The sequence below is a fragment of the Kribbella sp. NPDC056861 genome (assembly GCF_040687575.1).
Lineage (GTDB): Bacteria > Actinomycetota > Actinomycetes > Propionibacteriales > Kribbellaceae > Kribbella.
The window spans coordinates 849707-962389 of the sequence record NZ_JBFBNQ010000001.1; the positions used below are offsets into that span (position 1 = coordinate 849707).

Consider the following 112683-nt stretch of genomic DNA (forward strand, 5'->3'; position numbering starts at 1 on the left):
GTACCGCGGCCGCCGCCTTCGCCGTCGCGACCTGTCTCCCCCAACTCCCCACAGCCGGCCGCTGGCTGGACACGGCCCTCGCCACAGCCCTCGCGCTCATCGCGCTGCTGATGGCCAAGCGGAGCGGAGTACGGGCTGCTGTTGGTTGGACGGCCACCGCTGTAGTTGCCATGGTCAACCTCTTGTTCTGCGCCCTGACCCAGGACGTCGTGCAACTCGGCCTGGTCTCGGCAGCAGTCTCCGCACTGGCCCTGGTAGCCGCCTGGCGCAAACACCTCCAGCCCACTACAGCCGCCCTGATCGCAAGCCCCGCGGCCCAGCTAGCAGTCCTCCTGGTCACCTACGACGCCTTCTTCACCCTCTGGACCGGCGCCATCACCCTCGCCCTCATCGGCGCCCTCTCCATCGCCGCCGCCTGCCTGGTCAACAACCCACCCCTGGAACGCGTCCTGCTGACCTGCGCCGCAACCGCCACCCTGCTGGCCGAATCCATCGCCCTGATCGACCTCAGCGAAACCCTCTCCGGCATCGTCCTCACCATCGCCGCCGCCCCCTTAGTTGCCTACGGCATGCGCCCCACCCGCCGCCAGGCCCTCCTGGTAGCCGGCGCCCTCCTGATCCTCGCCAACACAGCCTTCGTCCTGGGCACCGGCGCCACCACCATCGAATGGTTCACCCTCCCGCCCGCCGCCGTCCTCCTGGCCATCGGCACCTACGCCTACCGCACCCAACCCAGCTGGATCTTCCTTGGCCCCGGCCTGCTCCTCGGCCTCGTCCCTTCCGCACTAATTGCCAACAGCAACGACGACTACCTCCGCACCACTTTCGTCGTAGCCGCCGCCCTCGCAGTAATCCTGCTAGGCACCCGCCTCTCCCTTCAATCCCCCTTCGTCATCGGCGCCGCAGTCCTCCTCAAAATCACCCTCTGGCAATTCCTCGAAGTAGCCCCACTAATCCCCCGCTGGATCACCCTCGCCACCGCCGGCCTGATCCTCCTGACCGTAGGCGCCACGTACGAACGCCGCCTCCAAAACGCCAAATCCGCAGCCCGCTGGCTCACCGCCCTGCGCTGACGATTCCCACCCGCCACTCCGGGTAGGGCTGCAGCAGACGCAGCCCTACCCAATACTGGGAACCGACGTACAACAGCACCGCCGGGGGGCGTATGGCCAACCGCGAGGATTTGGACTCGTCCGACGCCGTTGTGCTGACCCATGCACTCGAAAAGCTCCGGGCGCGGGACGGTCTGGTCCTGGAACGCCTGCAGATCACCACCAGACGGAGCGACGTCGCACCTCTCCTGCGGCTCCCCCTGGTGCAGAACTTCGCCAGTGTGCAAGACATTGATCTCGCGCTGGCAGCGGTGCAGGTGGTGGCCCAATGCGTCCGCGACACCACCGACGGGACCTATCAGATAGTCGCCGACGCCATCCTCGCCCTCGGTGTACTGGAAGACGCCTACGCCCAGCACGGCCTGGACGACAAGGTCATTCAAGCGCTTCGCGCAGCTTCGCTGGGCCGGCGTCGAGCCACCCTCCTGAGTCACTGGCGCAACCTGCACCTGGCGATGGGCCTGGCTCCGGACCATGCTCCGAGTGACCGCACCTTGCGCGGCACCATCGAGTCCGACGTACTACGTCAGCTGGCACGGCAACTCCTCCAGCCCGGAGACGATCTCATCGCAGTACCGACTACGGCGGAGGCAGGCAGGTCGGCAGGCCACCAGCAGACCCCACCCGCCGGCCGGGTGATCGTCATCGGCGGAGCGGTGATGGACGTGATCTTCCGGACCAAACTGATACCCCAGCACGAGACGTCAACGCTCGCGGACGACTGCCTGCTCACCCCAGGCGGCAAAGGCGTCAGCCAGGCCGTCGCCGCAGCCAGGCTCGGCCTCAAGGTCAGCCTCGTCGCCGCGCTGGGCGACGATCAGTTCGGCCAGGAGATCGTCGAGCACCTCCGCACCGAGAACGTGGACACGTCGCTGCTCAAGATCGTCCGCGGTGCTCGGACACCGATCACCGGAGTCTTCGAACTGCGCCTCGGCGACAGCATCGCGGCGGTCTGGCGCAACGACAAGGTGATCAACCTGAGCGTGCGGGACGTCGACCTGCTCTCCCGCCAGATCGCCGACTGCGACGCGGTACTGCTCACCTTCGAGGTACCCCGCGAGACCTTCCAGCGCGCCGTGGACCTGGCACACCCGGACGAGGACTTCCGGCCGTTCGTGATCGTGACCCCCGGCCAGCCGTACCCCGACGGTGGAATCTCACGACTCGCGCTGTCGCAGATCGACTATCTGGTCGCCCACGCCTGGGAGCTGGAGCGCTACGTCCCGAGCCACCATGACCGGTTCGATCCGGACCGGGTCGGCGATCACCTTCTCGAGCGAGGTGTGGGCACGGTCTGCCTGCTCGGCTACGGCGGCGGCCTCATCTACTCCCACACCACCCGGATCAACCGACTGCCGACGGTCTCGTCCCCCTTCAAGGAGTCGGCCACAACTCGCGACGCCTTCTGTGCCGCCCTGGCCACGAAACTGATCGACGACGGCGCCTTCACCGAAGGCGGCGCGCGATGGGTCGCCGCTGCGATGGAGTGCGCCGCCGAGGATCACACCCACGCGACGACGATGCCCGATCGCGAGCGGATCGAACGCAAACTGCGCAACGCGCGGCCCAACAGCCACTGAAATACCGTTTGGCAGCCGACCGCGCCGTACACCGGGGAATTGCTGCCATTTGGCAGTTCCGCGTTCCATTTGGCAGCTCGATCACTGCCAATAAACCGGATTGACAGGCAATTGCCATGCGCTTCACTGAGAGCAAAGCAGGACAGGGCGGTGCCGCGATCAATCTATCGCACTCCGCCAAGAATGCAAGACCACTTCGCCGCAACCCTGGAAGTGAGTGATCCCGATGACCGAGAACCAAGCGCTGGTACTGATTCTGATCGGAACCCTGGCCATCGTCCTTTACGGGTTCTGGAAGCAGGTGCTCTTCCTGCTCTTCATGACGGTGATCGTCATCTTCGGCCTCGGTGTCTACAGCTTCACGGTCAGCCTGGCGAACTGAGTTGGCGACAAAGTCAACGACGGAGTCTTCGTTGCTCGTCGAGCGACACGGACTCCGTCTCCCCCTTGATCCGGCTGCAGAAGATCGCGGAGTCCAGCAGCGTGGTCCGACTCTGCTCGACCCGGGCACCGGTGGACAACCGGACCTTGGTCAGGTTGGCCGTGCCGTAGTCCTCCCGCAGCCTGCGCGGGCTGACATAGCGTCCATCGAGGTAGAGGTAAGGCCGCGGACCGATCGACATCCAGCGTTGCCAGTTAGCTGCCCGGTAACTCGAACCAGTGAATCCCAGGTTCGGATCGACAGCCGTCGTCAGCAACTCGACCTGCGGCTCGCTCTGCCGGATGGCGTTACGCACCTTGGCCAGCAAGAAGGAAATCGCGTTGGTCGGCGCGACGTCGAACGAGTACACCCTGGAGACGTCCCAGGCCCGCTCCCGCGGTACGCCGAACTGGCTACTCAACTGCCGGGCGACGAGAGCCCACTCGAGCGGGGAAACGCTGCACAAAGTCACCGGCAATCCGCGCATCGGGTCGACCAGCGCGTAATTCCTCGAGCCGGCCCGAGCGCTCCGCAGATAATGCAAGTGTTTGAAGATCCGGGCGGCGTTCCGATCGTCGTACTCGACGAATCGCAGATCCTGCAGCTCGAATCTGTCGGCCGAGATCAGATCGGCGATCCCCGCCTGATCCGCGCGGAGCCCGACCGCACAATTACGTAGTTCGGCATCAACCTGCCGGCGGTGCACAGAACCGTTGTGCGCGGCAACGCGTGGCAGATGCAACAAGGTCCGTACCGCGAGCGCTCGCGGCTCGACCTGATGTCTGGCTGCCGATCCCGCAACCAATGCGGCCAAAAGGGAATCAGCGCCGCGACATTCGTCGAGCCGAAATCTCGACGGCGGTCTGATGGTCAAATCGGTGCTGACGGCAAGGGCGCACAATCGCCCGCCTCCTGTCTTGCTGTGGGCATCGAAGGCCCGGAAACCGATGGTACGAGTGAGAACTTCTGGTCGCCGCGGAGTTCGGCGTGCCGGTCAGCGCGCGACGGCGCGCGCGGCCAGGTTCTGCTTGAGAATGATCAGGCGTTCGTACACGAGATCATCGACCAACTCAGACGGCTTCAGCCGGATGCGTGCGCGATAGTCGACGTCCAGACGGATCTGCAGCTCGTCATGCGGCCCGTGCAGTACTTCATGCTGTCGCAGTGCGTCCGATTGATCGCCGGTCAGGTCAACCACCAGGCGACTGGAATCGCTCTCGCGCCCGACCTCGATCCAGCAGTGCCGTCCCAGCACGATCGATTCGTCCTGCCCCACGGAATACACGTCGCCATAGCAGTACGTGACGTGTCGAACGAGCCGGGCTTCCAGCTTCTCGGCCAGCCAAGCCGAGCTGACTCCGCATTGACCACGTGACGTCGGGACACCCGGACCAGCCGGCTCGAGGAAGCTCTCATGACAGGTCCGCTCGGACCATCCGCCCTGGAGAACCTGTCGATAGCCTTCGAGGTCACTGATCCAAGCCTGGTCCGGCTCGCGCCGCGATCTGAGGGTGGTGAGCCGCTGGAGATTTGGACGGCTCAAGATGCCGGGCAATGGCACTGGTTGACACTTTCTGTCGGCCCACCGAGCAGGCGTTCGGCAGGAGTACGCGCCACGAGAGTGTGGCGAGCGCCACACTCTAGACCAAGCCCGGGGTGCGACTCTCAGCGACCCGCCGCTTACTCCTTCAGTCGCCGTAGGGCGTGCGCGTCAGCGTGAAGGTCGCCAGGTCCAGGTGCATAATTGCCTCGCCGTCGCGCACTACCTGCAGCTTCTCTCCCGCGAAATAACCGTCGCGGCCGCGGTACAAATCCGACCCAAGCGGCGAGAAGCGCGAAGTCATTGCACCGGACAGCTGCAGGATCCCGCCGCACACCGACATCGTCATCGGCGTGTTGCCCCAGTACCAATGTCCGAGCAACTCCTCGCCCTGGGCGAGCTCCGGCTCGGGCTCCCACTCCATCGGCAGCGGTGGCTCGTACGACGCAAGCGTTCGCATCAGATCGAGTGGCACCGACGCGCACTTCCCGTACGTCGCATTGCCCAGCGTCACGGCGCCGATCCGTCGGGCCCGATCGACAAATAATCCAGCCAGGAAGCCAGGCATGGAGCCCGTGTGGCCGATGAACAGATGCGGGTCGTCGGCATGCAAACGCAACCCAAGCCCGTACGCCGCAGCCAAGGCCTCACGTGGGTCGGTTGCAACAGGTGCGGCCATCTCGTCGACCGTGTCGCGACTCAGAACCTCGTAGCCAGGGTCGATCCAGAACGCGGCGTACTTCGCGAGATCCTCGATCGTGCTCCACAGTTGCCCAGCCGGCGCCATCGCACCCGCGTCATAAGCCGGCTCGGCCGACAGCCGGCCACTGAAGGGATGCACCGAAAACCCTTGCGCAGCAGGCCGCACCGGGAAGTACGTCGTACGCCGCATCTCCAGCGGGTCGAGGATTCGCGACGCCACCAGCTCCATCCACGCAGCGCCACGCAACCGAGCAGCGATCTCGCCCAGCAGTGCGTAGCCGAGGTTGGAGTAGTGGTGTCGGCGGTCGGGTTTGCCGGCTGCCTGCGACTCGTCCATCGCGGCGGTCAGCGTCTCGAAGGACACCCCGGGGTTGCGTTCCCACCAAGCACCGGCCGGCTCGGCGTTCATGCCGCCGGAGTGCGCCAGCAGGTGCCGGACGGTGAGGTCGCCGAACGCGACCCCGGGCAGGTGCTTGCCCACGGCATCGTTCAGCGACAGCAGGCCGTCGTCGCGGCACTGCATGATCAGTACCGCGGTCAGCGTCTTGGTGATCGACCCGATCCGGTACTGCACGTCCGCACCGGGCGCGAGCCCTTGCCCATCAGCGATCCGGCCCCTCGACCCGGTCCACGCCAGCTTGCCGTCCTGCAGCACGCCGGCGTTGATCGAGGGCAACTTCCACTCACTCTGGGCTGCCGCGACGTCAGCATAAAGAGCCGCGGCAGTGTCAGGGCGCAAAGTCACTCAAAGGCCTCCGGGGAAGGGCACGAGCAGATCAGGTTGCGGTCGCCGTACGCGCCGTCGATGCGGCGCACCGGCGGCCAGTACTTCGTGGTGCGGTCGACCGACTGCGGGAACGCGGCCTCCTCGCGGGTGTAGGCGTGCTCCCACTTGTCGTTGATCACCGACGACGCGGTGTGCGGCGCGTTCACCAGCGGGTTGTCGCCGGCCGGCCACTCCCCCGCCGCGACCCGGTCGATCTCGTGCTTGATCGCGATCATCGCGTCGCAGAAACGATCGAGTTCCCCGAGATCTTCGGATTCCGTCGGCTCGACCATCAGCGTGCCGGCCACCGGGAACGACATCGTCGGCGCGTGGAAGCCGTAGTCGACCAGCCGCTTCGCGACGTCGTCGACGGTGATGCCGGTCTCCTTGGTCATCGGCCGCAGGTCCAGGATGCACTCGTGCGCGACCAGCCCGTTCTCGCCGGTGTAGAGCACCGGGAAGGCGTTCTCGAGCCGCTTCGCGACGTAGTTGGCGGTCAGTACGGCCGCCTTGGTCGCCGAGGTCAGACCTTCGGCGCCCATCATCCGGATGTACGCCCAGGAGATCGCCAGTACGCCGGCCGAGCCGAACGGCGCCGCGCTGATCGGGCCGACACCCGACTCCGGGCCGGCCTGATCGAGCAGCGGGTGGTTCGGCAGGTACGGCGCCAAGTGCGCGGCCACCGCGACCGGACCGACACCCGGGCCGCCGCCGCCGTGCGGGATGCAGAACGTCTTGTGCAGGTTCAGGTGGCTGACGTCGCCGCCGAACTCGCCGGGCTTGGCCAGCCCGAGCAGCGCGTTCAGGTTCGCGCCGTCGACGTACACCTGGCCACCGTGGTCGTGGACGATCTGGCAGACCTCGGTCACGCTCTCCTCGTACACGCCGTGCGTGGACGGGTAGGTGATCATGATCGCGGCCAGCTTCTCCGCGTGCTCATCAGCCTTGGCCCGCAGGTCGTTCAGGTCGATCGTGCCGTCGTCGTTGCCCTTGACAACGACAACCTTCATGCCGGCCATCACCGCGGAGGCGGCGTTGGTGCCGTGCGCGCTGGCCGGGATCAGGCAGACGTTGCGGCCTTCGTTGCCCTGGGCCCGGTGGTAGCCGCGGATCGCGAGCAGTCCGGCGAGCTCACCCTGGGAGCCGGCGTTCGGCTGGATCGAGACCTTCGCGTAGCCGGTCACCTCGGCCAGCCAGCGCTCCAGCTGCCCGATCAGCTTCACGTACCCGGCGGCGTCCTCGATCGGCGCCAGCGGGTGCATGTCGGCGAACTCGGGCCAGGTGACGGCCTCCATCTCGGTGGTCGCGTTCAGCTTCATCGTGCAGGAGCCGAGCGGGATCATGCCGCGGTCGAGCGCGTAGTCGTAGTCCGACAGCTTGCGCAGGTAGCGCAGCATCGCGGTCTCGGACCGGTGCGTGTTGAAGACCGGGTGCGTCAGGTACTCCGAAGTACGGGTGACGGCCTCGGTCAGGTTGCTCCCGCCCAGCGCCGCGTCGTACGTGACACCGAAGGAGCGGCACACGCCGACCAGCGCCGAGGCGTCGGTCTTCTCGTCGCAGGAGATGCCGACGTGGTCCGCGTCGACCTGGCGCAGCCAGATGCCGGTCTGGCGGGCGTTGTCCACGACGTCGGCCGCGCGACCCGGCACGCGAGCGAGCACGGTGTCGAAGAACTGGTCGTGCACGACCTCGACGCCACCGGCCTTGAGCGAGGCGGCCAGGCTCTCCGCGTTGCGGTGCACGCGCTCGGCGATCGCCTTCAGACCCTCGGGACCGTGGTAGACGGCGTACATCGAAGCGACGACGGCGAGCAGCACCTGCGCCGTACAGATGTTGGACGTCGCCTTCTCGCGACGGATGTGCTGCTCACGGGTCTGCAGCGCCAGCCGGTACGCCGGTGCGCCGTCCGCGTCGACCGAGACACCGACCAGGCGACCCGGCAGGGAGCGCTCCAGGCCGGCGCGAACCGACATGAAGCCGGCGTGCGGGCCACCGTAGAAGAGCGGGACGCCGAAGCGCTGGGAGGAGCCGATCACGATGTCGGCGCCCGCCTCGCCCGGCGCCTCGAGCAGCGTCAGGGCGAGCAGGTCGGAGGCGACCGCGACCAGAGTCTCGCGCTCGTGAGCAGCGGCGATCAGCGGCTTCAGGTCGCGGACGACACCGCCGGAGCCGGGGTACTGGATCAGGAAGCCGAAGAAGTCGCCGTCGGGCAGGCCACCGGTGGTGTCGGCAACAACGACCTCGATGCCGAGCGCCTCCGCGCGGGTCTCGACCACGGCGATCGTCTGCGCGAAGGTGTCCGCGTCGACCAGGAAGCGGTTGCTCTTGCTTTTGCGGTTGGAGCGGTGCGCCAGCGTCATCGCCTCGGCGGCGGCGGTGCCCTCGTCCAGCAGCGACGCGTTCGCGGTCGGCAGGCCGGTCAGGTCGGAGACGACGGTCTGGAAGTTCAGCAGCGCCTCGAGGCGGCCCTGGGAGATCTCCGGCTGGTACGGCGTGTAGGCGGTGTACCAGGCCGGGTTCTCGACCAGCCGGCGGACGATCACCGAGGGGGTGAAGGTGCCGTAGTACCCCTGGCCGATCATCGAGGTGGCGACGTTGTTGCGCGCGGCGAGCTGACGCAGCTCGGTCAGCGCGTCGACCTCGGAGGCCGGCTCCGGCAACCGGAGCGGCTCGGTCGAGCGGATCGACGCCGGCACCGCGGCGTCCACCAGCGCGTCGACATCGGCGTACCCGAGGGCTTCGACCATCCGGGCGATCTCGCTGGATCGCGGCCCGATGTGACGGTCGGCGAAGACGGCCGACACCTGAGGAGTGGGATCAGTCATTGAAGAGGCTCCGTTGCTGACTATTGCCGGTGGCCTCCCCCTCTGTCACGCACGCACGCTTCAGAGTCGCCTAAGGCACTCGGTCCAGGGGCCTGAGAGGTTCCGGGGAGGAATTGCCCCTTCGGCGCCCGACCAAACAGCTCGGTCGAGACTCTCCCGAGTGCTGTGTACGGCTGAGGTAGAGCGTACCTCAGCCGGTCATCCGGGCCCGGCGACGGGCAGCGAGCTCGTCGTTGGCGTGTGAGCCGGACTCGCCTTCGTGGGCGTCGAGACGCTCGGTCGGCAGCTCGGACAGCGAACCCTCGACCTCCCGCCAGACTCCACCGAGGGCGATCCCAAAGACTCCCTGGCCGCCGGCCAGTAAGTCGATCACCTCGTCGGGCGAGGTGCACATGTAGACCGAGGCGCCGTCGCTCATCAGCGTGATCTGGGTCAGGTCATCGATTCCACGTTTGCTCAGGTGGGCAATGGCACTGCGGATCTGCTGCAGCGAGATGCCCGCGTCGAGCAGCCGCTTGATCACCTTGAGCAACAGCACGTCGCGGAAGCCGTACAGCCGCTGGGTGCCGGAGCCGGTGGCCGGGCGCACGGACGGGGAAACCAGTCCGGTGCGGGCCCAGTAGTCGAGCTGACGGTACGTAATGCCCGCCGCGGAGCACGCGGTCGGGCCGCGGAAACCGACGTCATCGGGCATCGGCGACAGATCGTCGTCGAAGAGCAGACCCTGTACGCCGGCGCTGGCGGCCGCCTCGGCGTGTGCTTCGGACGTCGACTGCGCCGTCAGATCAGTGTCGCCGGTGCGTGTCACGCCTGAGCCTCCCTGGGTACCGACTGGAACGGATCACATCCGTGGAGTTACAAGGCCCCACGACTCCTTCAAGGTAAGCCGCCGCTCAGGCCGGGTCAACGACTGCCGCCCCGAGCCGGATGCGTGTCGCGATTCCGTGACGAATCGTTACCTTTCCGGCCTTGTACCAGTATTGGGCAGGTCGGGCGACGCTCAGCTCTTGTCGAAGTCCTCGGGCGTCACGTGATCGAGGAACTCGCGGAAGCGTTCGACCTCTTCCTCCTCGACCACCTCCTCGTCCTCGTTCTCGCTGTCCGGGACCGGGATGCCGGCCTCGGCCAGGATCTCCTCGGTACAGAACACCGGCGTGCCGGTGCGCAGCGCGAGCGCGATCGAGTCCGACGGGCGGGCGGAGATCTCGGTCTTGTCGTCGAAGACCAGGATCGCCTCGAACACGCCGTCGGTCAGGTTCACGATCCGGACCTGGCTGAGGGTGTGCCCGAGCACCCGGATGGTCTCTGCGAACAGATCATGGGTCAGCGGGCGGGGTGGCTCCATCCCCTGCTGGGCGAACGCGATGGCGCTCGCCTCGGCCGCGCCGATCCAGATCGGCAGGTACCGCTCTCCGCCGACCTCCCGGAGCAGCACGATCGGCTGACTCGAGGGCATCTCAACCCGGACTCCGACCACGTCGACTTCGCGCACACCTTCAGCCTACTCTGCGGGCCAGGCCGGGGCTGCCCCGACGTGGCCCGGCGGCCCGGCGGTGGCCCGTGGTACGGGGTAACCACGCCACGCAGTACGGCGTCAGCGACCGAGCCGCGAGCGGACCAGTGCCGCATGCAACCGAACCGCCAGCGCCGCCAGTTCGAGCGTCTTGTCGTCCCGCCGGGGCTGCACCACCTGCTCGATCAGCCCCACCTCGCGGTCGGCGGCAGCCCGGAACGGCCGCAGGTGCCGCGGCTCGATCCCGTACTGCGCGAACTCGGCCGCCGCCTTGGCGATCAGGATCGCGTCCCCGTCGTAATGCTTGCCCCGGGCCACGATCAGGTTGTGACCCTCCAGCTGCTCGAGCAGCTCGACGGTGATCCCGGCCGCCGCGCGCAGCTCGTCGCGGGTCAGCTTCAGCTCGGTCCCGTACGTCGAGAAGTCCTCCGCGTCCGGCAGACCGGCAGGTTGCGGCAACTGGTCGGGAGCAGCCGGACGGCCACCGGGCGCCGGCGGACGCAGACCGCGGTCCATCGCCTCCAGATGATCCTTGATCACCTTCAGCGGCAGGTACTGGTCGCGCTGGGCGGTCAGCACGTAGCGCAGCCGCTCGATGTCCCCGGCGCTGAACTTCCGGTACCCCGAAGCGGTGCGCGCCGGCGTCACCAGCCCCTCCGCCTCGAGGAAGCGGATCTTGGAGATGGTGACGTCGGCGAACTCGGTCTGCAGGAGCTGCAGCACCTCGCCGATGCTGCTGCCCGCGGTCGCGGAGTCTCCGACCGCTGGGTCAGGCCTGACCACTGGCGTAGTACACCAGACGGTACTTACCGATCTGGACCTCGTCGCCGTTCGACAACTGCAGCTCGTCGATCCGGTCGCGGTTGACGTAGGTGCCGTTCAGGCTGCCGACGTCGCGCACCTTGACCCCCTGCGGGTCGCGGCGGAACTCCGCGTGCCGGCGGGACACCGTGACGTCGTCCAGGAAGATGTCGCTGTCCGGGTGCCGGCCGGCCGTGACGACATCCACGTCGAGCAGGAACCTGCTGCCCGCGTTCGGGCCGCGCTGAACGATCAGCAGCGCGGACCCGGTCGGCAGCGCGCCGACCGCGGCTTCGTCCTCGGCGGACAGTGACTCACCACCGGCGTCGAAACGCTCGGTCTCGGGCTCGATACTGATCGGCGCGAGCATCGCGGTGTCGGTGACGCCGGGGGCGGTCACCGGACGGTCCGCGCCAGGGAGCATCGTTCCGCACTGCGAGCAGAACTTGCTGCCCTCGGAGTTCTCGTGCCCGCACTGGTTGCAGAACGGCATGCTGTGATCCTCCCGATCGCCGGTGGTCCGGCGACGTTCTCGTTGACCCCGTGATGACAGTGTGGACTGTGACCCCAACCCTCTACCGGCGGTTGAGGTCCGACAGAACCTACCAGCTACTACTGATCAGCTCTGATCCAGCGTTCCCTTGTACGTGTCGGCGTCCATCAGCGCCTCGATCTCGTCGTCGTCGTCGACCTCGATGTCGAGCAGCCAGCCCTCGCCGTACGGGTCGGTGTTGATCAGGTCGGGCTGGTCCGCGAGCGCCTCGTTGACGGCGCGCACGGTGCCGTTGAGGGGTGCGAACAGGTCGCTGACACTCTTGGTCGACTCGAGCTCACCGCAGGAGTCGCCGGCCCGGACCGCGGTCCCGACCTCCGGCAGCTGCACGAACACGATGTCGCCGAGGGCGTCCTGCGCGAAGTCGGTGATACCGACCCGTGCCGGGCCCTCGCCGGCCTTGACCCACTCGTGCTCGGCCGTGTACTTCAGGTCTTCGGGGTACACCTCGGTCCCTCTTTCATTTAGGAAACTGCAGGGAAGTTACTTGGTCGGGCTGGGCGCCGGGCGAGCGTAGCGATGCTCGTCCGGGGCGTGCAAGGCGGTGATCTGAACGACCGACAACTCGGTGACCTCGGCGGTGCCGCCGATCTGCGGACCGGTCACCTCGCTGATCAGCCCACCGGGGAAGTTGGCCGCCTCGGCCAGGTTGTGGGACTCCCCGATCGCCTCGATCACGTACGGCGACTGCACCTTCTCGCCGTCGATCTTCACGCCGGGGGCGTCGTCGACCAGATCGGTACTGGCCACCACCCGGACCTGGCCGTTGATCTGGATCGCCTCGGCGCCCGCGTCGCGGAGCTCCTCGATCGCGTCCAGCAGGTTGCTCGACTGCATCTTGGCGTCCGGGTCGTTCAGCGTGATCCGCACGCCGGGGCCCTGGGCGGGCAGCGTGCCGGCCAGGATGCCGAGCACGCGCACCTGCTGCTCGGCCTGCTGGCGGGCGGTCAGCGCCTTGTCCGCGCTGGAGGTCAGCGTGTTCTTGCGCGCCTCCAGCTCGGTGATCTCCTGCTCCAGCCGGCGGGTGTTCTGCCCCAGGCCGTCGAGGATCGCGATCAGGTCCTCGCGGCGGGCGTTCTGGTAGCCGTCGTCGGCACGGTTCACCCGGACCTGGACGACCGCCATACAGGCGACCAGCGCCAGTACGACGGCCACGATCGCCTGCCCGCGGGACGGCTTGAAGCCGGCCTTCAGCCGCCGCAGCGCCAGGTTCGGCGTCTTCGGCCTGGGCATCGGCGTCGGCTCGGCCGGATGCTCGGCCACCTCGGCCGGCTGCGCCGGGGTCGGGTCGTCTGGATCTGCCATCTCAAGCCCTGAACACGTGGCGCCGGATCGCGGCCATGTTGGTGAAGATCCGGATGCCGAGCACGACCACCACACCGGTGGACAGCTGCGAGCCGACCCCGAGCTGGTCGCCCAGGTAGACGATCAGCGCCGCGATCAGCACGTTCGAGACGAACGAGACGACGAACACCTTGTCGTCGAAGATCCCGTCCAGGAACGCGCGCAGGGCGCCGAAGACGGCGTCCAGCGCGGCGACCACCGCGATCGGCAGGTACGGCTGGGCCCAGTCGGGCACGTCGGGCGCGACCAGCAGACCGACGACGACGCCGATCACCAGGCCGAGAACGGCGATCATCTCGGACCCACCTTCGCGTACCGCAGCGCGATGGTGGCATCGGCTGGCACCAGCAAGGAATCCTCCGTCGTAATGGTCATCCGGACATGGAAATTGCTGACCAGGTACTGAACCCACTGGCCGCCCGAGCTCTGCGCGAACCGGGCCGGCATGGTCGCGGTGTCCCCGATCGCCAGCACCGTGTACGGCGGGGTCAGCGAACTGTAGTCGACCGTGATCGCGCTGCCGGCACCACGGATCGCGGTCAGCGAGGTGAGCCGGTGACCGTTCACCGAGATCGCCTCGGCGCCGGCCGTCCACAGCCCGTTGACCAGCTGCTGCAGGTCGACGTCGAGCAACCGGCCCTGTTTGTCGTCGGAGTCCTTGGCGTCGTCGACGACCGCCTTCAGCCCCTGGCCCGTCACGGCGACCGAACCGACCTGCAGTTCGAGGTCGTCCAGCTTCTGCTGCAGCGCGGCGCCGTCGCTGGTGTTGCTCAGCCCGCCGGCCTGCAGACCGCGTACTTCGCCGGCCAGCTTGATCTGGTTGCCGCGCAGCGCGTCCAGCCGGTCGTCGGCCTGGTTGATCCGGGTGATCAGCTCTTTGCGCTGCTTCTCCGCCTCGGGGGCACTGCGGTAGTTCTGCGACGCGGCGACGGCGAGCAGGAAACCCAGGAGCAGCAACGCGATCACCAGGATGATCCGGTGCCGGGACTTGTTCGGCTTGTCGCCTTGCGGAGTACGGGCCTTGGCCGCGACGGCGTACCCCTCGTCGAGGGGGTGGGCCATCAGGTTGTTCAGCAGCGACATGGACGCGTCGACGCGTCGCTGACCCGGCGGAGACTGCCCCGGCGCAGACTGCCCCGGTGGTGCCTGGCCGGGTGGAGACTGGGTCACGACTTAGCCCGCCGAGTTGCTGATCGGTTTGACGGTCTGAATCAGGTGCCGCAGCTGAGCGAAGTACAGGGCGCCGGCCCAGTAGTACAGCGCGGTGCCCCAGATCGCGAAGGCCCAGCCGAAGACGCGGGCCAGCAGGTTGAGCGTGCTGTCGCCATCGCCGAGCAGCAGCAACGGGAACGCGTACAGCAGACAGAAGGTCGCGGACTTGCCGAGGAAGTGCACCGGCAGCGCGTTGACGCCCCGGCGGTGCAGCGCGGGCAGCGCGAAGGTCAGCAGCAGGTCCCGCAACGGCAGCGCGATCGCGAGCCACCACGGGATGATGTCGCGCAGCGCCAGGCCGAGCACGGTGGCGAAGATGTAGAGCCGGTCGGCGACCGGGTCGAGCATCTGGCCGAGCCGGGTGGTCTGGTTCATCCGGCGCGCGATCTGGCCGTCGGCCCAGTCGGTGAAGCCCGAGATCATCAGCACCACGAGGGCCCAGCCGTCTTCCTGCGGGCCGAGCACCAGCCAGAGAAACAGCGGCACACCGAGCAGCCGGATGAAGCTGAGCGCATTCGGGATCGTCAGCACCCGGTCGGACACTTCCAGGTCCGGCACGCGTTCCTCCCCCAGCTCTGCGAATCGGGCGACCGCGAACGGCGCCCCTGTCCCGGTCGTTACTGTACTTGGGCCCACCACCGAGTTCTGCCCCGGCCACACCGGTGCGCCCCAGCTTCTTCCCGACTAGGTGAACGCATTCACAACACCAGGGCTACGCCCCTCCCACCCCGGTGACCCGAAGGTGACCTGATCGAGATCCCCCCGTTGCGTCATTAGTTGCTGAAGGCCCGGACTGGTCAGTTTTCTGATCACCTGCCCGGCGGCGGCCAGAAAACTGAACACCTGGACCTAGGACCAGGTCTTCGCGTGTTCCGCGAAGTACTCCGGGGTGCTGTGGACCGGGATCACGCAGAGCAGATGCCCGCCCGGAGCCCGCAGCGTGTGGCAGCCCTGCCAGCTGGCGATCTCGACCGCGCCGAGCGCGAGCAGGCGGGTGACCTCGGCAGCGACGTCGTCCGTCTCGATGTCGAAGTGGTAGCGCGGGGCGTCGTCAACCGCCTGGATGGCGGTCACCAGCCCCGGCAGCGCGTCGTGCAAGCGGGTGTACTGCGGCTCACCCGGTTCGGAATCCGCCTCGACTCCCAGCGCCGCCGTCCAGAAGGTCGTCGCCTCAGCGACCTGGTCCTTCGGTACGTCGATCAGAAAAGTAGACACTCGGCTTCTGTGCATGCCCGGAAGATACCCAGCCGGCGGATCGGCTACGAGACGTCGGGCCGGGTCATCAGCGGCGACCGCAGATGCAACGCCAGATCAGGACCCGTCAGCGGCAAGGTGCTCCACGTCGCGACGGCTGAGTCCCCGGACAGCACGACTCGCACCCGATGCGGGGTGGTGATGACAGAGAGGTCGGCGACGAACGTGTCGCCTTGCCAAGCGCCCGCCGCGACGACAGGACGGCCGAGCGGTGAACTCTCCCGCCATTCGCCGTACCCGACGGCAACTTTGAGCGCGGGTCCGAGCTGCAGGTGCCATCCCCCATCCACAGGTTCGACGACCACCGTGGTTCCGTCGGGGAGGGCCGACCCCTCGACAGAGGCATCGACTCTCGCCGTACCGGATCGAGTCGGCTCAGCCGAACCCTCCACCGGCACGAACGACAACTGCCGCAGCCGCTCAGCGAGGATCTCGTCCTGCTCCGGGCTCCCCGCCTGGTCCAACCCCGGCAACAGACAGTCCCAGAAGACACCCGGTACCGCGTCTGTCTGGTCGATGGCGGCGGTCAAGGCGATCACGAGATCGTGCGACGGGACGACCACGCAGTACTGGCCGAAGGCGCCGTGACCGTGATACCCGTGCCGCGAGATCCAGAACTGGTAGCCGTACCCGCAGAGGAAGTCAGGGTTCTGCGACCAGCCCGGCAGCGGCAAGGTTTCGACGTGCGAACGCGTCGCGAGCTCCAGCCACTCCCGCGGGACGAGTTGACGACCATCCCAGACACCTCCGCACAGCAGCAGTTCGCCGAAGGCCGCGACGGCCTCAGTGGTGAGATGCAGCCCGTGGAACCCGAAGGCGGCACCGCTCGCCACCCGATCCCACTCAGCGCCCTCGATGCCCATCGGCTGGAAGAGCCGCTCATCGAGCAACTCCGGAAGCGTGCGACCGCTGACCCGCTCGACCATCCGCGCAAGGACGAAAGTGGTCGCGTTGTCGTACGCATGCCGAGTGCCCTCGGGATCAGGAAACGGCACCCGCAGAAAGCCCTTCACCAGATCGTCCGGCTCCAGCTGCCAGGCCTCTTCGAGACTGTCCGCGTCGTGTCCGGTCGTCATCGACAACAGGTGATGCACGGTGATCCGATGCCCCTGCGCAGAGATGTCGGCGGGAACATGCTCGGGCAACACGTCCACCACTAGGTCGTCCAGCGACAAAAGCCCGTCGGCAATCACAAGCCCCACCGCAACCGAGGTGAACGACTTGGTCAGCGAGTAGAGAAGGTGCGGCCGCTCAGCGGAGTACGGCGCCCACCAGCCCTCCGCCACCACGTGACCACGGCGGACGATCATGATCGAGTGACACTCGACCGACTGCGCCTCGAGACTGTCCAGCAGTGCGCCGATCGCCCGCGCCGAAACCCCCGCAGCGGAAGGTGCCGAGCGAGGCAGCAGAGCGCGCTGAGTAACCATCCACGCAACGTAACAAGACCGCGCAATCGAATTTCCCTGCGCGCGTAGCCTCTTCCGGATGATCGACATCCCGGAGGCCTTCGCCCGAACCACGGTCGAGCGCGAAGGAGCAGCCGGTACTGCGTGGCTCGCCACGCTCCCCGCCCTGGTCGCCGACCTGCTCGATCGGTGGGGCTGCGTGCCGGACGGCGAGCTCATGTACGGCGGAGTCGGGGTGATCGTGCCGACGCGCGACCTAGTACTGAAGGTGTCGTTTCCTCATCCAGGCAACAGGTATGAACCAGACGCGCTCGAAACCTGGGCCGGACGCGGGGCCGTAGTACTGCATGACCGGGACGACGAGCACTTCGCGATGCTGCTCGAACGGGCTCACCCGGCAACGCTCGCCATGGTTGCCGACGAAGACGAGATCGCCGGTGTGGCCGGCCGGATCAGCCATCGACTGGCAGTCCCCGCGCCACCACATCTCCCCCGGCTGCGTGACCAGGCAACCACCTGGGCGGAAGACCTGGAACGCGACTCCCGCGAGCTGCCACACAACCTTTCGCTTGCTGCGCTGGATGCCGCCCGCGCGACCATCCGCGACCTCGGCCACGACCAGCCGGAGTTGCTAATCCACGGCGATCTCAACGCCCGCAACATCCTGCGAGCCGACCGCGAACCGTGGCTGGCCGTCGACCCCAAGGGCTACGCGGGCGACCCGGCGTACGACGCCGGCATCCTGCTCAAGACGCGCGCGCTGACGATCCTCCCGGCTGCCGAACCCGCCAAGGGTCTACAGCGCTGCCTCGACATCTTCGCCGAAGCCGCCGAGCTCGACCGCGAACGTGTCGGACGCTGGGCTCAACTGCACGCAGTCCAAACCGCTTTCTGGGGCCGCCGCCACGGCTATCGTCGCGGCCGCACAGGCGCCGGTCGCGATCAGCTGATCTCCTTCGTCGACACCCTGGTGGACCTGCTCACGAGTCCTTGCCCGGATAGGTGACCGCCCGAAGCACCTTGGCCGGCGCGCCCGCCGCCACGGAGTACGGCGGGATGTCCTGCGTGACTACGCTGTTGGCCCCGATCACACACCTCTCACCGATCGTCACCCCGCTCGTGACGACGACGTTCGCCCCGAGCCAGACGTTGTCCCCGATCCGCGTCGGCCCCTTGGAGTCGAATCCCTGCCACGGCACCGGCCGCTCCGGATCATCGAACCGGTGATTGGCATCCGTCACGAAGCACCCGTTGGCGAGCATGCAGTGTGACCCGATCTCGACCAACTCCAGCGCGGCCACCATCACGGCGATGTTCAGGAAGGTCCCCTCGCCGATCCGCACCCTGGCCTGATCGCCCACCGTGATCCACACATTGGGCTCGAACATCGTGTTCGCCCCGACCTCGAGCCGGCCGTCCCGCAGCGCCTCCAGCACATTGCCCTGCAACGGCCAGCGCGCGAACGCCCCGCGGCGCAACAGCTCCCAGTGGATCCGCCCTCGATTCCACGGCAGCGAATTGCGCTCGTACCACCGCCACTTCTGCACCCAGAGCTTCGCCTGCGCCGCAAGATCGTCCACCCACCGCAGGCTACGCGGCGGGCCTCAGGATGTTCGTTGATTCATGACATGAGTCAGGAATGCCCTGACCAGCGGGATCTCGTCGTCGGTGCGCCAGACCAGCGCGTAGTCGAAGGTGGGATCGCCTTCGAGCGGCACGCAGGTCAGGTTGGGGCGCGGGTAGAACTGCTCGGTCTGGGCGCCGACGACGGCAACGCCGTGACCGGAGACGACGTACGCGAGCAGTTCCTGGAATCCGGCCAGGCTGGTGACCTTCGCGGTCGCGCTGTTCGTCGGCAGGTGGTGATCGATCCAGTAGCCGGGCAGGTTTTCGGCGAACAGGAAGGTCTGATCCGCCACATCGGCAGCCGTGATCGAGGTCAGCCGGGCGAGCGGATCGTCAGCCGCGACGGCGAGCAACGCGGTCTCGGACAGCAGCGTGGCGCCGACGGTGAGATCGGGCTCGGCGACAGGCAGCGGGAGGACACACAGGTCGACCTCGCCGCGGCGCAAGGGACCGTACAGATCGGCCAGCGTGGTCTCCTGAATGCTGACTTTGATGTCCGGGGTGCCGGCCCGGAAGCTGTCGATCAGCGCCAGCAGCGGCCGCGTGATGGCAGCGGACATGTAGCCGAGCCGCAGATCGCCGGTCAGTCCGTGGCCGGTCGCAACCGCCCGCGCGATCGCCGCCTCGACCTGCGCGTACGCCGGCGCCAGGTCGTCCAGCAGTTGCCGGCCGAGCGGCGTCAGCTCCACCCGGCGGGTAGTCCTGGTGAACAGCGGAGCCCCGAGCCGACGCTCGACCTTCTTGATCGACTGGCTGACCGAGGCAGGCGTCAGCAGGAGCCGCTCGGCCGTCCGGGCGAAGTGCAACTCCTCGGCCAAGGCGAGAAACACCACGATGTCCTGTCGCTCCATCTGCCCATTATTAAGCCCGACTTAGCAATCGCGCCGATCTCCTCGTTGATCCCGGCTGGCGCCACCCCGCAGGATCGTCCTGACAGCGCCTTTCTCGAAGGAGAACCTCTTCATGCCCGAGCAGTTGCCCATCAATGACCTCATGTGGCCCACGGTGCCGCGCCTGCTCGCCCAGCACCGCTACCTCGTACTAGGAACCGTCGACCCCACCGGCACCCCCTGGATCACCCCGGTGTTCTTCGCCCCGGACGGCACCGACAGCGTGCTCTGGGTCTCCTCCCCCGACAGCCGCCACTCCCGCAACCTCGCGCACTCTCCGACAGTGGCGATCACCCTCTTCGACAGCCAAGCGCCCATCGGCAAAGCCGAAGCCCTGTACCTCGAGTCGACCGCAAGCCAGGTCGACGACACTGCCCAATCAGCCGCCCTCGAACTCCTCAACTCCCGCCTACCAACCGAAAAGCACCTCGATCTCGCCGACGTCGGACCAGCCGGCCTCCTGCGGATCTACCGGGCCTCGATCCAGCAGCACCACGTACTCATCCGAGGCGGCGACCCACGCTTCGACAACCCCGTCGACACCCGGCTCGCCGTCACCCCACCGCCCGAAGAGGCAACCCGATGACCTCCACCGGACTCCCCGACACCGGGCCGCAAACCGCCGCCGGCAAGATCCTCTGGCACTTCTCGATGTCCCTCGACGGCTTCATCGCCGGCCCGAACCACTCGATGAACTGGCTGAACGGAGTCACCGCCTCCCGCCCCGGCCTCATCCAGGAGTACGTCGAAACCACCGGCGCCGTCCTCGGCGGCCGTGACGGCTTCGACGCCTACCCCGACGCCAGCGCGACGTACGGCGGCGCATGGCAAGGACCAGTCTTCGTCCTCACTCACCATCCCGAAGACGCCCCGCCCAGCCCCGGCACCACCTTCCTCACCTGCGACGTAGCCGAAGCGGCGCGAATCGGACTCGAAGCAGCCGCCGGCAAGAACCTCGAAATCTTCTCCGCCTCGATCGGCCGCCAACTCCTCGCCCGCAACCTGATCGACGAGATCGACCTGCACATCGCCCCGGTCCTTCTGGGCGACGGCATCCGTCTCTTCGACAACCCCGGCGGCTCGCCCATCCCCCTCGAACTCCTCAACGGCGACATCCCGTCGGTAGAGATCAACGTCCGCTACCGACCCGTGCGCACCCGTTAGCGATGGTGTCGGCGCTGACTTCGTACGCCGCCCCGGCGCGTCGTTCGGCTTCCTTCGTGCTCGACCCCGGCGCGTCACTCAGCCAGCTCCGCGCTCGACCCCGACGCATCACTCAACTGCCTCCGCACCACACCCCGACACACCACTCACCCGCCCCCGCACCACACCCCGACACACCACTCACCCGCCCCCGCACCACACCCCGACACACCACTCAACCGCCACGGATCGCGCAGACCCGACCCGTTCGCCAGCACCTCAGGCCGACCTGCTCACCAGCACCTCGAGCCGACCAGCGACACCGGCAGAACCCCCCAGCGCCAACCTGCTCACCACCACCCCAAGCCGGCCAGCGACACCAGCAGTACCGGACCTACTCAGGCCCCTGCCCCGCTCTATCGTTGGGCCGCATGAGCTACCCGCAGCAGCCACCCCACCAGCCGCACTCTCAGCCCCACCCGCCGCAGCAATACCAGCCCCAGGTCCCTATGGGAATGCTGCACCTGACCATCCAGGGCAGCGTGATGACCAGCAACGTCATCCCGCCCACGGTTCGCCTCAACGGCTACCCCGTCCCGGTCAAATACGGCCGCAACGACATCCCCGTCTACGCCGGCCCGCTACACATCGACATCCACTCCCAGTGGATGCGAACCTTCGGCAAGGCCGCCCTCGACTGCACGGTCCAGCCGAACCAAGCAGTACCGGTCTTCTACGCCTCGCCGTACCACCAGTTCGCCTCCGCCGGCAGCATCGGCCACAGCAAGGTCAAACGAAACGGCCTCGGGTTCCTGCTGGCCTTCGCCGGAGGAATCGTCGCCCTGGCGCTCCTGGTATTCCTACTCGCAGCCCTCGGCTGACCTCCCCCCTCCCCACAAGCCGACTGGCAGTTGCGCTCAACAGCCAGAGTGTCGACGCCGGTAACGCTCGCGAACGAGCGGCTCCGGCGTCTGTCTTCACGATTCGATTTTCGAACACCTGTTCGATAGAGTCAAATCATGACGAGCTCATCGCCGATCGGCTCCCGGGACCGCGACCGGAAGCGTGAGGACGGCACCAGTGCGCGGCCCCTCGACCAACCGGCCGAGGTTGTCGGTGATGCTGTCGCCCGGGCGCCACTCGGCGGTCATGATGAACAAGGTGCGCCCGTCCGGCCCGCCGAGCGCCAGCGCGAACGGCGCCAGTTTCTCGTCGAGTTCGACCCGTTGCAGGACCTCGCCACCCTCGGCGACCCGCACCACCGACGAGCCGCCGGTCGAGACCCAGACCGCGCCTTCGGCATCGAGGCAGATGCCGTCAGGACCGAGCCCCTCAGCGAAGACCCGCCGGTTCGACAGCCCTCCGTCCGGATCGATGTCGAACGCGCTCAACCGGCCGGCGAACGACTCCGAGATGATCAGCGTCCGCCCATCCGGCGTGATGATCATGCCGTTGGGGAACTGGATGTCGCCCGCAACCTCGCGAACCCCGCCGTCCGGCCCGACCAGCTTGATGTAGCCAGGCTTGGGCGCCTCGCCGCCGGAGAAGTTGAAGTCCGCGCCGTTGACATAGACGTTGCCCCGGCTGTCCGTGACGATCTCGTTCCCGCCCTGCTCGGCGTGCACAACCACCGAACCGTCCGGCTCCTGGCGCCTGAGTTTGTCGCCGGTCATCAGCAGCCTGCCGTCCGGCAGCCAGTCGATCGACCACCCCATCAACTGCTCGACCGGTACGTCGATCGTCTCCGTCGTCCCGTCCAGGTCGACGGCCACCACCTGCTGGCCGATCCAGTTGCAGAACCACAACCGGCCGTCATGCCACCGCGGCGATTCGGGAATCCCCAGACCACTGAGCAGGACCTTCGGTTCGGACATCACGCCACCTCGTTCGATCGACATCGCCGGATTGACCGACGCCTTCACCCCCTACACGACAGGCGGCCGGCCAAATCGACAGCGCTACCCGATGACCTCTTCCGCGACCCATTTGGCGACGCCGACCGGATAGGGCGCCGGCAGGCTGAGTACGACGTGCCGGAAGCCTGCCGCGGTCACCTTGGCGATCGTGTCGCGCGTGCCAGCGGGATCTTCGTACGAGACCGGCACGTGGATCGAGCGGGTGATCGCCGCGGGGTCCCGGCCGATCTCGGCGCAGTACCGGTCCAGCAGGCCACTGCGGCTGACGGCATCCGCCAGATCCTCGCCCGTGTGGTTCCAGATATCGGCATGTTCGGCAACCACGCGCAGCGTCGACATCGCGCGGCCGCCAATCATGATCGGCACGTGATGCTGGATCGGCTTCGGGTTACCGAAGGCGCCGGTGAGGTCGAGATGGCGACCATGGAAATCAAAAGGCTCGGTCTCGGTCCACAAGCGCCGGATCACCGTGCACGCCTCGGCCAGACTCTCCACGGCCTGGGCCGCATCGAGATACGGCAGACCATGCGCGTCGTACTCGCGCCGGGCCATCGGGAGGCTGGGCCGCGATCCGGCACCGATCCCGAAGTCGAGTCGTCCGCCGGAGACGATGTCAACGGTGGCAGCGATCTTGGCCAGGATCGCGGGCGGCCGGACCCGGTTGCTCGTCACGAGCAGCCCCAAGCGCAGTCGCTGGGTCTGCGCGGCGAGCGCCGACAACAGCGTCCAGCCTTCGAGGATCGGCCCGTCAGGGTCGCCGCCGATCGGCATCAGGTGATCGAACAGCCACGCATGCTCGATCTGTGGAATCTCGTCCGCCTCACGCCAGACCCGCAGTACGTCCTCGTACGCGACCTGCTGTGGAGCGGTCATGATTCCAAAACTTGTCGTCTGCGACATGGGGTTCCTCTCAGTGCCGACGCAGCGCCGGGTCGAGCAGAGCCGGCGGCGCGTCGAACTTCTCCTGCGGGGCAAGGTCAATGCCAGGGGCAACGATTTCGTCAATGGCGTCGAGCAGATCAGCGGACAGCACGGTGTCAGCAGCAGCGAGCTGCGACTGCAGGTGCTCCAGCGTGCGAGGACCGATGATGGCGCTGGTCACGGCCGGGTGTGCGGTGACAAAACCGAGCGCAAGCTGGATCAGCGTCAGGCCTGCCTGGTCGGCGACCTTCACCAGTCGCTCCACCGCGTCGAGCCGAGCACGGTTGGACGGGATCGTGAGGTCGAATCGCTCCGGCAGAACACCCGAGCGATTGGTGTTGATCTCCCGGCCTTCGCGAACCGCACCTGACAGCCACCCCGAGGCCAACGGACTCCACGCCAGTACGCCGAGGCCGTACTCCTCGGTCACAGGCAGGACATGCGTCTCGATCCCGCGCTGCAGGATGGAGTAGCTGGGCTGCTCAGTGACATAGCGGCTCAAGCGGTTCTCCCGAGCAGCCCATTCGGCCTGCACGATCCGGTACGCCGGAAACGTCGAACTGCCGAAGTACCGGATCTTCCCAGCGCGTTGCAGATCGGTCAGCGCCGAGAGAGTCTCCTCGTCGCTGGTCGTCGGGTCCCACCGGTGCACCTGATAAAGATCAACGTGGTCGACGCCAAGTCGGCGCAGACTGTTGTCGAGCTCAGCCACCAGCCAGCGACGTGAACTCCCGCGGTGATTGCGCTCGTCCCCCATCGGCATAGTCGCCTTGGTAGCCAACACGAGGTCGTCACGGCGCCCCGCAATGGCCTTGCCGACCATCTTCTCCGACTCCCCCTGGCCATACATGTCAGCCGTGTCGATCAAGTTGACCCCGGCTTCAAGCGCGGCATCAACGATGGCGGTGGCCTCGTCCTGGGTAGTCCGGCCGATCTGACCGAAATTCATCGCGCCAAGTGCGAGCGTGCTGACCTGCACACCGGTACGCCCCAAAGTGCGGTACTGCATGACTGATCCTCCTGGGTAAGGGTTGGTCCCGCTCAGCCTGATCTGGCATCATCAAGGGGAAGCGGAACCTCGTTCCGCTAACCAACATACGGAACGTTGTTCCGTTTGCCAAGCGAAACGCGGAGGAAACAGCGCAGTGGCCGACAACAAGCGAGATCCAAAGTCGGCTGCGCCGCGCAAGTCACAGTCCCCAGCACGGCAGAAACCGGAGGCGCCTGCATTGCAGGAGCCGGGGTCGCCGGTGCTACACGAGCCCGAGTCGGCCGCGCCGCAAAGCGCAAAGCCAGGAGCGCCGCAGAAGTCGCAGCTGGCGGCGCCGCAGGAATCGGAGCCGACGCAGGAATCGGAGCCGACGCAGGAGTCAGCGATGCCGCGGAAGCGCGCGGATGCTCGACGCAACGAGGAGACGTTGCTGGCCGCGGCGGCCGCAGCCTTCGTCACGTCCGGCGTCGACGCGCCCGTACGCGACATTGCCGCGAAAGCCGGCGTCGGGGTTGGCACGATCTACCGGCACTTCCCAACCCGAGCCGATCTCATAGTCGCGGTGTACCGGCATCAAGTCGAAGCGTGCGCCGAGGCTGGACCCAAGCTGCTGGCCAACTCAAGTACACCGCATGTCGCCCTGGGGAGCTGGATCAGTCTCTTCGTCGACTTCCTAGTCACCAAGCACGGCCTGGCCGGCGCACTCCAGTCTGACGAAGCAGGCTTCCAAACATTGCACGCCTACTTCATCTCCCGACTCGTCCCCGTCTGCAGCGATCTCCTCGACGCCGCCGCGGCTGCGGACGAGATCCGGTCCGATATCAACGCTCTTGAGCTGATGCGTGCCGTCGGCAACCTTTGCATAGGCGCAGAGACCAGCCCGTACTACGACGCTCGCCGGATGGTCTCGCTTCTGATCGCGGGCTTGCGCGTCAAGTAGCCGATCACCAGGAGCAACCGACAACAAACGGAGTCCGCTTGGATCCTGCACCCACGCGGGCATGCGGTCCTCCGCTGGCGGTGAGCTGGTGGTGAGCTCGCATCGGCCGGTGCCCTGGTACCCGTTCGGGGTGCGCCTGACTCGGGAGTCCTCGACGCCCTGAGTTGGCGTGGAAACTCGTGCCGGAAGCACCGCGAAGCAGTTGGCGCATCGACTTGCGCACGCAGAGGTTGCCTGCAGCAACGAGACAGGCACCGGCCGGGACGGGGTTCTGGGCCGAGGTCGCATACCGGGTCGCGGTTCCGCCTGAGACGCTGGCCAAGATCGAGAAGCCAAAGGGATAGCCCGGCGCGGACTGGTTCCGCCGAAGAGTCCGTGCTGGTGCGTGGGGGTTCGCGTGGGCGGTGTCGGCGTCCAGTGGTCGTGCGGAGTCCGTGTTTGCAGGGTGTTCGCCCTGGCGGTGTCGGTCGAGGATGCGGGCGTCCAGGGCGTCCAGGGCGTGCAGTGCGTGTAGGGCGTCCAAGGCGCGCGGACTCGGTGCTCGCACGGGCGATCGCGCGGGTTCGCCCGGGTGGCGTCGGCGTCCTGTGGTTGTGCGGAGTCCGTGCTCGCAGGTTGTTCGCGCAGGTTCGCCAGGGTGCTGTCGGCGGCCTGCGGTCGCGCGGAGTCCGCTCGCAGGTGTTCGCGCGGTTCTCGCGGGCGGTGCCGACGTCCTGCGGTCATGCGGAGACCGTCGTCGCGCGGGTTCGCGCGGGTTCGCGCGGGTTCGCGCGGCGGTGGGTATCGGCGTCCTGCAATCGTGCAGAGTCCATGGTCACAGGTGTTTAGGCGGGTCCACCCAGGCGGCCAGCATCTAGCGGTCATGCGGAGCGCTAGGTCGTAGGTGCTTGCGCGGGAATCGTCACGTGGTTCTCGTGCAGGCCTGCGGTTTGCGCGGGCGGCGCCGACGTCCTGCATGCATGCGGAGTGCAAGGTGCGAGGTCGCGGCTCGCGCTGGGTGGTGTTGGCGTCCTGCGGTCGCGCGGGGTTCGCGGTCGCAGGTGTCTGCGTGGGTGGTGGTTGTTAGGTCGGTGGGGTTGTGAGCCAGTGGAGCATGGTGCGGAAGGCGGGTGGGGGTTGGATGTGGGCTCCGGTGTAGGGGATGAGTTCTGCGTGTGGGAGTTCGGCTGCGAGGTACTGGGCGTGTTTGTGGGCTCGGGTGTCGGCGGAGCCGAACCAGATGCTGGTTGGTACTCGGATGTCGGTGAAGGCGAATGACCAGTCGGTGGCGAGGGCGATTAGGTCGTCGGTCCAGCCGTCGTGGCTGGTGACGAAGGTAGCGGTGAGGCGGGCCATTGCGGCTGGGTCGTCGCGAGCCGGTGGTGCTGGTGGGGCGGGGAAGTGTGGGTCGGGTGGGAATTCGGGGCCGCCGGCTTCGACTGACTTCATGATGCTGCGGGCGGTCTCGTTGAGAGAGGGTCTGATGAGTTGCTCGCCGCGGGCTGCTCGCCAGGAGGTGCGGTCTCGGCGGGGGTCTTCTTCGGTTTCGCTTGGTTCCGGGCCGTCTACAAGCGGGGGCGCGATGCTGCCGCTGATTGCGCAACGGGTGATGCGGGAGGGTATGAGTGCGGCGCAGGCGAGTGCGTGTGGTCCGCCGCCTGATCCGCCGCTTACTGCGAACTGTTGCCAGCCGAGTGCGTCGGCTAGGGCGGTCACGTCTTCTGCTACGTCCGCTACGGTTCGGCCTGGTTTGCGGGTGGAGCCGCCGTACCCGGGGCGGCTGGGGATGACCAGTTGGACGCCGCATTCTTCGATGTCGCGGATGGCTTCGGGGCGTCGCCAGCGGGTGCTCGGGGTTCCGACGTGGTAGATCACCGGTGCACCGTCCGGGTCGCCGTACACGCTGTACATGAGTACCCGGCCGTCGACCGTTATTTGCTTGTCCACACTGCAGATTAGCCGGGTGATGGGGGCGGTAGATCGTCTTCGGGGGCGGTGTTCGACTGGGCTGATTCAGGTCGGGTGTGGAGGGTCTGCCGTACTGCGTTGTGGTGGTTTGTCGCCTCGGTGGCAGGCGGCCAGGAGGTGGAGTCTGGCGCAGGTCAGGTGGCGCTGGGCGGGGAGGTGGTGGCGTTGGCGGTGAGCGGCGAGTAGGTGTTGTCGGGCGCACGACAAGTGGCATTGCATTGGGAATTGGCGTCGCTGGCGGCGGGTGAGACGTAGGCGTCGGTGGGCGGTCCGTTGAGGATGGTGGGCGAAGCGTCGGTGGGGGCGGGTGAGGTGCCGACGATGGCCGGTGTCTGACAGGTGACGGGCGCAGGAGAGTTGGTGCGGGCAAGACAGGCGAGGGCTGTTGGGTAGGTGGCGCGCGCGGGGTAGGTGGCGGACATAGGAGAGGTGACGCGAGCCGAACAGGCGAGGGCCATGCGGTAGGCGGCGCGCACGGGGCAAGTGGCGGACGTAGGAGAGCTGGCGCGAGCCGGACAGGCGGGGGCCGTGGGGTGGGTGGTGGCACGCCTGAAGGAGGTGGCGTGCATGGGGTAGTTGGCGTGTGTAGGACAGCTGACGCGGGCAAGACACGCGGGGGCCATGCGGTAGGTGGCGCGTGTGGAACTGGCGCGGCTTGAGACAGCGCGCATGGAACTGGCGCGGGTTGAGACGGCGCGCGTGGAGCTGGCGCGGGTTGAGGTGAACCGCATCGGGTGGGGGTACGCGGCGCCCAAACGGCAGGTGGCGAGCGCAGCACGAGCTGCATGCGCAAGACGAGTTGCATGCGCAGCACGAGCGGAATGCGCAGGACGAGTGGCGAGCGCGGGACGGGTGGCGGGCGTAGGACAGTTGGCGGGTGACGGGGAGCCTCACTGGGTGGCCGGTGGGAGGTTCGGGTTAGTCATAGCTGGCTTCTGTCCACCATTGGTTGTTGCGTACGGCGAAGAGCCAGGCTCGGCCGTCGGCGCCGACCAGCTGGAAGCGGGCCAGGCGGGTTTCGGTGTTGGGGTCCCACCAGCGTTCGTCGACTGGCCAGGGGCCGGCCCAGGCGGTGATCGGGTGCAATTTGTTGCTGTCGGCAACTTGGGGGGACGGTGCGAAGCGGAAGGCGGTTGGGGCGCCGGAGAGGACGCCGCGGGCGCTGACCGAGACTTGGCGGCCGTCTGCTGCGAGCACCGTGGCCGGCTTTGGGGTCGGGTAGATCGAGCTGGGGGCCGGTGCCGGCCATCGGCTGCCTGTGCCGGTCCCGGTCCCTATCCCGATGCCGGCGCCTATCCCTGTACTGGTGCCGGCGCCTGTGCCGGTCCCGGCACCGGTGGTCGTGCCGGTGCCTGCGCTGGCGCTGGTGCTGGCGCTGGTGCTGGTGCTGGTGCTGGTGCCGGTGATCGTGCCTGGCCAGGGGAGGTCCGGGGGGTTGGCCGGGACTGGGCGGTCGCCCCAGGGGATCAGGGTTTGCCGTTCCAGGAAGCCTCGTCCGCCGCCGATCACGACGGAGACCACTCCCCCGTGACCGAGCATGCTCTGCACCCGGGACAGCGCTCGGTGGATTCGCTCGTCGGGGCCGCCGCCCCAGAGGCCGTCGACGTGGGCGCCGACTGGATCTACCTGTTCGGGGATCAGCCGGATCCGTATCACTGGTGACGTCAGCTCGCTCGTCGCCGTGCCGCTGCCTTGCAGTTGCCAGCGGACGCGGTCGACGAGGTCGGCGGGGCTGAACCAGCGTGGATGTAGCCACTCCCGCTCGTGTACCCGGCCCGACTCGGTGCCGACCTCGACCCGCAAGGTGGTGCAGACCAGGCCAAGCTTGGTCAGCTTCTCGATCAGTTCGTCGGCGACTGCCCGGACGGCGAACGCCACTTGGTCCACCCGATCCACCGGGGGCTCGAAGTCGAGTTTGCGGGTCAGCTCGAGCGGCACCTGCCGGGCGACCACCGGGCGGTCGTCGTCGCCACGAGCCAGTCGGTGCGCGAACGCGCCGTCCGGGCCGAATCTGGTCAGCACCTCGGTCGGAGACAACTGGGCGAAGGCACCGAGTGACCGAAGGCCCAGTCGCCGGAGTAGATCGGTGAGGGACGGCTGCTCGAGTGTGTCGACCGTGAGCGGCGCGAGGAATTCCGCCGACCCACCGCTCGGGATCACTAGTACGCGAGTCCGCTCCGAGCTCGCCCGAGCTGCCTGCTCGGCAGCGAACGGGCCGTCAGCGATTCCGACCCGCCCACCCGGTACGTCGAATGTCTCGAGCCGGTCGAGCAGCTTCTCCGCGGCCTTCGGCTCACCCCCGTAGAACCGGCTTGGGCCACGCGCTTTCAATGCGCACATCCCCGGCCGGATCACCTGGATGCCTGGTGTGAGCGCCTCCAGACAGCTGATCACCGGGTCGAAGGCTCGGGCGTCGATCACTGGGTCGTACTTCAGCACCACCAACTCCGGACACCGCGACTGCGCATCGCGCGCCCGCAGTCCACGTCGCACTCCCTCGGCCCGCGCTGCCGCCGAGCTGGCCAGCACCCTCCCCTTCGCCAACACTGCGACCGGAGCCTCCGGCGAACAACCGGCAGCCCCGGCGGCGGCCGTCACCGGCCAATCCGGGATCCACACCACCATCGTCCGAGTTGGCGACGGCGTCTCGTTCCGATCGCAAGGCGTTGGCGGCGCGGTGGTCGGGGTGGGCGGCGTCGGCGGGGTCGGCGGCGCGGTGGTCGGGGTGGGCGGCGTCGGCGGTGTGGGCGGCGGCGTCGTCGGCAGGGTGGTCGTCGGCGGGGTCGTCGGCGTCGGCGGCAGGGTGGGCGGCGGCGTCGGCGGAGTGGCCGGCGTGGGCGACGTCGTGGTCGGCAGGGTGGTCGGCGGCGTCGACACCGTGGGCGGCGGCGTCGGCGGAGTGGCCGGCGTGGGCGACGTCGTGGTCGGCAGGGTGGTCGGCGGCGTCGGCACCGTGGGCGGCGGCGGCGACGGTGCGGTGGGCGGCGGCGGCGTCGGTGCGGCGGGCGGCGTCGGCAGCGGGGTGGCCGGCGGCGTGGGCAGCGGCGTCGTCGACAGGGTGGTCGTCGGCGTAGGCGGGGTGGCCGGCAGGATGGTCGTCGGCGTCGGCACCGTGCGCGGCGACGTCGTTGGCGGGGTGGGCAGTGTCGGCGGCGCGGTGGACGGCGTCGGCAGCGGGGTGGCCGGCGGCGTGGGCGGCGTGGGCGGCGTCGGTGTCGGCAGGGTGGTCGTCGGCGGGGTCGGCGGCGTGGGTGCGGTGGCCAGCGTGGGCGGGGTAGCCGGCAGGGTGGGCAGCGGCGGCGGTGCGGCAGGCGACGTCGGCAGCGGGGTGGTCATTGAGCCCGAAGCAGAGAACACACTCATCAACCCACCGCCTCCCACCGGAGGGGGTCTTCGAACGCGCGGACCGACTCGGTCGAACGGATGGTGCCGTCCAAGGCAGGAAGCCAGAGCTGGTGCTGTCGAGGCCGGACGCTCGCGCCGCGGCCGGTGACAGCGACGGTGGCCTGGCGGGCGGTCAGGTAGCCCTCTCCTTCACCGAGGCCGACCCACGTGGAGGACTGAACCTCCAAGCGGGCTTCGCTTCCCGGCCAGGAACCGACCGCGATGAGCATCGCTCCTCGGGTGCGCAGCCGCGCCGACAATCGGGACGCCTCCCCCGGCGTCACCTCCCCTGGCGGGCGGACCACGACAACCGTCAGCGCGTCGACCAGGGCCGCGACCACGCTCAGCCAGTCGCGTTCTGGATCAGGGACGAGTACCAGGCGGTCGAGGTCGACCCCGAGGCCGCGCGCTGCCTCCGCGCCGAACGACGGCATCCCGACCACGCCGCACCAAGCCCCCTCGGCGGACGGGCCGGCCATCATCGCCATCACCAGCGAAGTGGAGCCGCGCACGGAGTACACCGAGCCGCCGCGCAGTACGCCGCCGGACAAAAGGTCGGAGATGGCTGGCAGAGTTGGCAGCGCCCGGTCGACGGTGGCCGTGTCCAGCGCTTGCTGGACACGTGTCTCGGTCGTCCGCGGCGCCAGCACGGTCGGCACCACCAGCTCGCTCGACGCCTCCCGGAGCCGGGCGGCCTTCTGCTCCTTGGCGCGGGCCAGCAGCGTGCGTGCCTGATCCAGCGCGGTCACCGGGCTCCGATCAGCCGGACGCGCAGGTAGCTCGGTCGCAGGAGTCCCCGTCACACCCCCATGTTCGAACACCTGTTCGACTCCTGTCAATCGGCGCGCCGGGCAGCTGTGGACAACCGGCCGGACAGCACCCACGCCGGACCTAGACTCCCGGTGTGAACGAACTGGCCGAGATCGAGCGGCACCACGAGGATCTCGCGCGCTGGCTGGGCAGCGAGGCCGAACCGGCGCTGCTCGACGAGCTGCGGCAGGCTCACCGGCCCGAGTTCACGCTGATCGCCCTCGACGGCAGCAAACTGACGCTGCCGGCTTTGCTGGAGGCGCTGGGCGGGTCGCGGAACGCAGTACCGGGGTTGAAGATCGGGATCGAGGACTTCGAGGTGGTACTGCGGACGGCCGAGGTCTCGGTCTGCCGGTTCCTCGAGGTGCATTCGGTCGGGTCGCCCCGGCGGAGTACCGCGGTCCTGGTCGCGGATCCGACCGCCCGGTACGGCGTGCGCTGGCTGAGCTTGCAGGAGACCGCGGTGCTTTGATCTGAGAAGGTGGTGGCATGCCGAAATCGATTGCCACCAACACCCAGGTCGACACCGACGCGCTGCTGGAGTTCGTCCGCCCGCGCCATCACATGCTGCTGATCACCCGGCGCGCGGACGGTACGCCGCAGGCCTCGCCGGTGTCGGGTGGGGTCGATGCCGAGGGCCGGATCGTCATCTCGTCGTACCCGGAGCGGGCCAAGAGCAACAACGTGAAGCGGGACGCGCAGACCAGTGTGGTGGTGCTTTCCGACGACTGGAACGGGCCGTGGGTGCAGGTCGACGGTCGCGGTGAGGTGATCGAACTGCCGGAGGCGGTGGAGCCGCTGGTGGACTACTTCCGGTCGATCTCCGGGGAACACCCGGACTGGGACGAGTACCGCGAGGCGATGCGCAAGCAGGGCAAGTGCCTGATCCGGGTGACGCCGGAGCAGTGGGGGCCGGTCGCCACTGGTGGCTTCCCGGCCCATCTGGCTGACTGACGACAGCAACGGAAGGGCAGTTCGATGAGCAACCACCCGCCGCCGCGGGACCGTGGTGAGGGCGAGAAGGCCACGCTGGTGGCCTTCCTCGACTATCTGCGGAACTCGATCGCGGAGAAGGCGACCGCCGGACCGGAGCCGCAGATCCGGACCGCCGGCGTACCGTCGGGCACCAACGTGCTCGGGCTGGTCAAACACCTCACCTCTGTCGAGCGGTTCTACTTCCAGGGCGAGGAGGTCAGCGACTGGGAGGCGACGATGCACGCCGACCCGGCAGAGCCGGCCGAGAGCGTGATCGCGGCCTACCGCGAGGCTGTCGCCCAGTCCAACGCGGTCATCGAGACCTGCCCGGACCTGGCCCTTCCTTCGATACCAGAGAAGGGGAAGTCGCCGTCGATGAGATGGCTGTTGGTGCACATGATCGAGGAGACCGGCCGGCACGCCGGCCATGCGGACATCCTCCGCGAGCAGATCGACGGCTCGACCGGCCGTTGATCAGCCGCGTCAGTCCTTGGTGTAGCGGCGGGCCATCGTCTCGGTGATGCGCTGCATGGCGCCTTCGAGGTGCTGGCGCAAAGCCGCTTCGGCGCCGGGCTCGTCGTGCGCCAGGCAGGCGTCGAGGATGGCTTGGTGTTCGCGGCGGGTCTGCTCGATCCGGGCCTTGGTCTGGCGGGAGCCGAAGCGGTAGCGCTCGCTGTTCTGCCAGACCGGCTCGATCGCGCGGGGAAGCCAGCGGGAGCCGCCGGCCCGGTAGATGGCGAAGTGGAACTCGGTGTGGGCCTGCCGGGAGGCGATGATGTCGCCGACCTTCGAGAGCCGGACGTGTTCGGCCAGGGCGGCCCGGGCCAGGGTCGCGTCGGCGTCGCTGAAGCGCGTCGCGGCAGCCCGTACTGCGAGGGTCTCCAGCGAGAGCCGGGTCTCGTGGGTGTCGCGCAGGTCCTCCATCGACAGCTCGCGGACCCAGGCGCCCTTGTGCGGGACGATCTCGACCAGTCCGAGCGCCTGCATCCGGCGCAGCCCCTCGCGGATCGGCATCTGGCTCATGTCGAGTCGCTTGGCCAGCTCCTCCAACCGCAGCGCGGTACCGCTCGGGAGCTCACCGGACAGGATCAGCTCGTGCAACTCGGCAGCGGCTTCCTCTGCCAGCGTGCGCCGGCCGCTCGGTCCCCCGGGCGTGAGCTCGAGTCGTCGGGTCATGGGGTGTGGGCTGCCTCTCTCCATCACTGCGCGCGCATCTGGGAGGCAACCGTAACCGGCCGTGGACGATCTGTGGCACATCTTTCCCAGATTGACCACGGCCGCGTCATCAGAACCGGCCGAGGTCGAGCAGTACCCGCCGGTCGGCCGGCCCTCTGGCCAGCAGGTCCAGCGCATCCTCGGCGAGCGGCGCCGCGACGATCTCGAGCTCCGGCCGTACTCCGGACGGCGCGATGTCGGTCAGCACCTGGGTGACGGTCCCCGGCTCGATCGTCGTCCGCTGCATGTTCACCGGCAGCACCCGCAGGTCCCGGCCGATCAACTGGTGCAGGTCGAGCGTGGCGAACTCCCCGGCCGTGTACCCGAGCGCCACCAGACGCCCGCCCGGGGTGATGTGACTCATCACCCCACTGGTCACCGGCCCGCCGACAGTGTCGATCGCCGCGTTGCACCAGGGCAGCTCACGGCCCACCTGGCCCAGCTCGTCGACCCGCACGATCTGGTCGACCAGCCCGTTCAGCAGCTCAACCGGCTCGTCGCTACGGGCCAGACCGATCACCTTCATCGCCCCAGCCGCCCTGGCCACTGCGGCGCAGAGACGCCCGACCAGCCCAGTGGCGCCCGTGACGACCACCGTCTCGTTGTCCATGATCTGCCCGACCCGCCGTACTGCGGTGTGAGCAGTGAGCGCAGGAGCCAGCATCGCCACCGCGGCAGCCGGATCCAGCCCTGTGGGCAGCACGTGCACCGAAGCATCCGGTACTACGGCCAACTGCGCCCACGTGCCCGGCCGGGACACCCCGACTCCCCCACCGCGGATCACCACCGGCGTACCGGGCTGGTAGCGGCCAGAGCTGACCACTACCCCGGCCCCCTCGGACCCCGGCACGTACGGCGGCTCCAACTGCTGTGCCAGCTTTCCGGCGAGCACGGTCCGGTCGAGCTGCGTGACGGCGGCGTACTGCATCTCCACCAGCGTCTCGCCCACCCCGGCGACCAGCTTCACCTCCTCGACCTTCAGCTGCTGGCCGGGTCCGTAACAGCGCAGCGCCAACGCCTCTCGCGTGCTCATCCAGCCACCCCCCTAGTCCACATCTCTGCCACCTGGATTTGATATCTGATCACAACGAGGTCCTGCCGAAAAGGCCTTCTCACGCTGAAACGGCCCCCTTCTTCAACGGCCGGGTGAGCTGTTCGCACACCGTCGATCGAGCTGCCGCCCGGCCTGGGTCCACCTGATCACTGCCCATCGGGAACGGCCAGTCACTCCCGGCCAGCACCCGCTCCGTCCCGAAGGTCGCCCCCAGCAACGCCCGTACCGCGTCGTCGTACACCAGGTCGTCCACGTAGAACCGCCGCAAGGCATCAGCCACCGACAGCGAGAGTGGTTCCACCCCTGGTCGAGCAGTGTCGATCCCCCGCTGCCAGCGCCCGGCGAGAGCCGCCGTGACGCCGCCACCGTGGCACAGGCAGAACCTGATGCCAGGGAACCGGCCGATCACATCCCCGAAGACCAACTCCCCCGCGGCAAGCCCTGTTTCGAACGGGTTGCCCAGCAGGTTCGACAGGTAGTAGCTGTCGAGCCGCTTGTCGTGGTTGTGGCTCGGGTGAATCAAGGTGAAGGCCTCCACCGAGTGGAGCACCTCCCAGACGTCGCCCAGGCCGGCGTAGCCCGCGGTACCGATGGCGAAGCCGCTGAAGACTCCCTCAGCCGCCAGTGCGGAAGCAACCGAAGCAGCGGACGGGTCCCCCAACGGCAACTGCCCCAGGACTCGCAGCCGTGGCGTGACCAACTCCCGAAGCCCCTGGTTGACCAGCGCAGCCCACTCGACGCCCCGGTCGTAGCGGAACAGCGTCGGCGGCACTGAAACCACAGCACCGTCCAACCCCTGCTCGTCGACCCACCGCAGCAGGGCGGAGGGATCAGCCAGCCGCTTCAACGGCAGCCGCTCCCCGTCGACCAGCAGGAAGCCGTCTTCGACAGCAAGCCCGTAGGTCCCCTCCCTGGCCGCCTCGAGCACAGTGGGTGGCACCAGGTGCGTATGGACGTCCCAGCCGGCCATCAGCGAGCGTCCTCGTCGTTGTCGTAGAACGACGGCCGCACCGGGTAGTGCGGCCCGTCGTAGACCTCCAGCAGCACAGAGGTCTCCTCTGCCCTGGTCGGCCCGTGGACAACGCCCTTGGGGTTCCAGTAGAAGCTGCCCTTGGTCAGGGTCGTCCCGGTCGGCAGGTACACGTAGCGGCCGGACAGGCAGAACATGAACTGATTCGACGCGTGCTGATGTGCCTCCGGGATCCCGGCGCCCTGCTCGAAGCGAACCAGCGCGATCGAGGCCTCCGACGAGGGGTCCCGCCACAGCATCTTGTGCGACAACCCGGCCAGCGACTTCTCGACCCACTCCAGGTCGTCCGTCTGCAGCAGCACCTCGCTCAACTGCTCGTCGAAGGAACTCATCAGAGCCCCTCCCGCGGCACCGGACGACCTGTGATCCGGGTGTAGAGCTCCTCGGCCACACCGTCAGCCATCGGAGCCACTGCGGCGATGTGCCCGTCCGGGCGCACCAGCACAACAGACTCAGCCGGTACGCCGTACCGCTCGGTCGCGATGCTGCCCGGGTCGAACAGCGAGCGGTCCCGCAGCCCCGAGTCGTGCGGCGCGTCCCACCGGGACACCGCGTAGTGCTTCAGCGCAGGCGAGTCGTTCACCGGCACAGCCGGCCGCCGCCGTACGTCGGTGAAGTACAGCGCGACGAACGACTCCCGGCACAAGCTGTGAATCGTCGTACGGCCACCAGGCCCCTGCAGCGCCAAGTCGGGAGCTCTGTCGCCGGCCCGGACAGCAGGCGGCTCGGCACTGGTCATCACCATCGACCAGTCGCCCTCCCCGTCCACATCCAGCCGTACGCCGAGCAACGTGCGCGTGTACGCCGTCGCCCAGTCGCTGCCGGCAGCGGTCACCGCACCCCGCTGGTGGGACATGTACTTGCGGGCCGCCTCAGCCATCTCGCCCGACCCGTTGATCGCCACCGGCCGCTGCTCCTGCTCGTAGCCGTCCAGCAACTCCGGCGACGCCCAGCCGCGCAGCACCCAGGCAAGTCTCCAGGGCAGGTTCGAGGCGTCCAGCGCACCCGTGTTGAGGCCCAGCGCCCACATCGGCGTGATCAGGTGCGCGGCGTCCCCCATCAGGAACACCTTGCGCTCGGCGGACCAGTGGTCGGCCACCCGGTGGTGCACGTTGTAGACGACCGAGCCGATCAGCTCGATCCGGTCCACCTCGCCGATGAACTGCTTGACCTTGACCAGCATGTCCTCCTCGCCCGGCTGGTCCGTACCGGCGGCCAGCGGGAAGAGGAAGCGCCAGTTGTCGGGCTGGCGGATCAGCACCATCCACTCGGACCGGTCGGCGAAGTAGGCGAGGTACGGGTAGTCGCGGGCGTTCGAGACGTCCAGGTCGACCACTACGTCGATCAGCATGTACCGCTCGGGCAGCGTCTCCCCTGACACCGTCGCGCCGAGCGCGTCACGCACCTTGCTCTTGCCGCCGTCGCAGGCAAGCAGATGCGACGCCTCGATCTGCTGCACGCCATCCGGGGTGTCGACGGTCAGGACCACCCGGTCGTCGAGCACCTCGAAGGACTCCAGCCGGTGCTGCTTGAGGACCGTGCCGCCGGAGCCGTGCAGAGCGGCCTCGAGGATCGGCTCCATGTGCTGCTGCGGCAGGTTGATCACGAACGGGAACTGGGTGTCGTTGACCAGCTCGGCCAGCTGCACCGAGGCGCGCGGCGTGTTGGTGGCCCGGTCGATGTCACCGATCTCGTCGATCCGCAGCGCGGCCGCCAGGATGCCCTCGACCGCGCCGTACCGCTCCCAGATCTCCAGCGTCCGGGTCAGCGTGGTGCCCGCCTTGGTGTCCGAGGAGAGCACCGCGTCCTCCTCCAGCAGCACGAACGGCACGCCGTAGTGCGCCAGGCCGAGGGCCGTGGTGAGGCCGATCGGCCCGGCGCCGACGACGGCCACGGGCAACTGCTGCTCAGTGGGCACTCAGGACTCCTTGAACGTGTCGAGCCGGGCGAAGACGCGCTCGCGGGTGAGCTGCGAGCCGGTCATCGCGGCCGCGTCGGACAACAGGAACAGCAACGGGCCGACCACATCCTCGGGATCCCCGATCCCAGTCGTGTCACGCCAGTGCTCCAAGTCCGCACCGATGTTGGCGGCGCGGAACTGCTCGGTGTCGATCACCCCTGGCGCGATCACGTTCACCCGGACCCGGTGCTCGGCCACCTCGGCGGCCAGTGTCCGGGCGAAGGCACCCAACGCCGCCTTGCTCGATGCGTACGCCGCTGCGCCCGGAAAGCCGCTCGCGGCCATGCCCGAGGTGAAGACGACCACGGACCCACTGCGCCGGCCGACCATGTGCGGCACTACCGCCTGGCAGACCCAGACAACGCCGTCCAGGTTCACCTTGAGCGTCCGGGTCCACTCCTCCGGATCGGTGTCGAGCACCGAAGCCCGCGGCTGTACTGCGGCGCCGGCGACCAGCCCGTCGATCCGGCCGTGCCGCTCGATCACGCCGGACACGGCCCTAACCACTGCCTCGCGGTCGGCCACATCCACTTCCACGTACTCGACTCCGGCAACAGAGCCCACGGCGACGTCGAAGACGACCGCAGTACCGCCGCAGTCGGTCACTGCCGCGGCCAGCGCCGCGCCGATCCCGTTCGCGCCGCCTGTGATGACGACGACCTCGCCGGTCGCATCGAAGCTCACCTTCATGACGTCTCCTCGCGCTGCGCGTGCTTGGAGGTCATAGTCTCGGTGATCCGCTGTACTGCGCCGGCCAGGTGGTTGCGGAGCGCCTGTTCGGCAGCGTCGGCGTCACGGGCTACACAGGCGTCCAGGATCGCCTGGTGCTCCAGCCGGTTCCGCTCGATCTGGAACGCCGTCTGCCGACTGCCGAACCGGTAGCGCTCACTGTTCTGCCAGACCGGCTCGATGGCCCGCGCCAGCCACTGCGACCCACCGGCCCGGTACAGCGCGAAGTGGAAGTCGGCGTGTGCCTGCCGAGCGCCGATGGAGTCCTCCGAGCGCGAGAGCAGCAGCAGGTCGGCCAACGCAGTACGGGCCTTCTCTGCGTCCTCCTCACCGAAGTGCTCCGCAGCAGCCCGTACTGCGAGACTCTCCAGCGCGAGCCGGGTCTCATGGGTGTCATGCAGGTCTGCCAGCGACAGCTCCCGCACCCAGGCGCCCTTGTGCGGGATGATGTCGACCAGCCCGAGCGCCTCCAGTCGACGGAGGCCCTCCCGGACAGGCATCTGGCTCATGTCCAGCCGGTTGGCCAGCTCGACCAGGCGGAGCGGAGTACCACTAGGGAGCTCGCCGGACAGGATGAGTTGGTGCAACTCGGCCGCGGCCGTCTCTGCCAACGTACGGCGACCGCCGCGACCTCCGCCGGGCAGCAACTCCAGGCGGCTGCTCACGCGAGCTCCCGGTAGACCAGCTTGTTGCGCAGCTCACCGATCTTGTCGGCGCGGGTCACGACCTCGTCGCCTTCGGCCAGGAACACCTGCGGCTCACGGGCATTGCCGATCCCGGCCGGCGTCCCGGTCAGCAGCAGGTCGCCGGGGCGCAACGTCATGCCGAACGACAGCTCGCTGATCAGCGTCGCCACGTCGTACGCCATCTGCTTGGTCGACGCGTCCTGCATCACCACGCCGTTCAGCAGGCACTGCAGGCGCACGTCCTGCGGGTCGCCGAACTCGTCGGCCGTCACGATCCACGGGCCGAGCGGCATGGTGTCGTCGATGCTCTTGCCCTTGAGCCACTGACCACCGTGCTGCCGCTGCAGGTCGCGCTGCGAGACGTCGTTGGCCAGCGTGTAACCCCAGACGTGGTCGAGCGCGTCAGCGACCGGGATGCTCCGTCCGGTCTTGCCGATCACCAGCGCGAGCTCCGCCTCGTAGTCCCACTTGGCCGAGATCGCCGGGTCGTACGCGATCTCGTCGTACGGGCCGATCACCACATCGGGGCCCTTGGTGAAGAACGTCGGGTGCTCGGGCCGGTCGACGTCCTGGCCGTCGCGTTTGCCCTTGCTCTCCTCGAAGTGGTCCCAGTAGTTCCAGCCCGTGCACAGCACGTCCCGGCGGAACCGCCGCAGCGGCGCGCGCAGCGACACGGAGGCCAACGGCAACCGTTCGCCGGTCGCCAGTTCGTTGCGCACAGCAACCAGCGCGGCCGGACCGGCCTCGATCACCGAGACCAGATCGGCCACGTCCAGCAGGACGACGTGCTCGCCGTCCAGCACACCGGCGCGCTCACGCCCGGCGTGTTCGATCGTCACGAACTTCATCTCAGGTCCACTCGACGCCGCGCACTCAGATCACCTGCCTCCCGGCTGCGGGTTCCGTTCATGGGATCACCGCGATCGCGCTGATCTCGATCAGGTAGTCGGGGTGGGCCAGCTTGCTGACCTCGACCATCGTCGAGGCGGGCAGCGGCTCGTGGAAGAACTGCGCGCGGATCTCGTGGATCGCGGCGAAGTCCTCCATGTTGCGGACGTACACGTCCACCCGGCAGACGTCGTCCAGCGTGCCGCCGGCCTCCCGCACCGCGGCTCGCACGTTCTCGCAGACCTGCCGGGTCTGCTCCCGCACGTCGCCGACCCCGGCGATGCTGCCGTCCGGCCGCCGCGCGGTCATCCCGGACACGAACACCAGCCGCCCGGTCGCCTCGATCGTGGTCGCCTGCGAGAACACCCCGTTCGGGCTCCGCAGCGACGCGCTGGTCAGTTGGGTCTTCGCCATCAGTTCAGCACCCCTCCGGTCGGCACGACGGCGCCGACCGCTCGCGCGGCCTGCAGCAACCCGTCCAGCCCCGACCTCTCGATCAGTACGCCGGTACGCCGCTGCTGCGCCGCGCGTTCGGCCTCGATCTCCCCCGGCAGGTAGAGCCGGTCCACCCCGGGAGCTGTCGCGCTGCTGCTCACTCGCGCGGCCAGCGCGGACGACCGCTGCCGGAATCGGTCGACCCCACCCAGCAACTCGGGGTCGATCGCCAGGAACAGATGGGCGCAGTCGTTCGGCCGCCCCGGTTCGCGGTAAAGCGGCCGCACCTGGTCACCCCAGCCACCGCCGCTCAGCACACCGGTCAGCACGTCGATCATCAACGCCAGGCCGAACCCCTTGTGTCCGGCAGCAGGCAGCAGCATCCCCAGCACCGCGGCCTCGGCGTCAGTCGTCGGTACTCCGGACGGGTCGGTGGCCCAGCTGTCCGGGATCGGCCTGCCCGCCGACGCCGCCAGCCGAATCTTGCCCAGGGCAACGGCCGACAAGGCCATGTCCAGCACGATCTCCGGCCCGTCCTCGGTCGGTACGGCGATCGCCAGCGGGTTGTTGCCGACGATCCGTTCGGCGCCACCGGGAGCCGGCATCAGCGGCGTGGTGTTCGACATCGCGATGCCCAGGCAGCCGGCCTGCGCGGCCTGCATCGCCCACCGGCTGGCCGCGCCGAAGTGGTGCGCGTTGCGGACCGAGGCCAGGCCGATCCCGTACCGGCCGGCCCGCTCGATCGCGTGCCCCATCGCCTGCGGGCTGGACAGCTGGCCCATCCCACCGCGCGCGTCAGCGACCAGGGCGGCGCCGGCGTCGTGCAGGATGTCCAGCTCGTGTTCACGGGTGACCCCGCCGGCGTTCAGCCGTTCGACGTACATCGGGACGAGCATCACACCGTGCGAGCTGACGCCGCGCAGATCGGCCTCGACCAGCGCGACGGCGATCCTGGTCGCGTCGGACGGCTCGAAGCCCATCGCGCTGAAGACCGCCGAGACGGTCGCCTCCAGCCAGGCCGGCCGGACCAGGACGCGTCTGTCGGCGTCCGAGGCCTGGGCGGTCACCGGGACTCCCGCGCCCACGGCAGCAGCAGGTACTCCAGCAGCACGAGCGCGTAGAACAAGAAGATGGCGACGATGCTCAGCAACGTCATCGCGGCGAACGCCAGCGCGGTGTCGGCGTTCGCCCCCGAGCTGGTGATCACGTACCCCAGGCCGGAGGTGGCGCCGACGAACTCGGCGATCACCGAGCCGATTACGGCCAGCGAGATCGCGACCTTCAGCCCGGTGAAGATCTGCGGCAGCGCGTACTTCAGCCGCAGCTTGAAGTACTCCTGCGTCTTGCTCGCGTTCAGCGACCGGAGCAGCTCGACCAGCTCGGCCGGGGTGGACTTCATCCCGGTGGCGGTCGAGATCACGATCGGGAAGAAGCAGACCAGCACCACCATCATCACCTTCGGCCACTGACCGAAGCCGAACCAGACCACCAGCAGCGGCGCGACGGCGATCTTCGGGATCGCGTTGACGGCCAGCAGCAGCGGATAGAGCAGCCGCTCGACGATCACCGACCGCACGATCAGCAACGCGACCGGCACCGCGATCACGATCGACAGCGCGAAGCCCTCGACGGTCTCGACCAGCGAGACCCAGGTGTGCTCCAGCAGGTAGGCGGGCTGCAGCCGGAACGCGGTGATCACGTCACCCGGGTTCGGCAGCAGGTACGACTGGACGTCGAACACGATGGTGGCCAGCCACCACAGTGCGAGGGCGAGGACCAACCCGACGACGGGCAGCAGCACTGCCGCAGTACGGGAATCCGTCAGCCAGGAGCGTTTCCTCATCGACGGGCCTCGGGCAGGTCGACGGGTCGCTCCTGCTCGGACAACAGGCTGTGCAGCCGGGCGCTGATCTGCGCGACCTCGGTCAGGTGCGTGTTCTGGCCCAGACTGCGGGGCCGTGGGATGTCGATCTCGACCACCTCACGCAGCCGGCCCGGCCGCGGCGTCAGCACCACCACCCGATCGGCCAGCACCACGGCCTCCTCGATCGAGTGGGTGACGAAGACGATGGTGGTGGCCAGCTCCATCTGGATCCGCTGCAGCTCCGCCGACAGCTCGGTCCGGGTCAGCGCGTCGAGCGCCGAGAACGGCTCGTCCATCAGCATCACCTTGGGGCTGCGGATCAGCGACCGGCACAGCGAGACCCGCTGCTGCATGCCGCCGGACAGCTCGTGCGGGAGCCGGTTCTCGAAGCCCTTGAGGCCGACCAGCTCCAGCAGTTCGTGCGCCCGGTCCCGGTACTGCGTCTTGCCGCGCTCGGCGTCGCCGCCGGAGATCTCCACCGGCAGCATCACGTTCGAGACGACCGACCGCCACGGCAGCAGGGCCGGTCGCTGGAACATGAAGGAGACGTCGCGGCGCGGGCCGGTGACGGCCTCACCGGCCACCTCGACCGCGCCGGACGTCGGCGGCAGGAGTCCCGCGATCAGCCGGAGCAGTGTGGACTTGCCACAACCGGACCGGCCGATCAGCGTGACGAACTCGTTCTGCTGGACGTGCAGGTCGATTCCTTCGAGTGCCCGGACCTCTCCTCCGCGACCATCGAAGACCTGTCCCACCCCGTCCAGCCGGATCATCTCAGCTCAGCTCCTGGGAGCCAGACCGGCGTTGACGACGTCGGCCGGGGTGATCGACTTGTCCGGAATCACGCCGTACTTGACCAGGTCGCCGATGATCCGCTGCACCCGCTCGGTGTCGACCTCGCCCACGACGCCCTTGAAGTCGTCCGGCTTGGTGTACTTCGTCATCAGTTCGAGTTCCTTGGTGGCCACCTCGACGTTGGTGTCCGGCACGTACTCCTTCAGGATCTTGGCGGCGCCCGCCGGATCCTTCAGCGCGTCCTCCAGGCCCTTGAGCAGCGCTCCGGTGAACTTCTTCACCTGGCCGGAGTTGTCCTTGACCAGGTCGTCGCGGGCGATGATCGCGTTGCCGTAGAGGTCCTGCACCTTGTCGCCGTACGGCAGTACGACGGCCTTGCGCTTCTTCTCCTTGTCGGCCGCCTCGACCAGCGGCACGCCGACCACGAACTGACCGATGCCGTCCACCTTGTCGGCGGCCAGCAGCCCCGCCAGCCCCGGCGGCGGCGAGGGGACGAACTCGACCGACTTCACGTCGATACCGGCCTGCTGCGCGTACAGCGGGAAGGTCACCATGTTGGTCGAACCTGGCTGGTCGCCGATCCGGGTCTTCTCGCCGTTGGCCTTGACCAGCGACTTAGGGTCGCCGTTCTTGATCTGGCCACCATCGAGGGCGACGATCGCCGCCATCGAGCGCTGGTGCACCATCCCGACCGTGGTGACCGGAAGCTTCTGCTTGGCCAGCGTGATCATCACCGCGGTGAAGTCACCGATGCCGTAGTCGGCCTGACCGCCGGCCACGATCTTCATCACGTCGACGGTGCCCTTGCCCGGCGTGATCGTCACGTCCAGGCCGGCTTCCTTGAAATAGCCCTTCTTCAGGGCGACATACGCATAGGCCTCACGGCCGAAAGTGCCGAACGAGGTCAGGTAACTGACCTTCTCCAGCTTCGCGTCCCCGTTCGCACCCGTCGTGCTGTCGTCGTTGCACGCGCTCATTCCCGTTGCGAGTGCAAGTACCGCCACCAGGGCGACGGCCGAACGTCTGAACCTCATGCAGGACCTCTCCTCTCCGATATTTGATCAAACATCAAATATGGAAGGGTGGTCAATCGGCTCCCGGGGACTTCACAGTGTCTTTACGTGCTCGACCTGACACTGTCCGAGTCCCCTCAGAACCCGACTGCCGCCCGTCCTTGGAGCCGTTCCCCATGCCGGTCCGTCTCGGACCGACACCCCGCCCCGACCACAGACCGTACCCGCCCGGACAGCAGATCGCGACGTGGGTCCGGACTCAAGGTGAGTCGTGGACGACAAATTTGCGTAAAGCCGGCCCGACTGTGATCTCTCTCATGCAAGCGCTCTCTTTCCCCGGGAACCGAGCTCGGCCGACGAGCGTATCCGCGCCTGTACCCACAGTGACCCCGTTCACGCTTTTCGCCGTCATCCCGGCGAGGGACGGGCCTCCCTCGCTGGAGGGAACCCACTGGCCGGTCCGGCTGCGAGGATGGGTCCGTGGCGAACGTGCTGTTCCGGGGGTCGACCTACCTGCGCTGGGTCTACCTGCTGCTGGGCGCCGCGCTGGTGCTGGCCTTCATCCTGGTCGACAGCGGCCTGATGGCCCTGCTCGACGGCCTGCGGTTGCCCAAGGCCGTGATCGTGATCCTGACGATCCTGATCGCGGTCGCCCCGCCGGTCGTGCTCGGCACGCTGCCGGCGGTGCGCGAGGTCGAGGGCATCGCGGTCGAGTCGCTGCTCGGCGTCCGCTTCGAGGAGCGGCCGCTCGGCCCGTCCCGCAGCTGGGCGCAACGGCGGCGGACCACCAGCTGGTTCTGCCTCCATCTGGCCGCCGGGGGTTTCGTCGGCATCGTCAGCACGATCGTCTTCGGCTTCGGCTCCATGTTGCTCACAGCCCCCTTCCGCTCCCCCGGCAGCCACGAGCTGGCGCCCGGCCTGAGCTACCGGATCACCGGCCGCTGGACCGACTTCTGGATGCCGTTGGCAACGATCATGGCGATCGTCGCGCTGATCGTGCTGTCCGCCGGGCTCGGCGCGCTGCTGGCGGCCGCGGCGCCCCGGCTGCTCGGCCCGACGCCGGCCGAGCGGATCGAGCTGCTCGAACGCCGCACCGCGACCCTTGCCGAGCGCAACCGGCTGGCCCGCGAGCTGCACGACAGCGTCGGCCACACGCTCAGCCTGGTCACCATCCAGGCGGCCGCCGCGCGGCGCGTGCTGGCCACCGACCCCGCCTTCGCGGAGACCGCGCTGGCCGCGATGGAGACGTCTGCCCGGGCCGCTCTCGCCGATCTCGACCATGTACTCGGGCTGCTGCGCGACGATCGCCGGCCGGGCGCCGAGACCGCTCCGCAGGCGACCCTGGGCAACCTCACCCGGCTCGTCGACGCGACCCGGGCCGGTGGCATCACGGTCGAAGTACGGCGTACGGGCGATCTTGAGCAGTTGCCGGCCGCGGTCTCCCGCGAGGCGTACCGGATCGTCCAGGAGGGCCTGACCAACGCGATCCGGCATGCGGGCCGCCCGGCCGGCGAGGTCTGCGTCGACGTGTTGATCAACCTCGACAAGTCCGGCTTGTTGCTGGAGCTGACCAACCCGGTCGCCGCGGGCGGCGCCGACCACTCCGGCGGTGGCCGGGGGTTGGCCGGTATCCGTGAAAGGGTCGCCGTACTGCGTGGCACCGTCGAGGCGGGTCTGGACGCGGATCGTTGGCGGCTCGCGGTGACCTTGCCGGTCGCCGTCACCAGGAAGGACTGACAGTGAAGATCTCAGTGGTCGTGGTGGATGACGAGCCGCTGATCCGGAGCGGTCTGCGCGCGATCATCGACGCGGAGCCCGACCTGACCGTCGTCGGCGAGGCCGGTGACGGCGCCGAGGTGCTCGCGGTGGTCCGCCGGACCCAGCCGGACGTCGTACTGATGGACGTGCGGATGCCTGCTGTCGACGGCATCCAGGCGACCCGGCTGCTGCTCGACGGAATCGACCCGGCGCCGCGGGTGCTGGTGGTGACGACCTTCGAGAACGACGACTACGTGTACGACGCGCTGCGGGCCGGCGCGTCGGGCTTCCTGCTCAAGCGCACTCCCCCGGACGACATCATCGCGGCGATCCGCACGGTCGCGGGCAGCGAGTCGCTGCTGTTCCCGGAGGCGATCCGGGCGCTTGCGCTCGCTCATGTGACTGAGCAGCAGTCGCATGGGCTTGATGAGTATCAGCTGACCGAGCGCGAGCAGGAGGTACTGCGGCTGATGGCGCGTGGGTTGTCCAATGCGGAGATTGCGTCTGAGTTGATCCTCGGGGTTCAGACGATCAAGACGCATGTGGCCAATCTGCTGGCCAAGCTGGGGGCGCGGGATCGGACTCAGGCGGTGATTCAGGCGTACGAGTCTGGGTTCGTGCCGCTGCGCTGATCCATTGGTGTCTTGGGTCAGGCGCTTGGGTCACGTGCCTTGGGCCGGTTGCCTTGAGTCAGGTGCTGGCGGGGTCGATTCCTTCTTCGGCGAGCGAGCAGGCGTTGTGCAGCGGGTCGATCTGGTCCGCCTGGACCGCGATCCGCTGGAGCAGCATCCGGAAGACCATCCGCTCGCCCTCGTCGAGGCTGCCCATCACGGCCTCCTCACGCGCCTTGAGCCGGCGCTCCAGATCACAGAGCAGCTCCTTGCCCTGCTCGGTCGGCGCGATCAGCCGGGCCCGCCGGTCGGCCGGATCGGCCTGACGCTGGACCAGACCGGCCTTCTCCAGGTCGTCCAGGAGATACGTCATCACCGTGCGGTCGACGCCGAGCTGCGCGGCCAGGTCGAGCTGACGCTTCGGACCTTCGCTGATGCTCGTGGCGAGCACCTGGTACCCCCGGGGACCACCCGGGACGTCGTTCAGCGCGTCGGCGGCCGCCTTCGCGTACCGCCGGAACACGACCCCGAGCGCCCAGCCGAGGTCAGCCTCGACCGAGGTCCCGCGGGCTGCCCGGGCTGCTGCCTCAGGCGACGAACTGGTCATGAAACCCATCGTACGTGGTGTACGCCACCAGGAATACGATCTGACTTGAATATGTTCTGCTCTACAGACTATCTTGATGACAGCTCACCATGAGCTCCCCATCAGCTTTGCAGAGAGGAACGACATGACCACCCTCCTTCGCGTCGACGCCAGCATCCGGGTCGAGGGCTCTGTCAGCCGAGCGCTCGCCGACAGCGCCGAGGCAGCCTGGCGGGCCGAGCACCCGGACGGCATCGTGGTCCGCCGCGACCTCGGTCGCCACCCGATCCCGGCGAACATCTGGCCCGCCGTCGCCGCCGGCAAAATGGGCCTGGACGTCGGCCCCGACGCCGATCGCGCCGACATCGCCGAGGCAACCGCACTGGCCGCCGATCTCGCCGCCGAACTGAAGGCAGCCGACGCAGTACTGCTCGCGGTCCCGCTGTACAACTACGGCCTCTCGCAGCACATCAAAACCTGGATCGACCTGCTGCTCATCGACAACGAACTGGTCGGCGGCCCCGGTCCGGTCCAGGGCCGGCCGATCATCTTCACCCTGGCCCGCGGCGGCGGCTACGGACCCGGCACTCCGCGCGAAGGCTGGGACCACGCGACGCCGTACCTGGAGCGCATCTTCGGAGACGTGTTCGGCATGAAGATCCGGCAAGCCGTCGCCGAACTCACTCTGGCCTCGGTCACGCCCGCGATGGCAGAGCTGGTGCCCGCGGCGAAGGTCGCCGAGGAGGAGGCGCATGTCAGCGCGAAGGAGCACGGCGTTGCCGTAGCCAAGGAGCTCACTGCGGCTGCTGCTTGATCGCAGCTTGGCTCTTCATCTCAGCCTGGCTCTGACCTCAGCCTGGATCTGACCTCAGTCGCCTAGGCCGACCTTTCTGCTGGTGCCGTGCTCGAGCCGGCACTCGTCAGACAGTTCGCCAAGTAGACAACGTCACCGACAACGTCACCTCAACCGGATCAGCCAGCACCGCGATCCGCCCCGCCAACTCATCCTTCGCCGTATGCCGCGCACTCGGCGTCATCGCCACCAGCCGCTCAACCGCAGCGTGATCCAGCCGCATCGCAACCTCCACGCTCTCGCTACCCGTCCTCTCGAAGGACCCCGACAGCGATTCGCTGAGCCGCCGCTCCTTCTCCTCATCAACCTTCACCAGCCCCAGTACTGCGATCAGCTCGGCCAGGTGCGCCTGGTTGGGAGTCACCACGAGCAGCACTCCCCCGGGCGCCAGAATCCGCGCCATCTCCGTCGCGTTGCGAGGCGCGAAGACGTTGAGCACGACTCGGGCTGCTGCATCCTGCACTGGCAGCTCTCGCCAGGCATCACAGACCACAGCACCGATTCGCTCCGGATCCACTCGCGCCGCCCGCCGCGCCGCATACCGGGACACGTCCAACCCCAACCCCCACAGCCGCGCCCGGGCCGCAACTACACCTGCCAGGTAATAACCAGTCCCAGCCCCAACCTCAACCACCAACCCTGCGGCGGTGGTCCCCGCCTGATGCCCGGAGTCGTCTGCCGGATCGTCCTGCGCGCCACCCTCCGCATCGTGCTTCCCGCGGTTCTCCAGAGCATGCTGGGCGTCACCCATCCCGCCCGCCTCCGCGCCACGCACGGCACCGCCCGCGCCATCCTCGACACCGCCCGCGCCATGCACGGCACCGCCCGCCCCATCCTCGGCACCGCCCGCGCCATCCTCGGCACCGCCCGCGCCATCCTCGACACCGCCCGCGCCTTGCACGGCACCGCCCGCCCCATCCTCGGCACCGCCCGCGCCATCCTCGGCGCCGTCCTCCGCGACGACTTCCGCGTCGTGCTCTTCCAACGCCCTCAGGCTTGCGGCCACCAACGCCTCGCGGATCGGCCCGTAGAACCCGCCCGCAAGAAACGCATCCCGCGCCTCCACCATCTCAGCCGAGTCGCCGTCGATCCCAGTCGAGGCTGAGGGCAACAAGTTGAGGTACCCCTGCTTGGCGAGGTCGAACGCATGCCGCTGCGGACAGTTCGCAGTACGGGCAGTCAGAGCGAGCGCGTCACCACAGACCGGGCAACGCAGTACAGAGACCAGGTCAGGATGCACACCCGCGAGACTAGGCCATCTCCAGCGAAGTAATGCTGGGTACTTCGATCCCTGCAGCGTACGAGCGGGCGCGTCGTGCATTCGGCCATGTGATGCGGCGCTCCTCCGTCGCGCGGTCGCGGCCGGCTCGCTCGAGACTGACCCGTCTCCTATGCACGGGCCTCGCTCTTACATCGGCGGCTTTGATGCCGTCCACGGCGAACTGCTTGCTGACCAGCCGCTTCGCACGTAGTGGCCGCTGCACTCGATGACGACTCACGACGCGCCCGCTGCCGCACGTTCCTATGCCGCAGGTCAGTCTGCGGGGTGCGGCTACGGGTGCGGTTGCGGTTGCGGGGTGCGGTTGCGGTTGCGGGGTGCGGTTGCGGTTGCGGGGTGCGGTTGCGGTTGCGGGGTGCGGCCTCGCCGGGGCGGAGGTGGGCTGCCGGAGGCGCTGATGACGGCCTCCACGATCGGCGACCACTAGGCGATGGCGAGAATCCGGCAGGCGCTGGCCAACGCGTTGCGGGGCTGTCCTGACCAGCGGCAACCGCCAGAAGCACCACCGCCGTTGCCGCGTCGAGCGGTGTCTTGCGTGCGGAGTACAGCTACCCGTTGATGTCGCGGCTGGTGAGACGGGCCCAGGCTGCTGCGTAAAACACGCTCAGGTAGGCGGCTTGGATCAGGAGGTTGCGGATGATCGCGTCCCAGTACGGCGGGTCTCGGAGTAGGTCTGCGAAGGAGGGCCAGCCGTACATCAGGAGCCAGGGGTGGATTTCGTCGATCTGTGGGATCGCGCCGAGGATGCCGAAGACGATGAAGGCGCCGAAGGTTGCTGCCATTGCCGCGAGTGGGGTGGAGGTCAGGGATGAGACGAAGAGGCCGACTCCGGCTAGGCCGAGTAGCGATAGCGCGACCAGGATCGCGATGCCGAATGCTCGGAGCAGGCCGTCGGCCAGGGAGACGGTCGTGCCGGATAGCAGGATGACGTCTCCCACCGGGAACAGCAGTAGGCCGGCGATCAGGCCTGAGAGCCAGATCATCATCGTGGCGACCAGGCAGAAGACGATCAGGGCGACCATCTTTGCCGCGAGTAGTCGTGAGCGGCCGGCTGGTGCGGTCAGCATGTTGCGCAGGGTGCCGAGGCTCGCCTCGCCGGCCAGCGACTCCCCGGCTACGACGGTCACCGCTGTAGGTAGAAAGAAGGGCAGAGAAAGGCCGAGGCTCGCGACGATGAGGAAGAACCCGTTGCCGGCCACCTGGCCGATGAATCCTTCGCCGCCTTCGGCTCCGGAGAGCTTGATGGCGACGCCGACCAGGACTGGTACGCCGGCCAGTACGGCGAGTGTCACCCAGGTGCGGGCGCGACCGAAGACCAGGTGTAGTTCGGAGGCGAAGAGGGCGATTGTGTGCCGGCCCGCGGTCGGGCGGCGGGTGTTCTGGGTGTTGACCTTGGCTAAATCGCGGCGGTCGGCGGTTTCACTCAGCGACATCGAAGCCCTCCCCGGTCAGTGCGACGAAGGCATCCTCGAGGCTTGGGTGTTCCAGCCCGAACCCGTGGATCCGGACATCCGCCGCGACCAGCGCGGCGGCCAGTTTGTCGATCGGCAGTTCGCCGGGATCGCCGTCCACGGTCTCTTCCGATCGCCGTACGTCGGTCAGGCCGAGGCTGGTCAACGTGGTCGCTGCTTGCTCGAGATCAGGCGTCCGTACGACGAGGCGCGGGCGCAGCTCGGAACGTAGCTCGGCCATGGTCGACTGGCGCACGATCCGGCCGCGGCTCATCACTGCGGCATGGGTGCAGAGTTGCTCCACCTCGGTGAGGAGGTGGGTGGAGGTGAAGATCGTCGTACCGTCGTCGGCCAGTTCGCGGATCAGCGAACGGACCTCGCGGGTGCCTTGGGGGTCGAGGCCGTTGGTCGGCTCGTCCAGGACGAGGAGGTCGCGGTGTTGCATCAGCGCGACGGCGATCGCCAGGCGTTGGCGCATGCCGAGTGAGTAGGCGCGGACCTTCTTGCCTGCTGCGTTGGAAAGGCCGACGCGCTCGAGTGCCAGGCCGGCGCGTTGCTTTCGGGTGCGGGGGTCGGCTGTGCGGTCGGCGGCGTCGAATCTGAGGAGGTTGGCCAGGCCGGTCCAGAAGGGGTAGAAGGCTGGGCCCTCTACCAGAGCGCCTACGCGTGGGAGAACGGAGAGCTGGGCTTTGGGCATTGGCTCGCCCAGCAGCTCTACCGAGCCTGAGGTGGGCGCGATCAAGCCGAGGAGCATCCGGATGGTGGTGGTCTTGCCGGAGCCGTTGGGGCCGAGGAAGCCGAAGATGCTGCCTGCGGGCACCACGAGGTCGATGCTGTCTACCGCGATCTGGCCGCCGCGAAATCGCTTGGTGAGTCCGCGGGTGATGATCGGGGCGCCTTCGGCGGAGTCTCCGGCTGGGCTACGTGTGGGGTTTCCGGCTGAACTTGGGGCGGTTTTGCCGGCTGCAACTGCTGCCCAGGTCGGTTGAGTGCCTGCGGTTGGCGATGCCGCCTGCTCGGTCGACTGGGTAGCAGCAGCACGCGACTCCCCAGGTTGAGCGGGAGTCGCAGCCTGCACGGCTTGATCGGGAATCAGCTCTGGAGAAGACGCAGAGTTGGCTGACTCGGCTGCCTCAGCTGACCGGCCTGACGCGGTGGTGGTGCCGGAGGCGGGTTCCAGCTGCGTCGACAGGTCGGCCTTCTCGGCAGGTGGGCCCGGTACTGCAGCCTGCGCGAATGAGTCGGTAGCCGCCTCTGAAGAAGACGCAGGATCGGTCGATCGAGCTGACAGGCCTCCCAGAGCGGAGACGTCGAACGCAGAGTCAGCCGCGTGAGCGGACTGGCCTGTCGTCGCTGCGGCATCAGATGCAGAGGCAGCAGAGTCACTCGGCCGGCCTGCAGCGTCGGATGCAGAGGCAACGGAGTCACTGGGCCGGCCTGCGGCATCAGATGCAGAGGCAGCAGAGTCACTCGGCCGGCCTGCGGCGTCGGTGGCGCGACTTGGTCTGCCTGTCGGCGCTGCGGGGTTGGCAGCGGCGGCGGGCAGGGGCGACACGTCGGGGTCAGCGGGTGCGGCTGGGTCCCGGGGTGGGGTGGGCATCGGGGGTACCGGGGTGGTTGCTGGCTGGTTGGTCAGCGGGGGGCCTTGGTGGCGGCGGCTTGGAGGGCGTCTGGGGTGACCAGGCCGGTGAAGATGCGGCCGTCCGTGGTGATCAGGGCGTTGAGCATCTTGGTGGAGAGGATTTTGCCGGTGCCCCAGGGGCCTTGGACTGTCGGGGCCTTGGCGAGGAGTTGGTCCAGGGCCGGGTTGCCTGCGGTGGAGGCGCCGCGGAGTACTGCGACGGTGTTCCAGCCTTCGCCGATGACGGTGGGGCGGTTAGCGGAGGGCGCGGAGGGCTTGGCCGGGGTGCTGGGCTTGTCGGGGGTGCCGGGCTTCGGTGGGGTGATCGGCGGGGTCTGCTTGCCGGTCTTCTTCGACGGGAGCTGCTTCTCCGTCACCTTCACGCCCTTCGGCGGGGTGAACGCGAACGTGCTCGCCGTCGGTACGTCGAAGGAGACCGAGGAGAAGCCGAGCTGGATCGCCGGGTCCTTGCCGGTACGTGGGAGGACGGTGACCTGCAGCGGGACCCAGGTCTTCGAGTCGACCGCCAGGGTCACGGAGCCGACCGTGGTCTGGTCCGTCTTCGGGACCAAGCGGAGCTTGTAGGCGTCGCGGCCGGCGACCTTCTCGGTGCCGCTGACCTCGACCTTGGTGGACGGGTCGATCGCGGCGAGGAACTGCTTCGCCACCGCCTGCGGGTCGTACGCCGACTTCTCGGGCGCAGTCTTCGGGGCGGTGGTCGAGTGCGCGGGCAGCGCCAGCTTGGTGGCCTCGCGCTTGGCGGAGTCGTAGGCCCAGGCGGTCTTGCCGTCTGTGGTCAGCACCCGCTCGGCCATGTTGTCGAGGACCGAGACGCGGGCCTTGTCCGGGCCGGCGAAGGCGACCCGCGCGGTGTGGTCACCGGTCAGCAGGTCGAGGAACTGGTTGGCACCCTCGCCGCCCTCGCCCTCGCCGCCGACGCCGGGCAGCGCTGGTAGGCCGAGGTCCGTCGAGGACGTGACCGTCCCGGACAGGCCGTCGATCTTGGCCGTTTGAACGCGGGTCAGCAGCTCCTGCGCGGTGATCTTGGGCAGATCCGGAGAGGCATCCGCGACCATTGGCCCGAACGCCCCCACGCCTGCCACTACTGCGACTGCCGTGACCGGCACCAACCACCGTCGACTGCGCTTCGCTGCTCCCATGTCTACAAGACTCGCACCGCGCACCCTCCGAACCAAGCCGCTCAGGGTCCGTTCACCCAAAAGAGTGAATGGATCCCGGCGACCAGTAGCCGAAAGTCAGCGGCTTTGCAGCGCGTCCAGCGCGACCGTCATGGCCGCGGCGACCCGGAAATCGAGCCGCGAGTCCTGGACGGTGATCCGGTAGCGGTCGCGCACGGAGACCTTGCGCTCCACCGACAGCACCGGCTGACCGGTGCTCCGGTCCTTGAAGTCGAAGTGGAAGATGAACGGCAGCGGGATCTCGCCGACGAACGGGACGAACTGCCAGATCCGCCGGACCGCGGCGATGGTCGCGTTCCGCTCGGTGCCGTCGGTGTCCAGGCCCGGAGCGCTCAGCTGCCAGCTGGACCGCAGCAGGCTCTTGCCGAACTCCTTCTTGAACCAGCCGATCGACTGGCCGTTCGCGTCGAACACGTCGTAGCCGGACCCGAGGTCCAGCCGCTTGCGGGCCTTGAAGGAGAAGACCGCCTGGGCCTTGGTGTCGTCGGCGTAGAAGGTGACCTGCTCCTTGAAGGCCATCCGCTTCTGCTGGGCGAACGCCAGCAGCGACCCGTCAGTGCCATCCGGGTTGGTGGCGATCAGTTCGTACCTGTTCGCCATCAGGGTGATCCGCTGCTTCATCGAGAAGGCGGGAACGTACATAGGCGCAGGGCCTTGAGATGGGACCGTCATGCGGAAGAGTCTTTCATCTTCACCGGCTCATCCACGCCCGCTCCACAAGCCAGTGCTCCCAGTCGAACGCCGCGCGCCAGACCTGCAGCGACAGCCGATTCCGACGCCACCTCCAGCTCGATGGCTCCAACTCCTTGCAGGACAAGGTCCCTCGCCACCTCCACGCCCAGCTCGACAGCCTCATCCACTGTCCGCGCTGGACGCCACAGCACCCCGTAGTCGGCCGCAGGCTTCTCACTGCCTACCTGTACTACGAGCCCATCCGCCCGCTCCAAGTACGCCGCAGCGGCGAGTTCCGCCACAACTAGTCGAACCACCTGCGTCCCAGCAGCCCGTACTGCGTCCGCAGCCGCCGCATCTGCAGCAATCACCGCACTGGGCTCGACTCCCGGCAACCCCCGCTGTCCCCACGCCTCCTGGTGCACTGCCCAGGACAGCGGCCTCCGAGCCGCCCAACCGGTCCGCACCAACTCGGGGGCCGCAGCAAACTCCTCCACATGCCCCACGCAGAGGTAGCCGACCAACTCAACGTGTGCAGGCAGGTCCAGAACCGCTGCAACCTCACCTGGCTCGAAGAAGGACACCCAGCCAACGCCGAGGCCTTCAGCCCGCGCTGCCAACCACAGGTTCTGTACTGCTATCGCTGCCGAGAACCAGGTTGTCCGTGGATCCGCATGCCGACCCAGTACGTGCCTGCCGCCGCGTCCGGCATCGCAGGTGACGGCGATGTTCAGTGGCGTCTCCAGGATCGCCTCGATCTTCAACCCGTCGAAGGCGCTTCGCCGGTCAGCAGGTAGCGACGCCGCAAAGGCAGCTTGCTGGGCAGCGGCGAGGTCGCGGATCTGCTGTCGGGTGGCGAGGTCGCGGATCAACAGGAAGTCCCACGGCTGGCTCAAGCCCACACTGGGTGCGCGGTGGGCCGACTCGAGCACCCTGGTCAGTACGTCGTCGGCAATAGGTCGATCGACAAACCCCCGGCGGACATCACGCCGCTCAGCCAAGACCCGGTGGACGACGTCCCGCTCCCCCACCGGATACCCCGGCGCAACCGCCGCCGCTAACACCGGCAGCCGCCCAACAGCCACCGTCGCCCGAGCTGACACCTGCTTCGGCACCACGACCTCCGCGCCGCTGAGGACGACAGCAGCCTCAGCCACACTCGCAGTACCGGCCAGTCGCTCTACCTGATCGCTAGGCGTCGGTACCGACTGCTGCGACAGCTCCAACTTGGAGGCAGTAAACAACCCAGCCCCCAGCGAAGCCACCAGCCGCTGTAAGCCAGGCTCCGTCTCTCTGCCGTCGACAGTGATCACCTGGCTCACTTCCGCCGCGTCGAGACCGACCAGCGCGCTTTCCACGAGATCCCGCAGCTCCCGGTACGACGTACCGGAGCGCAGGCCGATTCCCAGAACTAGCGTCACTTCTCCAGCCCGGCATGGACGCGTGCGGCCGCCACGAACCTGGCCGGCACGTCGGGCGTCGCCGTCCAGTGCAGGTGAAGGTAGGAAGCGTGGATCTGCGAGCGGGCGAATCCCTCCTGCTGACCACCGGGCAAGTACCAGGCAGCCGGTACTCCTTCGTCGAACTCGACGGTTGTGCGGTGGAACTCATGCCCGCGCACGCGCCGCCCTTCGTCGAAGAAGGACGTTGTGGAGGCTGCGATCGCGGTCCGGTAGCCGAGAGTCAGACGACTCGTCATCTGGCCCTTGGCCGGCAGTACGCCGGTCAGTTGGTGACCGTCGAGCTCGCGGCACAGGTAGAGCAGACCGGCGCATTCGGCGACGACGGGCAGGCCTGCTGCGACCTCTGCGGCGACCTGTTCGCGCAACGCTACGTTCGCAGAGAGCGCTTCCGCGTGCAGTTCGGGGAAGCCGCCGCCGAGGTAGAGCGCGGAAGTTGCCTCTGGCAATGACTCGTGGAGCGGGTCGAAGCTGACCACGTCCGCGCCGGCCGCGGTGAGCAGCTCCGCCGTCTCGGCGTAGCGGAAGGAGAAGACCGGTCCGCCTGCGATCGCGATGACCGGGCGGCCCTCCTCGGCAGGCGTCACCTCCGCTGCCGGATCCCAGGCCGTCACATCGAGCGGAGCGGCTGCCCGGGCTGCGGCGATGAAGGCTTCCAGGTCCACGCCTTGGCGGACCAGCTCAGCGGCGGCATCTACCGCGGTCGAGGCCTGTTCGCGCTGCTCATCGGCGGGGATCAAGCCGAGGTGGCGGCTGGGGACAGTGAGGCGGGTGTCACGACGCAGTACGCCGAGCACCGGTATGCCGGTCGGTGCGACGCCTGCGCGTACTTCGGCCTCGTGGCGATCGGAGCCGACCTTGTTGAGGATCACTCCGACGATCCGGACACCGGTGTCGTAGGCAACGAAACCCTGGACGACGGCGCCGACGCTGCGGCCGGCCGCGGAGGCGTCGACCACCAGCACGACCGGTGCCTGCAGCAACTTCGAGACGTGGGCGGTGGACGAGTAGCCCTCGGTGCCGAGCGCGCCGTCGTACAGGCCCATCACGCCCTCGACCACCGCGATGTCGGCGCCGGCGCAGCCGTGCGCGAACAGCGGCGCGACTCGCTCCTCGCCGGACAGCATCGGGTCGAGGTTGCGGCCCGGTCGCCCGGTCGCGACGGCGTGGAAGCCGGGGTCGATGTAGTCCGGTCCGACCTTGAAGCCGGCCACGGTATGGCCGGCTCGGCGCAGCGCAGCCATCAGCCCGACAGCCACCGTCGTCTTACCGGCGCCAGAGGAAGGCGCCGCGATCACCAGCCGCGGGATCACGCCGCCACCCGCGCCCGGTCCACCGGCGCCCGGCCCGAGCTTCGTCCGGACCTGAGGCTCGAACTCGCGCTCCCGCTGCTCTGCTGCGCGCTCACCACTCGATGCCTTTCTGGCCCTTCTGGCCGGCGTCCATCGGGTGCTTGACCTTGGTCATCTCGGTGACCAGATCGGCCGCGTCGAGCAGCCGCTGGTCGGCGTTCCGGCCGGTGATCACGACGTACTGGTGACCGGGCCGCGACGTCAGCGTCTCGACCACCTCGTCGACGTCGACCCAGCCCCACTTCATCGGGTAGGTGAACTCGTCGAGCACGTACAGATCGTGCGTCTCGGCGGCGATCCGGCGCTGGATCTCGCGCCAGCCCTCGATCGCGTCGGCGGCGTGGTCCTCCTCGGTGCCGGCCTTGCGCGACCAGCTCCAGCCCTCGCCCATCTTGTGCCACTCGACCGGGCCGCCTTCACCCGTTGCCTCGTGCAACTTCCCGAGCGCCTTGAACGCGCTCTCCTCGCCGACTTTCCACTTCGCGCTCTTGACGAACTGGAAGACGCCGATGTTCCAGCCCTGGTTCCAGCCGCGCAGCGCCATCCCGAACGCGGCGGTCGACTTCCCCTTCATCTCCCCGGTGTGCACCATCAGCAACGGCCGGTTGCGGCGCTGCCGGGTGGTCAGGCCGTCCTTCGGTACGACGCTCGGCTGTCCTTGCGGCATCAGGCAGCGCTCCGATCGGTGACCGCGCGCACAAGATTGCCCGCGGCAACTTCGCCCAGGTCCAGGTACTCCGCGCCGAGGTCGGCGGCCAGCTCGGCCGAGAGGCCCAAGCGGACTCCGCGGCGTGGTTCGCAGTCGACCACGACCGACGCGATCCCCTGCTGGGCCAGCCAGCCTGCGGCTTGCTTGGCCTTGGCAAATGCCTTGTCGCCGGAGGTCGCGCGACCGTCGGTCACGAGGACCAGCAGAGGGCGTCGGCGCGGATCACGGATCGCGGCGATTCGCAGTACGTCGGAGGCTTTCATGAGGCCTTCGGCGAGTGGGGTGCGGCCGCCGGTCGGGAGGGATTCGAGGCGGCGTACTGCGGTCTCGACGCTGCCGGTCGGCGGGAGGGCGACGGTCGCCTCGGCACCGGCGAAGGTGACGAGACCGACCTTGTCGCGGCGCTGATAGGCATCGAGGAGGAGCGAGACGATCGCGGTCTTGACCTCGGACATCCGCCTCTTCGTGCCCATTGATCCGGACGCGTCGACGCAGAACAGGACGAGGTTGCCCTCGCGGCCTTCGCGGACGCCCAGGCGTACGTCGGAGCCGCGGACTGCGAGGCCGGGGCCGGTGCGGCCGCGGGCGTGCTGATGCGGGGCTGCGGTGCGGATGGTGGCGAGGAGGTGCGGGCGGCCGGATTCGCGGCCGACGCGGGGCCGGTCGCCGACTACGCGGCCGACCTCGGTGAGCGCTCTCGAGCGGCGGCCGGCTACGCCTGGGCCGGCGGAATCGATGGTGAGCAGGCGGGCTTTGTACGGCGCGGAGCTGGCTGCTACCTGGCCGGTCGGGGCTGGGCCCGGGAGAGCGCTTCCTGAGTTCTCGGCCGGTTTGTCGGAGTCGGCGTTGGTGGGTGACAGCGTTGGGTCGTCGGCATTGCTCTCGCCGGCGGAGTCACCGTCATCCGGGCGCCCGTTGTCCGGTCCGCCGTCGTCCGGCCCTGCGTCGGGGCCGCCATCGGGGTTGTTGTCCGGACCACCATCCGGGCCGCCATCCGGGTCGTCGTCGGGATCAGGGTCCGGCGGGGTGCTGTTCTGGATCGCCTGCTCGAGTTGCTCGTCATCCAGCCCAGGAGCGTCGAACGGGTTGCGGCGCTTGCGGTGCGGCAGGGCGAGCTTCGCCGCGGCGCGGACGTCCTCGACCTCGACGACCGTCCGGCCGGACCAGGCCGCGTGGGCTACCGCAGTACGGGCGGTGACCAGGTCGGCGCGCATGCCGTCGACGTCGAAGGAGGCGCAGATCTCGGCGATCTGGCGCAGCGCCGCGTCGGTGAGGATCACGTCGGCGAGGCGGGACTGGGCCTTGACGATCCGCTCGGACAGCTCGGCCTGCGGACCGGCGTACTTGGTGACGAAGGCGGCCGGGTCGGCCTCGTAGGTGAGCCGGGCGCGCATCACCTCGACCCGTACTGCGGGGTCGCGGCTGGCGACGACGTCGACCGTGAGGCCGAAGCGGTCGAGCAGTTGCGGGCGGAGTTCGCCCTCTTCGGGGTTCATCGTGCCGACCAGGACGAAGCGCGCGGGGTGGGTGATCGAGACGCCGTCGCGCTCGACGGTGGCGCGGCCCATCGCGGCGGCGTCGAGGAGTACGTCGACCAGGTGGTCGTGGAGGAGGTTGACCTCGTCGACGTACAGGAGGCCGCGGTGGGCTGCGGCGAGCAGGCCTGGTTCGTAGACGGTGACGCCCTCAGAGAGCGCTCGCTCGAGGTGGAGAGAGCCGAGTACTCGGTCTTCGGTGGCGCCTACTGGTAGCTCTACCAGTCGGGCGGGCCGCGGGTGCGAGCTGTTGTCGGCGGGGTGCGGGCCGTCAGGGCAGGTGGGGTCCGGGTTGGTGGGGTCGCAGGAGAAGCGGCAGCCTTCCAGGACGTCGACGGCGGGCAGGATCTCGGTCAGCGCGCGGACGGCGGTGGACTTCGCCGTGCCTTTCTCGCCGCGGATCAGTACGCCGCCGATCGCCGGGGAGACCGCGGCAAGGATCAGCGCGAGCTGGAGGTCCTCCATGCCGACCACGGCGGTGAAGGGAAAGCCGTTCGAGACCGGCTTGAGGTTCTGACTGATCGGGGTAGACCCCATCGGCGGTGCTTCCCTTCGTCCCGCGGGTGTCCACGCCCGCCTTGGCACTGGCACGCCGGGGCGCGGAGAGCGCTCCCTGGCGGAAGGTCGCGGATGTCCTGGCTTCCGGGCGAGAGCCCGGTCACAGTGGCGGGACCGCCCCGGAATTCAGCCCAGCAGGGCTGTCACCGGTGTTCCTCCACGACCTTCCCGGCGATCATTCCACACCGGCCGTGGAGCTAATTTGTGAAGGCCGCCGACAGGTGGTCCGCGGCCGAATCGCCGGGGAGTTCGCCGACGCCGGTGATCGGGGTGACGGTGATGTAGCCGGCGAGCAGCAGCGCCTCGTCGGTGTCGGTCTCGGTCGGCGGCTCACGCAGTACCTGGCCGACGATCGGCTCGCCCGTCGGGGACTTCTCCAGCACCAGCCGGGACCGCTCGTACGGCACCAGCCGGGCCCAGCGGGCGCCCTTGAGCTCCGACACGGGCACGTCGGGCACGTTGACGTTGATGACCGTCCCGACCGGCTGCTCCAGCAGCCAAGAGAGCGCTTCCCGGGCCACCGCACCGGCCGTTTCGTTGTACGACGGCTGCTCGGAGTCGATGCTGATCGCGAGCCCGGACAAGCCCTGGCTGGCGGCGGTCAGCGCCGCGGCCACCGTGCCGGAGTGCAGGATCGGGCCGATGTTGTGACCGTTGTTGATCCCCGAGACGACCACGTCCGGCGACGGGCCGAACGCGCCCAGCCGGGCCAGCGTCACCGCCAGCGCCGGTGTCCCGTCGATCCCGATGAAGCCGTTCTCACCGGTCTTCGACGCGATCGCCTTGCCGATCATCCCGGCCCGCGAGCTGCCGACGCCGCTCTGGTCGTCCCACGGCGCGACCACCTGCACCGCGTGGCCGGCCTCCGTCATCGCCGCGGCGAGCGCCTGGATCCCGGCGGACTCGTAACCGTCGTCGTTGGTGACCAGGACTCTGAGCTGTTCGGACGCCATGCGTCCACCCAATCACACCCTGGCCACCCTCGCCGCCCGATCACTCAGCCGCGATCCTCGATGTCCCCCTCGGTCTCCAGTACTGCGGTCCGCAGCGTCTCCAGCGCCTCCGCGCTCGGCTCCGACCACAGTCCGCGCTGAGCAGCCTCGAGCAGCCGCTCGGCGATCCCGTGCCGCGCCCACGGGTTCGACTTGCGGAAGAACTCGGCGATCTCCGGGTTCGCGACGTACTCCGTGGTCAACGTCTCGTACATCCAGTCGTCGACCACCCCGGCAGTGGCGTCGTACCCGAACAGGTAGTCCACCGTCGCCGCCATCTCGAAGGCGCCCTTGTACCCGTGGCGCTGCATCGCCGCCATCCAGCGCGGGTTCACCACCCGGGCCCGGAAGACCCGCTTGGTCTCCTCCTCCAGCGTCCGCGTCTTGACCTGCGCCGGTACCGCGGAGTCGCCGATGTAGGCCTTCGGGTTGGAGCCGGTCAGGTGCCGCACCATCGCGACCATGCCGCCGTGGTACTGGAAGTAGTCGTCGGAATCCATGATGTCGTGCTCACGGGTGTCCGCGTTCTTGGCCGCGACCTGGATCCGGGCGTAGGCGCGCTCCATCGACGGCCGGGCCTCCGCGCCGTCGAGATCCTTTCCGTAGGCATAGCCGCCCCAGACCGCGTAGACCTCGGCCAGCTCGGCGTCGGTACGCCAGTTGCGCGCGTCAACGAGTGGCAGCAGACCGGCGCCGTACGAACCGGGCTTGGAACCGAACACCCGCGCCGTGGACGATCGCATGTCATTGCCCGCAGCAACATCGGCGTCGACGTGCGCCCGCAGGTAGTTGCTGTCGGCATCCTCGTCCAGCGCGGCCACCCTGCGGACGGCCTCGTCCAGCAGCGTGACGACGTGCGGGAAGGCGTCGCGGAAGAAGCCGGAGATCCGGATCGTCACGTCGACGCGCGGCCGGCCGAGCTCCTCCAGCGAGACGACCTCGAAGCCGGTGACCCGTCGGGAAGCCTCGTCCCAGACCGGACGGCAACCCAGCAGCCAGAGCACCTCGGCGAGGTCGTCGCCCTGGGTGCGCATCGCGGAGGTGCCCCAGACGGTCAGGCCGACCGATCGCGGCCACTCCCCCGTCTCGGACTTGTGCCTGGCCAGCAACGAGTCGGCCAGCGCGACGCCGACGTCCCAGGCGTTGCGGCTCGGGATCGCCTTCGGGTCGACGGCGTAGAAGTTGCGGCCGGTCGGCAGCACGTTGACCAGACCGCGAGTGGGTGAGCCCGACGGTCCGGCTTCGACGAAGCGGCCGGCCAGCGCACGCAGTACGTTCGTGAGCTCGTCGCCGGTGCGCCCCAACCGCGGGACGACCTCGTCGGCGGCGAACTGCAGCGACCGCTCGACCTGCGGAGCCACCCGGCCGAGCACCTCCTCGATGACGACCGGGACCTTGGCCGCGTCCCACGCGAGGGTCTCCATGCTGGCCACGAGCTTGCGCGCGACGGCCTCCAGCAGGTCGACGCCGTCGGCGCCGCTCACGGCAGGAAGGTCGGCCAGCGTTGCGAGATCGGCCAACTCCGGTACTGCGACGCCCGGGTTGGCCAGCATCGCGGCTTCGTCGACGCCGAACGTCTGGCCGAGCGCGGCCCGCAGACCCGGTACCGCGCCCGAGACGCCGCCCCACATCTGCTGCGCACGCAGTACGGCGAGGACGAGGTTGACCCGCGCCTCACCGACCGGCCCGCCGCCGAGGATGTGCAGCCCGTCGCGGATCTGCACGTCCTTGATCTCACACAGGTAGCCGTCGAGGTGCAGGACGAACTCGTCGAACTCCTCGTCCTCCGGCTTCTCCGAGGTGTGCAGGTCGTGGTGCAGCTGCGCGGCCTGGATCAGGGTCCAGATCTGCGCCCGCAGGGTGGGGACCTTGTCGGGGTCGAGCGCCGAGACGGTGGCGTACTCGTCGAGCAGGTACTCGAGCTTGGCCATGTCGCCGTACGTCTCGGCCCGCGCCATCGGCGGTACCAGGTGGTCGACGATCACGGCGTGCCCGCGGCGCTTGGCCTGCGTGCCCTCGCCCGGGTCGTTGACGATGAACGGGTAGACGAGCGGCAGGTTGCCCAGTACTGCGTCGGGCGCGCAGTCGGCGGCCATGCCTATGCCCTTACCTGGCAGCCACTCGAGCGTGCCGTGCTTGCCGAGGTGGACGACCGCGTGGGCGCCGAAACCGCCTTCTTCCACCGGCGCTTCCAGCCAGCGGTAGGCCGCGAGGTAGTGATGCGAGGGCGCCATGTCGGGGTCGTGGTAGATCGCGACCGGGTTCTCGCCGAAGCCGCGGGGCGGCTGGATCATCAGTACTACGTTGCCGAACCGGAGCGCCGCGAGCGCGATCGCGGGCTCGGGGCCCGACAGGTCGACGTACAGGGAGCCGGGGGCTTCACCCCAAGCCTCGATCATTGCCGTCTGCAACGACTCTGGGGTCTTGCCGAACCACTTCGCGTAGGTGGAGAGCGGGATCTTCGCGACGGCGCTGGACAGCTGCTCGTCGGTGAGCCAGTCGACGTCGTGACCGCCGGCCGCGATCAGGCGGTGGACCAGGCCGTCGGCGCCGTCCGCGCCCTGCAGCTCGTCGAGGTTGAGGTCGGGGCCGAGGTCGTAGCCGGCGTCCTTGAGCTGGCCGAGCAGGACGACTGCCGAGGCCGGGGTGTCGAGGCCGACCGCGTTGCCGATCCGGGCGTGCTTGGTCGGGTAGGAGGAGAGGACCAGCGCGAGCTTCTTGTCGGCGGGTTGCACGTGGCGGAGCTTGGCCTGGGCGACCGCGATACCGGCGAGGCGGGCGCAACGCTCCTCGTCAGGCGCGTAGCTGGCGATGCCCTCGGCGTCGTACGCCTTGAAGGAGAACGGGATGGTGATCAGGCGGCCGTCGAACTCGGGGATCGCGACCTGGGTGGCGGCGTCGAGCGGGCTGATCGCGGCGTCGCTCTCGAGCCACTGCTCGCGGGTGGAGGTCAGCGCGAGGCCCTGAATGAGCGGGATGTCGAGCGAGGCGAGCGCGCCGGCGTCCCAGGAGTCGTCGCCGCCGGCTGTCGCGTTGGAGGCGACTGTGCCGCCTGCTGCCAGCAGGGTGGTGACGAGGACGTCGCATTCGCGCAGCATCTCGAACAGCTGGGCGTTGTCGTCGTGGCTGGGGTCAAGGCCGCGCAGCGTTCCGCAGTACACGGGGAGGGCTTGGGCGCCCGCAGCCTCGATCGCGTTGGCGAGGGAGTCGACGAAGGCAGTGTTGCCGGAGATCTCGTGGGCGCGATAGTAGACGACGCCGACCACCGCGCGGGTGTCCTTGGTATACGTGCGGCCGGCCCTGAGCCCGTACGTCGGGAGGGTCTTCGGCGGATCGAACTCGTCGCCGGTCAGCAGGATGGTGTCGCTGAGGAAGCCCGCCAGGTTCTTGAGGTTCTCGGACCCGCCTTCGCGCAGGTAACCGAGCGCCTCCGAGACCGCGCCGGCGGGAACTGTCGACATCGACATCAGCTCGGCGTCGGGGGCCGCCTCACCGCTGAGCACGACCGTCGGGAGGCCTGAGGCGATAACCGCGTCGAGCCCCTCCTCCCAGGCGCGCCGACCGCCCAACAGGCGGACCACGACAACCTCGACGCCCTCGAGCAGCGTCGGCAGGTCGGCAAGCTCGACCCGGGCGGGGTTGGCGACCCGCCACCCGGCCTGGGCTTGCGACGCAGCCAGCAGATCGGTGTCGGCAGTAGAGAGCAGCAGCAGATTCGCGGGCACGCGCGGCCGGTCCTTCCTCGGGGTGTCCACGCCCCAGGTGGCAGGTACGACAGCAGCAGTTCCTGACTCCCGCGCAAGCGCGGTCACAGTGGCGGGACCGTCCCGGACTCACACCGGGTTCCTGCACATCCGTCGATGAGAAACAGACTCTAGCCCTACCGTCGAGGCGACGACTGCTGGGCGGTGTGGTCGACGTACCAGCCGATGACATTGGGCCAGAAGTAGAAGGCCTTGGTGCCGCCTGCGGTGAGGACTTGTTCGACGCTGACTCGGGTGCCGGTCTCGGTGGGTTCGAAGCGGATCTCGACCTCGGTGTCGTCGACCGAGCTGCGGTAGGCGAAGAGGGCGCCGGGTTCCCAGGCGGTGATCTGGCCTAGTTCGAGGACGTCTTCGGCGGTGGTGGGGTCGGCGTAGCGGTAGATCTCGAGGACTCGGCCGCCGACGCCGGGCTCGATCTGCATGCCGATGGCTCGGTTGGCGTCGAAGAAGTTGATCGGGCCGCGGACCCACCACAGGTCGATCTCGGCGGTGAAGAGGTGGAACGCCGCTGCCGGGTCGGTGGCGACCTCGACGGAGGCGGAGGCTGATTGCTTGGTCATGAGTTCTCCCCTTGCTCGACATGTCTTTTGAATGCGCCCAACTGCTCCTGCCAGTGCGCCTGCAACTGGTCGAGCCAGGCCTGTACTGCGACCACCGGCTCCTGTCGCAGCCGGAAGACCCGCAGCCGCGCGTCGTCGGCCACCCGTTCGTCGGAGATCAGGTCGGCGGACAGCAGGATCCGCAGGTGGCGGCTCATGGCCGGCGCCGACGAACCCGTGGCCGTGGCCAGCTCGCCGGCTCGGCGAGGGCCTTCTCCTAGCAACCGGACGACCTGCCGGCGCGTCGGATCAGCGAGTACTTCGAAGAAGCGGTCGACGTCGTCTGCCATGACTTAATAGTTACAGACTCTGTTAACTATTGGCAAGCGCTAGAACGTTCGCCGGACGCACTAAAGTGGGCGGGCCAGCTGCCTGACAGGCCGAAAGGAATTCTGTGGTTCAGCACACCCGGAGAGCGCGCGTGCTCGACGTTCTCGGCGCCGACCGACCCTGGCAGGTGCCGGACGAGTGGCTGACCGGCGTCCGCGACCGGTTGCGCGCCTGGGGCGACGACCCGAAGGCGCTGCGGCCGGGGGCCTTTCCGGACTTCGTCGAGGGAACGCCCGCCGCGGTGTGGTTCGCCCACCAGGTGGCGCCGCTGCTGGCCGGGTGGATTCCGGTGCTCCACGGGGAGCACGCCGATCTCTCGGCTGAGCTGACGCGTGACTTCCACAGATCGACCACGCGGTACGGCGGCGCCGGTCACCTGATCCAGGTCGCCGCGACCGACTGGCCGCTGCTGGTGATCTCCGGCGCGCGGAGTTTCGACGTCGCCGGACGCCTGGAGGCGCTGCAGCTGTCGCGTGATGTGGTGAGCCTGTTCCGCGATGCGCCGCCGCTGGCCGCGCGCGCCAAGGCGTTGACCGCCGGGTACGACCGGGTGATGGCCGACCGCGAGGTCACCCGGATGCACACCGAGGCCGACTACGACACGATCCTGCAGTTCTGGCGGACGACGGTGCTGAGCGACGCAGAGCGCGCAGTACTGCCGGAACTGGCCGGGCCCGCGTCAGCCCTGCGGTACTCGCTCGACACGCTGCGGGACACGCACGACAAGCTGTCGCTGACGGTTGCCGACAATCCTTCGCTGAACTTCTCGCAGCTGCTGGCGCGGTTGATCCGTACTGCGGGGCTCAGTGCTCAGCCGCCGGCGGTGGGGCAGATTCTCGGGGTCGACGGGTGGGACGTCGAGAACGCGCTGGCCGATCTCAGGCGGGGCTTCGATCCGCAGGCTTGGTTGCGCAGCAATACCGAGTGGCTGGGGCGTGCGGTCGCTCAGGATCAGCAGATGCTGGCGCGGTCGTGGGCGGCTGCGGCGACTCGGGTGTCGATCCACTTGGCTGGAGTGCTCGAGCAGGGGCCGTGGCCGGATCCGGAGGTGCCGGATCTTGCTGCGTTCTTCGAGATTCTCGATCAGTCGAGTGTTGATGGTGGCGCGCCTGAGATCGAGTTGACGGCGCCGGACGGGCCGTTGACGCATACGTGGGGATCGAATGCCGCTCCCCCGGTGCCTGAGGTCGTCGTTGAGGCTGCGCCCGAGCCATTGACCAACGCCGTACCGGCTGCCGCCGCGGCGAACGTAGTACCGGCGCCGGCGGCGGAGGTGGATGACTTCGTCGCTCCCGAGCCGGTGCCCGAGGACGATGCGCTCGCCGAGCTGGAGGCGCTGATCGGGCTGGAGTCGATCAAGGAAGCCGTCCGCAAGATGGTGGCCGAGATCAAGACCAACCAGCGCCGCAAGGAGTTCGGGCTGCCGATCCAGGAGCGGGCCCGGCACATGGTGTTCGTCGGCAAGCCCGGTACGGCGAAGACCACGATCGCGCGGTTGCTCGCCAAGGTCTACCTGCAGCTGGGCGTGCTGGAGAAGGGCCACGTGGTCGAGGTCGACCGCTCCGACCTGGTCGGTTCCGGGGTCGGTACGACGGCACCGATGACGGCGGCCAAGTTCCGCGAGGCGCTCGGCGGGGTGCTGTTCGTCGACGAGGCGTACACCCTGGTGCCGGACAACAACCCGGGTGACTACGGGATGGAGTCCGTCGCCACGCTGCTGAAGATGATGGAGGACTATCGCGACGAGTGTGTCGTGATCGTGGCCGGCTACCACCGCGAGATGCAGCGGTTCCTCGACTCCAACCCCGGCCTCGCGTCGCGGTTCCCGAAGCTGCTGTCGTTCAGCGAGTACAGCACCGACCAGCTGGTCGCCATCTTCGCGTTGCAGGCCCGGCAGAAGGGCATGACCCACAACGACGAGGTGCTGGCCGCCGTACGCCGGAACATCCCGGCCGCGCCGCGTGGCCACAACTTCGGCAACGGCCGGTTCATCCGGAACCTGCTCGAAGAGGCCATCTCCAACCAGGCGACCCGGCTGGCCCGGCGCGATCCCGACAGCCTGACCGAGCGCGACCTGCGCGAGATCCTGCCCGAGGACGTGAAGTCGGCCGGGTCGATGCGGGCCGAGGACTATCTGCTGCAGAAGCCTGGGACCTGAGCCCTGCGGCCTGCGCCGGACTGGTTGCTTAGAGCAACCAGTCCGACCGGCTCGGTCAGAAGGCTTGCTGGTAAAGGGCTCGCAGCTCAGGGGTGGCCGGGCCGCTCTCGCCGCAGATGCTGACTTGGGCGTCGATCGCGCTGACCAGATAGGTACCGCCGACCTTGAACTCGACGCCCAGCAGCGTCGCGACGGCATCGGCGTCGGACCTGACCTCGACGGTGGTCGCCTCGCCGCCGCGGTACCAGTGGTCGACGCGGAGGGTGACGAGTTCGCCCTTGACCGCGGTCGCCGTGCCTTCGAAGGCGGTCTGCATACGGCGCAGGTCTGCCACCTCGACCGCCTTGCACTTGCCGGAGGCGCCGCCACCGACGGTTAGCTTGAGCACCGCCTTCGCGATTCCGGGTGGGGTGCTTGGTGTCGTACTGGTCGCCGGCGGACCGGCGACGGGCGGGGTGTCGCCTCCTTGACCTGAGGTGAGGCCCCAGACCAGCCCACCGGTCGCGATCAGTACTCCGGCGGCGGCCGCGGGCAGCCAACGGCGGCGAGCTCCCGCGGTGGTGGGCCGGGTCTCGGTGTCTGTAGTCATGCTGGCCTCCAGGAGGCGATCGATGTCGGGCTCGGGAGCGTCCGACCGTGACGCCGGGTCGGCGGCCTTCAACCGGGCCAGCAGTTCGTCGTCGTTCACAGCTCGCTCCCTTCTTTGCCCTGTTCCTGTCCGGCACCGACGTCGTTCTTTCGTCCCAACCGGGCGGCGAGACTTTTCTTTGCCCGATGCAACCGGATGCTGACGGCGTTCGGGGTCAGACCGGTCACCTCGGCGATGCCTCGCGGTGGGAGTCCTTCCCAGGCCCACAACATGACGATCTCGCGATCGAGCTCGCCGAGGGTGCCCAGCGCTTCGTGCAGCGCGGCGTGGTCCGCGGCCGGTGGCGGGAGTGCGTACGTAGTACGGGCTAGGCGTTCTACCAGTCTTAGGCGACGGCCCTCAGCTCTTCGGGCGTTGGCCAGGCAGCCGCGGGCGACCCCGTAGCACCAGGGCAGGACCTCGTCCGGGTCGAGCGGGCTGTCACCGAGTCCTGGTACGTCGTCGAGGCGGCGCCAGAGCACCAGCATCGTGTCGGCCAGTACGTCGTCGACGGCGTCGCGGTCGGCCCGGCGTACCAGATAGCGCTGCACCGGCCCGGCCACCAACCGCACCAACGCCTCGAAGCGAGCCTCGCGCACCCGCACATCCTCTCGCCCCAGCATGGAAGTCACACCATCATCTGTCCGGCAACGAACGAGTTCTTTCGGCGAGCTCTGGACTATTTGGCGGAGCGGGCGACGGTGATCGCCTGGTCGTACAGAGCTTCGATGTCTTCGGTGCCGTCCGAGGCGACCCAGGTCGCGGTGCTGGCGTCGACGCAGGCGAAGCTGACGGCGATCACGATCCTTGCCTCGAGTTCGCGCTCCGAGCCTCCGCCGAGGCGATCGCGGACGGCCGGCAGCAGATCCTGCTGCCAGCGCAGGCGCTTCTGCACGTAGCTCGCCTGCAGCGAGGGGGTGGCGAAGATCAGCTTGGACAGCGTGAGCGTCAGGTCGAGCGAGTGGTTCGCGGTCGCGAGCACCAGGAATCCGGCGCGCAACGCTGCCCACGCGGAGACCTCGGGCGGCTGCGACTCGACGGTCGTGCGGAGGAGTTCGCCGAGCGCGTCCTGGTCGCCGCAGACCAGGTCTTCCTTGGTGCCGAAGTACCGGAAGAGGGTGCGCTGCGAGACCCCCGCCTCGGCCGCGATCTCCGAGGTGGTCGTCCGGTCGTACCCCTGGGTGGTGAACAGGCGGACGGCCGCCTCCAGGATCTCCTGCCTGGCGAGCTGTCGAGAGCGGTCCCAGACCGTCGCCTGCTTCATGGGCCGAGGATACCGCGAGAGGGTCAGGCAATGCCATCTTGGCAGTCACTGACACACTGGCATAGACTGTCGAACACGATCCGATCGAGAGGCTTGAGGATGATGGACTATCGCGGGCAACTGACCCTGATCACCGGTGCCAGCGCGGGCCTCGGCGCGGAGTTCGCGCGCCAGCTGGCCGCGCGGGGTTCGGGGCTGGTCCTGGTGGCGCGGCGGCAGGACCGGCTGACCGCGCTGGCGGACGAGCTGATCGCGCAGTACGGGGTCGCGGTGCACACCGTCGCGCAGGACCTGAGCGAGGAGCGGGTCGGCGAGAAGCTCCACGCGACACTGCGCGAGCGTGGGCTGAAGGTGACCAGCGTGATCAACAACGCCGGCTTCGGCACCTTCGGGCCGTTCGCCACCGAGGACGCGGACCGGTTACGGCAGGAGATCGCGGTCGACGTCTCCGCGGTGGTCGACATCAGCCGGGCGTTCATCAACGACCTGCGGGCCCACGGCAACGGCGTACTGGTGAACCTGGCCAGCATGGCGGCGTACGCAGCCAGCCCCCGGATGGCCGTGTACGGCGCGACCAAGGCGTTCGTGCTGAGCTTCACCGAGGCCCTCTGGGAGGAGTCGCGCGGCACCGGCCTGAAGGTGATGGCACTCTCCCCCGGCGCCACCGCCACCGAGTTCTTCGACATGGTCGGCAGCCAGGACGCCGCCGGCGGGACGCGACTACAACGCCCTGAAGAGGTCGTGGCCACGGCCCTCCGCGCCCTCGATCGGCGCAACCCGCCGTCCAGCGTGATAGCCGGCCGCACCAACCGCGTGATGGAGGCTGCCATGCGTCGTCTGCTGTCCCGCTCGCAAGCCACCCGCCTGATCGGGCGCTTGACCCAGTCGCCTGCCTGATTCAGCGAGGCACGGAAGCTACTGCACTGCTTGCGTATCTGCGAGCTGTTCGAGTGCTCGAACGCCTCGTCGAAATGCATCGAGATCCTCGTTCGACGGAGACAGCGCCTCGAACACGACCACCGCTTCAGCCAACGCATCAAGTACTGCGTCTACGCCCGAGTTGGGGACTCCCTGGCTATCAGTGCCGGCTGGGGTTCCCAGACCGCCCCACTGGTTCGCGATCCCGATGCCGCCGGCGAACATGAGGTACTCGACGGTCCCCTGTGGCTGCTCCAACTCGATCGCCCAGTCGCGGACCCGCTCGCAGTACCGGTTGTAATCTCGGGGCTTCCAGTAGCCGATCTGCGGGCGCCAGCCATCATGTACGGCAAGCCAATCGCAGACGACGGAGTCCAGAATCGGAGCCGGCGGCAGGGTCTCCGCATCGGTTCCGGCCATACAGAAATACAGGTACTTCGTGCCGAAGGCCACTCCTAGGCCCTTCAGCCGATTCCGTGCCATGTACTCGAACCCAGCCATCCCACCGGAACTGCGGGCGACCTGAAGAGTCTCCAACAGTCGAGCATCTGCGCGTTCTGTTCCAGCAAGGACACCCATCGTCCGGTAAGCCCCGTACCCGATCCGCCCATATCCCCAGACCATTGCCGCAAGGAAAGCCCGAACGGCCGTCTCCTCGCTCTGATCCGCGCCCACGAACTGGGCTGCGACGTCGGAGCGCGTGATGGGGTTCGGCAGCGACTGCAGGTAATCAGCCCGCTCGGGCATTCGTCGTAGCCATTGACGCGGCATCCAGCGAGTGGGTGGCTGAGGCTGCCCAGCCGCATTCCACCGTGAGTGCAGTGACAGGAGTTCGGAAGGTGCACTGTCGACCATTCCGGTGAGTGTGCACTATGAGGCTCAGCGGCGGGTGAGGTGGATGTGGGTGGCGGCGGGTGAGCTGAGTTGTTCGGTGACGCGGTACTGCGTGAGGGCGTCGCCGAGGTTGTCGAAGAGGCGTTCGCCGGCGCCGGCGAGGAGGGGGACGACGACCAGGTTGAGTTCGTCGATCAGGCCGGCGCGGAGGTACTGCTGGACTGTTGCCGGGCCGCCGGCGATGACGACGTCCTGGCCGTTGGCCGCCTTGAAGGCGCGGTCGAGGACCTGGTCGGCGGGGGCGTCGGTGAAGTGGAAGGTGGTGCCGCCCTCCATCGGGAGGTCGGGGCGTGGGTGGTGGGTGTGGACGAAGACGTCGTGGTGGTACGGCGGGTTGATGCCCCACCAGCCGGTCCAGGACTCGTCTTCCCAGGGGCCTCGCTGCGGGCCGAACATGTTGCGGCCCATGATCGTGGCCCCGGTGTTGTCGTTCCAGCGGTTCAGGCGCTCGGTGTCGAGGCCGGTGGCGCCGTCTTCCATGGCGGCGAACATCCAGTCGTGCAGGCCGTCCATGCCGTCGCCGAAGGGGGCGTCGAGGCGCTGGTTGGGGCCGGTCGCGTAGCCGTCCAGGGTGATGGTGAAGTTGTGGACTCTGACCTTGGCCATGACTGATTCTCCTTGCTCGGTTCGGTTGCTTTCACCACCAGGTCGGAGCTGGTCCAGCGACTTTGACATGGCTGAGGCGAGCGAAAATCGGTGGACAGTTCGGTGGGCGCTTCAGCAGGCTGCGGAGGATGACGAGCAGCGAAGTGTGGGACGAGGACACTGCGACGCGGTACGACGCGTCGTCCGCCGAGATGTTCGCTCCGGAGGTGCTCGAGCCGACGGTTGATTTCCTCGCCGGGCTGGCTGGGTCGGGTGCGGCGCTGGAATTCGCGGTGGGTACGGGGCGGGTCGCCGTACCGCTGCTTGCTCGCGGGGTGCCGGTGACGGGGATCGAACTGTCCGAGCCGATGGTGGCTCAGCTTCGGCAGAAGGTCGACGAGACCGCGCTGCCGGTGGTGGTGGGCGACATGGCGACCACCCGGGTCGCGGGTGAGTTCGAGCTGGTTTATCTGGTGTTCAACAGCATCTCGAACTTGCGCACGCAGGCTGAGCAGGTGGAGTGCTTCCGGAATGCGGCGCGGCATCTGCGGCCGGGTGGGCGGTTTGTGATCGAGCTGTGGGTGCCGGCGATCCGGCGGATGCCGCCTGGGCAGTCGGTGGTGCCGATGTCGCTTGGCGATGGCGGGCATTTGGTTTTCGATACGTATGACCTGGCTACGCAGGCTTGTATGTCGCATCACTATTTTGTGGAAGGTGATGGGAGTGCGCGATATGAGGCGGGGAGTTTTCGGTACATCTGGGCTGCTGAGTGCGATTTGATGGCGCAGCTGGCGGGGCTGGAGTTCGAGGCTCGGTACGCCGATTGGGAGGGGTCTGCTTTCACGTCGGAGAGCGAGAGCCACGTGTCGGTGTGGCGGAAGCCGGCATAACCTCAGTGGTTGGCGTAGTGGGCGGCCAGTAGGTCCGTGCCCCAGTCGTTGCGGAGGTCTCGCCAGACTGAGTGGATGTGGTTGGCGTCGTCCTGGGTGTTGTCGTACTCCGCCAGGAACGTCGGGCCGGCGATCGAGTAGTAGTGACCTGCTCCCGGCTCGACGGCGCCAGCCCAGGCGAAGGTCAGGCGCTCGATGCCGTGCTGAGTGATGTCCTGCCAGGTCTGCAGGCCGATCGGTCCGGCGGCGCGGCCGATGTATTGGCCGAGGAGCAGGCTGAAGAGTTGGCGCTGCTCTGGTGTCAGTTCGCCGTACGGGAGGCCGCGGAGGAGGACCGATGGGTCGGCGATCGGGTCGAAGCGGGTGAGGATGTCGGCGGGTGCCGTGTCCGAGACGACGGCGAGTTCGCGCTGGCCGGGCTCGAGCGAGTGCAGTAGCGAGAAGCCCAGATCTTGTTCGGCCGCGAGCGTCCGTAGGCCGGTGTGTGGGCCGGAGAGGACCATCGCCGGCTCGGCTCCGAAGAACTGGGGCGTGAAGCCAACTGCACCGGACACGAAAGTCACGTGCAGGGCCAAGTGGTGTCCGTTGATCCGCCAGGACCACGGCTCGAACCCAGCCGGATCGCCGAGGATGCGCAGGAAGTACCGCTGATCAGACCCGACGTCCACCGTCGAGCCCGGCGAGGACTGCGGCAGCCCGCGGCGAAGCGCTTCGGTGAACAGCACCGATCGCGCATCCGCCAGACCGCGCTCACTGAGAGCGATCTCCAGCAACCGGAAGGCCAGCTCGCGCTGCTCGATCGACAACTCCCCCAGTGTCAGACCGGGGCGATCACCCGGCAGGTACGTCCAGACCTGGTGGTCAGGGGTGTCGAACGGCGCGCTGATCTTCGCGCGCTGCTCAGCGTCGAGGCCGGCCAGCAGTGCGATCGCCGCCTCGCGGGACTGTTCTACAACCATGCCGAGCGCTCCCGTTCAGTCGGTGCGTGCTGGGTCCATTGCTCGAACGGACGATCCAGTTTGTAGCGGAAATCCGGCTGGCGCAGCAGTACGCGCGTCTCCGCGTTGTCCGGATTGCGCAGCGTCTCGAAGAACTTCACCGACCAGTGGAACCAGCGCATGCAGAACAACCGCATCGTCAGCCCGTGCGACACCAGCAGCACGTTCCGGGGCGCGTCCGGCGTCTCGAAATCGCGATGCATCGTCTCCAGGAAGGTCGACACCCGGTCGTACACGTCCGAGCCGGATTCTCCTTGGGTGAAGCGGTAGAAGAAGTGCCCGTACGAGTCCCGCAGTTCTTGCTGCCGGACGATGTCCTCGGTGTCCTGGTAGTTCGCCCAGTCCTGCTCGCGCAGCCGCGGTTCCTCGCGCGCGATCCCGATCAGGTCGTCCAGCCCGAGCGAGTCGAGCGTCTGCAGGGCCCGCAGGTACGGCGAGACGTAGACCCGCACCGGCTCGCCGTCGAAGAGGTCACGCAGTTGCGCACCCGCCTCGGCGGCTTGCTCATGCCCACGAGCGGTCAGCGGGATCGCGTGGTCCGGCACGGTCTCGTAGATCTTCTTGTCCACGTTCGCCTCGGACTCGCCGTGCCGGATCAGCGCGATCCGCATCGGCCGCTGCGTCAACCCCATGCCCGCACCCCTTCCCGCATCCGTCGCGGACGCACCGCCAGGATTGCCGCAGTCGCCGCAGCCGCATAAGAGACGCGCCGGGCCAGTAACGCCGTACGCCGGATGTCGCCGACTGCCGGCGGCAGCCCATCGCCCAGCGTGCCACGATCCTCGACCTCAGCGCCGTACACGTTGGTCCCGCCCAGCCGCAGATCAAGCGCACCTGCGAAGGCCGCCTCGACCGGTCCAGCGTTCGGACTCGGGTGTCCCCCGGCATCGCGTCGCCAGATCCGCCAGGACTCCCCCAGCCGGCCCGACACCACCCCAGTCAGTACTGCGCAAGCTCGCGCCGGACCCAGGTTGACGAGATCGTCGAGCCGCGCCGACGCCCACCCGAAGTTCCGGTACCGCGCCGACTTGTAGCCGACCATCGCGTCCAGCGTGTTCGCCGCCCGATACCCGATCAGCCCGGGGATCCCGAACAGACCACCCCAGATCAGCGGCGCGACAGTCGCATCCGACGTGTTCTCGGCCACCGACTCGACCGTTGCCCGAGCCAACTCGTCCGCGGACAGGTCAGTCGCGTCCCGGCTGCAGAGGTAGCTCAGCCGCCCGCGCGCCGCCTCCAACTCTTTGGCCTCCAGGAACCCGGCCATCACCTCGGCCTCGCGCTCCAGACTCCGCCCACCGACAACCGCCCAAGTCGCAGCAGCCGTCAGCAGCGTCCGCACGACCGGCCGACCGCTGGTGAGCCGCTCGGCGACCACTCCAGCCGCCACGACCGAGCCGACAAGCGCCCCCGCGTACGCCGTACCGGCAGCGCGCGAGTCGGAGTACAGCCTGGTCTCGAGCCGCCCGGCCAACTGGCCGAACCCGGCTACCGGGTGGAACCGGCGTGGGTCACCCAGCCAGCGATCGGCGGCGAAACCGAGGAGAAGACCTAGCGCTCTCGACACTCCGGGAAGTCTGCCAGGCCCGGCAAGTTCAAGGACGGTCGCAGTGTGGAATGGTGGCGATCATGGGAATCGCAGACCTTCTCCGAGGGGTCGCCGGGCAGGGCGAATTCGGTGTCTGGCTGGGGCGGCTCGACGGGGTGCCGGTGTTTCGTCACGACGCGGAGCGGACGCACTACGCGGCGAGCACGATGAAGTTACCGGTCGCGATCGCGATGCTGCGCAAGGTCGAGGCGGGCGAGCTCTCGCTCGGCCAACCGGTCACGGTGCACAACGACTTCGCCTCCGCGGCAGGCGGCCGGTTCGGGGTGAATCCGGCCGAGGACGAGGCGCCGGCCACCTGGACCAGGATGGGTGAGCCGGTCGAGCTCAGCTGGCTGGCGACCGAGATGATCACCAACTCGAGCAACCTGGCCACCGACCTCGTGCTGGAGCAGACCGGGGTGGACGCGGCGAACGCAGTACTGGCTGAGCACGGGTCCGGCGCAAGTGTCGTGCGGCGCGGTATCGACGATGCGGCCGCGCAGGCCGCGGGGATCAGCAACTTGATGAGCCCGGCCGATCTCGCCGCCGTGTTGGTTGCGTTGGGCAATGACAAGAGCGCGGGCGGCGAATACGTGCGCGACCTGCTCGCGGGCAACACCTGGAACGGCGAGATTCCCGCGCTGCTGCCGGCCGGCACCCGGGTCGAGCACAAGAACGGCTGGGACCTGCGGATCCGGCACGACGGCGGCATCGTGCGCCCCGATGATGCCGAGCCGTTCGTCCTGGTCGTCTGTACTACGTCCGAGCTGCCTGACGCCGAGGCACAGAAGCTGATCGCCGAGATCGCTGCCGAGGCCTGGTCCCATCGACACGATCTGGAGGCGATCCGGTGAAGCTCACCACCCACCTGGTCTCCGCGCCGCTGCACACGCCGTTCATCACCGCACTTCGTACTGCGACGCATGCCGACTCGCTGCTGGTCGAGCTCAGCGATGGCGAGCTGAGCGGCTGGGGTGAGGCGCCGCAGGTCTGGAAGGTCACCGGCGACTCGCTCGCCGGCTCGCAGGCGTGTGTCGAAGGGCCGATCGCCACGGCGCTGCAGGATCTGGAACCGGACGATTTCACCGAGGCGTTGCGCCGGATCCAGGGCGCGGTACAGGGGAATTTCGGGGCGAAGGCGGCGGTGGATGTCGCTCTGCACGACCTGGTCGCGCGTCGTCGTGGGCTGACCTTGCACGGCTTCCTCGGCTCCACGGTGACCTCGGTGCGGACCGACGTGACGCTGTCCGTCGGGGATCCGGAGTCGCTGGCGGCGGCTGCACTCGGCCGGATCGCGGACGGGTTCGAGGTACTGAAGATCAAGGTCGGCACGGGTGACGCGAGGTCCGACTTCGACCGGGTACGCCGGGTGCGCGAGGCGATCGGGCCGGAGCCGAAGCTGCGGCTCGACGCGAACCAGGGCTGGAGCCGGCGGGACGCGGTGAACGCGATTCGCGCGCTGGAGGATGCCGGTTGCGACATCGAACTGGTCGAGCAGCCGGTGGTCGCGGCCGATCTCGAGGGGATGGCGTGGATCACCGATCGGGTGAGCACGCCGATTCTGGCTGACGAGTCGGTGTACGGCATACGGGATCTGGTGGCGGTGATCCGGCACGGCGCGGCTGATCTGGTGAACGTGAAGCTCGCGAAGTGCGGCGGGCTCGGCCCGGCCCGGACGTTGCTGGAGCTGGCCCGGGAACACGGGATCGGCGCGATCGTGGGGTCGATGATGGAGAGCCACGTCGGGATCGGAGCGGCGGCCGCGCTGGTGGCGGCGTACCCGACTTCGGCGGTCAATGACCTGGACGCGGCATGGTGGCTGAAGGAGGCGCCGGTGGTCGGCGGAGTGCGGTACGAGGGCTCGGTGATCCACCTGCCGACGGCGGCTGGACTGGGCGTGGCAGGCTTGACCTCATGAGGTTAGTTTCTAACAAGGTTCCGGTGAGTACCGTATGGACTTCACCAGATGCACCGCGTGACATCGACGCGCCGGCGATCGCGGCCGAGCCTGATGTCGCCGCTTGGGCGAAGGCGATGGACACCGAGAGCCGCCTCGGTCTGCACGGTCGCACCTTGACCCAGTTGCTGTTCGGCGAGCCGGTTCTGGTGCGTTCTGAGCGCAATGGCTGGTCGGAGATCATCGCGCCGTGGCAGCCGTCGTCGGCCGACGACCTCGGTTATCCGGGGTGGGTTCCGTCGAGTCATCTCGGTGAACTGCCGAGCGCTGCGACCTCACCGGTGGCGGTGAAGGTGCCGACGGCTGAGCTTTTCTCCGAGCCGGGGACGGGGCATCTCAGCGATCTGTCGTTCGCGACGGTGCTGGCGTCGGTCGACCACGCTGACGGGTTCACCCGGGTGGCGCTGCCTGACGGCGCGTCGGGGTGGCTAGCTGACGAGGTACTGCGTGCGGTCGAATCTCCCGCCGTACCGGAGGACCGGATCGAGTTAGGTTCGCTCTTCCTGGGACTTGAGTACTTGTGGGGCGGTACTTCGACGTACGGGCTCGACTGCTCGGGTCTCGTCCACGCCGTCAGCCGGGTGCTCGGCCAGCGGGTGCCGCGTGACGCCCATGACCAGTGCGATGCGCTGGAGCAGATCCCCGTCGACGAGGTTCAGCCCGGTGATCTGTACTTCTTCGGTCGGCCTGGCCAGAAGGTGCACCACGTCGGCTTCGTCTCCCCCGAAGGCATGCTGCACGCCTCGGAGACCGGCAAACGCCTGGAGAACGAGCCACTGCTACCCGAACGCCGCACCACCCTGGTCGCCGCCGCTCGCCTTTGAATTCCTACAAAGAAACCGGCGCCCGATCCCCTGAAGGATCGAGCGCCGGTTTCTTTTGTGGCTAGGACTTCTTGGAGTCTGTCTGCTCCGGCGTCTGCAGGCCGTCGAGCTCGGCGCGGGTGACATCGTCCAGCCCGGCCGGGGTCTCGGCACCAGGAACAGTGTCGACCAGTCGGTCGGTGTCAGCCGGAGTCTCCGTGTCGGAGACCCGCGGCGGCGTGTTGCGGGACTTCAGCAGGCTCAGGACCGTGGTGATGCCGAGCGTCACGATGATGAAGCCGAGGGAGACCAGGATCGGGATCTCGGGCGCCCACTCGATGTGCTTGCCGCCATTGATGAAGGGCAGCTCGTTCTCGTGCATCGCGTGCAGGACCAGCTTGACGCCGATGAAGGCGAGCACGACCGACAGGCCGAGCGACAGGTAGACGAGTCGCCGCAGCAGGTCGCCGAGCAGGAAGTACAGCTGGCGCAGGCCCATCAGCGCGAAGACGTTGGCGGTGAAGACCAGGAACGGCTCCTGGGTCAGGCCGTAGATCGCCGGGATCGAGTCGAGCGCGAACAGCAGGTCCGTGGTACCGAGCGCGATGATGACGATCGCCATCGGGGTGACGAGGCGCTTGCCGTTCTGCATCACGGTCAGCTTGACGCCGTTGTACTCATCGGTCGCGTTCAGCCGCTTCTTGGCGAACCGGATGACCGCGTTCTCCTTGTAGTCCTCGTCGTCGTTCTCACCCTGCTTGGCCAGGTGGATCGCGGTGTAGACCAGGAACGCGCCGAACAGGTAGAAGACCCAGGAGAACTGGTTGATCGCGGCCGCGCCGACGGCGATGAAGATGCCGCGGAAGAACAGCGCCAGGATGATGCCGACCAGCAACGCGGTCTGCTGGTACTTCCTGGGCACCTGGAACCTGGCCATGATGATCAGGAAGATGAACAGGTTGTCGACGCTGAGGCTGTACTCCGTCAGCCAGCCGGCGAAGAACTCACCGGCGTACCGGCCGCCGGAGAAGACCCAGACCCCCAGGCCGAAGATGATCGCCAGGGAGATGTAGAAGATGATCGCGCGGGCCGATTCCTTGGTGGTCGGCTCGTGCGGGCGACGTCCGATGATGAAGACGTCGAAGGCCAGCAGGGCGAGCAGCACCCCGACGGTGATGTACCAGACGTAATCGGCAACGTGCACAGGAAACCTCCGGAGCGCAGACGAAAAGTGGACTCCGAAGGTCTCTTCCGCCTGGCTCGATCAGTCGAGCCTGGCCGGCGGCACCGGGCGCGGGGACGAACCCTTGACCGTGATGACGATACCGCCGCGAAAGGAATACTCCCCTTCAATGGCCCCATTCTGGCCGGTCGATGTCCATGTTTCCAAATCGAACCCGCCGATCGCACTTGTCGGAATGATCACGTCCTGCGATGGGAATACGTAACCTGAGTAGTCAGGTTGTATCGGATCGAGCTACGGCCGCTTCGCTTTCGGCAGCTTCGCGACGATCGTCTCGTACGACGTGTCGACGAGTTCGAGGATCTCCCCGTCGGGCACCGTTCCGCCCAGCCGGACGGTGTTCCAGCCGGATCTCCCGATGTACGCCGACTTCGTCACGTCCTCCGGATACGTCTCGACCAGCTCGTCGGCCTCCTCGCGGTTGCTGCCGCACTTGACGCCGACCGAGACCCCGGCGCCGAGGAACGCGAAGATCTTGTCCCCCACCTTCGCGACCACATCACCCTCCCACGGCTCGTCCTGCCAAGCCCCGGGCTTCGCCAGACAGTGCGCGAGCAACTCCACCCCGGTCAGCCTCATCACCCCAAAATACCCGCGGTGCAAGCTCAGCTGATGGTCTGGCCGCCGTCCGCGACGATCACGGCGCCGGTGACGAAACTGGCGCGAGGTGAGGCGAGGAACAGCGTGACCTCGGCGATCTCCTCCGGCGTACCGGCCCTGCCGAGCGGCCACGGCGCGCTGAACTGCCGGAATCCTTCCTCCGGCACCATTTCCAGCAGCTTGTCGGTCCGGATCATCCCGGCGCAGACGGCATTCACCCGGATCCCCGCCGGCCCGAACTCGACCGCCCACGACCTGGTCATCGACTCCAGGGCCGCCTTGCTGCCGCTGTATCCCGCGGCGATCGGCATCCCGATCTGCGCGCCGGTCGAGGACGTGTTGACGATCGCACTGCCCGAACTCATTCGCGGTGCGATGGCAGCCGTCAGGAAGTAGGCGCTCCGCAGGTTCACGTCGTACACCTGCTGGTACACCTCGGGCGTCAACGCGGCCGTCGGGACCATCGGGTAGAACCCGGCGTTGTTGATCAGAATGCCGACATCGCCGGCCACCTGCACCAACCGCTCGACCTCGGCCAACTCGCCCAGATCAGCAGCCTCGAAGGTGGCTCGCCCACCATCGGCCACGATCAGCTCGACGGTCTCCGCACCGAGCTCGGCCCGCCGTCCGGTGACGACGACCTCGGCGCCCGCAGCGGCGAGAGCACGCGCGATCGCCCGCCCGATTCCCGACGTGGCTCCGGTGACAAGGGCCCGCTGACCAGCCAGTTCCTGAGTATTCACCGGTTGAGCCTATGGTCGCCGCCGGCACGTCGTACCGACTCGCCGATCGCTCTAGCTGAAGTTCGCGGACGTACGCTCAGCAGCATGGTTTCCGTCGTGGTTGCTGCAATTCAGGCGGGGTCGGTGCTCTTCGACACTCCCGCGACGCTCGCGAAGGGTGAGCGCCTGATCCGCGAGGCCGCGGCGGGCGGAGCGCGGTTGGTGGTGCTGCCGGAGGCTTTCCTCGGCGGATATCCGAAGGGCGTCGACTTCGGCGTGACCGTCGGCTCGCGCACCGCCGAAGGCCGCGACCTCTTCCGCCGGTACCGTGAGGCGGCGATCGCCGTACCGGGTGCCGAGACCACGCGGCTCGCGGAGCTGTCCGGCCAGCTCGGCGTCGATCTGGTGATCGGCGTGATCGAACGTGACGGCGGCACGCTCTACTGCACCGCGTTGTTCTTCACCGCCGCCGACGGTCTGGTCGCCAAACACCGCAAGCTGCTGCCGACCGCCGCCGAGCGCTATCTCTGGGGCCAGGGCGACGGCTCCACGATGCCCGCGGTCCAAGCCGAGTACGGCGTACTCGGCGCGGCGATCTGCTGGGAGAACTACCTCCCGTTGTTCCGGCAGACCATGTACGCCAAGGGCGTCGACCTCTGGTGTGCGCCGACCGTCGACGATCGCGACCAGTGGCAGGCCACCATGCGGCACATCGCCCTCGAAGGCCGGTGTTTCGTGATCAGCGCGAACCAGTACCTGACCCGCGCCGACCTCCCGGCGGACGTCCACCCGGTCCAGGGCGACTCCCCCGACACCGTCCTCATCAACGGCGGCAGCACGATCGTCTCCCCGCTGGGCGACATCCTCGCCGGCCCAGCTCGCGGCGGCGAGGCCGTGCTGCTGGCCGAGCTCGACCTGACCGACCGGGACGGTTCGTTCCTCGACTTCGACCCGGTCGGCCACTACAGCCGGCCCGACATCTTCTCCCTCAGCGTCGACGAGACGCCGAGGGACACCGTTACTTGGCGCCCGCGTTGACCATCTGACGCAGCTCCTTCTTGAGCTCGGAGATCTCGTCCCGGTAGCGCGCAGCCACCTCGAACTGCAGCTCGGCCGCCGCGTTGTGCATCTGGTCGGTGAGTTGCTGGATCAGGTCGGCCAGATCCGAGGAAGGCAGACCGCCGGCCAGCTCCCGGGCCTTCTCGCCGGCCTTGAGCTTGCCGCCACCGGGCACCGGCGCTTTGCCGCGCGACTGGGTCCGGCCGTTCCCGAGCAGCTCGGCGGTGTCGGCGTCCTCGCGGGCGAGCATGTCGGTGATGTCGGCGATCTTCTTCCGCAGCGGTTGCGGGTCGACCCCGTGCTCGGTGTTGTACGCGACCTGGATCGCGCGCCGGCGGTTGGTCTCGTCGATCGCCAGCTCCATCGACGGAGTGATCTTGTCGGCGTACATGAACACCGCGCCCGACACGTTTCTTGCGGCTCGGCCGATCGTCTGGATCAGCGAACGACCCGAGCGCAGGAAGCCTTCCTTGTCGGCATCCAGGATCGCGACCAGCGACACCTCCGGCAGGTCGAGCCCCTCCCGTAGCAGGTTGATGCCGACCAGTACGTCGTACTCGCCCATCCGGAGCTCGCGGAGCAGCTCGACCCGGCGCAGGGTGTCGACCTCGCTGTGCAGGTAGCGGGTGCGGATGCCCATCTCCAGCAGGTAGTCGGTCAGGTCCTCCGACATCTTCTTGGTCAGGGTGGTGACCAGGACGCGCTCGTTCTTCTCCACCCGCAGCCGGATCTCGTGGATCAGGTCGTCGATCTGGCCCTTGGTCGGCTTCACGATCACCTCGGGATCGATCAGGCCCGTCGGCCGGATGATCTGCTCGACGTGGCCGTCCGACTTGTCCTGCTCGTACTGCCCCGGGGTCGCCGACAAGTAGACCGTCTGGCCGATCCGCTCCAGGAACTCCTCCCAGCGCAGCGGCCGGTTGTCCATCGCCGACGGCAGCCGGAACCCGTGCTCGACCAGGGTCCGCTTGCGGGACATGTCGCCCTCGTACATCCCGCCGATCTGCGGCACGGTGACGTGCGACTCGTCGATCACCAGCAGGAAGTCCTCGGGGAAGTAGTCCAGCAGGCAGTGCGGCGCCGTCCCGGGCTCGCGTCCGTCGGTGTGCCGGGAGTAGTTCTCGATCCCGGAGCAGGTGCCGATCTGGCGCATCATCTCGATGTCGTACGTCGTCCGCATCCGCAGCCGCTGGGCCTCCAGCAGTTGCCCGCCGCGCTCCAGCTCCGCCAGCCGGTCCGCCAGCTCGGCCTCGATGCTGGTGATCGCCCGCTCCATCTTCTCGGGCGCGGTCACGTAGTGCGTCGCGGCGCCGATGTAGAGCTCGGTCTCCTCGCTGAGGATCTCGCCGGTCAGCGGGTGCAGCGTCATCACCCGCTCGATCTCGTCCCCGAAGAACTCCACCCGGACGGCCAGCTCCTGGTAGACCGGGAACACCTCGAGCGTGTCGCCACGGACCCGGAAGGTGCCACGGGTGCCGGCCAGGTCGTTGCGCGCGTACTGCACGCCGACCAGCTTGCGGAGCAGACCGTCACGGTCCATCTCGTCGCCGACCTTCACGTGGATCATCCGGTTCAGGTACTCGTCGGCCGAGCCGAGACCGTAAATGCAGGACACGGTCGCGACCACGACGACGTCCCGCCGGGTCAGCAGCGACCAGGTAGCCGAGTGCCGGAGCCGCTCGACCTCCTCGTTGATCGAGGAGTCCTTCTCGATGTAGGTGTCCGTCTGCGGGACGTACGCCTCGGGCTGGTAGTAGTCGTAGTACGAGACGAAGTACTCGACCGCGTTCTCCGGGAAGAAGTGCCGCAGCTCGGTCGCGAACTGGGCCGCCAGCGTCTTGTTCGGCTGGAGGATCAGCATCGGCCGTTGGATCTTCTCGGCCAGCCAGGCCATCGTCGCCGTCTTACCCGTACCCGTGGCGCCCAGCAGCACCACGTTCTGCTCGCCGGCGTTGATCCGGCGCTCGAGCTCGGCGATCGCGGCCGGCTGGTCGCCGGCCGGATCGAAGTCGGACACGACCTTGAGGGGCGCGACCATACGCTGGAGATCGGTGACCTGTCTCATGACAACCACCGTACGACCCTGCTCCGACAGTTTCCGAATATCCGCCCACAGCGGACCTCCGGAACCTGTGCGGGCCGGTTACAGGTAGCTCTTGATCACCGAGTTGTTCATCGCGATCAGCTCGTTCACCCGGCGATCGTAGACCCGCGACTCCAGCCCGGCGTCGGTCGCGGTGACCTGGCCGAACTTGTCCTGGTACGCCGTCACGAAGCCCTTGAACGGCAGCAGCTTGCCGCTCTTCGACGGGACGTCGGCGGTGTAGTTGATCGAGTAGCAGGACTTCAGCACGTCGGTCTGGCAGTCGACCATGACGCCCTTGCCGATCCGGACGTTCTTGAACCCGTTCGACTCGATGTCCACCAGGTGCTCGGCGAACCCCTTCGCGTCGTACAGGGTGGTCTGCCGGACCCAGAAGTACCCGTCGATGAAGCCGCGGTGGTTGAACTCCTGCAGGATCCAGTACTTGCCGGAGATGGTCTTGTCCGGTCCCTGCAGCCACCCCTTGGCCGGCGTGAACCAGACGCCCTTGCCGACCTCGACCCCGACGTCGTTCGGGCCCTTGGCCTTCGGCGCCTCGGTCGGCTCCGGGGTGTACATGGTGCCGATCGGGTCCGGCGTCACCTTGTCGTCGGGCCTCGCGACCGGGGTGTTGCTGTCCTTGCCGCCGCCACCGGTGACGAGGAGCACGACGCCGACCGCGATCAGCAGCACCGCGAGCACGGCGCCACCCATCACGATCCACGGCGTCTTCGACGACTTGGCCGGGGACCGGAACTGCGGTCCGGCCGGACCGGGACCCCAACCACCTGGCGCCGGTGGTTGCTGCGGAGCTCCGTACTGCTGACTCATGATCGCCCCTCGCGGTGTGTCATGGGATTAGGCGGTGTGTGATCGGACATCAGAGGCTGTCGATGACGGATTTCTTCATCGGGCCCAGGGCGGCGTCGGCGGTCGGCGCGAAGTCGTTCCGGGTCCGGTAGTCCAGCGCGGTGACGACGCCGTCCTTGCGCCGGTACGCCTCCACCTCGCCCTTGACCGCGACGCCCTGGACCGGGGTGGAGGTGTAGGAGATCGCAACGCACTCCACCAAGACGTCCTTGGGGCAGTCCAGGTTCCGTACGTTACCGAGCTGGGCGATCTCCTTGTCGGTCTCGCCCTCGACGATGCCGACCGCGAACGCGCTCGCGGTGACGTTCTGCTTCTGCCGGACCCAGAACCAGGCGCGCGGCTCCCCGGTCGGCGAGTAGGCGGCGACCTGCTTGCCGTTGGTCTCCTTCGCCACCAGGGTCCAGCCGGCAGCCGGTACGAATGAGACGCCGAACTGGACGGGCAACGCACCCGCCGGAGGCGTGTACGACGCAGTGGCGCTGGGACTCGGCGTCTGGGCCGGACCAGGATCGGCCTTGTCGTCTCCCCCGGTCAGCAGGACCAGGGCGACGGCGACGAGCACCACGACCAGTAGTCCGGCAGCGATGGGGATGACGATCGGTGGGAGCTTGAAGCCCTTCTTGACCGGCTCGGGCCGTCGTAGCGACGGCGGCCCGACCTTGTCGCCCCAAGCAGCGCCACTCTCAGTAGCCCCACCCTGTACTCCGGTGCCGCCCGCCGCTTTACTACCGGCCGCAACACCGGCCGAACCCCAGGTGGAAGGCGCGGAGCCCGCAGTACCGGGAGCAGGGTCGCTCTTGGCCCCGGTGCCAGGTGTAGCGGCGTCCGGGGTGTCCCAAGGCGAAGGTGGCCGCGCTGGCACCTCCAGGGACCACGGGGACGGCGGCAGCTCGGCCTCCGGTGTGGCGGCCTCCTCCTCGCCGTCGGCGTCGGTCTTCCGCACCCAGGGGTTGCTGGGGCCCTCGTTCTTGTCGCGCTTACCGTTCACTGGCTCTTGATCACCGATTCCAGCATCGCTGTGACGTCCTTCTGGGAGGTCGTGACCTTATCCTTGCGGCCGTACACCCGGAACACCGTGAGCACGCCGTCGTTCCGCTCGATCACGCCGACCAGACCGACGACCTGCAGGGTGCCGTTCTGGTTGGTCGAGGTCGCACTGTAACCCTGCGACGTCATGTACTTGACGTTGCCGTTGGGCGGGCTCGCCTCGGCGGGCGTGTTCGTCTTGACCTGGGTGAGGCCTTTCGTCTCGGCCTTCAGCAGCTGCGGCAGCAGGCCCTTGGGGGTTTCGCCCGCGTTCGGCTTGACCACCTGGAGCATGATGTACGCCTCGCCGGCCTTGAGCAGGTAGACGCCGTCGAACTTCTCCAGCGACTTGCGCAGGTAGCCCGGCTGCGGCTTCACGTAGATGCCCTCGCCGACCTCGATGCCCTCGTCGGCCGCCGGCGTGCTCGGCTCACCACTGGGTTCGGTGGTGGGCTCGCCGGTCGGCTGGGTGGTGGTCGGGGTGGGTGGCGGGGGCTGGACCTTCTTGTCGTCGCCGCCGAACAGCAGCGCCAGCACGACACCGACAACCACTACCGCGGCGAGACCTCCGCCGGCGAGCAGCAGGATCTTGTTGGGTCCTTTGCCGCGGTTGGCGCCGCCGTACTGCGGGCCTTGGCCCCACTGCTGCTGTCCCGGGTACTGCTGAGCCGGGTAGCCCTGCTGCGGGTAGCCCGCCGGAGGCTGCTGCCCGGGGTACGCCGGTGGCTGCTGCCCCGGGTATGCGGGCGGCTGCTGACCGGGGTACTGCTGGGGCTGCCCCTGCTGAGGCGGACCCGGATAAGGCGGTTGCCCCTGCGGCGGACCTTGCGGAGGCCGTCCCTGCGCAGGCGGACCCTGCGGCGGCGGTCCCTGGTACGGCGGTTGCCCAGGCTGCCCAGGACCCGGTTGCCCGTACCCGGGCGGCGGCCCCTGCGGCGGCCGACCGTAAGGCGGCTGCTGCCCGGCCTGCCCCGGCTGGCCCTGCCCGGGCTGCCCGTGACCCGGCTGCCCGTACCCCGGCTGGCCTCCGCGACCCGGCTGGCCCCCGTACGGCGGTTGACCCGGCCGGCCGTCTGGGCCGCCCTGCCCACCTTGGCCGTACGGCGGTTGCTGGTTGCTCATCCCTGCGTCTCCCCAGTGATCCCGTCGAAGCCGGCGGCCGGAACACTCCCCTGCGCTGCGACGCCACGCTCGGACTTCGGCACCGAGCGCACCGAGTTCCCGCAGGCCGAGCAGAAGTCGGAGTGCGGCAGCAGCGGCATCTCGCAGCGCGAGCAGAACGCCAGCTCGCCGGAAGCGTGGTTGGAGCCACCGCGGGCGGCGGACTCGAGGGCCGCTTCGAGCAGTCCCTTGTGCAGCACCGTCCGGACCAGAATGATCAGCGCGCCGAGCAGCACCAGACCCCAGACCACGCCGAGGATCGCGCCGATGGTCGAGCCGCGCCCGCCGACGAAGCCGAGCAGGTAGACACCACCCTGGAACACCGCGTTGACGACCATCGCCTGCAGCAGCCCGAAGACCCAGCGGGCCGTGAAGCCGTCGTACTTCTCGCCCAGGCCGGAGAACTCCGCGACCGCGAGACCCGTCGCCGAGCCGTAGATCAGCGGCTTGACGAAGCCCTGCAGCAACACGATGGAGATCCAGGTGCCGGCGCTGCTGCCCGGTCCGGCGAAGCCGCCGCTGATCCAGCCCCAGTGCAGCACGAGCGTCTCGAAGCAGGCGAAGCCGACACCGGCGACCACGCCGAAGGTGAAGCCGTCCATCAGGTCGTCGTACCGGGGCCGGGAGGCCAGGTAGATCGGGCCGATCTGCCGGATCAACTCCGACACCACCGGGACCAGCAGCATCAGGATCAGCAGGTCCCGCCCGGACGGGCCGCTCGGGTTGCTGCCGACCAGGTCGGTGGTCAGGCTGACCAGGTCCGACCAGAACCAGGTGAACACCGCCGCCAGGACGCCGGTCAGCACGAAGGCGGCCGCGACGACCGGGACCGGCTCGTCCTCCCACAGGTTCACGTCGTAGATGTAGAGGATGTAGACGATCGGGATGGCGAAGGCGGCCAGCATGATCGCGACCGGCAGCGCGCCCAGCGCGGCCGTCACCACGGTCAGCAGCAGGGCGACGCCCAGGGCGACCTTGTAGGTGTACGGCTGGCGGCCCGCGCCCTGCGGCATGATCGTCGAGACCAGCTTGAACGAGGCCACCGGTTCGTCCGGCCGGGCCGCGTAGGCCTTCTTGCGCCCGGCGTCCGCGGACTGCAGGTCGTTGCCACAGCGGTGGCAGAAATGCGAGACCTCGGGGACGTCAGAGCTACAGCGCGGACACTCCACGCCATCCTCCCAACCTTGGGCTTACGGACCGGCGCGGGGGCGCGCCGAGGGATGGTCAGGTCGGCCGGGCAGCCGCCCGGCGAACAGGTGAGATTCTTGTACAGCTCGACCCGGATTCATCATTTCCTGGCCAAGGGTCACCTTTTCGTGTCCAGAACGTGCCCTGAAACACGCCCGTACGCCGCTCTGCGAGGCCCCTCCGGTACGCCGTACCGGTCAGCCGGCGCGCTCCGCCAACGTCGGCCACAACTCGTCGATCCGGGCGTCCAGCTCCGCGATGCCGCCCGAGTTGTCGACCACCAGGTCCGCCACCGCCAGCCGCTGTTCCCGGGTCGCCTGACTCGCGATCCGGGCCTTCGCTTCCTCTTCAGTCATGCCACGGTCCCGGGTCAGCCGCTCGACCTGGATCTCCTGCGGCACGTCGACCACGAGCACCAGCTCGAACTTGTCCCCCTGCCCGGTCTCCACCAGCAAGGGAATGTCGTGCACCACCACGGAGCCGGCCGGCGCAGCGGCCTCGATCTCGGCAGCGCGTGCCCGCACCCGCGGATGGATGATCGCCTCCAGCTTCCGCCGGGCCACCTCGTCCCCGAACACGATCCGCCCGACCGCCGGCCGATCCAGCTCCCCCTCGGGCGTCAGCACGTCCCCGAACGCCTCGACCACCTCGGCCAGCCCATCGGTGCCCCGCGCAACCACTTCCCGGGCGAGCAGATCCGAGTCGATCACGACGGCGCCTCTGGCAGCCAGCCGTGACGACACCGAACTCTTCCCCGACCCGATACCTCCGGTCAATCCGACTCTCAGCACACCAGCACCCTACCCAGGGCGCCGAGCCGGTCAGCCTCGATAGGTGTAGTACGCGGAGACCAGCGGGTGATCGGACCAGCGCCGCTCCTCGAAGGTGCGATCGACCTCCCAGCCGGCGAAGCCGATGTTGCCGGCCCCGAAGATCCAGTCGACGCCGCCGTAGCCCGAGGCGGGGCAACTGCCGTCCGGGTTGGCTTGATAGCCAGTGGCGGCCTTGGTCAGCCCGTTCGTGGTGAAGAAGCAGGCGGCCCCGACGTTCTCGTTCAGGTCGCCGACCATCAGCACGTGCTGGTAGTTCTGCTTCAGGTCGTTCAGCTTCTGCCGTTCGAGCTTGCGGATCTCCTCGCGCCACTCGCGGTTCTCCGCACCGGACGGGTTGTGCACGCTCATCACCACCACCCGCTTGCCGTTCAGCTTGCTCTCCAGCAGCACGATCGGCAGGTGCAGCGCCCGGTGGTTGCCGACCTTGGCGTGCAACTGCCAGGCGGTGACCTGGCTCCAGGCCTGGTCCTTCCACATGATCGCGTTGCCGGTGAAGTTCCCACCCGGGAGCTCGGTGTTGGCGTCGGCCCGGAACAGCTTCCAGCCGCCGTCGTTGCGGACCACCTCGGCCTGCGGCGTCTCGAACTCCTGCAGGCCGACGATTCCGATCTGCTTCGACTCGATCCGGGTCAGCGAGTCGCGCATCCGGACCCGGCCGTCGATCCCGGCGCCACCCTCGGTGAGGTGCCAGCCCTTCACGTTGTAACTGGCGACCCGGACATCAGGCGCCGCGAGCGTGGCGGCGTCAGCAGGCAGGCTGCCGAGTGCCAGCGTCGTACAGACAGTCAGTACTGCGGCCAGCAGGCCAGGGCGAAGGCTCATCGGCGCAGTACAACACAGACGAGACCCCCGCACCCAGTACTCGGGTGCGGGGGTCTCGGTAATGCCTAGCGAACAACTACAGGCTGGATCAGCCCTGGCCGGTCAGCTTCTCGCGGAGAGCCTGCAGTGCCTCGTCGGAAGCAAGCGCGCCCTCGACGGGAGCGTCGTCCTTCGGCTCCGCGGCAGACGAGTACGTGGAGGCCTCGCCGGCCTCGACGTCCGCCGTCTTGGCGTCCTCGATCTGCTTCTTGTGGGCCTCCCAGCGCGTGTGGGCCTCGGCGTACTGCCGCTCCCACTCCTCGCGCTGGGTGTCGAAGCCCTCGAGCCACTCGCCGGTCTCGGGGTCGAACCCGTCCGGGTAGATGTAGTTGCCTTCCTTGTCGTACGTCGCCGCCATGCCGTAGAGCGTGGGGTCGAAGTCGTCCGACACGGGGTCGACACCCTCGTTGGCCTGCTTCAGGGACAGCGAGATCCGGCGACGCTCGAGATCGATGTCGATGATCTTGACCATCACGTCGTCGTTGACCTGGACGACCTGCTCCGGGATCTCGACGTGACGCTCGGCGAGCTCGGAGATGTGCACCAGGCCCTCGATGCCCTCTTCCACCCGGACGAACGCACCGAACGGCACCAGCTTGGTGACCTTGCCGGGCACGATCTGACCCATCTGGTGGGTCCGGGCGAACTGCTGCCACGGGTCTTCCTGGGTCGCCTTGAGCGACAGGGAGACGCGCTCGCGCTCCATGTCGACGTCCAGCACCTCGACCGTGACCTCCTGGCCGACCTCGACCACCTCGGTCGGGTGGTCGATGTGCTTCCAGGACAGCTCGGAGACGTGCACCAGACCGTCGACGCCGCCGAGGTCCACGAACGCGCCGAAGTTGACGATCGAGGAGACGACACCCTTGCGGATCTGGCCCTTCTGCAGCTGGGTGAGGAAGTTCATCCGCACCTCGGACTGCGTCTGCTCCAGCCACGCGCGACGCGACAGAACCACGTTGTTGCGGTTCTTGTCGAGCTCGATGATCTTGGCCTCGATCTCCTGGCCGACGTACGGCTGGAGGTCGCGGACCCGGCGCATCTCGACGAGCGAGGCCGGCAGGAAGCCGCGGAGGCCGATGTCCAGGATGAGTCCACCCTTGACGACCTCGATGACGGTACCGGTGACGACGCCGTCCTCTTCCTTGATCTTCTCGATCGTGCCCCAGGCCTTCTCGTACTGGGCGCGCTTCTTGGAGAGGATCAGGCGGCCTTCTTTGTCCTCCTTCTGGAGAACCAGGGCCTCGACGTGGTCGCCGACCTTGACGACCTCGTTCGGGTCGACGTCGTGCTTGATCGACAGCTCGCGCGACGGGATGACGCCTTCGGTCTTGTAACCGATGTCGAGGAGAACCTCGTCCCGGTCGACCTTGACGATGGTCCCCTCAACGATGTCGCCGTCGTTGAAGTACTTGATGGTCAGATCGATCGCCGCGAGGAAGTCTTCCTCCGACCCGATGTCATTGACCGCTACCTGCGGGGTGATGCGTACTGCGGGGTCGAGAGGTGCCTCGATGCTGGCCGTCATGTGGTGGGTTGCTCCGTGGGCTGATGGTGTCGTACGGGTGCACCCGGGCCGTTGGATCGCATCAGAAGCGCTGGATTACCTGAACAGGACAGAATCACCACCGACTGCTGCGAGCACGAGCCTGCTCCGTCCGAGGTCGCGCGGGCCCATAGCGCATCTCACAGAATACGTGCATCGGCTCGGGCACGGCAACCCGGGGCACCCGGTAGCGACCGGCCGCCCGCCGAGGTGTCCCGACGTGCCACTGATCTCAATGTACGACGCCCTGATCCGGACGGCCGCCCGCAAGGTCGCCCGTGTCGCAGATCCGCTTGATCAACGCGTTCGCGGCCGCTGCCACCGGGTTCGCGGCAGGCCGCGAAGCCAGGTCGATCAGCGCCCACAGATCAGCCGCCCGGGCGCGCTCGACCAACCGGTCACCGAGGTCGAACCCAGCCCGTACAACGCCGAGCACCGCCCCGGCCAGCACCGGATCGGCACAGAACCTCAGCAGATTCCCCAGATCCGCGTACGGCGATCCCGCGTGCGCGAACTCCCAGTCGATCAGCCCGGTGATCCGCGCCGTCGCCGGATCGACCAGCAGGTTCTTCGGATTGAAGTCACTGTGCACCAGACAGATCCGGTCCACGCCGCTCTCGGCGAGCTCCTCCGCCTGGTCGATCACGCCTTCGAACCGCTCACCCTGCTCGCGGGTCAGCCCGATCCCCTCGGCATTGGCGCGGAAGAAGTCCTCCAACCCGCCAACTCCGAACGGCGAGATCACCAGCTCACGCCCGACGAAGTCACCGAAGTTCAGGAACGGCATCCCGCTCAACAGCACCAGGAGCTCACCGAGCTGCTCCCCCACCACCTGACGCTCACCGTCACCTGCCGTCTCGAGGTACGTCTCCAGGTTCACCCCGGGCAGCCGCTCGTACAGGACATAAGGAGGAGCCCCATCGCCCGCGGCCTCGGGCATCGCGTCGAGCACTCGCGGCACCGGCAGCAATCCGCGCACCAGCCGCATCAGCGACAAGTCGACCGCTGCCCGCTCTGGGCGCTTGCCATAAAGCTTCAGTACCGCGTCCTCGCCACCCGCGCTCACGGCGAAGGTCTCGCCGCCGTAGCCACCGGTCAGCGGCACCGCACTGGCCGCGATCGCGCCGAATCCATCCATGCCGCGCATCCTGCCGCACCCCGCCGACATCCCCAGCACAGGCAGCGGGGCCGCCACGCACTCACCGGATGAGCGTGGCGACCCCGACAGCCGGCTAGGCCTTGGTCGGCGCAGCGAGTCCGGCGGCAGCAAGGACCGTCGGTACTGCGTTGCGCAGGCCGGCCGCGTTCGGGTGCAGCGGCACCAGACCGTTCGTCGTCACACTCGGGATCAGGCCCTCGATCCACCGCGTGCCCGCGCCCTTGCACATGTCGTGCCCGACACTCGGCGTCGCCAGGTCGACGTACGTCGCACCGTGCGCGGCCGCCTGCTCAGCCATCCGGACGTTCAGCCGGGTCAGCGCAGCCTGCAGGTAGTCGGCGTCCTGGCTCCAGACCGGGACGACCGGCCAGCAACCGCCCTTCTTGATCCCGGTCGGGTAGCCGACCATCAGGATCTTCGCGTGCGGCGCCCGCGACCGGATCTGCTGGATCACCGTGCCGTACGTCGGCGCGAACGCGTCGATCTTCTGCGCGAGCTTGTCCACCCCGCCGGCCGTGTTGGCCGCCTTGCAGGACTTGCCGAGCCCCTCCGGCAGCAGGTTCACGCAGGAGACCGCGAGGCCGACCAGCCCGATGTCGTTGCCGCCGATCCCGACCGTGACCAAGGTGGTGTCCGCGCTCAGTGCGTCGTACTGCGGTGCCGCCGTGCCGAGCACGATGCCTGGCTGCGGGCTCGCGAAGTGCGTGGTGGTGGCGCCGCCGCAGGTCACGTCGCGGAACGTCGCGGGGTTGACCTGCCGGGCGATCAGGGACGCGTAGTTGACGCCGGACCGCGCACAGGTGAGGAGTTCCTTCGCCGGCAGCACGAGCGAACCGGCCGCGAACGAGTCACCCATCGCCACGTAGACGAGCGGTGGCGCCGTGGTGGTCGTAGTGGCCGCCTGGGCCGTGATCGGGCCGGCGACGAGCAGGCCGGTGGCCGCCAGTACTCCGGCCATTCGCGCACGTACTGATCTCTTCTGCATGCTGCCCGCCTTTGGACGTTAAGTGACTGATCGGTAACAGTTTGCGTGCGAGACAGCTTGAAGAAAACTCACCTTTTCGGCAAGGCCTCGGCGCCGATCACTTTCTGTTGGATTATTAACGATACTGCGGTAGCGTAAATGGCATGACACGCGGCAGACCGCGGGACACCGCGATCGAGGGCAAGGTGCTCGCGGCTGCGGCCGAGGAGCTCCGCCAGGGCGGGTACGACGGGCTGTCGATCGACCGGGTCGCCGAGCGGGCCGGGGTCGCGAAGACCACGCTGTACCGGCGCTGGGCCTCCAAGGCCGAGCTGGTGGTCGCGCTGATCGGCAACCTGCGCCAGGACGTCCCCTTCGAGCCGTCCGGCGATCCGCGCCGCGATCTGACCGAGCTCGTCACCGCCATCGCCGCCACGCTCACCGCGACGCCGACCACGCTGATCGCCGACCTGGCGGCCGCCGCTGCTCGCGAGCCGCGCGTCGGCGAGAGCGTCCGCGCGCTGTGGGCCGAGCGCCACCGAGCCGTGACCGCGGTGGTCGCTCATGCGCAGGAGGCCGGCCTGGTCCTCAGCCACGTCTCCCCCGCAGTACTGGTCGACCAGTTGGTCGGCCCGCTCTACTACCGGCTCCTGGTCACCGGCGAGCCGTTGTCCCCCGACTACGCGAGGACGCTCGTGCGCAGCGTTCTCGGTCCTGAGGAGTCCTGATGACCATCGCCACCAAGTCCCCCGTACGCCGTCGCCTGCTCACCGCACTCGGCGCTGTCGCCGTGCTCCTGATCGGGTACTGCGTCTACGCGATCGCCCACACCACCGTGCTGCGCACCGAGATCGAGGTGGACGCGTCGCCCGATCAGGTGTGGAAGGTGCTGGCCGACCGGGCGGCGTACCCGGAGTGGAATCCGTTCATCGTGTCGTCGACCGGCGAGTTGAAGACCGGCGCGGTGATCACCAACGTGCTGAGGGACACCAACGGGAAGCTGACCACCTTCACGCCTGAGCTGCTGGCGGTCGAGCCGGGCAAGGAGCTGCGGTGGATCGGGAGGATCTCGCCCGGGTTGGTGTTCGACGGTGAGCACTCGTTCCGGATCGAGGCGCTGGCCGGTGGGCGCTCGCGGTTGATCCAGGAGGAGAGGTTCAACGGTGTCGCGGTGCCGTTCACGGTGTCGATGCTGAACGAGACGATCAAGCCGCAGTTCGAGGCGATGAACCGCGCGCTCGCCGAGCGGGCCGCCGGATAGGGTGACCGGGTGGTCGAGCCGCAGCGGGTTGAACTGACGGAGCCTGAGACTTCGAAGGCGAGTCGGACGTACTGGGACTCGGCGGCTGAGGAGTATCTCGAGGAGCACGGCGAGTTCCTCGGGGACGACCGCTTCATCTGGTGCCCCGAGGGCATCGACGAAGCCGATGCCCAGCTGCTCGGCCCGGTGCGCGGCAAGCGGATTCTCGAGGTCGGCTGCGGCGCGGCTCAGTGTTCGCGCTGGCTGATCGGCCAGCAGGCGAAGTCAGTGGTTGCCTTCGACATCTCGGTCGAGCAGCTCAGGCTCGGCAAGCAGCTCGACCAGCGCACCGGCACCGCGGTACGGACGATCGCTGCCGATGCCGTCGCGATTCCGTTCCAGGACGGCGCTTTCGACATCGCCTGCTCGGCGTTCGGCGCGCTGCCGTTCGTCGCCGACGCGGAGGCCGCGCTGACCGAGATCGCCCGGACGCTCAAGCCGGGCGGACTGCTCGTCTTCTCCGTCACGCACCCGATCCGCTGGAGCATGCCGGACGACCCGTCCCCGGCCGGACTGAAGATCACCCAGTCGTACTTCGACCGCACCCCGTACGTCGAGGTCGATGCCCAGGGCACCGCGGTCTACGCCGAGCACCACCGCACCACCGGCGACTGGATCCGCGCCCTGACGAGCGCCGGGTTCGTCATCGACGACCTGCTCGAACCCGAGTGGCCGGCCGGCCACGATCAGGTCTGGGGCGGCTGGGGACCAGACCGCGGCCGGCTGATTCCCGGTACCGCGATCTGGTCGGCCCACAAGCGCTAGTCCGACTCTTCTTCCGACCTGGCCCGGGTCGCGGTGGCCGGCTGCCACACCTGGCGGAAGGCGACCAGACCCAGCAACAGCAGCCCGATGATCAGCGAGATCAGCGGCACCCAGAAGCCGATCAGGTGCAGCTGGCCGGCCTTCGCCTTGTAGCCGCCCTCTTCGACGCCGTCTTCCTTGGCGCCCTCGACGTTCTTCTTCACGGTCGCGTCGTTGTAGGCGATCGTCACCTCGGTGGCGGTCAGCCGCGGCTCGTCGTTGATCTCGAGCGCGGCGAGCTGCTTCTCCTCACCCTTGATGATCGCGCCGGTGACCGGCTCGATCCACAGCGTCCGGGTGTTCTGGTAGGTGCGGTCCACCGGCACGGCGGCCTGGGCCGGCTCGCCGACCAGCTTGCCCGGCAGCTCCAGCTGCTTGGCCTGCACCAGCTTCTGCTTCGGGATCACCTGCTCGAACTTGTAGACCTTCAGCCCGTACAGCTTGTCCTCGCCCTTGTACTGGATCGGGAACGCCTTGCGGGTGGTGGTGTCCCAGAACTTGTACTCCTTCTTCTCCGTCCCGAACGGGAACTTCAGCACCAGTCCCTCGTGCCCGCGGAAGAGGTCGGAGCCACCGTCCTTCAGGGTCAGCCGGTCGCTCTTGGCCAGCGTGGTGGAGATGTACTCACCCGTGTCGGGGTCGTCCCAGCGCACCGCCTCGCCGGTGTGGGCGTCCAGCACGACCCGCTCCTGGACGAAGCTCAGCGGCGCGTCGTCGGTGTTCGACGGGTCGTCGGGGAACGTGTAGTTCGGCCGATCGGCAGTCACCACCGCGGTGTCGAAGACGACCACCTTGCGGTTCAGCTTCTTGCTGATCTCCTCGGCCGCCGTCACGTCGCCGCGGACCGTGCGCTTTGCCTCGAGCGTCTGGTTTTCCTTCTTGGCCAGTTCCTTGGCGCTGAAGAAGGTCGCGTTCGGTCCCGCTGACACGGTGTGCGCGACCTGATCCGCAGGTGCCACCGCCAACGTCGGATACGCGTAGAACTTGGCCAATGCCGCGATCCCCACAAAGAAGATCCCGAGTGCGATCACCAGCACACGACTGCGATTCCCCACAACAACCCCTCCCGGTCTGTCCGCGGGACGCTACCAGCGAGTAGGTGCCTTGAACAGAGAGGAGTGGCGAGAAAATCCAGCAGTGGCCGAACTGTCATATAGTCCGGCCACATGAGCACGTTCTGGGGGGCGTCCGGGCAGCTGAGGCCTGCACCGGCAGAGACGGTACTACGGGTCGTGGTGGTGGCGATCGCGGCCGTCCAGTCCGTCGTGCTCGGCGTGCTGGCGCGACGCGGCTCCTGGCTCAGCGACGACCTCGAGTTCCTGGTCCAGGGCGGCAAGGGCTTCGCGCCGGGCGAGCTGCTCACCCCGGTCAACGACCACATCGCCCCCGGCCTGCGGTTCGTCTACGCGGTCTTCGCCCAACTGGCTCCGCTGAACTACGACCTGACCGTTGCCTGGCGCGTCCTGATGCAGGCTCTTGCGATCGCCCTGCTGGGCTTCCTGCTGATTCGCCTGCTGGGCAGCAGTTGGTGGGTGGTGACCGGCACGGTGCTCTACGCCCTCACCCCGCTCAGCATGCCGTCGTTCATGTCGCTGTCGAGCGCGGTCAACAACCTTCCCGCTCATGTCTTCGGCCTGCTGGTCCTGCACGCCGTCCTCGACTGGTACGCCGGCAACCGCCGCCGAGCGGTTGCCTACGGCCCCCTCGCGCTGCTGATCTCGTTGACCTGCTGGGAGAAGTCGGGTCTGATCATGGCGACCGCGATCGCCCTGGCCCTCTACCTGCGCAAGGTCCCGCTGCGTGAGTGGCTGCGGCAGAGCTGGCCGCTCGGCGCGGCGTTCGCAGTACCGGTCGTTGCCTTTGGCGTGCTCTATCTGACCAACGGGAACCCTTCGAACGGCAAGCTGCCCGGCCTCGGCGATCTGGCCGACCTGGCTTGGCGTTCGTTCGCAGTACCGGTTGGGGCGCTGGCCGGTGGGCCCTGGCGGTGGACTCCGGTCGCCGTGCCGTTCGGGTTGACCGATGCCCCCGCTGCGGCTGTCGCGGTCGGGCTGGTCGCACTGGCCGTCCTGCTCGCCATCGCATGGCGGATCGACCGGCGAGCCCTGCTGCTGTGGGGATCCCTGCTCGTCTATGTACTGACAACCTGGCTGCTGGTGGCGTACGGGCGGTTCGAATCGTTCGGCGCGGTCTTCGTCCTGCACTACCACTACTGGTCGGACATCTCGATCCCGTTGACCCTCGCCGTCGTGCTGACCTTGCGGTCGTTCAGACCACGACTGAAGCCGGCCCCTGTGGCCGCCGCCGTTGCCTGCTGCCTGGTCGCGTGGACCGCTGGGATCGTCGTCTCGGACACCGGCTTCGCCCGGCTCTGGGGCCAGAACCCCGCCACCGCGTACTTCGCCAACCTCACCGCCGATCTCAAGGCAGCCGGCCCCTCGGTGAACCTGTGGGACGTCTCGATGCCCGCGACGATCTCCACCATCCTCGCCGAGGACAGCCGAGTCTCCCCCGTACTACGAACCGCCGGCATCCCCTTCCGCCTGCAAGGCCCCGGCAACCCCTACACTGTCTCCGACTCCGGCCACCTCCAGCCGGCCGAGCTGGTCGTCTGGGCCAAGACGAACACCCCGGGCAACTGCAAGACCAAGCTGCAGGGCACCACACCGCTGACGCAGCCACTCCAGGCCCTTCAGCAGTACGACGAATCCCGCTGGTTCGCCAAGTTGCCCTACAGCTCCCAGCGCGAGGTCCGCGTCGTGGTCGAGCTGATCGATGCCGACGGCAAGGTGGTGGCGATGCCGACACCGGCCGAGCCCTGGCCGAGCAGCACCCTGGCCAACCTGTACTTCGGGCCGTCCGCGCCGATCCGGGCGACCGCCGTCCGGCTGCGCACGCTGGACCCGGCGGCTACCGTCTGCCTGGGTGATTTCGAGCTCGGCCTACTCAAGGGGACTTGATGAGACGGATGAGGTTCCCGGCCCTCGACGGGCTGCGCGCGATCGGCGCTCTCGCCGTGCTGACGACCCACGTCGGCTTCCAGAGCGGTGACGCGCTGAACGGCCCGTTCGCGGGGTTGCTGTCCCGGATGGACATCGGCGTCGCGATCTTCTTCGCGATCTCCGGCTTCCTGCTCTACCGGCCGCACGCCGTTGCCTGGTTCGAGGAGACCGACCCGCCGCTGTTGCTGCCCTACCTGCGGAACCGGGCGCTGCGCATCCTGCCTGCGCTCTGGGTCGCCGTAGTACTCGCTGCTGTCCTGGTGCCCAACGGTGAAGCCGTCAGCTGGGTGCACTACCTCCACCACGCCACCTTCACCCAGATCTACGTCGCAGGGCCTACGGTGCTCGGCCTGACCCAGCTGTGGAGCCTCGCGACCGAGGTGGCGTTCTACCTGCTGCTGCCGTTCCTCGCGAAGCTGCTGACCAGCTACGAGCGGCCGACCAGGCGCGGCGTGCGTTGGCGGCTGGCAGTGCTGTTCGGCTTCACGCTGCTCGGCCCGATCTGGATGGGCTCCGTCACTGCGACCGAGCAAGCCCGAGCCGGGCTCTGGCTGCCGGGCTACATCGGCTGGTTCGCGGTCGGCATGGGCCTCGCGCTGTGGCAGGTTGCCCGGGCCAGCGGCCGGCTCGGCCCGTCAATCCTGGACACCCTCACCAAGATCCCCGGCACCGTCTGGGGAATCGCGATCGCGCTGTTCCTGCTCGCGGCCAGCCCGATCGCCGGCCCGTACAACCTGAACCTGCCGACTGTCGGCCAGGCGGTCCTGAAGAACCTGCTCTACACCGGGATCGCCGCCTGTGTGGTGTTCCCGGCGATCACGCCGACCCGGCGTACGGTCGCGATCCTGGGCGGCAAGGTCGGTCACTTCGCCGGCGACATCTCGTACGGCGTCTTCGTCTACCACCTGATCGTGCTGAGCCTGGTCCAGCACCTGTTCGGCCAGACCCTGTTCGGCGGCCGTTTCGCGGTGCTGTTCTGGCCGACCCTGGCCGCGTCGATCGCGGTGGCCGCGGCCAGCTACTACGGGATGGAGCGCCCGATCATGCGCCGGGGACGGCGGGACCGCAGCTACGACGTCTCGGGCGTCGGCCGGGACAGCAGCGCCAACGCGCAGCCGAAGAGGATCGACGACTGGACCAAGCCGGAGGTCAGGCCGGCTCCCCCGGCCGGCCAGGGCTGAACCGCAGCCACCAGCGATCCGAGCAGGACCACACCGACCACGACTGCGATCAGTTCCAGCCTGCGCCCGTCCAGGAACCAGGCCAGCACGGCCGCGACCAGGGTGGCGGCCAGCCCGATCCAGCCGGCCATGAAGGTGCCTGCGGCAACCGCGAGGACAGAGGCGATCCACGGCCCCACCCGGCGGGCCTCGCGAAGCCGGTGCGCGGTACTCCGTGATCGGCGGCGCGAGAAGATCGCCAGACCGGCCACACCCAGGAAGGTGACCAGCCCGACCAGCAGGCCGGCCCGGTAGTCCCGGTCGGGAGTGAAGCGCGCGGTGACCACCTGTTCGGGTCCGGCGGGCAGGATCCAGCCCTGCTGCCAGCCGCCGATCCGCAGTGGGGCCAGCTTGCGGCCGCTGCTGTCGTAGGCCTCCCAGCCCGGGCTGAAGTTCTGTCCGACCGTCAGCACCGACTGCTCGTCCGCCTGCGGGACCTCCAGCGTCATCGAGGCCGGCGTACCGCGCCAGACGTCCACGCTCTTCACCGGCGAGACGGCAGTGGCGGCGAAACCTGGCCGGGTCAGCCTGAGCTCGACCGGGACGAAGTCGGGGCTGGCCAGGACATCCACCGTGTGCCGGCCGAGTGGAAGCCGGAGGGTGCTCTGCTGGCACAGGGAGAAGGTGACCGGCCGCCGCTGCAGGATGTCGCGGACGGTACCGGTGAGGCGGGTCGGCAGGTCCACGCCGTCGACCCGGACCGATGGGCCGAAGCCGCACTGCGATCCGGTCACGGCGTTCAGGTCGACCGCCTTGCGTAGCTCGTCGATGCCGAGCACCCGCAGTTCGGAGACTCCGACCGGGAGGTGCCGGCCCAGTCCGCTCGCCGAGTCCACGTCGACGGACCGGTCGTCGCCGGTGAAGCTCAACTCGATCCGCTTCAGCACGGTGGTGCCGGCCGGGAAGGTGACAAAGCCTTCCGCATCGACCTTGTAGACCGCACTCGGTCCGCCGTCGAGGCGGACGGACACCGCGGTCGCCCGGGACGCGGCCAGATACGGGTCGTTGAGGAACTGGAACCCGGCGACCGGCTTTTTCCTTGCCCCTGGCAACCTCAAGAACAGCTTCGGCGCGAGGTCGTTCGGACCAGCCACCCAGCCGGTGCCGAGGTCACGGTCGACCACCGCACCCGGCCTGCCCTCCGCCGCGGTGACCGCACGGGACGACGCCGTCGCACGGATCGGAGCCGGTCGGTCCAGCAGGCGTTCCAGCGCGTCGCCGTCCTTCGGCAACGCTGTCCCCAGCAGCCGGTACGTCGAAGTCTGAGGCACGTCGACACTGCGCAACAGGCCCGTTGCCTCTTCGGAGTCACGCGCGTCGCCCTCCCGGCACAGCGGCCGGGTCCCTGCGTGCAGACAGCCTGAGCGGCCGGCCTGCTGGTTGCGGAACACCAATGCGTCGGGTTGACGGTCGAGCCCGGACGGGATGAGCAGCCTGCTCGCCGGGATCACCCCGGGCAGCGTGACCTCGGAGATCGAGACGCCGTTGGGGCTCTGTCCGTCGGTCACTCCGACGATGAGCCGCAACCGCTGGGTCGTCCCCGCCGGTGCCGGGATGCGCTGCGGCTTGTCCGTGTCCTGCACGACCGAGGTGAGCGAGCCGTGGTCGGTGTCGACCTTCAGCGTGCGGATCGCCTTGCTGGTCGGGGCCGCCAGGGAGAACTGCACCTGAAGGTTGTCGACGGCCTGCTCCCCCGCGAAAGACAGCTCGAGCCACTCGCCGCTGCTACGACCGAAGTTGCCCGAGACCCAGCGGGTCATCGGATCACCGTCGACGGCCGCCGACGGCCCGTTGCCGGGCCCGAGCCGCAGCGTCGCATTCGCGTCCGCTGCTGACGAGGAAGCCCGTACGTCGGTGACGCCGCCTGCCCATGACCTAGTCGTCAGCGCAGCCGCCGGGTCGACCACGTAGTCCAGCGTGCGCCGCTCCTGCCGACCTAGGTCGTCGGCGGTCAAGACAGGTGACACGTTGTCTGCTGGTCTGCCGACAGCCACCTCTCGACGCTGCATGCCGTCCGTCTGGACCAACTGGAGCTTGCCGAGGCCCTTGGCGTCAGTACTGGTCACTGCTTCCCTGGAACCACCCAGTGCACTCAGTACCGCCGGCACGTCTTCTGGTGCGCCGCGGACCTCTACCAACTGCGACTGCGGGATCAGCCGGGCCGGGCTCACCTCGCCGACGTCGAAGATCTCCACACTGGGGTAGGGCAGCCGGGTGTGCTCGTCCAGCGTCAGGCCGGTCCGCTCGATGGTGCTGCCGGTCGGCGGGCCGAAGAACGCGACTCGCTTCAGACCGGACTCGTCCAGGCTTTCGTGGACAGCCATCGTCGGGCTCACCTGGGCGTCGACGCGCAGGTCGTTACGGACGACGACGTACTTCACGCCTGCCCGGGCCAACGCTTCCTGCAGCGTCTTGCCGCCGACCCCAGAGCCCAGTTGACGCTCGACCTCGTCCAGCCAGCGCGTAGTACCGGCAGAGCCCAGCGGTACTGCGTCGCGAACCGCCATCGGCCGCTTGAGCAACGACTGGAACGGCTCGTCCTTGGTGGAGCCCCAGGTGAAGTCCGCGAACGACGCGGCCGGTACGACGAGCACGCTGCCCTTGGTCGGCTGGTCGTCCAGCCAGGTCGCCGCCTCGCGCCAGTGCGCAGGAATCGCCTCGTAGGCCTCCGGCCGTGGCAGCTGGGCGAAGAGTGCGGGCGTTGCGACCGAGACGACCAGGAAAGCCGCCACCAGCGGCACGATTCGGCGGTGGACGCCACGGGCCGTCGCCCAGGCCGTCACGCGGGTCAGGGCGTGCGCTGCGGCCAACGCGAGCGGCAGGCGAACCACTAGCTCGAACTTGTGGGTGTTGCGGATCGCGGCCAGCGGTCCGTCGAGCAACTCCTGCAGCTGCGAGGCTAGCGGCGTACCGGCTGTGCCTACGTGGCCAAGGGTCACCAGCAGCAGGCCGACGACCAGGGACAGCTGCAGGAAGCCGCGGTGCTTGAGAGTGCCCATCGCCAGGCCCACGAGGCCCAGCAGTGCGATGGCGGCCGACGTGAGGATCAGGGCCGGCTGGGTGACGTAGAGCCAACCGGCCGGCCAGGTCGGGCCGTCTCCGGCCGCCAGGAAGTTCAGCCACTGCGACGTGCCGCGGAAGGACTCGAAGACGCTGGCCTTGCTGGTCGTGATCGCGGCGTTCTCGATCCAGTCCAGGAAGGGCGGGCTGTAGCGGCCCAGCATCACCAGTGGGACCAGCCACCAGAAGGAGACCGCCACCACGCAGCCGAACCAGCCCGCTGCAACCTTCAGTGTCGACTTGTCCAGCCGCCGGGTGAGCAGCCACAACGCAGGCAGCACGAGCGTCGCGCCGGTCGCCACCGCGTTGACTCCCCCGACCAGCCCGAAGGCCACCGCCGACCAGCCGACCCGCCACCAGCCGGAGCGAGCCTTCGGCGTCACCAGCGGCAGCAAGACCCAGGGGGCCATCGCGAGCGGCCACACCTCGATGGAAGTGATCGCCACCTCGCCCAGCATCCGGGGACTCAACGCGTAGAACAGGGCGACCACGAACCGCGCCCACGGAGCGCCGTACCCGAGGGCGCCGCAGAGCTTCCAGACGCCCAGGAAGGCCACGCACATCACCAGTGACCACCACAGTCGCTGGGTGATCCAGCCCGGCACCGACAACGCGTCCAGCAGCCAGTGGAACGGGCCCATCGGCAGCAGGTAGCCGTACGCCTGGTTCTGCAGCTGCCCGAAGGCGCCCTGCGGGTCCCAGAGGTGCAGCGAGCGGGCCAGGAAGGCACCCGGTGCCGCCGTGAGGTCGAGCTTGGTGTCGGGGACGATCTTGCCCGGCGCCTGGTGGAAGGACAGGGCGATCAGGACCAGGCAGCCCAGCAACAACCGGGTCCGCCAGATCACTTTCTCTCGGCTGGGAGCCTTCATCGGCGCCGGAGCACCACGGTGAGGTTCCAGGTCGCGAACTCCCGCACTCCCGGCACCGCCAGTACGCCGTACGCCCAGCGCGGGTGGTAGCGCGGGAAGGCCGCCACCAGCTCGGCGTCGGCACACGACCGGGCCCAGCGCAGCCCGCCGGTCACGGTGATCGGGAAGAGCGACTCACCGAACTTGTTCTTCGGCGGCTTGCCCTGCTTGCGCTCATACCGCCGCGCGGCCCGGTGCCCGCCGAGGAAGTGCCAGGGCGCGGTCTCGTGACCGCCGTGCAGCCCCCACCAGCCGGTGTAGGACAGGAAGATCGTGCCGCCCGGCTTGGTGACGCGAACCATCTCGTCGGCCATCCGCCACGGCTCGGGCACGTGTTCGAGGACGTTCGAGGAGAAGCAGACGTCGATCTGTCCGTCGGCGATCGGCAGCTCCATCCCGCTGGCCAGCACGGTGCCGGGCATCGGCTCACCGCGGCCGCTGAGCTCGCCCAGGTCGGAGTCGATCGCGTAGTAGGTCGCGCCCGCGCCGCGGAAGGCGTCGGCGAAGTACCCGGGGCCGCCGCCGACATCGAGCATCCGCGCGCCGCGCAGGTCGACGTACGACGAGAGCTGGCCGACCGAGTCGGCGGCGAGCGTCCCGTAGAAGTGATCAGGGTCCGTCTGCTCGACTCCGAACGCTCGTAACAGCCGCACAGCGCGGCCGAGATCGGCCGTCCAGCCGACGGTGGTCACAGGGCTCGGAATCGCTTCGGACACAGGCCGGACCCTAACTGATTTCACGACCTCTGGCGGACATCGTTACTCCCTGGTAACCTCGCGGCCTGATCCCCGGGGGCGGACTGAGTGAGGGTGGGGCCGAAGTAGTGCGCGAGCAGACCGTGCTGTTGCTGAACTGGCGGGACACCACGAACCCCGAGGGCGGGGGTTCGGAACGCTGCGTCGAGGAGGTCGCGAGAGGCCTTGCTGCGATGGGCTGGTCCGTCACCATGCTCTGCGCCGCCTACCCGGGCAGTCCGCGGGAGGCGCGCCGCCACGACGTCCGGTACCTGTACCGCGGCAGCAAGGTGACCGTGTACCTCCGCGGCCTGCTCTACACGCTGCTGCACCGCCCCGCTCACGTCATCGACGTGCAGAACGGCCTGCCATTCTTTACCCGCCTCGTACGTCGTACCGGCGTCGTCGTGCTCGTGCACCACGTGCACCAGGAGCAGTGGCAGGTCGTGTACCCGGGCTGGAAGGGGCGACTCGGCTGGTGGCTGGAGTCCAGGGTCGCGCCGCGGCTCTACCGCGACTGCCGCTACGTGACGGTGTCGTCGGCCTCCCGCGACGAGCTGGTGGCGCTGGGGATCGAGCAGGCCCGCATCGACGTGATCCACAACGGCACCGACCCCGCGCCGCCTCGCCAGCTGCCGCAAGCCGCTGCGCCGACCGTGGTCTGCGTCGGGCGGATCGTGCCGCACAAGCAGGTCGAGCACGCCGTCGACGCCATCGCCGAAGCCAGGAAGGTGCTGCCGGACGCACGGCTGCTCGTGGTCGGCTCCGGCTGGTGGGAGGACGACCTCCGCGAGTACGTCGTCTCGCGCGGTCTGCAGGACGCCGTGGAGTTCCGGGGGCACGTGAGCGAGGCCGACAAGCACGCGGCGTACGACGAAGCCTGGGTGCTCGCCCTGCCGAGTCTCAAGGAGGGCTGGGGTCTGGTGGTCGGCGAGGCGGCAGCGCACGGCGTACCGACTGTCGCCTACAACAGCGCGGGTGGACCGACCGAGTCGGTGCAGCACGACGCCACGGGGATCCTGGTGGACACCGAGGCCGAGTTCAGCACCGCGATCCTGTCGCTCCTGCAGGACGAGGCCGAGCGGCGCCGGCTGTCCGCGGGCGCGCTCACCTCGGCCGGCAACTTCACCTGGGGCGCCACCGTCCGCGGCTTCGACAACGTCCTGCAGGGCCAGGTCGTGGCAGCAGAAAAGCCGGCCAGCGTTCGACGCTGACCGGCTTCCTGGAGATCTAGCGGGTCACTTGCTCCCGTAGTCGACGATCGGGACGTCCACCTGGCCCTTGCTGGTCTGGCCAGCGGGTGCCTTCGGGCTGTCCTGCACCGTCTGCACAACCCCGACGACAGCGGCGGTCGAAACGGCCAAACCGGCGATAACAGCCAGTACGGCACCGATCAGAGTTCCCATGAAGCGTGTCCCCTCCTAGACAAGTAAACCGGATGGTAACAACCGGCCAGTAACTTCACCAGAGCTTGAGGCGGCCTGATCTGCGGCGGCCGACTGCACCCGCCGCAGCGGCCACCAACACCAGACCTGCAAGCAGCCAGGCGGTAAGAACCAGCACAACCGCCCAGCGGCGGCCGTCCTGCTGGTCAGGTGTGCCGGGGAGACGATAGACGGTCACGGTGGGGCCGGTGAACACCTCGGCCAGCTGCGGGGTGAAGTCACGCGGTGGGGGACCGCCGGCCTCCCGGTCGACGACCAGCCAGCCGACTCCCTGCTGCTTCAGCACCTCGGTCGGGTCCGTCCCGTCGCGGACGGCGGAGCGCAGCGCCGTCGCCACCGCGGTCGCCCGCGGGTCCTCCCCTGCCAGCCGATGGCCGTCGACGATCAACTCGTCGGGGACGATCGACGGCTTGGTGAAGTACCGCGGCATCGGGTCGAGCACCGGTCGCCGGCCGTTCCAGCCCGGTGCCCGATACGACTCGAACGGCCACGGGATGAACGCCCCCGGCCGATCGTCGGCTGCCAGCACGCGCCGGGCTTCGGCCCAGTCGGCCGGGTACTGCGCCGGCTTGAGCCCGTCGCCGCCTATCAGCGAAGGGAGAGCGGCGATGGGAATCAGTACTGCGGTAACGCCGACCACCCACTTGAGCCGCGCGACGCGCAGTACTGCGGCCAGGGCGACACCGAAGCCGACCGACTCCAGCAGCACCAACGGGCCGAGGTACCGCTGTCCGTCGCGGAACAGCCCGGCCCCGGGCACCTCCCGCACCGCCCAGCTCAACACACCGGGTGCAACAACCCCCACCATCCCGATGACCACCGCTATCACCGCGGCGACCACTAAGGCGAGTGCCAACCGGTCCGAACGCCACCAGATCACCACACCGACCACTGCTGTCATTAGCAGCAGGAACCCGAGCACCACCGGCACCAGGTCACCGCGACCGGCCGGAACCACGTCTGCGTTCCAGACACCGCCCAGGGTGAGCAGAGTGGGCAAGGTGCCGCCGTAGCCCTCGTCCCGCGCAGCAAAGGCTGCGACCGCCGCAGGGTCAGAGGTAGCGGCCGTCGTGCGCGCAAGGCCAGCGATGAGCCAAGGCGCATTCAGCAGCAGCGCGCCAACGAACACCAGCCGCGCCGGCTTCCGCTCCCCCGGCCAGAACAGAATCGCGCCTGCCACCAGCAAACCTGTGGGGCCACCCGACGCCGTCAGCGCGCAGCCCGCGGCAGCGAGCAGGAAGCCCTGCCAGCCCTCGCCACGTCTCACCTTCAACGCACCCCGCACCAGCCACGGCAGAGCGGCATACCCGAGCAGTAGTGCCCAGGCGCCCAGGTGGAGGCGCTCGGCCACGAACGGGTTCCACACGTAGAGCGTGGCGGCTGCAGCGCCGGCCAGCGGGCCGCCGAGCTTCAGATACCGCCAGAGTGCCGTCATCCCCAGCCCGCTCAGCAGCGGGATCGCGACGACCACCAGCTTGTTCAGCACCTGACCGCCGACCACCTCGTCCACGACGGCGACCAGCACGTCCGACGGCACCGCACGCGGTAAGGCGGTTGTGACACCGAACAGGTCAAGCCGTAGCGTGAGGTCCGGCACGAACACCATGTCGTAGCCGAGGACGTACCCGGGAGCGAGCAGCGGCGTGGTGATCAGCACGGTCAGCAGTACCGGCCAGGCCCACGGCAGCAGCCGGGCCAGCCGGGTGTATCCCCCCTCCACGCCTACCTCCTCGCAGTACTCTTCAGCGCAACCTACCCGCCAGCCAGCAGAACAGAAGCCGCATGACCTCTGAGATGACGCCCGACCAGCAGCCCGCCGCGCCGAAGCTCGGCTTCCTGCGCAGCGCCACCGTGGTGGCGGTCGGCATGGCCATCATGAACGTAGCGGCCTACGGTTTCACCTTGTTTGCGGTGCACCGGCTGATCCCGGAGCAGTTCAGCGCCGTCATCGCCCTGCTCGGCCTGCTGCTGATCGGCAATGTGGTCCCGCTGGGACTGCAGGCGTCCGGCGCCCGCCGGATCGCCACCCACGTCGGCCCCGGCCGGGCGGCGATCGCCGACTCGCTGCTCCAGGCGGGCCGTCGCTCTGCCCTAGGCCTGACCGCGGTAGCCCTGCTGGCCACTCCGCTGCTCGTCTGGCTGCTGCACATCGACTCAGTGATCGCCGTACTGCTGCTGGCGCCCACACTCGGCAGCCTGACCCTGATGGGCTCGCAGCTCGGCGTACTGCAAGGCAGTGAGCGCTGGACCGAGCTAGCCGGCATGTACATGGCGGTCGGCGTCGGACGATTCGCCTTCGGCGCCGGCGCGCTGGTGATCCACCCGAGCCTCACCTCCGCGATGATCGGCCTGGCGATCGGCGCCGTAGTACCGCCGCTGGTCGGCACCGTCCTGCTCCGGGGCTCCACCGGCGGCACCCCGGAACAGGTCAAGGAAGCACTCCGCGAAACAGTGCACGGCACGCACGCCCTGCTGGCCTTCTTCGCGATCGCCAACGCCGACGCGCTGCTCGCCCGGGCCCTGATGGACGGCGAGCACAGTGGGTACTACGCGGCCGGCGTGATCGTGGCGAAGGCGTGCCTGTTCCTGCCGCAGTTCGTGATCGTGATCGTCTTCCCGTCGCTGGCCAACTCCCCCGGCGACACCCTGCGCCTGCGCCGCTCGATCCAGGCGGTCGCCGCGCTCGGGGTCTGCTGCGTGCTGGGCGCCCTGCTGCTGCCGGACCTCGTCGTGACAGTTGCCGGCGGCAAGGACAAGTACCCGGAGCTGGGCGAGTTCGCCTGGATCTTCGCGCTGGCCGGCTCGGCGTACGCCGTACTGCAGCTGGTCGTGTACGCCGCGATCGCGCAGCAGGAGAAGCGCGCCGCACTGGTGATCTGGATCGGCCTGGCCACCCTCGCGGTCGCCGCCCTGATCGTGCTGGGAGCCGACCTGGCCACCGGCTTCGCTGCCATCAAGGTGCTCGCGGCAATGACTGCGGTGTGCGCCCTCGCGTTGTCGGCCGCACTGGCGACGGGACTGCATCGCCAGACGGCCGACAGCGAGTAGGCCTCACCAGAGGCTGGACTTGGCGAACTTGCGGGCCAGCGAGTTCGCCACCACCAGCAGCACCAGACCGATCACCGACCGGAACAGGCCGATCGCCGACGCGTAGCTGAACTGCGGCACCTGGGACGCGAAGCCGAGCTTGTAGACGTAGGTGTCGATCACCTCCGAGGTCTGCAGGTTCAGCGTGTTCTGCAGCAGCAGCACTTTCTCGAACCCGACCGACATGATCGAGCCGATGTTGAGGATCAGCAGGATCACCGCGACCGGGCGGATCGCCGGCAGGTCGATGTGCCAGACCCGGCGCAGCCTGGACGCGCCGTCGACGATCGCCGCCTCGTGCAGCTCGGGCGAGACGCTGGTCAGCGCGGCCAGGTAGATGATCGCCGAGAAGCCCATCGTCTGCCACGCGCCGGACCAGACGTAGAGGTGCCGGAAGTAGTCCGGGTTGCTCAGCACGTCGATCGGCCCGATCCCGAACTGGCCGAGCAGCTGGTTCAGCACGCCGCTGTTCGGGTCGACGATCACCACGATCAGGCCGACCACCACCACGGTCGAGATGAAGTGCGGCGCGTAGGTGATCAGCTGGACCGACCGCCGGTACCAGCGCCGCCGGGCCATGTTCAGCCCGAGCGCCAGCAGGATCGGCAGCCAGAAGGTCGCGACCAGCTCGTACAGGTGCAGGATCAGCGTGTTCTTGATCAGCCGCCAGAACTGGTACGACTCGACGAACCTCTCGAAGTGCTTGAAGCCCACCCAGCGGCTGCCCAGGATGCCGTCCACGACGTTGTAGTCCTTGAAGGCGATGATCGCGCCGTACATCGGCCAGTAGGCGAAGATCGCCAGCCAGACCAGCGGCACCGCCAGCATCGCGTAGAGCTGCCAGTTGCGGCGCATCCGCGGCCAGAGGCCGAGACCGTGTTTCTTCGGCTGGTCACCGGCTTGCGCGGCCGGAGTACGGCGTACCAGAGTGTCCGTGGCCATGGCGTCAGCCCTTCAACGAGCCGACCATGGCCCCCTTGACGAAGTGCTTCTGCACAAAGGGGTAGACCAGCAGGGGTGGGATGGTGGCGATCACGATCAGTGAGAACTTCAGTTGCTCCTGCAGCTCCTTCATCCGGATCAGCTCGGCGGTGTCGCGGACCTGGGACGGGTCGAAGTTGTTCTGGATCAGGATCTGCCGCAGCACCAGCTGGAGCGGGAACAGGTGCTCGTTGGTCAGGAAGATCAGCGCGTTGAACCAGGAGTTCCACTGCGCGACCGCGTAGAAGAGCAGGTTCACCGCGATGATCGGCTTGCTCAGCGGCAGCACGATCCGCCAGAAGAAGCCGAAGTCGGTGCAGCCGTCCACCTTGGCCGCCTCGACCAGCTCCTCGGGAATGGTCGACTGGAAGTAGGTCCGGGTGATGATCATGTTCCAGACCGCCAGCGCGGCCGGCAGGATGATCGCCCACCGGGTGTTCAGCAGCCCGACCCGGTCGATCACCAGGTAGGTCGGGATCAGGCCGCCGTTGAACATCATCGTGAAGACGAACAACGCCATGATGAAACCCTTGCCCGGCAGGCCTTTGCGGGACAGCGGGTAGGCCGCGAACAGGGTCAGCACGGTCGCGATCAAGGCGCCGCCGACCGCGTAGACGACCGAGTTGCTGAAGCCGCTGACGATCGAGTCGTAGTCGAAGACGGCCTTGAACGACTCGGTGCTGAAGCCGACCGGCCAGAGCCAGACCTTGCCGGAGACAACGTTCTTCGGGTCGCTCAGGGAGGCGCTGACGACGTACACCAGCGGATAGATCACGGCCAGCGTGAACAGGCCGAGCGCCGTGTAGTTGCAGGCCATCACGATCCGGTCGGACCGGGTCTCGCTGACGGACGCCGGCGCGTCGGCGGGCGCTTCGGTTGCGGTGGCCATCGCCGTCACCCCTGGTAGATCTCGTAGGCGGCCTGCTGGATGTCCAGGTACGGCCGGAGCCCGATCTTGCCGATCCGGTCGGTGTAGTCGCGCCACTGCCGGTCGTCGGACGGATCGAGCTTGCCGGTGACGAACTTGGCCAGCGAGCTGGTCACCTCGCCCTTGAGGTTCAGGCCGATCTCCGCGTCCTGCGCCGCCTGGTCGGCTTCCAGGGTGACCGGCGGGAACTGCAACTCCTGGGGCTGCTTGTACGGGAAGAGCTCGTCCCGCGTCTGGGTGTAGAGCGGCGACTCGAAGGTCGCCTTCTGCGGGTTCACCCGCTCGGCCAGACGGAAATCGCCGGAGCGGTACATCACGCCGTACTGGTCCCAGGTGGTGCCCTTGGTGGCGTCCGAGTTCCAGGTGGCGTCGAAGCCGAAGACCGACTGCTTGCCGTTGATGCCCTTGTCGCCCTTGACCGACCAGCGGAAGTCGGGGCCGGCGTACGAGCGCAGTACGGCCTCGAGGTCCATCTGGAAGTCGGCCCAGCGGACCAGCAGGTCAGGCCGCTTGCACTTGCGGGTGATCACCAGGGTGGAGACCTCGAGGCCGACCTTGAGGTAGTCCCAGGCGGCGTACCGGGTGCCGTTCGGGCCCTCGAGCGGCGGGACGGTCTCGTACTGGCGCCAGCGCGCGTTCGGGTCGGTTTGGTCGATGGTGAGGAACGAACCCCAGTAGAAGGCTCGCGCTCCGCCGATCACCGGGGCGCCGGGACTGTTGCCGTACCGGTTCATCTGGTCCTGGTCGGCGGTGAAGACGTCCTTGTTCAGCAGGCCGTCGGCGTACAGGCCGCGCAGGTACTTCAGCGCCTCGCGCCACTCGTCCTTGACGTAGTTGGCCTCGACCTTGCCGTCGTTGACCACCAGCCAGGGGTCGCCGGGGTTGTAGAGGAAGGCGTTCATGAAATAGGTGTCCAGCGCCGCGTCCTTGAAGCCGGCGAACGGGATCGTCTTGCCGCGACCGCCGAGCTCGGCCTTCTTGAAGGCGGTCAGCACCTCGCGGAACTCGTCGGTCGTGGTCGGCATCGCCAGCCCGACCTTGCGGAGCCAGTCGGTGTTGAGGAAGGTGCGGCCGTTGGAGGCGCGGCAGTGATAGCAGTCGTTGATGTCGGGGAAGCTGTAGATGCTCTTGTCCGGGGACACCATCAGCTTGCGCGCGTCGGGGTAGTCCTTCATCGCCGACCGGAGGTTGGGCGCGTACTTGTCCAGGTAGGGATTCAGGTCCACGAACAGGTTCTGCGCGCCGTACAGGTAGAGCTGGGAGCGGGTGAAGGTGATGCCGAGGAAGGCGTCCGGGATGTCACCGGCCGCCATCATCGCGTTGACCTTCGTCATCGTCTCCGGGTCGTCGCCCTTGCCGGCCACCTGGCGGAACTCGATCCGGATGCCGGTCCGCTGTTGCAGCCAGCTGGTGAAGGCGTTCTTGGACCAGTCGCCGACCGTGAGGTTCTGCGGGACGACCAGGCTGAAGGTGACCGGCTCGGTCACGATCACGCGCTGCTCGCGGGCCACCGGGCCGACGTACCCGGGTGGGTAGGTGATGCCGGTCTTCTTGGCGCCGAGCTCGGCGGCCGGCGCGCTGAGGCTGTCTGGACTCGCGCCTACCGCCGCCTCGCTCGAACTGCAGCCGCTCAAGAGACCGCC

108 protein-coding genes and 3 riboswitches (2 of these 111 only partly in view) are annotated in these 112683 nt (G+C 68.3%); of the genes, 28 read left to right on the forward strand and 80 right to left on the reverse strand.

The genetic code is table 11. From position 1 onward, the window contains the following. The 3 genes from AB0P21_RS03805 to AB0P21_RS03815 all read left to right on the forward strand — a co-directional run. Nucleotides 1-1073, forward strand: partial view of a hypothetical protein gene (locus AB0P21_RS03805; protein ID WP_363693531.1) — the 3' portion only. The gene continues 835 nt to the left of window position 1, outside the view; the window shows 1073 of its 1908 coding nt (coding positions 836-1908); its start codon lies off the left edge, out of view; its stop codon occupies nt 1071-1073. 92 nt (nt 1074-1165) lie between these two features. Next, entirely contained in the window at nt 1166-2692 is a 1527-nt protein-coding gene (locus tag AB0P21_RS03810; RefSeq protein WP_363693532.1) for a PfkB family carbohydrate kinase, read from the forward strand. Nucleotides 2693-2918: 226 nt separating this feature from the next. After that, complete coding sequence (locus tag AB0P21_RS03815) at nt 2919-3074, forward strand: hypothetical protein (RefSeq protein WP_363693533.1); 156 nt, start codon at nt 2919-2921, stop codon at nt 3072-3074. 13 nt (nt 3075-3087) lie between these two features. On the opposite strand, the gene AB0P21_RS03820 is transcribed toward AB0P21_RS03815, so the two are convergent. From AB0P21_RS03820 to AB0P21_RS03890, 15 genes are all read right to left on the reverse strand, one after another. Beyond that, entirely contained in the window at nt 3088-3819 is a 732-nt protein-coding gene (locus tag AB0P21_RS03820; RefSeq protein ID WP_363693534.1) for a hypothetical protein, read from the reverse strand. A gap of 288 nt (nt 3820-4107) precedes the next feature. Further along, nucleotides 4108-4674: a hypothetical protein gene (locus AB0P21_RS03825; protein ID WP_363693535.1), complete on the reverse strand. Its 567-nt coding sequence runs from the start codon at nt 4672-4674 to the stop codon at nt 4108-4110. Nucleotides 4675-4801: 127 nt separating this feature from the next. Further along, a complete protein-coding gene (locus tag AB0P21_RS03830) occupies nt 4802-6100 on the reverse strand; it encodes a serine hydrolase domain-containing protein (protein WP_363693536.1) in 1299 nt (432 codons plus the stop codon). Then, the gene (gene gcvP, locus AB0P21_RS03835) at nt 6097-8946 is read right to left on the reverse strand and encodes an aminomethyl-transferring glycine dehydrogenase (protein ID WP_363693537.1); all 2850 of its coding nucleotides are present in this window, start codon (nt 8944-8946) and stop codon (nt 6097-6099) included. The genes AB0P21_RS03830 and gcvP overlap by 4 nt, the downstream gene beginning before the upstream one ends. Before the next feature lie 70 nt (nt 8947-9016). Beyond that, nucleotides 9017-9115: riboswitch (glycine riboswitch) on the reverse strand. Between the two features lie 21 nt (nt 9116-9136). Then, entirely contained in the window at nt 9137-9640 is a 504-nt protein-coding gene (locus AB0P21_RS03840; protein WP_363694414.1) for a MerR family transcriptional regulator, read from the reverse strand. A 306-nt stretch (nt 9641-9946) separates the two neighbouring features. Next, nucleotides 9947-10438 (reverse strand): bifunctional nuclease family protein, encoded by a 492-nt coding sequence (locus AB0P21_RS03845; protein WP_363693538.1) that lies wholly within the window; start codon nt 10436-10438, stop codon nt 9947-9949. Between the two features lie 102 nt (nt 10439-10540). Beyond that, nucleotides 10541-11242 carry a MerR family transcriptional regulator gene (locus tag AB0P21_RS03850; protein WP_363693539.1) on the reverse strand — a complete coding sequence of 234 codons (702 nt, stop codon included), beginning with the start codon at nt 11240-11242 and terminating at the stop codon, nt 10541-10543. Next, nucleotides 11229-11753, reverse strand: a complete 525-nt coding sequence (locus AB0P21_RS03855; RefSeq protein WP_363693540.1) for an FHA domain-containing protein — start codon at nt 11751-11753, stop codon at nt 11229-11231. Before AB0P21_RS03855 ends, AB0P21_RS03850 begins: the two co-directional genes overlap by 14 nt. 126 nt (nt 11754-11879) lie before the next feature. Beyond that, a complete protein-coding gene (gcvH, locus tag AB0P21_RS03860) occupies nt 11880-12260 on the reverse strand; it encodes a glycine cleavage system protein GcvH (protein ID WP_363693541.1) in 381 nt (126 codons plus the stop codon). Between the two features lie 36 nt (nt 12261-12296). Then, nucleotides 12297-13118 carry a DUF881 domain-containing protein gene (locus AB0P21_RS03865; protein WP_363693542.1) on the reverse strand — a complete coding sequence of 274 codons (822 nt, stop codon included), beginning with the start codon at nt 13116-13118 and terminating at the stop codon, nt 12297-12299. A gap of 1 nt (nt 13119) precedes the next feature. Next, the gene (locus tag AB0P21_RS03870) at nt 13120-13452 is read right to left on the reverse strand and encodes a small basic family protein (RefSeq protein ID WP_270130514.1); all 333 of its coding nucleotides are present in this window, start codon (nt 13450-13452) and stop codon (nt 13120-13122) included. Further along, nucleotides 13449-14240, reverse strand: coding sequence for a DUF881 domain-containing protein (locus AB0P21_RS03875; RefSeq protein ID WP_363693543.1), 792 nt, complete (start codon nt 14238-14240; stop codon nt 13449-13451). Before AB0P21_RS03875 ends, AB0P21_RS03870 begins: the two co-directional genes overlap by 4 nt. 90 nt (nt 14241-14330) lie before the next feature. After that, nucleotides 14331-14927, reverse strand: a complete 597-nt coding sequence (locus AB0P21_RS03880) for a CDP-alcohol phosphatidyltransferase family protein (RefSeq protein ID WP_363693544.1) — start codon at nt 14925-14927, stop codon at nt 14331-14333. A 291-nt stretch (nt 14928-15218) separates the two neighbouring features. Further along, nucleotides 15219-15584: a VOC family protein gene (locus AB0P21_RS03885; protein WP_363693545.1), complete on the reverse strand. Its 366-nt coding sequence runs from the start codon at nt 15582-15584 to the stop codon at nt 15219-15221. A gap of 44 nt (nt 15585-15628) precedes the next feature. Further along, entirely contained in the window at nt 15629-17053 is a 1425-nt protein-coding gene (locus AB0P21_RS03890; RefSeq protein WP_363693546.1) for a serine hydrolase, read from the reverse strand. A gap of 58 nt (nt 17054-17111) precedes the next feature. Here AB0P21_RS03890 and AB0P21_RS03895 point away from each other — a divergent pair, with 58 nt between their 5' ends. After that, a complete protein-coding gene (locus AB0P21_RS03895; RefSeq protein ID WP_363693547.1) occupies nt 17112-18038 on the forward strand; it encodes an aminoglycoside phosphotransferase family protein in 927 nt (308 codons plus the stop codon). On the opposite strand, the gene AB0P21_RS03900 is transcribed toward AB0P21_RS03895, so the two are convergent. Next, on the reverse strand, nt 18013-18612 hold the full coding sequence (locus tag AB0P21_RS03900) for an acyltransferase (protein WP_363693548.1): 600 nt from the start codon (nt 18610-18612) through the stop codon (nt 18013-18015). The genes AB0P21_RS03895 and AB0P21_RS03900 overlap by 26 nt on opposite strands. Nucleotides 18613-18636: 24 nt before the next feature. Beyond that, complete coding sequence (locus AB0P21_RS03905) at nt 18637-19509, reverse strand: LysR family transcriptional regulator (protein WP_363693549.1); 873 nt, start codon at nt 19507-19509, stop codon at nt 18637-18639. Between the two features lie 112 nt (nt 19510-19621). Here AB0P21_RS03905 and AB0P21_RS03910 point away from each other — a divergent pair, with 112 nt between their 5' ends. The 3 genes from AB0P21_RS03910 (at nt 19622) to AB0P21_RS03920 (ending at nt 21572) form a co-directional block, all read left to right on the forward strand. Further along, on the forward strand, nt 19622-20134 hold the full coding sequence (locus AB0P21_RS03910) for a pyridoxamine 5'-phosphate oxidase family protein (RefSeq protein ID WP_363693550.1): 513 nt from the start codon (nt 19622-19624) through the stop codon (nt 20132-20134). After that, on the forward strand, nt 20131-20712 hold the full coding sequence (locus AB0P21_RS03915) for a dihydrofolate reductase family protein (RefSeq protein WP_363693551.1): 582 nt from the start codon (nt 20131-20133) through the stop codon (nt 20710-20712). Before AB0P21_RS03910 ends, AB0P21_RS03915 begins: the two co-directional genes overlap by 4 nt. A gap of 494 nt (nt 20713-21206) precedes the next feature. Continuing rightward, nucleotides 21207-21572, forward strand: coding sequence for a hypothetical protein (locus AB0P21_RS03920; protein WP_363693552.1), 366 nt, complete (start codon nt 21207-21209; stop codon nt 21570-21572). 147 nt (nt 21573-21719) lie between these two features. Here AB0P21_RS03920 and AB0P21_RS03925 read toward each other — a convergent pair whose 3' ends face one another. From AB0P21_RS03925 to AB0P21_RS03935, 3 genes are all read right to left on the reverse strand, one after another. Further along, nucleotides 21720-22565 carry an SMP-30/gluconolactonase/LRE family protein gene (locus AB0P21_RS03925; RefSeq protein WP_363693553.1) on the reverse strand — a complete coding sequence of 282 codons (846 nt, stop codon included), beginning with the start codon at nt 22563-22565 and terminating at the stop codon, nt 21720-21722. A gap of 84 nt (nt 22566-22649) precedes the next feature. Continuing rightward, on the reverse strand, nt 22650-23480 hold the full coding sequence (locus AB0P21_RS03930) for an LLM class flavin-dependent oxidoreductase (RefSeq protein WP_363693554.1): 831 nt from the start codon (nt 23478-23480) through the stop codon (nt 22650-22652). A gap of 37 nt (nt 23481-23517) precedes the next feature. Next, nucleotides 23518-24537 carry an aldo/keto reductase gene (locus AB0P21_RS03935; protein WP_363693555.1) on the reverse strand — a complete coding sequence of 340 codons (1020 nt, stop codon included), beginning with the start codon at nt 24535-24537 and terminating at the stop codon, nt 23518-23520. 136 nt (nt 24538-24673) lie between these two features. Here AB0P21_RS03935 and AB0P21_RS03940 point away from each other — a divergent pair, with 136 nt between their 5' ends. Continuing rightward, nucleotides 24674-25459 carry a TetR family transcriptional regulator gene (locus AB0P21_RS03940; protein ID WP_363693556.1) on the forward strand — a complete coding sequence of 262 codons (786 nt, stop codon included), beginning with the start codon at nt 24674-24676 and terminating at the stop codon, nt 25457-25459. Nucleotides 25460-26521: 1062 nt separating this feature from the next. On the opposite strand, the gene AB0P21_RS03945 is transcribed toward AB0P21_RS03940, so the two are convergent. The 3 genes from AB0P21_RS03945 to AB0P21_RS03955 form a co-directional block, all read right to left on the reverse strand. Beyond that, nucleotides 26522-27349 carry an alpha/beta hydrolase gene (locus tag AB0P21_RS03945; protein ID WP_363694415.1) on the reverse strand — a complete coding sequence of 276 codons (828 nt, stop codon included), beginning with the start codon at nt 27347-27349 and terminating at the stop codon, nt 26522-26524. A gap of 975 nt (nt 27350-28324) precedes the next feature. Then, nucleotides 28325-30769 (reverse strand): DNA polymerase Y family protein, encoded by a 2445-nt coding sequence (locus tag AB0P21_RS03950; protein ID WP_363693557.1) that lies wholly within the window; start codon nt 30767-30769, stop codon nt 28325-28327. Beyond that, nucleotides 30769-31593: a hypothetical protein gene (locus tag AB0P21_RS03955; RefSeq protein WP_363693558.1), complete on the reverse strand. Its 825-nt coding sequence runs from the start codon at nt 31591-31593 to the stop codon at nt 30769-30771. The genes AB0P21_RS03950 and AB0P21_RS03955 overlap by 1 nt, the downstream gene beginning before the upstream one ends. A gap of 101 nt (nt 31594-31694) precedes the next feature. Between AB0P21_RS03955 and AB0P21_RS03960 the strand changes: the two genes are divergently transcribed. The 3 genes from AB0P21_RS03960 to AB0P21_RS03970 are packed head-to-tail and all read left to right on the forward strand — an operon-like array spanning nt 31695 to nt 33049. After that, nucleotides 31695-32072, forward strand: a complete 378-nt coding sequence (locus tag AB0P21_RS03960) for a hypothetical protein (protein ID WP_363693559.1) — start codon at nt 31695-31697, stop codon at nt 32070-32072. 17 nt (nt 32073-32089) lie between these two features. After that, a complete protein-coding gene (locus AB0P21_RS03965; protein ID WP_363693560.1) occupies nt 32090-32554 on the forward strand; it encodes a PPOX class F420-dependent oxidoreductase in 465 nt (154 codons plus the stop codon). Nucleotides 32555-32578: 24 nt separating this feature from the next. Then, nucleotides 32579-33049 carry a DinB family protein gene (locus AB0P21_RS03970; protein WP_363693561.1) on the forward strand — a complete coding sequence of 157 codons (471 nt, stop codon included), beginning with the start codon at nt 32579-32581 and terminating at the stop codon, nt 33047-33049. Between the two features lie 9 nt (nt 33050-33058). On the opposite strand, the gene AB0P21_RS03975 is transcribed toward AB0P21_RS03970, so the two are convergent. From AB0P21_RS03975 to AB0P21_RS04035, 13 genes are all read right to left on the reverse strand, one after another. Beyond that, entirely contained in the window at nt 33059-33751 is a 693-nt protein-coding gene (locus tag AB0P21_RS03975) for a GntR family transcriptional regulator (protein WP_363693562.1), read from the reverse strand. 109 nt (nt 33752-33860) lie between these two features. Beyond that, on the reverse strand, nt 33861-34823 hold the full coding sequence (locus AB0P21_RS03980; RefSeq protein WP_363693563.1) for a zinc-binding alcohol dehydrogenase family protein: 963 nt from the start codon (nt 34821-34823) through the stop codon (nt 33861-33863). 79 nt (nt 34824-34902) lie between these two features. Next, nucleotides 34903-35814 (reverse strand): amidohydrolase family protein, encoded by a 912-nt coding sequence (locus tag AB0P21_RS03985; RefSeq protein WP_363693564.1) that lies wholly within the window; start codon nt 35812-35814, stop codon nt 34903-34905. After that, on the reverse strand, nt 35814-36206 hold the full coding sequence (locus tag AB0P21_RS03990) for a cupin domain-containing protein (protein WP_363693565.1): 393 nt from the start codon (nt 36204-36206) through the stop codon (nt 35814-35816). The genes AB0P21_RS03985 and AB0P21_RS03990 overlap by 1 nt, the downstream gene beginning before the upstream one ends. Then, nucleotides 36206-37792 carry an FAD-dependent monooxygenase gene (locus tag AB0P21_RS03995; protein ID WP_363693566.1) on the reverse strand — a complete coding sequence of 529 codons (1587 nt, stop codon included), beginning with the start codon at nt 37790-37792 and terminating at the stop codon, nt 36206-36208. Before AB0P21_RS03995 ends, AB0P21_RS03990 begins: the two co-directional genes overlap by 1 nt. Next, nucleotides 37793-38524, reverse strand: a complete 732-nt coding sequence (locus AB0P21_RS04000) for an SDR family oxidoreductase (RefSeq protein WP_363693567.1) — start codon at nt 38522-38524, stop codon at nt 37793-37795. Then, nucleotides 38521-39228 (reverse strand): GntR family transcriptional regulator, encoded by a 708-nt coding sequence (locus tag AB0P21_RS04005; RefSeq protein ID WP_363693568.1) that lies wholly within the window; start codon nt 39226-39228, stop codon nt 38521-38523. The genes AB0P21_RS04000 and AB0P21_RS04005 overlap by 4 nt, the downstream gene beginning before the upstream one ends. Next, entirely contained in the window at nt 39225-40097 is an 873-nt protein-coding gene (locus AB0P21_RS04010) for a fumarylacetoacetate hydrolase family protein (RefSeq protein WP_363693569.1), read from the reverse strand. Before AB0P21_RS04010 ends, AB0P21_RS04005 begins: the two co-directional genes overlap by 4 nt. 58 nt (nt 40098-40155) lie before the next feature. Further along, entirely contained in the window at nt 40156-40551 is a 396-nt protein-coding gene (locus AB0P21_RS04015) for a RidA family protein (protein ID WP_363693570.1), read from the reverse strand. Then, the gene (locus AB0P21_RS04020; protein ID WP_363693571.1) at nt 40551-41639 is read right to left on the reverse strand and encodes an Ldh family oxidoreductase; all 1089 of its coding nucleotides are present in this window, start codon (nt 41637-41639) and stop codon (nt 40551-40553) included. Before AB0P21_RS04020 ends, AB0P21_RS04015 begins: the two co-directional genes overlap by 1 nt. After that, nucleotides 41636-42415, reverse strand: coding sequence for an ABC transporter permease (locus AB0P21_RS04025; RefSeq protein ID WP_363693572.1), 780 nt, complete (start codon nt 42413-42415; stop codon nt 41636-41638). Before AB0P21_RS04025 ends, AB0P21_RS04020 begins: the two co-directional genes overlap by 4 nt. Continuing rightward, nucleotides 42412-43209 carry an ABC transporter ATP-binding protein gene (locus AB0P21_RS04030; RefSeq protein WP_363693573.1) on the reverse strand — a complete coding sequence of 266 codons (798 nt, stop codon included), beginning with the start codon at nt 43207-43209 and terminating at the stop codon, nt 42412-42414. Before AB0P21_RS04030 ends, AB0P21_RS04025 begins: the two co-directional genes overlap by 4 nt. A 6-nt stretch (nt 43210-43215) precedes the next feature. Continuing rightward, nucleotides 43216-44265 (reverse strand): ABC transporter substrate-binding protein, encoded by a 1050-nt coding sequence (locus tag AB0P21_RS04035; protein WP_363693574.1) that lies wholly within the window; start codon nt 44263-44265, stop codon nt 43216-43218. 459 nt (nt 44266-44724) lie between these two features. On the opposite strand from AB0P21_RS04035, the gene AB0P21_RS04040 reads away from it, so the two are divergent. Together AB0P21_RS04040 and AB0P21_RS04045 are read left to right on the forward strand one after the other, a co-directional pair. Then, the gene (locus tag AB0P21_RS04040) at nt 44725-45981 is read left to right on the forward strand and encodes a histidine kinase (protein WP_363693575.1); all 1257 of its coding nucleotides are present in this window, start codon (nt 44725-44727) and stop codon (nt 45979-45981) included. Beyond that, nucleotides 45978-46634, forward strand: coding sequence for a response regulator transcription factor (locus AB0P21_RS04045; RefSeq protein WP_363694417.1), 657 nt, complete (start codon nt 45978-45980; stop codon nt 46632-46634). Before AB0P21_RS04040 ends, AB0P21_RS04045 begins: the two co-directional genes overlap by 4 nt. Before the next feature lie 58 nt (nt 46635-46692). On the opposite strand, the gene AB0P21_RS04050 is transcribed toward AB0P21_RS04045, so the two are convergent. After that, nucleotides 46693-47220 (reverse strand): MarR family transcriptional regulator, encoded by a 528-nt coding sequence (locus AB0P21_RS04050; protein ID WP_363693576.1) that lies wholly within the window; start codon nt 47218-47220, stop codon nt 46693-46695. Nucleotides 47221-47344: 124 nt separating this feature from the next. On the opposite strand from AB0P21_RS04050, the gene AB0P21_RS04055 reads away from it, so the two are divergent. Beyond that, nucleotides 47345-48013 carry an NAD(P)H-dependent oxidoreductase gene (locus AB0P21_RS04055; RefSeq protein WP_363693577.1) on the forward strand — a complete coding sequence of 223 codons (669 nt, stop codon included), beginning with the start codon at nt 47345-47347 and terminating at the stop codon, nt 48011-48013. 106 nt (nt 48014-48119) lie between these two features. On the opposite strand, the gene AB0P21_RS04060 is transcribed toward AB0P21_RS04055, so the two are convergent. The 13 genes from AB0P21_RS04060 to AB0P21_RS04120 all read right to left on the reverse strand — a co-directional run bounded on the left by AB0P21_RS04060 (nt 48120) and on the right by AB0P21_RS04120 (nt 65533). Then, a complete protein-coding gene (locus tag AB0P21_RS04060; protein WP_363693578.1) occupies nt 48120-49292 on the reverse strand; it encodes a putative RNA methyltransferase in 1173 nt (390 codons plus the stop codon). A gap of 587 nt (nt 49293-49879) precedes the next feature. Beyond that, nucleotides 49880-50764 (reverse strand): ABC transporter permease, encoded by an 885-nt coding sequence (locus AB0P21_RS04065; RefSeq protein WP_363693579.1) that lies wholly within the window; start codon nt 50762-50764, stop codon nt 49880-49882. Continuing rightward, complete coding sequence (locus AB0P21_RS04070) at nt 50751-51671, reverse strand: ABC transporter ATP-binding protein (RefSeq protein ID WP_363694418.1); 921 nt, start codon at nt 51669-51671, stop codon at nt 50751-50753. The genes AB0P21_RS04065 and AB0P21_RS04070 overlap by 14 nt, the downstream gene beginning before the upstream one ends. Nucleotides 51672-52414: 743 nt before the next feature. Beyond that, complete coding sequence (locus AB0P21_RS04075) at nt 52415-53563, reverse strand: hypothetical protein (protein WP_363693580.1); 1149 nt, start codon at nt 53561-53563, stop codon at nt 52415-52417. Between the two features lie 96 nt (nt 53564-53659). Continuing rightward, nucleotides 53660-54244: a hypothetical protein gene (locus AB0P21_RS04080; RefSeq protein ID WP_363693581.1), complete on the reverse strand. Its 585-nt coding sequence runs from the start codon at nt 54242-54244 to the stop codon at nt 53660-53662. 26 nt (nt 54245-54270) lie between these two features. Further along, complete coding sequence (gene bluB / locus AB0P21_RS04085) at nt 54271-55695, reverse strand: 5,6-dimethylbenzimidazole synthase (RefSeq protein WP_363693582.1); 1425 nt, start codon at nt 55693-55695, stop codon at nt 54271-54273. Next, complete coding sequence (locus AB0P21_RS04090) at nt 55692-57047, reverse strand: cobyrinate a,c-diamide synthase (protein ID WP_363693583.1); 1356 nt, start codon at nt 57045-57047, stop codon at nt 55692-55694. Before AB0P21_RS04090 ends, bluB begins: the two co-directional genes overlap by 4 nt. A 91-nt stretch (nt 57048-57138) precedes the next feature. Next, entirely contained in the window at nt 57139-57753 is a 615-nt protein-coding gene (cobO, locus tag AB0P21_RS04095) for a cob(I)yrinic acid a,c-diamide adenosyltransferase (protein WP_363693584.1), read from the reverse strand. Beyond that, nucleotides 57753-59867: a putative cobaltochelatase gene (locus tag AB0P21_RS04100; protein ID WP_363693585.1), complete on the reverse strand. Its 2115-nt coding sequence runs from the start codon at nt 59865-59867 to the stop codon at nt 57753-57755. The genes cobO and AB0P21_RS04100 overlap by 1 nt, the downstream gene beginning before the upstream one ends. A 73-nt stretch (nt 59868-59940) precedes the next feature. After that, a riboswitch (cobalamin riboswitch) is annotated at nt 59941-60088 on the reverse strand. Continuing rightward, nucleotides 60086-60841: a 5'/3'-nucleotidase SurE gene (locus AB0P21_RS04105; RefSeq protein ID WP_363693586.1), complete on the reverse strand. Its 756-nt coding sequence runs from the start codon at nt 60839-60841 to the stop codon at nt 60086-60088. (Overlaps the previous riboswitch by 3 nt.) A gap of 44 nt (nt 60842-60885) precedes the next feature. Then, nucleotides 60886-64605 (reverse strand): cobaltochelatase subunit CobN, encoded by a 3720-nt coding sequence (gene cobN, locus AB0P21_RS04110; protein ID WP_363693587.1) that lies wholly within the window; start codon nt 64603-64605, stop codon nt 60886-60888. 36 nt (nt 64606-64641) lie between these two features. Continuing rightward, nucleotides 64642-64768, reverse strand: a riboswitch (cobalamin riboswitch). Next, nucleotides 64761-65204 carry a hypothetical protein gene (locus AB0P21_RS04115; RefSeq protein WP_363693588.1) on the reverse strand — a complete coding sequence of 148 codons (444 nt, stop codon included), beginning with the start codon at nt 65202-65204 and terminating at the stop codon, nt 64761-64763. (Overlaps the previous riboswitch by 8 nt.) Then, nucleotides 65201-65533 (reverse strand): metalloregulator ArsR/SmtB family transcription factor, encoded by a 333-nt coding sequence (locus AB0P21_RS04120; RefSeq protein ID WP_363693589.1) that lies wholly within the window; start codon nt 65531-65533, stop codon nt 65201-65203. The genes AB0P21_RS04115 and AB0P21_RS04120 overlap by 4 nt, the downstream gene beginning before the upstream one ends. A gap of 131 nt (nt 65534-65664) precedes the next feature. Between AB0P21_RS04120 and AB0P21_RS04125 the strand changes: the two genes are divergently transcribed. Continuing rightward, nucleotides 65665-67731: an AAA family ATPase gene (locus AB0P21_RS04125; RefSeq protein WP_363693590.1), complete on the forward strand. Its 2067-nt coding sequence runs from the start codon at nt 65665-65667 to the stop codon at nt 67729-67731. A gap of 55 nt (nt 67732-67786) precedes the next feature. On the opposite strand, the gene AB0P21_RS04130 is transcribed toward AB0P21_RS04125, so the two are convergent. The 3 genes from AB0P21_RS04130 to AB0P21_RS04140 all read right to left on the reverse strand — a co-directional run bounded on the left by AB0P21_RS04130 (nt 67787) and on the right by AB0P21_RS04140 (nt 69623). Then, a complete protein-coding gene (locus AB0P21_RS04130; RefSeq protein WP_363693591.1) occupies nt 67787-68419 on the reverse strand; it encodes a hypothetical protein in 633 nt (210 codons plus the stop codon). Beyond that, nucleotides 68416-68958, reverse strand: coding sequence for a sigma-70 family RNA polymerase sigma factor (locus tag AB0P21_RS04135; RefSeq protein WP_363693592.1), 543 nt, complete (start codon nt 68956-68958; stop codon nt 68416-68418). Before AB0P21_RS04135 ends, AB0P21_RS04130 begins: the two co-directional genes overlap by 4 nt. A gap of 80 nt (nt 68959-69038) precedes the next feature. Beyond that, entirely contained in the window at nt 69039-69623 is a 585-nt protein-coding gene (locus AB0P21_RS04140) for a helix-turn-helix domain-containing protein (RefSeq protein ID WP_363693593.1), read from the reverse strand. A 99-nt stretch (nt 69624-69722) separates the two neighbouring features. On the opposite strand from AB0P21_RS04140, the gene AB0P21_RS04145 reads away from it, so the two are divergent. Next, nucleotides 69723-70520 carry an SDR family oxidoreductase gene (locus AB0P21_RS04145; RefSeq protein ID WP_363693594.1) on the forward strand — a complete coding sequence of 266 codons (798 nt, stop codon included), beginning with the start codon at nt 69723-69725 and terminating at the stop codon, nt 70518-70520. Between the two features lie 18 nt (nt 70521-70538). Here the strand turns inward: AB0P21_RS04145 and AB0P21_RS04150 are convergent, their stop codons facing one another. Together AB0P21_RS04150 and AB0P21_RS04155 are read right to left on the reverse strand one after the other, a co-directional pair. After that, nucleotides 70539-71396, reverse strand: a complete 858-nt coding sequence (locus AB0P21_RS04150) for a hypothetical protein (RefSeq protein WP_363693595.1) — start codon at nt 71394-71396, stop codon at nt 70539-70541. 24 nt (nt 71397-71420) lie between these two features. Continuing rightward, nucleotides 71421-72041, reverse strand: a complete 621-nt coding sequence (locus AB0P21_RS04155; protein WP_363693596.1) for a dihydrofolate reductase family protein — start codon at nt 72039-72041, stop codon at nt 71421-71423. 128 nt (nt 72042-72169) lie between these two features. Between AB0P21_RS04155 and AB0P21_RS04160 the strand changes: the two genes are divergently transcribed. Then, nucleotides 72170-72910, forward strand: a complete 741-nt coding sequence (locus AB0P21_RS04160) for a class I SAM-dependent methyltransferase (protein WP_363693597.1) — start codon at nt 72170-72172, stop codon at nt 72908-72910. Between the two features lie 2 nt (nt 72911-72912). Here AB0P21_RS04160 and AB0P21_RS04165 read toward each other — a convergent pair whose 3' ends face one another. The 3 genes from AB0P21_RS04165 to AB0P21_RS04175 are packed head-to-tail and all read right to left on the reverse strand — an operon-like array spanning nt 72913 to nt 75475. Then, complete coding sequence (locus AB0P21_RS04165; protein ID WP_363693598.1) at nt 72913-73869, reverse strand: DUF3500 domain-containing protein; 957 nt, start codon at nt 73867-73869, stop codon at nt 72913-72915. Beyond that, the gene (locus AB0P21_RS04170; RefSeq protein WP_363693599.1) at nt 73860-74540 is read right to left on the reverse strand and encodes a phosphoglycerate mutase family protein; all 681 of its coding nucleotides are present in this window, start codon (nt 74538-74540) and stop codon (nt 73860-73862) included. Before AB0P21_RS04170 ends, AB0P21_RS04165 begins: the two co-directional genes overlap by 10 nt. Then, nucleotides 74531-75475 (reverse strand): cobalamin biosynthesis protein, encoded by a 945-nt coding sequence (locus tag AB0P21_RS04175; RefSeq protein ID WP_363693600.1) that lies wholly within the window; start codon nt 75473-75475, stop codon nt 74531-74533. The genes AB0P21_RS04170 and AB0P21_RS04175 overlap by 10 nt, the downstream gene beginning before the upstream one ends. 62 nt (nt 75476-75537) lie before the next feature. Here AB0P21_RS04175 and AB0P21_RS04180 point away from each other — a divergent pair, with 62 nt between their 5' ends. Genes AB0P21_RS04180 through AB0P21_RS04190 form a run of 3 tightly spaced genes read left to right on the forward strand, consistent with a single transcriptional unit; the run spans nt 75538 to nt 78277 of the window. After that, nucleotides 75538-76350 carry a serine hydrolase gene (locus tag AB0P21_RS04180; RefSeq protein ID WP_363693601.1) on the forward strand — a complete coding sequence of 271 codons (813 nt, stop codon included), beginning with the start codon at nt 75538-75540 and terminating at the stop codon, nt 76348-76350. Continuing rightward, nucleotides 76347-77414, forward strand: coding sequence for a dipeptide epimerase (locus AB0P21_RS04185; protein WP_363693602.1), 1068 nt, complete (start codon nt 76347-76349; stop codon nt 77412-77414). Before AB0P21_RS04180 ends, AB0P21_RS04185 begins: the two co-directional genes overlap by 4 nt. Before the next feature lie 23 nt (nt 77415-77437). Beyond that, entirely contained in the window at nt 77438-78277 is an 840-nt protein-coding gene (locus AB0P21_RS04190; RefSeq protein WP_363693603.1) for an NlpC/P60 family protein, read from the forward strand. A 61-nt stretch (nt 78278-78338) separates the two neighbouring features. Here AB0P21_RS04190 and AB0P21_RS04195 read toward each other — a convergent pair whose 3' ends face one another. The 4 genes from AB0P21_RS04195 to AB0P21_RS04210 are packed head-to-tail and all read right to left on the reverse strand — an operon-like array spanning nt 78339 to nt 80842. Then, nucleotides 78339-79460 carry a TerC family protein gene (locus AB0P21_RS04195; RefSeq protein WP_363693604.1) on the reverse strand — a complete coding sequence of 374 codons (1122 nt, stop codon included), beginning with the start codon at nt 79458-79460 and terminating at the stop codon, nt 78339-78341. A gap of 60 nt (nt 79461-79520) precedes the next feature. After that, nucleotides 79521-79682 (reverse strand): hypothetical protein, encoded by a 162-nt coding sequence (locus tag AB0P21_RS04200; protein WP_363693605.1) that lies wholly within the window; start codon nt 79680-79682, stop codon nt 79521-79523. 51 nt (nt 79683-79733) lie between these two features. After that, entirely contained in the window at nt 79734-80078 is a 345-nt protein-coding gene (locus AB0P21_RS04205; RefSeq protein WP_363693606.1) for an MmcQ/YjbR family DNA-binding protein, read from the reverse strand. Nucleotides 80079-80104: 26 nt separating this feature from the next. Then, entirely contained in the window at nt 80105-80842 is a 738-nt protein-coding gene (locus AB0P21_RS04210) for an SDR family oxidoreductase (RefSeq protein ID WP_363693607.1), read from the reverse strand. A gap of 84 nt (nt 80843-80926) precedes the next feature. Between AB0P21_RS04210 and AB0P21_RS04215 the strand changes: the two genes are divergently transcribed. Then, on the forward strand, nt 80927-81859 hold the full coding sequence (locus AB0P21_RS04215) for a nitrilase-related carbon-nitrogen hydrolase (RefSeq protein WP_363693608.1): 933 nt from the start codon (nt 80927-80929) through the stop codon (nt 81857-81859). On the opposite strand, the gene uvrB is transcribed toward AB0P21_RS04215, so the two are convergent. The 10 genes from uvrB to AB0P21_RS04265 form a co-directional block, all read right to left on the reverse strand. After that, nucleotides 81840-83945, reverse strand: a complete 2106-nt coding sequence (uvrB, locus tag AB0P21_RS04220) for an excinuclease ABC subunit UvrB (RefSeq protein WP_363693609.1) — start codon at nt 83943-83945, stop codon at nt 81840-81842. The genes AB0P21_RS04215 and uvrB overlap by 20 nt on opposite strands. 78 nt (nt 83946-84023) lie before the next feature. Further along, entirely contained in the window at nt 84024-84794 is a 771-nt protein-coding gene (locus tag AB0P21_RS04225; protein WP_363693610.1) for a hypothetical protein, read from the reverse strand. Between the two features lie 49 nt (nt 84795-84843). After that, nucleotides 84844-85821, reverse strand: coding sequence for a hypothetical protein (locus AB0P21_RS04230; RefSeq protein WP_363693611.1), 978 nt, complete (start codon nt 85819-85821; stop codon nt 84844-84846). Continuing rightward, entirely contained in the window at nt 85818-86981 is a 1164-nt protein-coding gene (locus tag AB0P21_RS04235) for a hypothetical protein (protein WP_363693612.1), read from the reverse strand. The genes AB0P21_RS04230 and AB0P21_RS04235 overlap by 4 nt, the downstream gene beginning before the upstream one ends. After that, nucleotides 86978-88189 (reverse strand): PrsW family glutamic-type intramembrane protease, encoded by a 1212-nt coding sequence (locus AB0P21_RS04240; protein WP_363693613.1) that lies wholly within the window; start codon nt 88187-88189, stop codon nt 86978-86980. Before AB0P21_RS04240 ends, AB0P21_RS04235 begins: the two co-directional genes overlap by 4 nt. A gap of 216 nt (nt 88190-88405) precedes the next feature. After that, a complete protein-coding gene (gene coaE, locus AB0P21_RS04245; protein WP_363693614.1) occupies nt 88406-88999 on the reverse strand; it encodes a dephospho-CoA kinase in 594 nt (197 codons plus the stop codon). Nucleotides 89000-89029: 30 nt separating this feature from the next. Then, complete coding sequence (locus AB0P21_RS04250) at nt 89030-89863, reverse strand: endonuclease/exonuclease/phosphatase family protein (protein WP_363693615.1); 834 nt, start codon at nt 89861-89863, stop codon at nt 89030-89032. Nucleotides 89864-89951: 88 nt separating this feature from the next. Continuing rightward, nucleotides 89952-91430, reverse strand: a complete 1479-nt coding sequence (gene rpsA, locus AB0P21_RS04255) for a 30S ribosomal protein S1 (RefSeq protein ID WP_363693616.1) — start codon at nt 91428-91430, stop codon at nt 89952-89954. A gap of 250 nt (nt 91431-91680) precedes the next feature. Then, on the reverse strand, nt 91681-92586 hold the full coding sequence (locus tag AB0P21_RS04260; RefSeq protein WP_363693617.1) for a phosphotransferase: 906 nt from the start codon (nt 92584-92586) through the stop codon (nt 91681-91683). A 94-nt stretch (nt 92587-92680) separates the two neighbouring features. Then, a complete protein-coding gene (locus tag AB0P21_RS04265; RefSeq protein ID WP_363693618.1) occupies nt 92681-93592 on the reverse strand; it encodes an SGNH/GDSL hydrolase family protein in 912 nt (303 codons plus the stop codon). A gap of 143 nt (nt 93593-93735) precedes the next feature. On the opposite strand from AB0P21_RS04265, the gene AB0P21_RS04270 reads away from it, so the two are divergent. The 3 genes from AB0P21_RS04270 to AB0P21_RS04280 are packed head-to-tail and all read left to right on the forward strand — an operon-like array spanning nt 93736 to nt 95636. After that, entirely contained in the window at nt 93736-94299 is a 564-nt protein-coding gene (locus AB0P21_RS04270; RefSeq protein ID WP_363693619.1) for a TetR/AcrR family transcriptional regulator, read from the forward strand. After that, complete coding sequence (locus AB0P21_RS04275; protein WP_363693620.1) at nt 94299-94832, forward strand: SRPBCC domain-containing protein; 534 nt, start codon at nt 94299-94301, stop codon at nt 94830-94832. The genes AB0P21_RS04270 and AB0P21_RS04275 overlap by 1 nt, the downstream gene beginning before the upstream one ends. Nucleotides 94833-94841: 9 nt before the next feature. Beyond that, nucleotides 94842-95636 carry a class I SAM-dependent methyltransferase gene (locus tag AB0P21_RS04280; protein ID WP_363693621.1) on the forward strand — a complete coding sequence of 265 codons (795 nt, stop codon included), beginning with the start codon at nt 94842-94844 and terminating at the stop codon, nt 95634-95636. Here AB0P21_RS04280 and AB0P21_RS04285 read toward each other — a convergent pair. Beyond that, entirely contained in the window at nt 95633-96730 is a 1098-nt protein-coding gene (locus AB0P21_RS04285) for a DUF3068 domain-containing protein (protein WP_363693622.1), read from the reverse strand. The two genes, AB0P21_RS04280 and AB0P21_RS04285, sit on opposite strands and share 4 nt — an antisense overlap. A gap of 111 nt (nt 96731-96841) precedes the next feature. On the opposite strand from AB0P21_RS04285, the gene AB0P21_RS04290 reads away from it, so the two are divergent. Continuing rightward, on the forward strand, nt 96842-98635 hold the full coding sequence (locus AB0P21_RS04290; RefSeq protein ID WP_363693623.1) for a hypothetical protein: 1794 nt from the start codon (nt 96842-96844) through the stop codon (nt 98633-98635). Further along, nucleotides 98635-99858, forward strand: coding sequence for an acyltransferase (locus AB0P21_RS04295; RefSeq protein WP_363693624.1), 1224 nt, complete (start codon nt 98635-98637; stop codon nt 99856-99858). Before AB0P21_RS04290 ends, AB0P21_RS04295 begins: the two co-directional genes overlap by 1 nt. On the opposite strand, the gene AB0P21_RS04300 is transcribed toward AB0P21_RS04295, so the two are convergent. Further along, nucleotides 99747-103826, reverse strand: coding sequence for a DUF3367 domain-containing protein (locus tag AB0P21_RS04300; RefSeq protein WP_363693625.1), 4080 nt, complete (start codon nt 103824-103826; stop codon nt 99747-99749). The two genes, AB0P21_RS04295 and AB0P21_RS04300, sit on opposite strands and share 112 nt — an antisense overlap. Then, nucleotides 103823-104581 carry a class I SAM-dependent methyltransferase gene (locus AB0P21_RS04305; protein ID WP_363693626.1) on the reverse strand — a complete coding sequence of 253 codons (759 nt, stop codon included), beginning with the start codon at nt 104579-104581 and terminating at the stop codon, nt 103823-103825. The genes AB0P21_RS04300 and AB0P21_RS04305 overlap by 4 nt, the downstream gene beginning before the upstream one ends. 107 nt (nt 104582-104688) lie before the next feature. Here AB0P21_RS04305 and AB0P21_RS04310 point away from each other — a divergent pair, with 107 nt between their 5' ends. Then, on the forward strand, nt 104689-105813 hold the full coding sequence (locus AB0P21_RS04310; RefSeq protein ID WP_363693627.1) for a glycosyltransferase family 4 protein: 1125 nt from the start codon (nt 104689-104691) through the stop codon (nt 105811-105813). A gap of 24 nt (nt 105814-105837) precedes the next feature. Here AB0P21_RS04310 and AB0P21_RS04315 read toward each other — a convergent pair whose 3' ends face one another. Together AB0P21_RS04315 and AB0P21_RS04320 are read right to left on the reverse strand one after the other, a co-directional pair. Beyond that, on the reverse strand, nt 105838-106005 hold the full coding sequence (locus tag AB0P21_RS04315) for a DUF2613 family protein (RefSeq protein ID WP_363693628.1): 168 nt from the start codon (nt 106003-106005) through the stop codon (nt 105838-105840). 55 nt (nt 106006-106060) lie between these two features. Continuing rightward, nucleotides 106061-107764: a hypothetical protein gene (locus tag AB0P21_RS04320; RefSeq protein WP_363693629.1), complete on the reverse strand. Its 1704-nt coding sequence runs from the start codon at nt 107762-107764 to the stop codon at nt 106061-106063. A gap of 62 nt (nt 107765-107826) precedes the next feature. Here AB0P21_RS04320 and AB0P21_RS04325 point away from each other — a divergent pair, with 62 nt between their 5' ends. Beyond that, nucleotides 107827-109092 carry a polysaccharide biosynthesis protein gene (locus AB0P21_RS04325; protein WP_363693630.1) on the forward strand — a complete coding sequence of 422 codons (1266 nt, stop codon included), beginning with the start codon at nt 107827-107829 and terminating at the stop codon, nt 109090-109092. Between the two features lie 3 nt (nt 109093-109095). Here the strand turns inward: AB0P21_RS04325 and AB0P21_RS04330 are convergent, their stop codons facing one another. The 3 genes in view from AB0P21_RS04330 to AB0P21_RS04340 are tightly spaced (at most 5 nt apart) and all read right to left on the reverse strand, a layout consistent with a single transcriptional unit that may run on beyond the window. Further along, nucleotides 109096-110073 carry an ABC transporter permease subunit gene (locus AB0P21_RS04330; RefSeq protein ID WP_363693631.1) on the reverse strand — a complete coding sequence of 326 codons (978 nt, stop codon included), beginning with the start codon at nt 110071-110073 and terminating at the stop codon, nt 109096-109098. Nucleotides 110074-110077: 4 nt separating this feature from the next. After that, the gene (locus AB0P21_RS04335) at nt 110078-111001 is read right to left on the reverse strand and encodes a carbohydrate ABC transporter permease (RefSeq protein ID WP_363693632.1); all 924 of its coding nucleotides are present in this window, start codon (nt 110999-111001) and stop codon (nt 110078-110080) included. 5 nt (nt 111002-111006) lie between these two features. Then, a protein-coding gene (locus tag AB0P21_RS04340) for an extracellular solute-binding protein (protein WP_363693633.1) crosses the window boundary here: on the reverse strand, nt 111007-112683 show its 3' portion. The gene runs 87 nt beyond the window's last position; the window shows 1677 of its 1764 coding nt (coding positions 88-1764); the start codon falls outside the window, past its right edge — the gene reads right to left on this strand; the stop codon is at nt 111007-111009.

Excerpts from the sequence above, each read along its gene's own strand:
- AB0P21_RS04225 (WP_363693610.1), bottom strand. The coding sequence starts at position 84,794 with ATGAGTCAGCAGTACGGAGCTCCGCAGCAACCACCGGCGCCAGGTGGT.
- AB0P21_RS04080 (WP_363693581.1), bottom strand. The coding sequence starts at position 54,244 with ATGTACGTTCCCGCCTTCTCGATGAAGCAGCGGATCACCCTGATGGCG.
- AB0P21_RS04290 (WP_363693623.1), top strand. The coding sequence starts at position 96,842 with ATGAGCACGTTCTGGGGGGCGTCCGGGCAGCTGAGGCCTGCACCGGCA.
- AB0P21_RS04000 (WP_363693567.1), bottom strand. The coding sequence starts at position 38,524 with ATGAAGGTGAGCTTCGATGCGACCGGCGAGGTCGTCGTCATCACAGGC.
- AB0P21_RS03980 (WP_363693563.1), bottom strand. The coding sequence starts at position 34,823 with ATGAGCACGCGAGAGGCGTTGGCGCTGCGCTGTTACGGACCCGGCCAG.
- AB0P21_RS03910 (WP_363693550.1), top strand. The coding sequence starts at position 19,622 with ATGCCCGAGCAGTTGCCCATCAATGACCTCATGTGGCCCACGGTGCCG.
- AB0P21_RS03920 (WP_363693552.1), top strand. The coding sequence starts at position 21,207 with ATGCTGCACCTGACCATCCAGGGCAGCGTGATGACCAGCAACGTCATC.
- AB0P21_RS03975 (WP_363693562.1), bottom strand. The coding sequence starts at position 33,751 with ATGACCCGACGACTCGAGCTCACGCCCGGGGGACCGAGCGGCCGGCGC.
- AB0P21_RS04055 (WP_363693577.1), top strand. The coding sequence starts at position 47,345 with ATGACCACCCTCCTTCGCGTCGACGCCAGCATCCGGGTCGAGGGCTCT.
- AB0P21_RS04315 (WP_363693628.1), bottom strand. The coding sequence starts at position 106,005 with ATGGGAACTCTGATCGGTGCCGTACTGGCTGTTATCGCCGGTTTGGCC.
- AB0P21_RS04295 (WP_363693624.1), top strand. The coding sequence starts at position 98,635 with ATGAGACGGATGAGGTTCCCGGCCCTCGACGGGCTGCGCGCGATCGGC.
- AB0P21_RS03950 (WP_363693557.1), bottom strand. The coding sequence starts at position 30,769 with ATGAGTGTGTTCTCTGCTTCGGGCTCAATGACCACCCCGCTGCCGACG.
- AB0P21_RS04100 (WP_363693585.1), bottom strand. The coding sequence starts at position 59,867 with ATGGGGTCTACCCCGATCAGTCAGAACCTCAAGCCGGTCTCGAACGGC.
- AB0P21_RS04265 (WP_363693618.1), bottom strand. The coding sequence starts at position 93,592 with ATGCAGAAGAGATCAGTACGTGCGCGAATGGCCGGAGTACTGGCGGCC.
- AB0P21_RS03915 (WP_363693551.1), top strand. The coding sequence starts at position 20,131 with ATGACCTCCACCGGACTCCCCGACACCGGGCCGCAAACCGCCGCCGGC.
- AB0P21_RS04010 (WP_363693569.1), bottom strand. The coding sequence starts at position 40,097 with ATGAAGTTCGTGACGATCGAACACGCCGGGCGTGAGCGCGCCGGTGTG.
- AB0P21_RS04120 (WP_363693589.1), bottom strand. The coding sequence starts at position 65,533 with ATGGCAGACGACGTCGACCGCTTCTTCGAAGTACTCGCTGATCCGACG.
- AB0P21_RS03840 (WP_363694414.1), bottom strand. The coding sequence starts at position 9,640 with ATGCCCGATGACGTCGGTTTCCGCGGCCCGACCGCGTGCTCCGCGGCG.
- AB0P21_RS04250 (WP_363693615.1), bottom strand. The coding sequence starts at position 89,863 with ATGAGCCTTCGCCCTGGCCTGCTGGCCGCAGTACTGACTGTCTGTACG.
- rpsA (WP_363693616.1), bottom strand. The coding sequence starts at position 91,430 with ATGACGGCCAGCATCGAGGCACCTCTCGACCCCGCAGTACGCATCACC.
- AB0P21_RS04215 (WP_363693608.1), top strand. The coding sequence starts at position 80,927 with ATGGTTTCCGTCGTGGTTGCTGCAATTCAGGCGGGGTCGGTGCTCTTC.
- AB0P21_RS04180 (WP_363693601.1), top strand. The coding sequence starts at position 75,538 with ATGGGAATCGCAGACCTTCTCCGAGGGGTCGCCGGGCAGGGCGAATTC.
- AB0P21_RS03945 (WP_363694415.1), bottom strand. The coding sequence starts at position 27,349 with ATGTACAGCGTGTACGGCGACCCGGACGGTGCACCGGTGATCTACCAC.
- AB0P21_RS04260 (WP_363693617.1), bottom strand. The coding sequence starts at position 92,586 with ATGGATGGATTCGGCGCGATCGCGGCCAGTGCGGTGCCGCTGACCGGT.
- AB0P21_RS04205 (WP_363693606.1), bottom strand. The coding sequence starts at position 80,078 with ATGAGGCTGACCGGGGTGGAGTTGCTCGCGCACTGTCTGGCGAAGCCC.
- AB0P21_RS04105 (WP_363693586.1), bottom strand. The coding sequence starts at position 60,841 with ATGGCGTCCGAACAGCTCAGAGTCCTGGTCACCAACGACGACGGTTAC.
- AB0P21_RS03990 (WP_363693565.1), bottom strand. The coding sequence starts at position 36,206 with ATGAGTTCCTTCGACGAGCAGTTGAGCGAGGTGCTGCTGCAGACGGAC.
- AB0P21_RS04300 (WP_363693625.1), bottom strand. The coding sequence starts at position 103,826 with ATGAAGGCTCCCAGCCGAGAGAAAGTGATCTGGCGGACCCGGTTGTTG.
- gcvP (WP_363693537.1), bottom strand. The coding sequence starts at position 8,946 with ATGACTGATCCCACTCCTCAGGTGTCGGCCGTCTTCGCCGACCGTCAC.
- AB0P21_RS03875 (WP_363693543.1), bottom strand. The coding sequence starts at position 14,240 with ATGTCGCTGCTGAACAACCTGATGGCCCACCCCCTCGACGAGGGGTAC.
- cobO (WP_363693584.1), bottom strand. The coding sequence starts at position 57,753 with ATGCCGCAAGGACAGCCGAGCGTCGTACCGAAGGACGGCCTGACCACC.
- AB0P21_RS04270 (WP_363693619.1), top strand. The coding sequence starts at position 93,736 with ATGACACGCGGCAGACCGCGGGACACCGCGATCGAGGGCAAGGTGCTC.
- AB0P21_RS03925 (WP_363693553.1), bottom strand. The coding sequence starts at position 22,565 with ATGTCCGAACCGAAGGTCCTGCTCAGTGGTCTGGGGATTCCCGAATCG.
- AB0P21_RS04275 (WP_363693620.1), top strand. The coding sequence starts at position 94,299 with ATGACCATCGCCACCAAGTCCCCCGTACGCCGTCGCCTGCTCACCGCA.
- AB0P21_RS04065 (WP_363693579.1), bottom strand. The coding sequence starts at position 50,764 with ATGTCGCTGAGTGAAACCGCCGACCGCCGCGATTTAGCCAAGGTCAAC.
- AB0P21_RS03815 (WP_363693533.1), top strand. The coding sequence starts at position 2,919 with ATGACCGAGAACCAAGCGCTGGTACTGATTCTGATCGGAACCCTGGCC.
- AB0P21_RS04335 (WP_363693632.1), bottom strand. The coding sequence starts at position 111,001 with ATGGCCACCGCAACCGAAGCGCCCGCCGACGCGCCGGCGTCCGTCAGC.
- AB0P21_RS03930 (WP_363693554.1), bottom strand. The coding sequence starts at position 23,480 with ATGACCGCTCCACAGCAGGTCGCGTACGAGGACGTACTGCGGGTCTGG.
- AB0P21_RS04075 (WP_363693580.1), bottom strand. The coding sequence starts at position 53,563 with ATGGGAGCAGCGAAGCGCAGTCGACGGTGGTTGGTGCCGGTCACGGCA.
- AB0P21_RS04160 (WP_363693597.1), top strand. The coding sequence starts at position 72,170 with ATGACGAGCAGCGAAGTGTGGGACGAGGACACTGCGACGCGGTACGAC.
- AB0P21_RS04140 (WP_363693593.1), bottom strand. The coding sequence starts at position 69,623 with ATGAAGCAGGCGACGGTCTGGGACCGCTCTCGACAGCTCGCCAGGCAG.
- AB0P21_RS04050 (WP_363693576.1), bottom strand. The coding sequence starts at position 47,220 with ATGACCAGTTCGTCGCCTGAGGCAGCAGCCCGGGCAGCCCGCGGGACC.
- AB0P21_RS04030 (WP_363693573.1), bottom strand. The coding sequence starts at position 43,209 with ATGATCCGGCTGGACGGGGTGGGACAGGTCTTCGATGGTCGCGGAGGA.
- AB0P21_RS03890 (WP_363693546.1), bottom strand. The coding sequence starts at position 17,053 with ATGGTTACTCAGCGCGCTCTGCTGCCTCGCTCGGCACCTTCCGCTGCG.
- AB0P21_RS03970 (WP_363693561.1), top strand. The coding sequence starts at position 32,579 with ATGAGCAACCACCCGCCGCCGCGGGACCGTGGTGAGGGCGAGAAGGCC.
- AB0P21_RS03810 (WP_363693532.1), top strand. The coding sequence starts at position 1,166 with ATGGCCAACCGCGAGGATTTGGACTCGTCCGACGCCGTTGTGCTGACC.
- AB0P21_RS03985 (WP_363693564.1), bottom strand. The coding sequence starts at position 35,814 with ATGGCCGGCTGGGACGTCCATACGCACCTGGTGCCACCCACTGTGCTC.
- AB0P21_RS03870 (WP_270130514.1), bottom strand. The coding sequence starts at position 13,452 with ATGATCGCCGTTCTCGGCCTGGTGATCGGCGTCGTCGTCGGTCTGCTG.
- AB0P21_RS03865 (WP_363693542.1), bottom strand. The coding sequence starts at position 13,118 with ATGGCAGATCCAGACGACCCGACCCCGGCGCAGCCGGCCGAGGTGGCC.
- AB0P21_RS04235 (WP_363693612.1), bottom strand. The coding sequence starts at position 86,981 with ATGAGCAACCAGCAACCGCCGTACGGCCAAGGTGGGCAGGGCGGCCCA.
- AB0P21_RS03965 (WP_363693560.1), top strand. The coding sequence starts at position 32,090 with ATGCCGAAATCGATTGCCACCAACACCCAGGTCGACACCGACGCGCTG.
- AB0P21_RS04115 (WP_363693588.1), bottom strand. The coding sequence starts at position 65,204 with ATGACCAAGCAATCAGCCTCCGCCTCCGTCGAGGTCGCCACCGACCCG.
- AB0P21_RS03935 (WP_363693555.1), bottom strand. The coding sequence starts at position 24,537 with ATGCAGTACCGCACTTTGGGGCGTACCGGTGTGCAGGTCAGCACGCTC.
- AB0P21_RS03895 (WP_363693547.1), top strand. The coding sequence starts at position 17,112 with ATGATCGACATCCCGGAGGCCTTCGCCCGAACCACGGTCGAGCGCGAA.
- uvrB (WP_363693609.1), bottom strand. The coding sequence starts at position 83,945 with ATGAGACAGGTCACCGATCTCCAGCGTATGGTCGCGCCCCTCAAGGTC.
- AB0P21_RS04015 (WP_363693570.1), bottom strand. The coding sequence starts at position 40,551 with ATGGCGAAGACCCAACTGACCAGCGCGTCGCTGCGGAGCCCGAACGGG.
- AB0P21_RS03855 (WP_363693540.1), bottom strand. The coding sequence starts at position 11,753 with ATGCCGTTCTGCAACCAGTGCGGGCACGAGAACTCCGAGGGCAGCAAG.
- AB0P21_RS04330 (WP_363693631.1), bottom strand. The coding sequence starts at position 110,073 with ATGGCCACGGACACTCTGGTACGCCGTACTCCGGCCGCGCAAGCCGGT.
- AB0P21_RS04145 (WP_363693594.1), top strand. The coding sequence starts at position 69,723 with ATGATGGACTATCGCGGGCAACTGACCCTGATCACCGGTGCCAGCGCG.
- AB0P21_RS04170 (WP_363693599.1), bottom strand. The coding sequence starts at position 74,540 with ATGGGGTTGACGCAGCGGCCGATGCGGATCGCGCTGATCCGGCACGGC.
- AB0P21_RS04155 (WP_363693596.1), bottom strand. The coding sequence starts at position 72,041 with ATGGCCAAGGTCAGAGTCCACAACTTCACCATCACCCTGGACGGCTAC.
- AB0P21_RS04325 (WP_363693630.1), top strand. The coding sequence starts at position 107,827 with ATGACCTCTGAGATGACGCCCGACCAGCAGCCCGCCGCGCCGAAGCTC.
- AB0P21_RS04165 (WP_363693598.1), bottom strand. The coding sequence starts at position 73,869 with ATGGTTGTAGAACAGTCCCGCGAGGCGGCGATCGCACTGCTGGCCGGC.
- AB0P21_RS03905 (WP_363693549.1), bottom strand. The coding sequence starts at position 19,509 with ATGGAGCGACAGGACATCGTGGTGTTTCTCGCCTTGGCCGAGGAGTTG.
- AB0P21_RS04025 (WP_363693572.1), bottom strand. The coding sequence starts at position 42,415 with ATGAGGAAACGCTCCTGGCTGACGGATTCCCGTACTGCGGCAGTGCTG.
- AB0P21_RS04035 (WP_363693574.1), bottom strand. The coding sequence starts at position 44,265 with ATGAGGTTCAGACGTTCGGCCGTCGCCCTGGTGGCGGTACTTGCACTC.
- AB0P21_RS04150 (WP_363693595.1), bottom strand. The coding sequence starts at position 71,396 with ATGGTCGACAGTGCACCTTCCGAACTCCTGTCACTGCACTCACGGTGG.